This is a genomic window from Sphingomonas trueperi, assembly GCF_040545665.1.
GTDB lineage: Bacteria > Pseudomonadota > Alphaproteobacteria > Sphingomonadales > Sphingomonadaceae > Sphingomonas > Sphingomonas trueperi_B.
On sequence record NZ_JBEPMH010000006.1, the window covers coordinates 222760 to 336969 of the forward strand.

Below are 114210 nucleotides of genomic sequence, written 5' to 3' on the forward strand. Positions count from 1 at the left end.
CGTCGGGGAACATCGCCAGGCGCCGCATTGCCCGCTTGTAGCGGCGGAACATCCGCACGGCATAGATTCCGCTGAACAGGGCCATGCCGATGCAGGTGTTGATGTACCAATCCGAATTGGCCTGCGGCGCATAGGTGACGAGCACGTACATCGCCGCGCCGATCCCGGTCATGAACAGGAAATAGACGAAGAACTCGATGGTCTCTCGAAGATAGCCTCGAATAGCCGCGACGTTCATGGCCTGCTCCCGAAACACAGCGATGGCATGGCTGTTTGTTCCGGGAGTGACTCAACCCGAATTTGCTTAAAAAATGATGCAGATACGAAGCCATTACTTCCGGATTTCTACGTAACTCTAGGTACATATCCGGAGCCGAGCCTGTATCGAAGCAATGCCCACCCTCGCACCTGCGAAGGCGGGCATTGCGTTTCAGCGCGCCTTGGCCGCGCTCTGGTCGACCGGCACCACCGGCAGCAGCACCGAACTCGACTGCTTGCCGCCGTACAGGATCGTCACCGTAGCCTTCTGATAGTCACCCGGCTTGGCGAAGAAGATGTTCTCGACATATTTCTGCGGGTTGCGATCATAGACCGGGAACAGGGTCGACTGGACCTGCACCATGATGCGGTGACCGGGCAGGAAGGTGTGGTTCACCACCGGCAGCCGGAACTTGTACTCCTGCACCTTGCCCGCCGGGATCGCCGAGGGATGCTCGAACGAGTTGCGGTAGCGGCCGCGGAAGATGTCCATCGCGATCGGCAGCTGGAAGCCGCCCATTTCCTTGGTGGTGGCGATCTCGTCCGGATAGACGTCGATCACCTTGACCACGAAGTCGCCGTCGGTGCCGGTCGTCTTGGCGAAGATGTCCGCGAGCGGCGTGCCCGAGAGGCGCACCGGCTCCTTGAGCACCGGGGTCGCGTAGGTCAGCACGTCCTGACGGCCGTCGACGAAGCGCTGGTCGGTGACGAGATAGGTGCCCCAGCGACCGTCGCTGAAATTGATCGGGCGCGGCAGGTACGGCACCGGCTTGGCGGGATCGGAGACATAGCTGTCCTCCCCTGCCCCGGGCTTGTCGAAGCCCGCAGCCTCGGACGCGCCGAGATACAGCGGAGTGAGCTGCGCGCCGAGCGGCCACTTGTTGAGGAAGTCCCAGTGGTTCTCGCCGGTGTTGTAGATGCTGGCGACCGGCGGGGTATAGGCGGGCGAACCGTCCTTCAGATGCGCGTTGAAGAAGGGCAGCAGGATGTCACGGCGCGCCTGGAGCGCGGTATCGCCCTCGAAGTTCAGCTCGCCCAGCTTCGAGCCGTTATAGTTGAAGCCCGAGTGCCGCCACGGGCCCATCAGCAGGAAGTTGTTGGTCGCCTGCGGGGTCTTCTGCAGCTCCTCCCAGGCGTGGATCGCGCCGTACATGTCCTCGTGATCCCAGAGGCCCTGCTCCCACAGCGTCGGCACGTTGGAGGGATTGGCGGCGAGGATCTTGTCGAGCGCCTGGCCCTGCCAGAACGCGTCGTAGGATACGTGCTGGCTCAGCTTCTGCCAGAAGGGCAGCTGGTCATAGCCGTACTGCTTGGCCCAGTCGCCCGCCGAGCCGACCTTGCGGAAGGTTTCGTAATCGTCCCAGCCGCCATTGGGCGGGGTCGGCCCACCGGCCTTGTAGCCGGTGATACCCGAGATCCAGCCTATGTTCGGCAGGCGGAAGGCGCCGTGGTGGAACCAGTCGTCGCCCATCCAGCCGTCGATCATCGGGCTTTCGGGTGCCGCGACCTTGAGCGCCGGGTGCGGATGGAGCAGCGCCATCACCACCGTCCAGCCTTCGTAGGATGAGCCCAGCATGCCGACCTTGCCGTTCGATTCCGGCAGGTTCTTCACCAGCCAGTCGATCGTGTCCCAGGCATCAGTGGTGTCGTCGATCTTGGTCGGATTGAGCGGCCCCACCGGCGGACGGGTCACGACGAAATCGCCCTCGGAGCGATACTTGCCGCGAATGTCCTGAAACACGCGGATATAGCCGGCCTGGGTGAACACCTCGTCGCCCTGCGCCAGCACCGAGAGCATCTTGTTGCTGTCGGTGCGGCGGACGCGGTTGTACGCGTCATACGGCGTGCGGGTGAGCAGGATCGGCGCGTTCTTCGCGCCCTTCGGGATCACGATCGTCGTGAACAGCTTGGTACCGTCGCGCATCGGCACCATCACCTCGCGGCGGATATAGTCCTTCGCGCCTTCCGGCAGCACGAACTTCGCCGGGATGTCGTTGAAGGGTTGCGCCTGCTGCGCGCTCGCGGCCGGAATCAGCGCGCTCGTCGTGAGCACGGCCAGGAGGAAGGTACGAAGCTGCATAATATCTCCCCAGAGAACCGAGGCCCGAGGGGATAGTGTTACATTCGTAAGATGGGAAGCGGCCGCGCGCGAAAAGGCCCGCGCTCCTGTTCGGGAGCGCGGGCCGGTTGCGGTTCAAGTGCTTAGGCGTGGGCGGGAGTGCCGAGCAGTTCGGCCTCGAGGTCCTCGACCAGGTGCGGGCGGGTGGTGCCGATCGGGCCCACCCCGTCCGCCGCCGGCGCGGCGCGGCCGATGCGGAAGGCGGCGCTGGTGCGGCCCTCGCGACCGTCGGGCAGGCGATAGCGCGCCTCGGCGACGACGACCGGGGTGAAGGTGCGACCCAGCTCGCCCTTCGGCACCGCGAGGTGCGCATCGACGCGAGTGCCGTCACCGGCATCGATCGTCACCGGCGGCACATCGGCGGCCGGACCATGGCGGGTGAGCAGCTGCTCCATCTCGCTCGTCTCGGCATCGGCGAGCAGGAAGGTCGAGATGCGCACGTCGCGGGCAGCAGTGTCACCCGAGTTACCGACCGTCAGCTCGATATCCACCAGCGCCTCTTCCTCGCTGGTGCCGGCACGCACCGGGCGCAGGCCCAGCTCGAGCCACGGACGATTGGCGACCGGCGCGGGCGCGTCGACGACATGCTCGAGCACCGCCTCGTCCGCCTCGGCCAGCTTGGCCTCGACATGCGCTTCGGCGACCGGCTCCGCGATCGGCTGGCGATCGGCGGCGACGGGGGCCATCACCGGCGCAGCGGTGGCTGCGGCGAGACCGATGTCACTGCGCGGTGCAACCGGCTGCGGTGCTGGGCGGTACGCCACCGGCTCCGTGGTGGTCGCCGTCTCGCGGACCAGCAGGTCGTCGTCCGTGCGGCGGCGGCGGAGCAGGAAGATCGCGGCGGCCGCGGCGAGGATCACGGCGAGACCGCCGAGGATCCAGGGGACGAGCGACGTCGAGCGCGTCGTCTCGGTCGTGGTCTCCGTTGTTTGCACGACATCGGCGGCGGGCGCGGCAGGCTGCGCGGCCGGCTCGGCAGGCTGCGACTGCGTTACCGGCGCGGGCGCCGGGGTAGCGGCTTGCCGCGTAGGCGCCGGTCCGGGCTGCGCTGCGGCCGCTGCCTGACGCGGCTGGGCTGCAGCGCGTGCCTCGGCGCGCGGGGCGCTACGCTCGGCGAGGGCGGTTCGGGCCGGGGCGGCATCGGTGGTCGACGGCGCCTGGTTGGCGCTGCCGGCCATCTGCTGCTCGACCGGAGGCACCGACTGCACGACCGGCGCGGCCGGGGCCATGCGGACTTCGGGTGCCGGCGCAGCGGCCTGCGGCGCGGACGCCTCGACCGCCGGCGGCGGAGTCACCGTCTGCTGGGGCGCGGCCTCCTGGGCGAAGGCGGGTGTGGCAAGGAACGCGGCACTGATCAACAGTGCGGCGCGGGGGCGGAGCGGGGTCTGACACTGTTTCATGACGTGGGTTCAACGGACGGAACACGCGATTCGGCCCCGGCATCTGCGGTGAACCGTGAACGCGGCCGGACGAGACGAGCCATTCACCACCCATTCAGGCATGGTTCTTGCCCGGTCCGCGTGCTGAAACGTCTCAGCAACTTGTTGAAAAGAAAGGGGCTTGCCGCACAATAGCGGCAAGCCCCTGCCCTTTTACGATGACGGCGAAACGATCAGAATTTTCCGGTCAGCTGCACGCCGTAGAAGCGCGGTTCGCCCGGAATATAGGTAGGATCGTTGAACCCGCCGCCGGTGTTGCCGGCGTCGAGCAGATACTTCTCGTTGGTGGCGTTGCGGACATAGCCGGCGATCTCGTACCGGCCGTCGGCGAAGCTCAGGCCCGCCTTGACGTTCACCAGCGTCACCTTGTCCTGCGAGATCGCTTCCTTGTTCGGGATCTCGAAGAAGATCTTGCTGCGATAGGTCACGCTAGGCGTCGCGAAGACGCGGATGCCGTTGCCGACCGGCGCGTCGATCGTGAAGCCGGCCGCCCATTGCAGCCGCGGCTGCAGGCGGAAGCGGTTATTGGCATAAATGCCGTTCGACTTCTTATCGTCGATCCCGCCGTCGATGAAGCCTGCGTTGCCGAACACGGTCAGCCAACTGACGGGGTGCAGCTGCCCTTCCGCCTCGAAGCCGAGATTGCTGGCGCTGCCGGCGCTTTCGGTGATGCTCGATCCCACCGGGCGGCCCGAGGGGTCGTTGGCGTCAGTGACAGTGCGGCTGATCTGGAAGTTGTCGTACTTCTGATAATAGACGCCCAGCGAGCCCGAGAACATGCCCTTGGCGAGCTTCACGCCGCCCTCATAGTTCCAAACCGTCTCTTCCGGGATGACGGAGGTGGAAGTCGCCGCCTGGTTCACGGTCGGCGAGCGACGGCCCTTGGAGATCGTCGCATAGAGGTTGATCGCGTCGTTCAGGCGATACAGCACGTTGAAGCGCGGCAGGAAGGCCTGGAAGCTGTCCTCGCTCCACAAGGTGCCCTTGGTGGTGACCTGGCCGGGGATCAGCGGCGCCTTGGAGAGCACCGAGTTGGGCGCGACGGAGACATAGCCGGACTTGCGCTGCTCGATCAGCGCGCGGATGCCGGCGGTCAGCTCCAGCGCATGGATCGGCATCCAGGTCACTTCGCCGAACATCGAATATTGGTCGTTGATGCCCTTGTTGGTGAAGATCGAGCTGTAGGGGATCTGCGTCGCCGCGCCCTTGGTGAGGATCGAGGTCGCCTGTGCGGCCGTCACCACCCCGGCGGAAGAGATGCAGCCCAGCGTCGGGATCAGGTTGGCCGCGCACTGAAGATAGACGCCCTCCTCGGTCGAGAAGGGCACTTCCTGGCGGTTGTTCTCGTGGAACACATTAAGCCCGAAGCTGGTGCGGACATGGTCGCCGACATAGGCGAAGCGCGATTCATGGCTGATCTGCGAGCCATAGGCACCCTCGGCGAATTCCAGCCACGGCGCCGCCGAACCGTCGGCATCGAACACCTCGAACGAGTCGAACGAGCGATAGCCGTTGACCGTGGTGAAGCTCCAGCCGTCGCCCAGGTCGTAGCGCGCGGTGAGGTTCACGTCATAGACGTCGCGGGTCAGGCCCAGCTTGTCCGTGCCGAAGACCTGCTTCGCATAGGGCGAGCCCGAAAGATTCGCCGCGCCGAACGGGTTGCCCGGCCCCTGCGACGTGGCGAAGCGCTTTGAGATGAACGGCGTGCCGCTGTTGCGCTGACGATCATAGGTGCCGATCAGGTCGACCGTCAGCGCCGGGTTCGGCGTGTAGCGGACCGAAGCGCGCAGGCCGAGCTGGTTCTGCGCGTAGAGATCGTCCTGCGTCGACGACAGATTCTCGACATAGCCGTCGCGCTTCTTGAACTCGCCGGCGACGCGGGCGGCGATCACGTCGTTCCCGACATTGAGGTGCCCGCCCACCAGATAGGCGTTGTAATTGCCATAGCCGGCGGTCAGTTCGCCGGACACACCCGGCTTGGGCCGCGCGGAAAGGATGCTGACCGCGCCGATCGTCGAGGCAGTACCGAACAGCGTCGCCTGCGGGCCCTTCACCACTTCGATGCGGTCGACGTCGTAGATCGCCTGATAGGCGCCACGCGAGCGCGAGATGTCCACGCCGTTATAGTAGAGCGTGACGCGCGCCGCCTGCTGGGCCGAGCCGCTGTCCGACGTGATCCCGCGGATCACGATGCCGGGATTGTTGGCACTCTGCTCTTGGATGTTGAGGCCCGGAACATAGTTGGAGAGCTCGTCGAGATCGTCGACGCCGATCCGCTTCATCTGCTCCTGCGTCACCGCGGTGATGGTGATCGGCACGTCGCGCAGCTTCTGCTCGAACTTCTGCGAAGTGACGATGATGTCGCCGCCCAACGCATCATCCTGCGAAGTTTCCTGCGCGTGCGCCGCCGTTGCCGAGACGGTGGCGAGCAGCATGGCGATCAGACCCGTTTTCTTGTAGTTCATTCTTTGCCTCCCTTGGTCGAGAGGGCGGTTGGCAAGGGAATGTTAAGGCTTCACGGCGCAGCTGCGTCAAAATTGTTGCGGTTGCGTAAACTGCACATGGCCGATGGTGCACTCGGGAACCTTTTCTGCCGCATCGTCCGGCCCTTTGACATCCCCTCCCCCGCGCCTTATATCCCCGCTCTGGCCCTCCGATCGGGAAATGACGCGCCGTCGCGCAGCGTGTCGTACGAATGGATCGGAACGGCTTGTCAGACGCCTGTAGAGCTGCCGAATCCCGAGATAGGGGGTCGCGCGGCCTTTCGGCGTCGCTTTGCACGTCCTGGCTCCCGGACAGGGGCACCGAGTTTACGGCTGACGAGGCAACATACACCTATGGCTACCAAGGCAATCGAGGGCGGCACGCTGAAGCGCCGCATCCGCAAGGTGTTCGGCGACATCCACGAAGTGGTGCAGATGCCGAACCTGATCGAGGTTCAGCGCGAATCCTACGAACAGTTCCTGCGGTCGGACCCCTCGATCGGCTATGTCTCCGGCCTCGAGAAGACGCTCCGCAGCGTGTTCCCGATCCGCGACTTCGCCGGCACCGCCGAGCTCGACTTCGTGACCTACGAGCTCGAGGACCCGAAGTTTGACGTGGACGAGTGCCGCCAGCGCGGCATCACCTATGCGGCGCCGATGCGCGTTACCCTCCGCCTCATCGTGTTCGAGGTCGATCCCGATACGGAAGCCCGGTCGGTGCTCGATATCAAGGAGCAGGACGTGTACATGGGCGACATGCCGCTCATGACCGAGAACGGCACGTTCTTCATCAACGGCACCGAGCGCGTCATCGTCAGCCAGATGCACCGGTCGCCGGGCGTGCTGTTCGACCATGACCGCGGCAAGACCCATGCTTCGGGCAAGTATCTGTTCGCCGCGCGCGTGATCCCGTATCGCGGTTCGTGGCTGGACTTCGAGTTCGACGCCAAGGACATCGTCAACGTCCGCATCGACCGCAAGCGCAAGCTGCCGGTCACCAGCCTGCTGTACGCGCTGGGCCTGACGTCGGAAGAGATCCTCAACTATTTCTACAACCGCGTCACCTTCCTGCGCGGTCCGAACGGCTGGCAGATCCCCTTCCAGGTGGAGAACTGGCGCGGTTCGAAGCCGATGTTCGACATCGTCGACGCCAAGTCGGGCGAGGTCGTGTTCCCGGCCGGCCAGAAGATTTCCCCTCGCGCTGCCAACAAGGCGGCGAAGGACGGTCTCGAGACGCTGCTGATCCCGACCGAGGAAATCTTCGGCCGCTACAGCGCCTATGACCTGATCAACGAGGCGACCGGCGAGATCTACATCGAAGCCGGCGACGAAGTCTCGGCCGAGAACCTCGAAAAGCTCGACAAGGCCGGCATCGACCGGATCGAGCTGCTCGACATCGATCACATCGCCACCGGTCCGTGGATCCGCAACACGCTCAAGGTCGACAAGGCCGAAGAGCGCCAGCAGGCCCTATCCGACATCTACCGCGTCATGCGCCCCGGCGAACCGCCGACGCTCGAGACTGCGGAATCGCTGTTCGCCGGCCTGTTCTTCGATCCGGAGCGCTACGACCTCTCGGCCGTCGGCCGCGTGAAGCTCAACATGCGCCTGGGCCTCGACACGCCGGACACGGTGACCACGCTGCGCACCGAGGACATTCTCGAGGTCGTCAAGACGCTCGTGAACCTCAAGGACGGCAAGGGCGAAGTCGACGACATCGACAATCTCGGCAACCGCCGCGTGCGTTCGGTGGGCGAGCTGCTCGAGAACCAGTATCGCGTCGGCCTGCTCCGCATGGAGCGCGCCGTGAAGGAGCGCATGTCCTCGGTCGACGTGTCGACGGTGATGCCGAACGACCTGATCAACGCCAAGCCCGCGGTCGCCGCGGTGCGCGAGTTCTTCGGTTCGTCGCAGCTGTCGCAGTTCATGGACCAGACCAACCCGCTCTCCGAAGTGACGCACAAGCGTCGCGTCTCGGCGCTCGGGCCGGGCGGTCTGACGCGTGAGCGTGCGGGCTTCGAAGTCCGCGACGTTCACCCGACCCACTATGGCCGTATCTGCCCGATCGAAACGCCGGAAGGCCCGAACATCGGTCTGATCAACTCGCTGGCCACCTTCAGCCGCGTCAACAAGTACGGCTTCATCGAGACGCCGTACCGCAAGATCATCGACGGCAAGGTGACCAACGACGTCGTCTACCTGTCGGCGATGGAAGAGCAGAAGCACACGATCGCGCAGGCTTCGGCCGAACTCGACGCGAGCGGCGGCTTCGTCGACGATCTCGTCTCGGCCCGCCAGGCCGGCGAATTCCTGATGGCGCTGCGCGATCAGGTGACGCTGATGGACGTGTCGCCGAAGCAGCTCGTCTCGGTCGCCGCCTCGCTGATCCCCTTCCTCGAGAAGGACGACGCGAACCGCGCGCTGATGGGCTCGAACATGCAGCGTCAGGCCGTGCCGCTGGTGAAGGCGGAAGCGCCCTTCGTCGGCACCGGCATGGAGTCGACCGTGGCCCGGGATTCCGGCGCCGCGATCGCCGCCAAGCGTTCGGGCGTGGTCGACCAGGTCGACGCGACCCGTATCGTGGTCCGCGCAACGGGTGACGTCGATGCCAGCGAGAGCGGCGTCGACATCTACACGCTGATGAAGTTCCAGCGCTCGAACCAGTCGACCTGCATCAACCAGCGTCCGCTGGTGAAGGTGGGCGACATCGTGCAGGCCGGCGACGTGATCGCCGACGGCCCGTCGACCGAGTTCGGCGAGCTGGCGCTGGGCCGCAACGTGCTCGTCGCGTTCATGCCTTGGAACGGCTACAACTACGAGGACTCGATCCTGATCAACGAGCGCATCGTGAAGGACGACGTGTTCACGTCGATCCACATCGATGAGTTCGAAGTGATGGCGCGCGACACCAAGCTCGGGCCGGAAGACATCACCCGCGACATCCCAAATGTCGGCGAGGAAGCCCTGCGCAACCTCGACGAAGCGGGCATCGTGTATGTCGGCGCCGAAGTGGAGCCGGGCGACATCCTGGTCGGCAAGATCACGCCGAAGGGCGAAAGCCCGATGACGCCGGAAGAAAAGCTCCTCCGCGCCATCTTCGGCGAGAAGGCCAGCGACGTGCGCGACACCTCGCTGCGTCTGCCCCCGGGCGTGGCCGGCACGATCGTCGACGTCCGCGTGTTCAACCGTCACGGCATCGACAAGGACGAGCGTGCCCTGGCGATCGAGCGCGAGGAAATCGAGCGCCTGCGCAAGGACGCCGACGACGAACGCAACATCCTCAACCGCGCGACCTGGTCGCGTCTGCGCGAGATGCTGCTGGGTCAGGTCGCCACCGGCGCGCCGAAGGGCCTCAAGAAGGGCGTCACCATCGACGAGGACCTGCTCGACAGCGTCGACCGCCACGAGTGGTGGAAGTTCGCGGTGCAGGACGACACCATGCAGGGCAACCTGGAAGCGGTGAAGGGCCAGTATGACGAGGCCGTGAAGCGCATCAAGGACAAGTTCGAGGACCGCCGCGAGAAGCTGGAGCGGGGCGACGAGCTGCCGCCGGGCGTGCTGAAGATGGTCAAGGTGTTCGTCGCGGTGAAGCGCAAGCTGCAGCCGGGCGACAAGATGGCCGGCCGCCACGGCAACAAGGGCATCATCAGCCGCATCCTGCCGCAGGAAGACATGCCGTTCCTCGAGGACGGTACGCCGGTCGACTTCGTGCTCAACCCGCTGGGCGTGCCGTCGCGCATGAACGTCGGGCAGATCTTCGAGACCCATCTGGGCTGGGCCGCGCGCGGCCTGGGCCGGAAGATCGGCGATGCGCTCGATGCATGGCGTGCAGCCAACCCCAACCCGCAGGCCGGCGAGCCGCCGGAAGCGGTGCGGGAGCTGCTCGGCACCGTCTATGGCGACAACTACAAGGACGAGCTGAGCCGTCGCACGACCGAACAGCTGGTGGACCTGGCGCAGAACGTCCGCTCGGGCGTGCCGATGGCCACCCCGGTGTTCGACGGCGCGGTGGAAGCCGACGTCTCGGCGATGCTCCGCATGGCGGGCCTCGACGAATCCGGCCAGGTTACGCTGTTCGACGGCCGCACGGGCGACGCGTTCGACCGCAAGGTGACCGTCGGCTACAAGTATGTGCTCAAGCTGCACCACCTTGTGGACGACAAGATCCACGCGCGTTCGATCGGGCCGTACAGCCTCGTCACCCAGCAGCCGCTGGGCGGTAAGGCGCAGTTCGGCGGCCAGCGCTTCGGTGAAATGGAAGTGTGGGCACTCCAGGCATATGGCGCGGCGTACACGCTCCAGGAAATGCTGACGGTGAAGTCGGACGACGTGGTCGGCCGCACCAAGGTCTACGAAGCGATCGTCAAGGGCGACGACACCTTCGAGGCCGGCATCCCGGAGAGCTTCAACGTGCTCGTCAAGGAAATGCGCTCGCTGGGCCTGAACGTCGAGTTGAAGAATGCCGAACTCGGCTTCGACGACGACGGCGTGCAGATCGCCGCGGAGTAAGGGACCGGCGCCCCCCCTTCCCCCGGGAAGGAGGGGCCGCCAGCCGCCTGCCGACGAAAGACATCCCCTCCCCTAGCCCCTTCCGTACGCGGAAGGGCGATGGAGTGAAGAAATGAACGAACTTACCAACTTCGCGAACCCGCTCGCCAAGCCGGAAACCTTCGACCAGATCCAGATCGGGATCGCGTCGCCGGACCGTATCCGCAGCTGGTCGTTCGGCGAGATCAAGAAGCCCGAGACGATCAACTATCGCACGTTCAAGCCCGAGCGTGACGGCCTGTTCTGCGCGCGCATCTTCGGTCCGATCAAGGACTATGAGTGCCTGTGCGGCAAGTACAAGCGCATGAAGTACAAGGGCATCGTCTGCGAAAAGTGCGGCGTGGAAGTGACCGTCTCGAAGGTCCGCCGCGAGCGCATGGGCCATATCGAACTGGCCGCGCCGGTCGCCCATATCTGGTTCCTGAAGTCGCTGCCGAGCCGCATCGGCCTGCTGCTCGACATGCAGCTCAAGCAGCTCGAGCGCGTGCTGTACTTCGAGAGCTACATCGTCACCGAGCCGGGCCTCACCCCGCTCGAGAAGTTCCAGCTCCTCACTGAGGACGAGCTGCTCGACGCGCAGGATGAATATGGCGAGGACGCCTTCTCCGCCGGCATCGGCGCCGAAGCGGTCAAGATCATGCTCATGGATCTCGACCTCGAAGGCGAGCGCAAGGAGCTTCTGGAAGAGCTGGCGACGACCAAGTCGGAGCTGAAGCCCAAGAAGATCATCAAGCGCCTCAAGGTCGTCGAGAGCTTCATCGATTCCGGCAACCGCCCGGAATGGATGATCCTGGACGTCGTGCCGGTGATCCCGCCCGAGCTGCGCCCGCTGGTGCCGCTGGACGGCGGCCGCTTCGCGACCTCGGATCTCAACGATCTGTATCGCCGCGTGATCAACCGTAACAACCGCCTCAAGCGCCTGATGGAACTGCGCGCGCCGGACATCATCGTCCGCAACGAAAAGCGCATGCTGCAGGAAGCCGTCGACGCACTGTTCGACAACGGCCGCCGCGGCCGCACCATCACCGGTGCGAACAAGCGTCCGCTCAAGTCGCTGTCCGACATGCTCAAGGGCAAGCAGGGCCGCTTCCGTCAGAACCTGCTCGGCAAGCGCGTCGACTATTCGGGCCGTTCGGTCATCGTGACCGGTCCGGAGCTCAAGCTGCACCAGTGCGGCCTGCCGAAGAAGATGGCGCTCGAGCTGTTCAAGCCGTTCATCTACGCCCGTCTCGACGCCAAGGGTCTGTCCATGACCCTGAAGCAGGCGAAGAAGTGGGTCGAGAAGGAGCGCAAGGAAGTCTGGGACATCCTGGACGAAGTGATCCGCGAGCATCCGGTTCTCCTCAACCGCGCGCCGACGCTCCACCGTCTTGGCATCCAGGCGTTCGAGCCGGTGCTGATCGAAGGCAAGGCGATCCAGCTCCACCCGCTGGTCTGCTCGGCGTTCAACGCCGACTTCGACGGTGACCAGATGGCCGTCCACGTTCCGCTGAGCCTCGAGGCGCAGCTGGAAGCGCGCGTCCTGATGATGTCGACCAACAACATCCTGTCCCCCGCCAACGGCAAGCCGATCATCGTGCCGTCGCAGGACATGGTGCTGGGTCTCTATTACATCACCATGGAGAAGGAAGGCGAGCCGGGCGAAGGCATGCTGCTGGCCGACATGGCGGAGGTCCACCAGGCCCTCAACGCCGGCGCGGTGACGCTGCACAGCAAGATCACCAGCCGCGTCCCGCAGACGGACGAGGACGGCAAGTCGTACCTCAAGCGCTACCAGACCACCCCCGGCCGCATGCTGCTCGGCGAGTGCCTGCCGCACAGCCACAAGGTGCCGTTCGACGTCGTCAATCGCCTGCTCACCAAGAAGGACGTGGGCGACGTGATCGACGAAGTCTATCGTCACACCGGCCAGAAGGAGACCGTGCTGTTCGCGGATGCGATCATGTCGCTGGGCTTCCGCCACGCGTTCAAGGCCGGCATCTCGTTCGGCAAGGACGACATGATCATCCCGGAAGCCAAGGTCGGTCTGGTCGACGAGACCAAGGCCTTGGTGAAGGACTTCGAGCAGCAGTATCAGGACGGCCTGATCACGCAGCAGGAGAAGTACAACAAGGTGATCGACGCCTGGAGCCGTTGCGGTGACCAGGTGGCCGCGGCGATGATGGACGAGATCAAGGCGGTCAAGAAGGACCCCGTGACCGGCCGCCAGATGCCCGACAACGCCATCTACATCATGGCGCACTCCGGTGCCCGTGGTTCGGCGGCGCAGATCAAGCAGCTGGCCGGCATGCGCGGCCTGATGGCCAAGCCGTCGGGCGAGATCATCGAAACGCCGATCATCTCGAACTTCAAGGAAGGTCTGACCGTCCTTGAATACTTCAACTCGACCCACGGCGCCCGTAAGGGCCTCGCGGACACCGCGTTGAAGACGGCGAACTCGGGCTACCTCACCCGTCGTCTGGTCGACGTGTCGCAGGACTGCGTCGTTCTCGAGGACGATTGCGGCACCGAGCGCGCGCTGGAGATGAAGGCGATCGTGCAGGGCGGTTCGGTGATCGCGTCGCTCGGCGAGCGCATCCTGGGCCGCACCACGGCCGAGGACATCATCGATCCGAAGACCAACCAGGTCGTGATCCCGATCGGCACGCTGCTCGACGAAGCGATGATCGCGCAGATCGAGGCGCTCAGCACCCCGGCGGTGAAGATCCGCTCGCCGCTGGTCTGCGAAGCCAAGCTCGGCGTGTGCGCCAAGTGCTACGGGCGTGACCTTGCCCGCGGTACCCCGGTGAACATCGGCGAAGCGGTGGGCGTCATCGCGGCGCAGTCGATCGGCGAGCCGGGCACGCAGCTGACCATGCGTACCTTCCACATCGGCGGCGCGGCGCAGCTCAACGAGCAGTCGAACCTCGAAGCCCCCGTGGACGGCAAGGCCGAGTTCCGCGACCTGCGCCTGATCGAGGATCAGCGCGGCCGTCGCGTGGTGCTCAGCCGCTCGGGCGAGATCGCGATCATGGACATGGATGGCCGCGAGCTGGCCGTGCACAAGATCCCGTACGGCGCTTATGTGATGTTCGACGACGGCCATCTGGTCAGCGCCGGCGATCGCATGGCCGAGTGGGATCCGTTCACCATGCCGGTGATCACCGAAACCGGTGGTGTCGTGAAGTATCAGGACATCATCGAAGGCAAGACCATGACGGAGCAGGTCGACGAAGCGACGGGCATCGCCCAGCGCGTCGTCACCGAGTTCCGCGGTGCGGGCAAGAAGGAGGACCTGCGTCCTCGCATGACCCTCACCGGCGAGAATGCCGCCGAAGCCGCCCGCTACATGCTGGCGCCGGGCGCGGTGATCTCGGTCGAGGACGGTGCCACGGTGCAGGGCGGTGACGTGCTTGCCCGTGTGGCGCGCGAGTCCGCCAAGACCCGCGACATCACCGGCGGTCTGCCGCGCGTCGCCGAGCTGTTCGAAGCGCGCAAGCCGAAGGAAAATGCCATCATCGCGAAGGTCTCGGGCCGCGTGGTGTTCGGCAAGGACTACAAGGCCAAGCGCAAGATCGGCATCCAGCCCGAGGACGGCGGCGAGGTCGTTGAGTATCTGGTCCCGAAGTCGAAGGTGATCGACGTTCAGGAAGGCGACTACGTCAAGCGTGGCGACAACCTGATCGGCGGTTCGCCGGATCCGCACGACATTCTGGAAGTGCTCGGCATCGAGCCGCTGGCCGAATATCTGGTCAGCGAAATCCAGGAAGTCTATCGACTGCAGGGCGTGAAGATCAACGACAAGCACATCGAGGTGATCGTTCGCCAGATGCTGCAGAAGGTCGAGATCACCGACGGCGGCGACACCACGCTGCTGGCGGGCGAACAGGTCGATCGCGACGAGATGGACGAGCATAACGAGAAGCTCCAGCCGGGCCAGCAGCCCGCGATGGGCAAGCCGATCCTGCTCGGCATCACCAAGGCGTCGCTGCAGACCCGCAGCTTCATCTCGGCCGCGTCGTTCCAGGAGACCACCCGCGTGCTCACCGAAGCCGCGGTGCAGGGCAAGAAGGACACGCTGCAGGGCCTGAAGGAGAACGTGATCGTCGGCCGCCTGATCCCCGCCGGTACCGGTGCGGGCATGGGTCGCCTGCGGGTCGCCGCCACCTCGCGCGATGCGGCGCTGCGCGTCGCCCAGCGCAAGATGCAGGAAGCCTCGCTCATCGCTCCGGCGAGCGCGGCGGAAGAGCATGCAGCGGAACTCGCCCGCAGCACGCGGGATGCAGGCGGCACCGGGGATGATCCCCTGGCGTCGGTGACCCCGTCGGGCCACGGCACCGATGCGGATGCCGGCGAGTATCTGAACGAGGCGGAGTGATCCGCCCCGTTCGGGGGCTCTCAGCCTGACCGAGCGTGACACGAACAAAGCCGCCGTCCGGGATGCCGGGCGGCGGCTTTTTCGTGGCAGGAAGGCCGCGTGCGATCAGATCGCGATCGTCAACCGCAGCGTGCCGACCACCACCCCGCGCGCCTTCTCCACGCCGCCGCGATCGGCGATGAACTGAAGGTCCGGCTGGACGGTCAGCCATTTGGTCAGCCGGTCCGAATAGGTCAGCTCGAAGGTGGTTTCGGCACGCGAGGGCCGCGCGCCTTCATCGAGCAGCATCGCGCGGTAGCCGGGGGTGGTCACGCCGCGGCTCATCCCGAAAGAGGCCTGCGAATCCGGCCGCCCGGCGACGAGCCGCTCCACCAGGAAACCCGCCTGCCAGCCGCCCTGGAACGGCGTGGTCGAGCCGCCCGACACGCCCGCGCGCCCGAATGCGGTGAGCGAGCGCTTGCCCTCCCCGCCCACCAGCTGCAGCTCGGCGAGCACATAGCCGCCATGGTCGATATGCCGGACGGGTACGCCGTCGCCATCGACCTCGGTATAGTCGGCATGCCGCTGGCTGTAGCGCCAATAGCCGCCGGCCAGCTTCAGCCCCGGCCGCTCCACCCCCGCTTCGCCAATCAGCAGCACGCCGTCGCGAAAGCTGAAATCGACGCCCTGCGGGTCGCCCAGGCACCCGGCCGATCCGTTGAGGACCGCCGCACGGACATAAGCGAGATGATCGAAGCGATGCTCCACGCGCACCGTCAGCGCCGTGGAGGGATAGATCGAAGGTCCGTTCGGTCCTGAGGCGGCCAGCTCGGATCCCGCGCCGAACGACGGCGAGATCAGCAGCCCCGCCGACCCGTTGGCGTAGAATTCGCTGTTGAGATCGTAGACGCCGGCACGCACCGTCGTGTGCTGGCCGATGCGCTGTTCCACCCAGGCTTCGAACAGCCGGAGATGGTGGCTGGCGACTTCGATGCTGTCGACGCCCTGCAGCGTGCCCGCCGCATCGTTGGGCCGCCCGCCCATCGTGCTCATCACGTCGACATGGGCGGTCGCGCCCTGCCACCCCACCAGCCGTGCCAGATCGGCGTCGGCGATGAGGTCCGTGGCGTCCAGCGCGTAGGTCCGATCGCGATCGCCACCGCGCGCCACGCTGACGATATCAATCGTTTCGACCAAGTGCACATCAACTGCCATCTGGGCAAATACGAAGTTTGGTGATGTACAGATCAGCAGTGCGGCGAGCAGAAAACGCTTCATCGTCAAGCATCCCGTCACCCCTCGATCAGCGTTTTAGGATGAAGGACTCTGCTTTACGGAATCTTGTCTATAGTTTTTCTGGAGAGGATGCTTCTCATAGCAGACGCGTCACAAGCTTGGAGCGAAGTCGTGCAGTCGATCGCGTATTCAACACGTAAGCTAACGGTCGCTATCATCCTGCTTTTCCTGCTGTGCGGGGGTACCGGGATCGTATCGTCCTGGATGCTGAGCAGGGCGCTCGCCAAACAGGCGACCGCCTCGGCGCTGCTCCGCAACCATATGGAAGCGGACATGATGCACGATGCGGTGCGCAGCGACGTGCTGGCCACCCTCGCGTCGCGCGAGCCGGGCATCGGCATCAAGCTCGAGGATGCGCGCAAGGACCTCGACGACCATCTCGGCACGCTGCGCAAGCGCATCGCCGAGGACGTCGCGTTCAAGGGCGACGCCTCGATCGAAGCCGCTGCCGCCAAGGTCGGCGATCCGATGGTCGCCTATGCCAACGCCGCCCAGCAGATCGCCGATGCCGCCGCCGGCAACCCTGCCGCGGCCAAGCGCCAGCTACCCGGCTTCTTCCAGCAATTCGGGATCCTCGAAGAGTCGATGGCCGCCGCGTCAGACGCGATCGAGAAATATTCCGACGACACCGCCCGGGCCGGCGCGACGCTCGGCTGGATCACCACCGGTCTGCTGGCTGCGACGCTGCTCGCTGCGATCGGCGGCGCGCTCTATGCCGCGCGGCTCGCCAATAGCCGGCTGGTCGAGCCGCTGATCACCCTGTCCGAAACGGTCGCGCGACTGGTGACCGAACCCGGCACGCCGCTGCCCGAAACCGATCGCCAGGACGAGCTGGGCGCCCTCGCCCGTGCCATCGCGCGCTTCAACCAGCAGGTGGAAGCCGCCAATGCCGAGAAGCAGGCGACCACCGAACTGATCGTCGAGACGGTCGGCTCGGGCCTGCAGAAGCTGGCGGGCGGCGACCTCACCACCCATGTCAATGCCGATCTCAGCGGCCCCTTTGCGCGGCTCAAGCAGGACTTCAACCGCGCGGTGGACAGTCTGCGCGAGCTGATCGGCTCGGTGCATAGCGGCGCCGGATCGCTGCGCCGCGCTTCCACCGAGATCACCGCCGCCTCCGAGGACCTTGCGCGCGCACCGAAGCCAATGCCGCGAGCCTGGAGACGACCACGGCCGAGATCAGCCAGATCGACGAGCGCCTGCGCACCTCGGTCCGCGCCGCCAGCGAGACCGTGGGCCGCGCCGACCAGACGATCGAGCCGGTCAGCACCGGCCGTTCGCGCGTGAGCAATGCGGTGACCGCGATGAGCCGCGTCTCCGAAAGCGCCAAGGGTATCGACGCCGTGATCGAGGGCCTCGACAAGATCGCCTTCCAGACGCGCGTCCTCGCGATGAACGCCGCGGTCGAGGCCGGTCGTGCCGGCGAAGCGGGCCGCGGCTTCGCGGTCGTCGCCGACCTGGTCTCGGCACTGGCCATGCGCGCCGAAGAGGAGGCCGGGCGCGCCCGCGACCAGCTGACCGTCACCCAGGTCGAGATCGGCACAGCAGTTGCCGCAGTCGAGGATGTCGACGGCGCGTTCAGCTCGATCTCGGAAAACGCCCAGTCGGTGCACAAGCTGCTCGGCCAGGTCGCCGCGGACAACCGCGTCCAGTCGGAATCGATCTCGCGGCTGAGCGAGACCATCCGGGTAATGGACAATTCCAACCAGCAGAACGCCGCGATGGTCGAGGAAACCTCGGCCGCCGCGCGCAACCTGATGGCCGAGATCGGGCAGCTGGTGGAGCATGCCGCCCAGTTCCGCATCGAAGGCGGCACGGCTGCATCGTCACCGCGGAGCCTGGGCCGCGCGTCCTATGCGCTGCCGGTGGCGAGCGTCGCCGCGGTCAGCGAGGAAGCCTGGGTGTAGAGCGCTACGGCGGCTACCACCCCTCAAGCAGAGATTCCGCGCATGCGCCACGGCGGAGGCGCTAACGTGCCAGCCTAGCGTCGATTCGCGAGCGGCAGGCAGCGTCGGAGCACATATCGAGCTGGCGCGGCCAGGGCGTGCTGCAGATGCGATCGGGCGGCGCCGCTGATCGGATTGCGCGTAGCTCGAAGGTCCCGACCCTTGTAAAGCCGACCCAGGCCTCAACACCACGCCCCGCGGCATCAAGCTGCCCCGGTCGTTCGCCACCATGCCGATGGCAGCGCGGATCGGCTTCGGCCGCGCGCAGGCGCGACACCGTGCCGAGCTGCGCTGATCGGGTTTCGAAGAACATGCCCATCCGCCTTCGAACAAAAGGAAGACCCATGTTTGCGTTCCTCGCCTATCTCGCTGCCGCCGTTCCTGCCCCCGCGGCCGCGTTGCAGGCCCAGGTCCTTACCGTCGCCACGCCGGCTGAACTGGCCAATGCGATCGCCCAGGCGAAAAGTGGCAGCATCATCAAACTGGCGCCAGGTAACTATGGGCAGCTCACCCTCAACGATCGGGTGTTCACCGCAGCGGTGACGATCACGAGCGAAAACCCGAGCCGGCCGGCGCTGTTTACGCGGGTTAATCTCAACCGCTCGGTCAACGTCACCTTCTCCAAAGTGGAAATCTCGACGGTCCTTGGTGCGGACGACTTCATGGTGCGCGTAGTCGACGGGTCGAACATCACGTTCGATAACGTCTACATCCACGGCCTTATCGACGGCGCCGTCAAGAAAGACGGTAGTGCGATCAGCGTCGCGCGGAGCAACGGCTTCACGTTATCGACATCCCGGGTGTTCGAGATCGCGGTCGGCATCCGCGTACGGCAGAGCAAGAACGTCGTCATTCGCGACAACGATATCAGCATGATCGGTATCGATGCCGTGGAGATCCCCGGCACCAACGGCGTACAGATCGCTCGCAACAAGATTTCCAAGTTCCGCACCACCGATCCGTATCATCCCGACTCGGTGCAGTGCTGGACGACTGGAGAGACCAGCGGCTGCAAGAACGTCAAGATTGTCGACAATCAGTTCTTGGGCGACTTCAACACTACCAGCATCGCATATCCATATCCGCAGGGCGTCTTCTTCGGAGACGAGATCGGTGTCGGCGGATATGAGAACATTGAGGTCACCGGCAATCTGTTTGTCTGCCCCAATTGGCACGCGATCACCATCGGCCGCGCGCGGGGCACGATCATCCGGAACAACCGCATCTCAGCATGTGCCGGTGTGACGCCCTGGATCCGTGTGAACGACCCCACCATCGTGATTCAAGGCAACATCGCGCCGAGCTATTACATCAACAGCGACAAGCCCTCCCGACCGGCAGGGAATGACATTGGCAGTGCCGCTCCGAAGTGATGCCGTAAGCCGAGGGGCGGCCGCATTCCACCAGTATCCGTCGTCTGACACGAACAATGCCCGGCATCCGGGGCAGCGTTCTCCCGCCACACCATGCGCCGCGGTGCGCTCCAGAACATCGCCCGTTCGTATGCAACCCGCGGCTACGCCTACACCGCACGGCCGGCCTGCTGCCCGACGAGCTTGGCGAGCTGCACGGGACGATAGGGTTTGGGCAGGAAAAGGCTGTCGTCGGGAAGCTGGTCCGGCTCCAGCCATTGTTTGCCCGAAGTGACAATCACCTTCACGCGCGGGAAGCGGACCGCGACGATGTCCGCCAGCTCCAGCCCGTCGATCGGCCCGGGCATGTTGATGTCGGTAAACACCACCGCGACTTCATGCTTCTCAAGAAGCGCGAGCGCCTCCATCGCGTCGGGCGCCTCAAGCACCTGGAAGCCGCTTTCAGCCAGAGCATCTGCAGCGATCATGCGCACAAAGGTCTCGTCTTCGACGACGAGAACCGTGGCCTCCTTCGACAAAATCATAAATGCCTCCGGTTCTTCAACGTCTTAGCGCGTCACAAGTTGCCTTTTGTTATGCGCCCAACCCCGCCGGACCCATCGCCATGCGCCCGACCATCTAATCGCCTCGCGGTGCGCGGCGCGGCTGAAGTCGATATCAGACGTTCCCGACAAGGCGTGGCTAATGCGCGTCCAGAAAGCCGAATTTGTGGAACAAGCCCATGTCGATTTCATTTTCAGCTGCTAAGGGAGCGAAGATGGGATCCGAATTCTCCTCGACCATCCTTATCGTGGACGATGAGGAGTACATTCGAATACTGGCGTCTTCCGTGCTCAAGGCGGAAGGTTTCCAGGTTCTGGAAGCATCCGGGATTTCGGACGCGCTGGCATTGGCCGCGAAGCACGACATCGACGTCCTGCTGACGGATCTGCACATGCCCGGCGCGCTCAACGGCCTCCAACTGGCGGCCCAAATCCGCGCAACGGATCCACTGGTGCACGTGATCATCTCCTCGGGCGACGATCCGTCGGTCCTCAAGGACGACGAGATGGGCGCCGTCTTCCTGGCGAAGCCATACCGGCCCCATCAGCTCACGCGCGCGGTTCGCATGAACGCCATCGGCTGAGCATTTCTGCAGCCCGCCGGCGAGATCGGCCGCCCTATTCCCCGAACGCCACGATCCGGTCCCCCAGCCGCTCGGCCTCGGCGCGGTCGTGGGTGACGAGGAGGATCGGCAGACCGATGCCGTCGCGCAGCCGCTCCAGCAGCGCCAGGATCTCCTCGCGCCGCGCACGGTCGAGCGAGGCCAGCGGCTCGTCCAGCAGCAGGAAGGCCGGGTCGGTCAGCAGCGCGCGGCCGATCGCCACCCGCTTGGCCTCGCCGCCGGAGAGGGTGCGCGGCCAGCGATCGAGCAGAGGCGCGATGCCGAGCAGCGCGATCACGCCGTCCACGTCCACCGCCGCGCCTTTCCGCCAGCCATAGAGCAGGTTCGCCCGCGCGCGCAGGTGCGGGAACAGCCGCGGCTCCTGGAAAACATAGCCGGCACGCCGCGCCTCGGGCTTGAGGTCCACCCCCGCGGCCGCATCGAACAGCGTCCGTTCGCCCACGCGGATATGCCCGGCATCGGGGCGGAGCAGCCCGGCGACCATGTTGAGCACGCTAGACTTGCCCGCACCCGACGGGCCGAACAGCACCGTCACACCCGCGCCGGGCTCGATGCGGCAGGCGATCTCGGTCTCGCCCAGTGTGCGGCGCACATCGATGTCAAAGGACATGATTGCCCCTGCCCGTCCGCCGCGCGACCAGCTCGGAGCCCAGCAGCGCGATAAAGGCGATCGCGATCGACACCGCCGCCAGTCGCAGCACCTGCCCCTCGCCCCCCGGCACCTGCAGCGCCGAATAGATGGCGAGCGGCAGCGTCTCCGTCTCGCCGGGCACGTTGGAGACGAAGGAGATGGTCGCGCCGAACTCGCCCAGCGCGCGCGCGAAGCCGAGCACCAGCCCGGCCAGCACGCCCGGCAGCGCCAGCGGCAGCGTGACGGTAGCGAAGGTCCGCACCGGCCCCGCGCCCAGGCTGCGCGCCGCCTGCTCCAGCCGCTGGTCCACGGCTTCGAGCGACAACCGGATCGCGCGCACCATCAGCGGCAGCGCCATCACACCGGCCGCGATCGCCGCACCGCTCCAGCGGAACAGCACGGTCACGCCGAACCAGCGCTCGAGCAGCCCGCCGATCGGCCCCGCCGGCGCGAAGGCGAGCAGCAGCATCCAGCCGGTCACCACCGGCGGCACCACCAGCGGCAGATGGACCAGCGCGTCGAGGAGGAGCTTGCCGGGAAAGCGCCCCCGCGCCAGCAGCCAGGCCAGCGCGAAGGCCAAGGGCAGCACCGCCAGCACCGCCACGCCCCCTACCTTGAGCGAGAGGAGAACGATGCCCCATTCCTCGGCGCTCAGCACCGCGCCATCCTCATAGCGGGGTGAAGCCGTAGCGCGCGAAGATCGCCTTGCCGCGCGCGCTCACCAGGAAGCGGCGGAACGGCTCGGCATCGGGGCTGGCGGCGGTCTTCAGCCGGGCAACCGGATAGCGGATCGGCGGATGGCTCGCCGCCGGGAAGATACCGGCGATCCGCACCTTGGCGGAGGCGCGCGCATCGGTGGCGTAGACGATGCCGAACGGCGCCGCCCCGCGCTCGACCAGCGCCAGCGCGGCACGGACATTTTCCGCACGCACCACCCGGGGTGCGAGCCGATCCCAGGCACCGATCTTCTGCAGCGCCGCCTTGCCGTAAAGCCCGGCGGGCACCGCATCCGGGTCGGCCATCGCCAGCCGCGCCTGACCGAGTGCGGCGAGCAGCGAGCCGGCCCGGTCGAGCGGGACATTGCGCCGGTCCGCCGCCGCACCGGCGAGGACCAGGCGATTGCCGAGAAAGGCGACGCGCGTGCCCGGGGCGAGCTTGCCGCCCTTGTCCACCGCGTCCATCCAGGGCTCGTCGGCCGAGACGAACAGGTCCGCCGGCGCGCCCGACTGGATCTGCCGGGCCAGCGCCGAGGAAGCGGCGAAGGACAGCACCGGGCGCGCATGCCCCAGCCGCACCCAGGCATCGGCGGCCGCGTTCATCGATTCCTGCAGGCTGGCGGCGGCGAGCACCAGCGGCGCGCGCGGTGCAGCGTGCGCGGGAACGGCGAGCGTGACGGCGAGCGCGGCGAGCAGCCAGCGGCGAGTCGGGGTCGGCGAAACGGGCATGGACGCGAAACTTCCGAAGGAATGACGGAATCCGGGTTCGCGGGTAGCCCACGCGCTGTCAAGCGAGCCGGTCCCAGGGTGGGCGCATGCGCACAAGCTTGCCGTAGCGTCACGTCTCGGCACAGAAACGACCTGCGGATAGATTGCTCCATTTTAACATCGATCTTCGAAAATCGGAGTTGAAGTCGACCATTCTGCACGACTAAATCGAACCGTTCACGCAGGGGCGCGTGACAAAAGGGGGCTTGATGAAAGGCTTTACTAAGGCGGCCGCAATTGCGGCCGGCCTGCTCCTGTGTGCGGGTGCAGCGCAGGCACAAGAACGCTCGGCAACCAAGCAGGGCTTTGAACTTCCGGCCAACAGCGGCAAGAAGATCCTGGTATTCCGCCCGTCGATCAGCGTCGGAGCCCAGTCGACCGCCGGCATGTTCGAGCCGAACGGCGAATGGACCGAAAAGGCCAAGGCCAATCTCGAGGCGGCCCTCGCCAAGGTGCAGACGTCGCTGGGCAACACCGTCATCGTCGCGCCGGAAGCCTATGGCGCGGACGCGCAGACGCTGCAGGAGCATATGCAGCTCTTCGCCGCCGTCTCCGGCGCGGTGATCCAGTATCAGTTCTTCGTCGGCAACCGACTGCCCACCAAGAAGCGCGACAACAAGAATGCGGTGTTCGACTGGTCGCTGGGCAAGGGCGTGGCCGATCTGCCGGGCGCGAAGGATGCCGATTACGGCCTCTTCCTGTTCACCAAAGACGCCTATGGCTCGACCGGGCGCAAGATGTTGCAGGTGTTCGCGGCGTTCGGCGGCATTTCGGTGAAGTCGGGCGTGCACCAGGGCTATGCCGGGCTGGTCGACCTGCGCACCGGCGACCTTCTGTGGCTGAATGCCGATGCCGAAATGGGCGGCGACGTGCGCGAGCCGGACGGCTCGGAGAAGCGCGTCCACCAGCTGCTCGAGGATTTCCCCGGCAGCACCGCGCTCAAGGCGGGCACGGTCGCGCAGGCGGCCGCGCCGGCGACTGCCCAAGCCTCGGCAAAGCCATGAGCCCGCGCCGGATGCGTGCGCTCGGCGCCGGCATCGGGCTGCTCCTCGCCAGCCCGGCCGCGGCGCAGCAGGTAGCTTTGCTGCCGCCCTATCAGGGCGTGTACCAGCCCAAGGGCGTGGACGAGATCGGCTTGTGGCATGAATATGACGAGGATGAACGCGCACTCGCGGCATCGTCGCTGGTGGTTCGGGACCAACACCTGACGGACTATCTACACACGGTGCTATGCGACACGGTCGGTAAGGACCGCTGTGCCTCGGCGCGAATCTACGTGATCCGAGCGCCCGTCTTCAATGCCACCATGGCGGCGAACGGCACCATGCGAGTGTTCACGGGCCTTTTCCTACGCGTACGCAACGAAGCAGAACTGGCGACCGTGCTGGGTCACGAGTTCGGCCATTTTGAGCGACGCCACGGTCTCGACAAGTTCAAGGCGCGGCGTTCGAGTTCGGACGCGGTCGCGTGGATGGCGCTGCTAGCCGGCATGGCAGCGACATACGGGTCGATGTCGAGCTATCAGAACTTCCAGCTCTCGGTTTATGGCGGCCTCTACAGATATGGCCGCGACCAGGAGCGCGAGGCCGATCGACTGGGCATCGCCTATCTCAACCAGAGCCACCTTCGGCCCCAGGCCGCGTCGGCGATATGGCAGCATGTGATGGAGGAAGCCGAGGCATCGGCGAGCGCGAAGGGGCTGAAGAAGCCGAACTTCAAGACCATCGCCTTCGCCGATTCGCACCCGCCCGAAGCCGAACGGGCCGGCTATCTCGCCGCCCTCGCCGCGCCCGACGGCGCCGGGCGCGACGACGGGGCCGATCGCTATCGTGCCGCGCTGGCGCCGTTCCTCGGCCAGTTCCTCGACGACCAGATCAAGCTGAACGACTTCGGCGCCAGCGACTATCTGATCCAGAACCTGGCGACGACGGGCTGGACGGGGACGCTGTGGACGAAGCGCGGCGACCTTTACCGCACCCGCGGCAACCCGCGCGACCTGATCGCGGCGACCGAGTTCTACGCCAACGCGGTCAAGCTCGATCCGACGCTGGCCGAGGCGCATCGCGGGCTGGGCCTGTCGCTGATCAAGACCGGCCGCGCGAGCGAGGCGGTGGTGCCGCTGCAAACCTATCTCGGCCTGCGTCCCGATGCGACGGATGCGGGCATGATCAAGATGATGATTCCGGGGGAGTCCAAGTGATGAAGTTCAACACCCTGCGCGCGGCGCTCGCGCTCGCCGCCGTCGCCACCCTGTCCGTTCCCGCCGATGCGCACAAGCTGGCGGAGAAGGGGAAGCCGGTGGCGGTCGCCGGCTCGACGCTGTCGGTCACGCCGACGCGCGACTGGAACCGGCTGTCGGGCAAGCCCGGCAAGCATGCCGAGGCCTGGACGCTGGACGGCGAACAGCTCGACGAAGTCACCTTCTACGCCGCGATCGAACCCGGTGAGCCGCTGATCCGCGAGCGCAGCAAGAAGAAGGAGCCGCTGCCCAAGTTCCGCAAGGACATGCTGCTGGCCGAGCTGCCCGAGCTGCTCGAGCGCACCTACCGCAGCGGCAAGGACGCGCGCGACTTCCAGCTGAGCGGCGCGACCCCGGGCAAGTTCCTCGGCCGCGACGGCGTGAGCTTCGCCTATGTGGTGACAGACGCCGACGGGCTGACCCGCAAGGGCGAGGCGCGCGCGGCGATCGTCGACGGCAAGCTCTACATGGTCACCTTCGATGCGCCGCGGCTGCACTATTTCGACCTGCTGGCCGAGGATGCGCGCGCGCTGATGGCTTCGGCGACGCTGTAAGGGAGGGTTGCCTTCCTCCTTTCGAGGAAAGGGCGACAGCATAGGATCCAATCCGTCGTCATCCCCGCGAAAGCGGGGATCCATTGGCGCTGACGCCGCGGTTCCTTCCCCCGGCGCACAGGCAAATGGATTCCCGCCTTCGCGGGAATGACAATGGTTTGTGCGGTGGGGCTATACCGCCACCCGAACAAGACAGCCTCGCCCCGCCGGCGAGACAGTGAACGGACTATGCCCGGCGCGCGCGGACGGCCCCGATCAGCCCGCTCGCCGCGAGGTCGACCGGCCGGGCATCCTCCAACGCCGCCGCCGCCGGGCGCGCGGCAAGCGCCTGGCGCAGCGGCAGCCGGCCGGAGCGCACCGCGTTGCGACACAGCCGCCACCACAGCCGCGAAATCTCCCGGTCCACCCGCGCCAGCGTCGCGGCGTCGTGCCCCTGCTGCCCGAAACGCGCGCGGAGCACCGCGATCCCGTCGAACAGACGACGCAACACCGTCCGGTCACCGATCGGTGCCTTTGCCATCACGTAGCGCACCAGCAGCCCGGCAATGTCCGGCGCGCCCTGGCCCAGCAGCGCCCGGTGCCGCGCGCGGAGCAGCGCCTCGGCATGCGCGGTCATCGTGCCGTTGAACACCTGCGAGGCGCCGCCGGCATGCTGGCGGTACAGCGTCAGCACGGTGTCGATCTGGTCGATCCGGCCGAAGGCGCGCAGCCGATGGTAGAAGTCGAAATCCTCGACATAGCGGCATTCGGGCCGCTCGAAGATCTCCAGCCGGCGCGCGGCCTCCGCGCGGAACAGCACCGACGACCAGACCAACGGGTTCTGCACCAGCATCAGCCAGTCGATCAGCCCCGGCGTCAGCGGCCGCACCCACTGCCCCGCCCGCACCCGTCCGTCGACGAGGCAATCGGTGGCGGCGCTGACCAGCACGGTCTCGGGATGCGCGTCGAGCCAGGCGACCTGGCGGGCGAAACGCTCGGGCAGGCAGAGATCGTCCTGATCGAGCCCGGCGATGTAGCGCCCGCGCGCCGCGGCGAAGGCGCGGTTGCGCGCCACCACCGGGCCGCCATTGACCGCGCTCTCGATCACCCGGATGCGCGGATCGCCCCACCCCCGCAGCACCGCCACGGTATCGTCGCGCGAGCCATCGTCGACCGCGACCAGTTCCCAGTCGGCGAAGGTCTGCGCCTGCAGGCTCGCCAGCGTCTCGGGCAGCAGCGCGGCGCCGTTATAGGTCGCCATCACCACCGAGAGGGTGGGCGCGTCGCTCATGCCGCGGCGCGCGCCCGATCGGCGAGGATCTGGTCGACGATCATCCGGCCGATATCGTTCTGCCACAGCCACAGGCCATTGGCCTTGCCGCTGAAGCTCGCCTCGCCGCCCAGCGGTCCATCGGGGACATGCCCCGAGGCGAGCCCCAGGCCATAGACGCCGGCCACCACCCGTCCCTCGGCGTCGAGCACGCGGCAGCGCTGGTCGACCAGCCGCGGGCGGCCGGGATGGTCCGCCATCAGCGCGATGCGTGCGCCGTCGACATCGTAGAGCGGTAGCGCCCGCGGGCGATAGCCGAGCGCGCCAATCACCACGTCGGCCGCTTTGAGCTCGGCGCGCATCGCCGCGTCGTTGGCGTCGGTCAGCCGACACAGCGCCATCCGCGGATCGGGCGCGCGGCCGCCGACGCCGAGCATCCGCAGCAGCAGCTCGCGCGCCTCCAGCCGGAAGCCGGCGAGGCGATAAACGAAGCCGCTCAGCGGGCAGATGTCGTCCGGCCCGAAATCGGTGAAGCCGTCCGCATGCGCCTCCTCGGCCGAGCGATAAAAGGGTCGCAGCGGCCGGCGATGGTAGAGCCGCAGCGCGCCTGCCCCCAGCGGAAGCGCCGGGCTCGCCTTGAGCAGCAGCACCGCGGCGGCCATCGCGCTGGTCGATCCGCCGACGATGGCGATGCGCGGCGCGCGCACCTCCACCAGCCGCGCGCGCAGCCGGTCGAGCCCGCCGAGCCGCAGGAAGTCGTCGCCCAGCACCAGCCTGTCGCCCGCCAGGTCACCGATCGGTGCGCCCGCGATCACCTCGGCGGCGACGTGGGCACGGTCCTGATAGCCGCCGGTCGCTATCACCAGGTTCGCCGCGCGCATCACCCGCTCGTCGCCGGTGAGCAGGTTGCGCACCCGCGCCGCCCAGTCGCCCTGCGGCGTCCGGCGCGCCTCCACCACCTCCGAGCGCGTCGCGACCACGCCGCCATGCTGCGCGACCAGCGTGCCCAGCCGCGCGCCCGTCGCCTCCAGCAGCGGCGTGGAGCGCGCCAGCGGCACGCCCAGCCGCCCGGCATAAAGCGCGACCTCGCGGCCGGCATGGTGCTCGGTCAGCGCGGCGATGTCGCCATGCACATTGTCCTTCACCGCGGTGAGGAAGGTCTCGGCGGTGCTGTCCGAGGTGATCGCATAGCCGCCAATCTCGCCGCGCCCGAGCACCGCGTCGCGCTCGACGATCGCGAGGCCGGTTTCGGCCAGCGTCACCAGCTGGTCGCCCTTGGTCGCGGCGGTGAGCAGCGCGGTGCCCGCCGGGCCGCCGCCGACGATCAGCGCCGAATGCACCGTCCGCCCGCGCCGCTCGACGCGCAGCCCGTCCAGCCCTGCGGTGCGGCAGGCATCGATCAATGCGGTGCAGACGGTGTCGACATCGGCCTCGGTCATCCGGTCGGTGACGGGTAGCGAGAGGATGCGCCCGGCGATCTCGTCGGCGACCGGCAGTGCGCGGTCGATCACGCAGCTGCTGCGGAACCAGGGCTGCTCGCCTAGGTGCGGGCTGAAATAGTGGCCGGCACCGACCCCCTGCTCCGCAAGCGCCGCGATGATTGCCGCACGGTGCCCGGCAAAGGCGCGCGGCAGCAGCAACGACTGGAATTGCAGCGCCGGACGCGACCCGCGCAGCGCCTGGAACTGGAAGCCATGCGCATCGGCAAAGCCGCCGAGCCGCGCGCGATAGACCCGGTCGAGCGCGGCCCGATGCGCCGCGATCGCTTCCAGTTCTTCCAGCTTCTCGGCGGCAAGCACGCCCAGCACTTCGGGCAGCTTGGCGTTGAGACCCGGCCCTTCGGCCGAGCGGGCGCCGTCGAAACCGAAATTGGTCATCCGCCGCAGCGTCTCGATCAGCGCGGTATCGCCGCTATGGATCAGCCCGCCCTCGGCAGTGGCGAAGACCTTGGTGGCGTGCATGGAGTACACCACCGGGAACGCCGCATCGGTGCCGAACTGCCGCCCCTCCGCATCGGCCGCTCCCAGCGAGGCCGCCGCGTCCACCACCACGCCCACGCCCCGCGCGTGATACTCACGGTAGCGCGCCAGATCGAGGCTTGCGCCGAAGGTGGCATAGGGCACCACCACCGCGATCCGATCGCCATAGCGCTCGAACGCCGCCGCCTCGGCATCGGCACGCATCGTCCAGTCCTCGGGGTCGATGTCGCACACGACCGGCGTCAGCCCGGCCCATTGCACCGCCTGCGCCGTGGCGGCGAAGGTGAAGGCGGGCACCAGGGCCAGCGCATCGCTGCCTGCGCGGGGCCCGGCGGCATGGCGGATCGCCAGCATCAGCCCGATCGTCGCATTGTTGACCGCGAGACATCCGCCCTGCCCGCCGAACAGCCGCGCCGTCGCCGCCGCCTCGAACCCGCGCACCACCGGGCCGCCGTTCGAATAGCTGCCGCTCGCCTCGATGGCGCGGAGCGCGTCGGTCATCAGGCTCAACCGCGGCGGCTGCGGCGCGATCAGCGGCAGGCGCTGCATGGTACTCTCCCCAGATGCTGCTTCGCCGGAAGCGGCGGAGGGGCGGACCATGGCAGAGCCGGCTTAGAAAACCGTAAAATGTCCGGCGATGCCGGCATCGGGCCCCATGCCCGCACCTTATCCTCCAGCACGATGACGAGGCCGATCTGCCCCCCCTGTTCACAGCGCCCCGCAACGCGCCGAACAGTAACGACAATCCGCTGACAACATTATCGTGACAGCGCCGGACAATATGAAAGTAAATACCTCCGGTCGATTACGTAGAGTATAAATATTGCAAGCATAACTGCACCTTGCTGCAACCCAAGACCCCTGACGCACCACTATAAGAGCAGCAAGAGGGATCACGGTCGTAACGACAAAGGGTGCTACGGTGAAGATTTCAGCGCTGGTGTTGACGCTAATCGCAACAACCTCGGTTTCCACGCAAGCAATGGCCCAGACCAAGGCAGCGCCGGACCAAGCGGCCAAGCCGCAGCAATCCCAACCTGCCGCCGAAAAGGAGGTCTTCTCCACCGGCGTCGCCAAGGGCCGCGACCGGCTGGACAGCGCCACCTCCACCAGCTCGCTCAAGGGCACCGAGGCGCAGAAGCTGGGCCCGGTCGGGCTCGCCGACATCCTGCGCACCATGCCGGGCATCCGCGTCGAGAACGGCGTGAGCGAGGGCAACAACAACTATACCGTGCGCGGCCTGCCGATCGGCTCGGGCGGCTCGAAATATGTGCTGCTCGAAGAGGACGGCCTGCCCGTCGTCGAGTTCAACGACCTGTTCAACATCGCGGGCGACAGCTTCTTCCGCGCCGATTTCAACATCGCGCAGATCGAGACAATCCGCGGTGGCTCGGCCTCCACCTTCGCCTCGAACTCGCCGGGCGGCCTGATCAACCTGATCTCCAAGACCGGCGACGTCGAGGGCGGCTCCATCCAGGTCTCGACCGGACTCGATTACGATTCCAAGCGCGTCGACCTCGATTACGGCGCGCACCTCAGCAAGACGATCCGCTTCCATGTCGGCGGCTTCTACCGCGTCGGCGAAGGCCCCCGCGCGACGGGCATGACCTCGTTCAACGGCGGCCAGGTCAAGCTGAACGTCACCAAGGAATTCGCGAACGGCTATGTCCGGCTCTACGGCAGCCTGCTCCAGGATCGTGCGCCCAGCTATGCCACCTATCCGATCACGCTGACCGGCACCAACGACAAGCCCGTGATCGGCAACGTGCCCGGCTTCGATATCCTCAAGGATTCGATGTACTCGCCCAATATTCCGACGCTGCTGACGCTGGACGGCCAGAACCGCCCCGCAGCCTTCGCGATCAAGCGCGGGCAGAGCGTCGAATCGAAGTCGATCGGCTTCGAGGCGCAGTTCGATGTCGCCGGCTGGACCTTCACCGATCGCGCGCGCTTCTCGAAGAATTCGGGCGAGTTCCTGCGCGCCTTCCCCAGCACGGTCGCCCCGGTGGCGACGCTGGCGGCCTCGCTCGCCGGTACCGGCGCGACGGCGACCTATTTCAACGGCCCGAACGCCGGCAAGGCAGTGGCGGCGAATGCGAACGGCAACGGGCTGCTCGCCAACTATTTCGCCAACGTCTACAAGCTCAACACCGCCGACCATTTCGCCAACGACTTCCGCGCCACCCGCGTGTGGAAAGTGGGTGCGGGCGACCTGACGACCACCGCCGGCCTGTATGTCGCCAGCCAGAGCGTCGCGGTCGACGCGCTGCAGATCTCGATGGTGACCGATGTCGCCGGGGACGGCGCCAGTTCGCTGGTCAACCTCACCAATGCGGCTGGCGTCGCGCAGACCCAGGACGGCGTCTATGCCTATAGCCGCAATGGCCCCAAGCTGCGCCGCTCGTTCGACATGGAGTACAGCTTCCTCGCGCCCTATGGCTCGGTGAACTACCATGTCGGCAAGCTCGCGATCGGCGGCAGCCTGCGCTACGATACCGGCCATGCCCGCGGCTCCATGGTCGGCGCCGATCTCGGCGGCGGGCGCAACGGCACGGTCAGCTACGACATGAACGGCGACGGCAAGCTGAGCGCGGCCGAAACCCGCGTCTCGGCGCTGCCGCTCGGCAACCCGGCGCCGGTGAACTACGACTTCCGCTATCTGAGCTATTCGGTGGGCGTGAATTACCGCGCCGCCGAGCCGCTGGCCTTCTTCGCGCGCTATAGCCGCGGCGGCCGCGTCAATGCGGACAAGATCCTGTTCACCAGCGCGATCGACAACGCCACCGGCAAGCTCGTCGAAAGCCGCCAGGCCTATGACGCGGTGCGGCAGCTCGAAGGCGGCCTGAAGTTCCGCAAGAACGGCATCACCTTCAACGCCACCGCCTTCCTCGCCTATGCCGACGATCACAACCAGCTCAACGGCCTGGCGACGCAGACCTATCGCAAGTACCGCACCTATGGCGTGGAGCTGGAAGGCGGCATCCGCCGCGGCCCGTTCAGCATGACCACGGGCGCGACCTATACCAAGGCGAAGATCACCAAGGACTATTTCGACCCGACGCTGACCGGCAAGGAACCGCGCCACCAGCCGGCCTGGACGCTGCAGGCGACCCCGCAGGTCGACACGAAATATGCGACCGTCGGTGCCAGCGTGGTGACGATCACCAGCAGCTATTCGCAGGACATCAACCAGCTGAAGATGCCGGGCTTCACCACCGTCGGCGCGTTCGTGATCGCGCATCCGACCAAGATGATCGACATCGCCCTGACCGGCACCAACCTGTTCAACGCCAAGGGCTTCCTGGACATCAACCAGGCGAGCATGCCCACAACCGGCATCGGCTGGGCGCGATCGGTGCAGGGCCGCACGCTGGCAGCCTCGGCACGCTTCAACTTCTAGGCCTTCGCCCCCGAAGAACCGCCTCGCCCGGTCGCTCCCCAGCGGCCGGGCATTTTCTTGTGGCTCAGCGCGCGGCGACCGACTGGACGTGGAGCGCGGGGAACACGTCCTCGATCGGCTTGCTGTCGGGCAGGATGTACACATAGCCGCCCTTGCCCTTGTACATCGGGCCGAGCAGCTTGGCGTAGAAGCTCGTCGGCACGTTGATGCAGCCGAAGGTGATGCGGTTGTCGTCGGGCGTCGGCGAGGCGAGGCGCTCGCGGCGCTTCTCCTTGCGCGCCGCCGCCCCCGTCGGCACCGGGTGCAGCGCCACCGAGGTATAGTAATCCACCCACAGCACCCGCTCCTTGCCCACCGCGAGGCCGAACTTGGCGAGATAGCGCCCGGCGGGGGTGGTCTTCTCGGCCGGGCCGATCTCGGAGAGCTGCTTGGCGCCGATCCCCGGCGTCGCATCGTCGCCCGGCGCGATGCCGATCAGCACCGGCACTGCCGCCAGTTGCTTGCCGCTCGGATCGTAGAGGAACAGCGCGGCATGGGGCTTGTCGACGATCAGATAGGGCAGCCCGTGATTGTCCCCGGCCGAGGACGCCCAGTCGTGCACCCGCAGCGTGTCGGCCGAGGGCTGGAGCTTGGGCGCTTCCGGCTTGGCCGCCGCGGCCTTGGGCTTGGCGGGCGCGTGCTTGCCCTTTTTCGGCGCGGCCTTCTTGGGCGCGGCGACCTTGGGCTTGGCATCCTGGAGGGGAACGGCGGTGGCGGGGGGAACGAGCAGCGCCAGCCCGGCCAGCGCGAGGAAACCTTGGATCATCGATGTCTTCGCTCAATAAAAAGGGTGACCGCCCCGAAGCGCGGCCACCCGAAACCCGCGGCCCGAAGGCCGGTGCGGCAAGGTTCCGCTTAGTTGCGCGGACGCTTGCGCGGCTTGGCGTTCTGCTGCTGGACCTGCTGCGACAGCGCCTGCTGCTGCTGGTCGAGCGTGTCGACGCGGCCGTTGATCTGGTCGAGGCGCTGGCCGTTCTGCTGGGCCTGGCCGGCAGCGGCCTGGGCCTGCGACAGCGCCTGCTTGGCGGTGCCGTCGGTCTCCTGGAGACGCGTCTCGAGCGCATCGACGCGCTGGCTCACCGGCGCGATCTGCTCGCGGACATACTTCTTGGTGGCGCAACCGCTCAGACCCACCGCGCCGATCATCAGCATGGCAACCGGGGCAAACTTCATACCAGTACGCATAAACACACCTTTCACTCGTTAACTAAAACTAAGGCCCGGCCACCAAGCCGGAGCAACGGGCCCGCAACAATCCCGATTCGGTCCGGCTGTGCCGGATGTCCGTCGGACCGAGCCGAACGCAGGGCGAAACGTTCCCGCATCACCGCTTGCGCCTCGGCTTGGGGCGCTCGGCGAAGGGGTCGCGGGGAATCCCGTCATCGCTCGCCACCGCCTTGGCCGGTCCGTGCTGGACCGCGACGCAGCGCTGGAGCTCCGCCACCGCCGCGCCGCTGCCGTCGAGCGGCAGCCGCGCGACCGGCGTCGACCCGCGATCGATGTGCAGCGCCTTCGATCCGGCGAAGGACGTCGGGAACTTGGGATCGAACGCCGCGACGAAGCCCTGCTTGCCGTCCGCGACGATGCCGATCGCCTGGTGATTGGGGTAGCCGCCCTGGGTAAGGCGGAAGGTGAGCTTGAGCCGGTCCTGCGGGCGGATCGACCAATTCTCGTTGAGCACCGAGAAATGATTGCTGCCGTCGCGGTCCATGCCCAGCAGCAGCGTGGTGCCGCCGGGCTGGTCGAAGCTGCGGCTGATGAAGCAACCCGATCCGTCCTTGCTCGCGGCGACCGTCCAGTCGCCGAGCTGCTTGGCGGCATAGCCCTGCGCGCAGGCGGGCGACGCGGCGGCGGCGGCGAGGCCCAGCACTGCCGCTAGCCGCATCAACGCCGCATGGCGCGACCCGGTCGGGCGCGGCATGATGCGGAAGGGCGAGGCTGGTGCGATCACGTTTGGTTCCCTTAGGTTCGGCTCCATAACGTTCGACATGCAAAACGGTTCTACGCCGAGGCAACCGGAATCGTGCCAGGATCGGACAGCGGACGCATCCCAGACGCCGCGGATGCTGCACCGCAAGATAAACCCAGCCATCCCCTAGGTACGTATCGATATATGCTAGAAACGATCTAGTAGTGATACAGGTATCGGAGATGTAGTGTCGTTACGCTGCGCAATTTGTTGCGTGGCGCCTTGGCACATCAACTATCGATATCCGCGACGAATATCGCCATTTCGGCGTCAATGACAATGTCAGATACGCGACGACCAACCTATGGTTTGCGCGAGAAAGACACGTGTCTAAAGGAGAGCACCTGATGGAGACCGCAATCGTATCGCCATTTCAGTACTCGCTGATCTACAATGCCTTCTCGTTCACGTTCGCAACGATGGCGGCAGCGACAATCTACCTGTGGTTCGGGCGATCCCAGGTGTCCTCCGCCTACAAGAACGCAGTGACGATCTCCGGCCTGGTCACGGCCATCGCGGCCTATCACTATTTCCGCATCTTCGAGAGCTGGGAATCGGCCTATCATTATGTGAACGGCACGGTGACCGCGACCGGCATCGCGTTCAACGACGCCTATCGTTATGTCGACTGGCTGCTGACCGTGCCGCTGCTGCTGATCGAACTGGTGCTGGTGATGCGCCTGTCGCGCGAGGAGACGGTACAGAAGGGCTGGCGGCTGGGCCTCGCCGCGGCGCTGATGATCATCCTCGGCTATCCGGGCGAGATCGCCGCCGACATCCCCACCCGCGCGCTGTGGGGCACGCTCTCGGCCATCCCGTTCGTCTATATCGTGTGGGAGCTGTTCAGCGGCCTGGGCAAGTCGATCGAGCGCCAGCCGGAAGCGGTGCGCGGGCTGGTGAAGCAGGCGCGACTGCTCACCTTCGCGTCCTGGGGCTTCTACCCGATCGTCTATATGGCGCCCTATGCGCATATCGCGGGCCCGGACGCTACGACGGTGATCCAGATCGGCTACACCATCGCCGACCTGGTGGCGAAGGCGGGCGTCGGCCTGCTGATCTTCGCGATCGCCCAGCGCAAGTCGGAGGTGGAGGGCCACGGCACGCCGCACACGGCCTGACCGGTGATGCCCGCCGGCGCATCCGTTCTTCCCCCGGCCATCGACGGCACCGCCCGGCCCCGCGCGCTCGCGCAGGACCGGGCGGTGCCTCGGCTGTTCTGGCTCGCAGCGCTGCTGCTCGGCATCGCGCTGGCTGCGGGGCTCGACCTGGGCGGGACGCTGGCGACGCAGGCCGGCATGGTGCTGATGCTCGCCGGCGGCCTGCCGCATGGCGGCCACGACCTGCTCGTAGCGCGACGACGGTGGCGCATGCGGGGCAACGCACTGGCGCTGTTCGTCGCCTTCTATATCGCGGTCGCCGCGGCGATGGCGCTGGCCTGGTGGATCGCCCCGCTGCTGGCACTGCTCGCCTTCCTCGGCCTTGCCGCCTGGCATTTCTCCGAAGACTGGGACGCGCCGCGCGACCGGCTGCTGCGCAGCGCCGCGGGCCTCGCCCCGATCGCCGCGGCGGTGCTGGGCCAGCCGCGCGCGGTCTCCGCCCTCTTCGCCGCGATGACCGACCTGGCGACCGCCCGGCTTGCGCTGGCGCTGGTGACGCTGATCGCGCCGGTGGCACTCTTGGTGGCGGCGGTGGCGATCGCCATGGCGTGGCAAAGCGGCTCGCGTCGCTGGGCCGCCGCACAGGGCACCGCATTGGCGCTGCTCGCCGCCGCACCGCCGACGATCGCCTTCCCGCTCTATTTCGCGCTGCTCCACTCGCGGCGCCACATCGTCGCGATCCTCGACGAATTCGGCGCGAGCGCTGCCGATCATGGCAAGCCCGCACTGCTCGCCGCGCTGCTCGCCGCTGTCGCTTGTATCGGCTGGGCCATGCTCAGTCCGGGCTTCATCGATCTGGCGCACGGAGTCGACCCAGCGCTCGCCTTCCAGCTACTTTCGGTCGTCGCCGCGCCCCACCTGTTGTTCGAGGCGATCGGCAACCAGCGTTTGTGGCGTTTGCCAACCGCGCGCCGTAAAGCTGCTGGATGACCAGCCCCGCGCCCCTGCCCCGCTACGCGCCGGGATTGCCCAGCGTCCCCGGCGCCCATGCCACCATCCATGTCGGCGGCGCACTATATAGCCGCCCCGGGTGAGCCGGAAGGTGAGCTTGAGGCGGTCCTGCGGGCGGATCGACCACGTCTCGTTGAGCACGGAGAAATGGTTGCTGCCGTCGCGGTCCATGCCCAGCAGGCGCCTGGTGCCGCCCGGCTGGCCGAAGCTGCGGCTGATGAAGCAGCCCGATCCGTCCTGGCTGGCGGCAACCGTCCAGTCGCCGAGCTGCTTGGCGGCATAGCCCTGCGCGAGGGCCGGCGCGGCGAACAAAAAGGCGGAGAGAAATCCGGGGCGCGGTGGGCGGTTGCGGCCGCGCCAATGGGAGGGGCGGCGGCGCGCGCTGCGCCACCGCCCCGGTCGAGGTCAGAAGCCCATCATCGCGGTCAGGCGGAAGCCATTGTTGTCCGCGCGGCTTCCAATCGTTCCAACATATCCGGCCGAGACGCGAACGCCCTTGGCGGGTGCCCAGATCGCCGAGAGCTCCGCCGTCGCCGCATCGCGCGACAGCGGCGTGCCGCGAACGTCGAAGGCGCTGCCCCCGCCGAAGCGCAGCGTCGCTTCGGGCGACATGCCCTCGACACGGCGGACCCATGCGCCCTCGGCACGCACCGAGAACGCCCCGACGACCGGCGTTTCCACGCGCGTGCCGGCGCGGGTGAAGACAATGTCCATCGTCTTCGCCGCCCCCGTCAGCGCCGCGGCGCCACCGGTCTCTGCAAAGCTGTTGGCATGCTGGCGATAGGCCTCGACGCCCACGAACGGGGTGACGCTACCGGCTCCCAGCGCAACGGGATGCTGCGCCTCGACAAAGCCATGTGCGATCGTGCCGTTATACGAGGCGCGCAATGCATCGCGGAAGCCCGCCACGGCCACCTGGCGATCCACCCGGTTGCGCGTCCAGCCATAGCCGATACCGCCGGACAGGCCGATCGGCCCGAGCTGACCGCTGGCGATGCCAAACAGATGGACGGTGTCCGCGCGTGCCTCGCGCGACAGGCCGATCGTGTTCAGCCGGGTGCGGGTGTAACCGCCGCCCAAGCTGACGCGGACCGCGCCGAAGCCGCGTTCGATGCCGCCGATTCCGCCCAGCGTGTTGCGATGCGCCTGGGCCGCATCGTCGCTACCGTCATTGGTGCCGCTGCCGCTGATGAAGCTGCCCCAGATGCCCTGGCCGGCGATCGGGTCCTGCAGATGGCCGCGCAGCGACGCCTCGACGAGTTGCGCGTCCTGGACGCTCGCCGCCCGAAGCGAGGCATAGGCTTGGCCGGAAAGCATATCGAGGCCCGAGCGCGTCGCGCCGTCCTCGGCCAGGGTGGTGATCGCAGCATAGGCGAGGTTCGTCGGGCCGACGCTGGCGAGCCCCGTCGCGGTGCTCCGCTGGTTGCCGGTCGCAGCGACCTTCACCAGGCCGGTGCGGCTGCGGACCACGTCGCCGAACAGGCTGGTACCGGCATAGGCCAGCCGCACTTCCGTGTCGCCCGCCACCTGGTCGATCGTATCATACCCCCCGCTGATCCCGCCAGCGGCGGTGAGCAGCGTGTAGCGCGTGCCGATGCCGCCGCGCGTGCCGGCCAGTTGCAGCCGCGCACCCGGTGCGATCGCCGCCACGCCCCCCACCGCGATCCGATCCGACTGGCCGTCCACGGCAATGGTGGCGAGGTAGGTGCTTCCCGCCCCAGCGACGAAATTGCCGGCGACGGTGAGCGTGCCGACATTGGGTGCGGCCGCGCTTGGCGATACGGCCAGTGCGCCTACGCCACCGCTGCCGCCGGGCGAGACGACGCCGCCATTGCCCAGCGTAAGCGCCGCGATCTGGCCGGTGCCGGTGAAGCTGCCATTGCTGATCGCCAGCGCGAACGTGGCATTCCCGTCGAACAAAAGGCCGCCGCCTAAAATCTGCACGGTACCGATAAAGCCCGGCTGGGCAGCCAGCGTCACCGTTCCCTGCCCCGACTTGGCCAGCGTGCCGGCACCCCGCAGCGTCCCCTGGAAGCGGCCATCGACATCCTGCGCGATTTCCAGCGTGCCCGCATCGTCGATCGTGCCGAGCAGCGTGCTGGTGGTGCCGATCAGCCGAGCACCCACGGCAATCGTCGTGCCCTGGCTGAAATTGGCCGGGGTCGCCAGCGTCCAGTTGCCCGACTGCACCTGCAGCAGTTCGAAATTGACGGCCCCAGAAAAGGTGCCGCGGCCGGTGCCGCCGAGCTGCACCGTGTCGATGCCCGCACCGCCGTCGATCACGCCGCTGACGCCGGTAACGGCGCCGGTCTGCACGAACACGTCGTTGGCAGTGCCAAACAGCAGATCGCCGGCAATCGTGCCGCCATCGGCGACATAGCGGTTGCCGATCGTGCGCGACCAGCTGTCGCCGAGCAGCACATCGCCTTGGATCGAGCCACGATTGGTGATGGTGGCGCCGACGCCGATGATCGCCGCGGTCGCACCCTTGATGACGCCGGTCTTTTCGTTGACCAGCACATCGTTGCCGCTGCCGAGCACCACCGCCTCCGCGGTGCGGCTTTCCAAGCGGCCGCTATTTGTGACGTTCGCCGAGCCGCCGTACGAACCGGCATAGGCAACGCCATCCGTGACGATCGCGCCGCTGTTCGTCAGCGTCGTTGCCACGACGCCCGTAGCGCCGGACCCCGGAAGATCGGTGATCGTGCCGGCGTTGATCAGGGTCTTGGCGCCGCTCACCACCGTGCCGGCGCCGTTCAGCTGGATCGTGCCGCTGTTGGTGACGGTGCCGCCGCCGCAGATGGCCGATCCACTGGACGATCCATACCAAGTCGAGGCCGAGGACACGGTCCCCGTGATCGTCCCGAGGTTCTGGAAGCTGGCGCCCCCAGCGGCGACGACGCAGCCCGCATTGATGTTGCCATATGGATCATAGGCAAGTCCGGCCGCCGCCAGCGTGCCGTGATTGATCACCACCAGCGCTGCATTGGTCGCGACGTTGCTGCCGTAACTTCCGGCGTTGGCGAGCAGTTGCTCGACCGGGGCTGCGGTCAGGTCGAGCGTCGGGCCCTTGGCCGTCCGCACGTCCGCGCTCAGGTCCACGGTTCCCGTTCCCACTAGGCCCAGCGCCTGCTCCAGGCTGCCCGCGCCGATCGTGAGCTTGGCGCCGTTCTGCACTTCATATGCCAGTCGCTCGAAGCCGGCGACCCTCGCAGCAGTCGTCGCGGCGTCGCTGTCGACAAAGAAGCGCACCGTATCGTCGCCGTCGCCGCCCGTGATGCTGCCGGTCACGCCGCCCAGCGGACGCGAGGCGGACGCGTCCAGCCGGGCCACCAACACGTCGTTGCCCGAGCCGAACACGAGGTTGCCGTTGACGGTGCCGCCAGCATCGATGAACACGTTCGTCGATTGCGAATAGGATTGCGTGCCGAAGCGGATGTCGCCGTTGATCGTGCCGGCGTTGTGCACCGTCACCGCATAGCCGTTCCGCGCATCGATGCCGATGGCCCCCGTAATCGTGCCACCGGCGAGATTATCGACCAGGCTTTGATCGGCGATGATGCCGGCATTGGTTCCGGCGATCGTGCCGCTATTCGCCAGACGCACCGAATAGAGTGAGGCCCCCGCGGTCGTCCCGGTGATCGTTCCGCTGTTCACCGAACCCGTGCCGGTGGCGGAAGGGCGGAACAGGGTGGCACCCGTCCCGCTGCTCGCGCTGATCGTGCCGCTGTTGACCAGATCCGCATAGGAAATGTCCGCGCCCAAGGTGACGCCGCGGACCACGCCGGTGTTGGTGAAGGATCCGCCCGACGTGGTCGAAACGCGGACGCCGACGCCGACCGACTGAATCGTCGCGCTGTTCGTCAGCGAGCCGACCGAGGTGGCGATGGCGGCGAGATAGGGCGAGCCCCCGGTGACCGTGACGTTTGCACGGTTATCGATGTCGAGCCGATCGGAGTAGCTGGAATAGCTGGTCTGGATGGCCGGGCCGGTGGCGGTCGTGATCGCCGCCAGGTTCACGAACGTCCCCGTGCCCGAAACGGTGACGCCATTCAGCCCGGCAAAGTCCGAACCAAGCGCCACGTTCGCGCTGTTCGCCATGGTGAGCGAAAGCGTGCCGATATTGGCCGGGAGCGCCGCACGCGTAAGCGTTGCGTCCCCGTCGACCGCCAGCCCGAGAAGGTTGTTGCCGCCACCGAGCGTGATGGTGCCGGTCACGCTGTCGATCGTTCCGGCTGCGGCATTGTAGTGCGCCAACAGCGTGTCGTCGCCGGCGCCGAAGATCACGCTGCCCTGGATGGTGCCGCTGCGCGTATCGACGGAGTTGCTGAAGTTTCCGGTCGCGATCACCGAGCCGATGATGGTGCCCCGGTTGGTGAGGGTGATGCCGCCTGCCTGGATGGCAGTAGCGCCGCCGCTCGAAATGACGCCGCCGCTCATGTTTTCCAGATACAGCGTGCCGGTAGCCTGCAGCGCCGCGCCACTGCCGGCGTTCGCGATGATACCTTGATTCTGCCCGGACAGGGCGCCGACACGAACCGTTGCGTCGGCGCTGCTGGACCGCAGAGTACCGTCGTTGGAAAAGCCGGTATAGGTGCTGGTGGAGCTGGTCACCGCCCCCGCGGCACCGCCGTCGATGACGCCGCTGTTGGCGAGATAATCAACGCGTCCGGAGATCCCGCCGATGAAGCCGGTAGCGCGGTTGTACACCCGGGAGAGATAGTTCGTCCCCTCCGCAACCACGGCCGGTCCGGCCGTTGCGGTGATCGATCCGGCATTGTCGATCGAGCCATAGGCCGATCCATTGCCGTTCAGGGAAGCAAGGCGCACGCCCGTGCTGCCGGCGATCGAACCGGTGTCGTCGACCACCAGGTCCGCGCTCGCCGACGAATAATAATAGCCGTAATACGGGTACTGGGGCACTGCCGCGCCGGCGTAGGGATCATAGGTCGAGCTGTAGCGCAGTTGACCGGCGCGGATGAGGACGCCCGGATTGCTGCCCCCGTCGACACTGCCGCTGACGGTGACGCCGCTGGTATAGTTGGTAATAAGCACCGCGGCACTGGCACCCGAAAGTACCGAGGCGTCCTTCGCGACGGTGAGGCGCTGGGCGAAGACATCCGCGGCCACACCGCCGCTAACCGTGCCCGTGCAATTGGTGCTGGTCGTACCGTTCGCGACGCTGCTGACGCACTGCGCAGACGCCGCGCTGGCAAGGCTGATCGCCAGTGCCGCCGCGCTATATTCCAGGCACGACAGTGCAATGCGCCGACGCGACGGCGACAACACGGACTTCTTCGGCATATACTGCAACTTCCCCCGATCGACGCAGTGCGCGTCTTCGCAGGCTATGCAGAAATCTGCCGATCATGTCCATTCATCATGGGCGCAAGAAGTCTCGTGATGGCGCAACCCTAAAGCAGGAAGTTGCGACTTGCCGCAATGTGCTGCGCTCGGACCCGACGCCTCGCCCGACCCTTATTCCTCGCCCATCCGAAGTGCTGCGATGAAGGCTTCCTGCGGGATCTGCACGCTGCCGTACTCGCGCATCCGCTTCTTGCCTTCCTTCTGCTTGTCCAGCAGCTTGCGCTTGCGCGAGGCGTCGCCGCCATAGCATTTCGCGGTCACGTCCTTGCGCATCGCGGCGATCGTCTCGCGCGCGATCACCTTGCCGCCGATCGCCGCCTGGATCGGGATCTTGAACAGGTGGCGCGGGATCAGGTCCTTGAGGCGCTCGCACATGCCGCGGCCGCGGCTCTCGGCGGTCGAGCGGTGGACGATCATGCTCAGCGCGTCGACCGGCTCGTTGTTGACCAGGATGCCCATCTTGACGAGGTCGCCGGCGCGGTAGCCGATCTGCTCATAGTCGAAGCTGGCATAGCCGCGGCTGATCGACTTCAAGCGATCGTAGAAGTCGAACACCACTTCGTTGAGCGGCAGCTCGTAGGTCAGCTGGGCGCGGCCGCCGACATAGGTGAGGTTCTTCTGGATGCCGCGGCGATCCTGGCAGAGCTTGAGGATCGGCCCGAGATATTCGTCGGGCATGTAGATCACCGCCTGGATCCACGGCTCCTGGATCTCCTCGATCCGGTTGGGGTCGGGCATGTCCGCGGGGTTGTGGAGCTCGATTTCCTTGCCCTCGGCCTCGCCGGCGGACTTGGTGAGCTGCATCTTGTAGACCACGCTCGGCGCGGTGGTGATGAGGTCGAGGTCATACTCGCGCATCAGCCGCTCCTGGATGATCTCCAGGTGCAGCAGCCCGAGGAAGCCGCAGCGGAAGCCGAAGCCGAGCGCGGCCGAGGTCTCCATCTCGAAGCTGAACGAGGCGTCGTTGAGGCGCAGCTTGGAGATGCTCTCGCGCAGCTTCTCGAAGTCGGCGGCGTCGACGGGGAAGAGGCCGCAGAAGACGACCGGCTGGACTTCCTTGAAGCCCGGCAGCGCCTCGGCGGCGGGCTTCTTGGCGTCGGTCAGCGTGTCGCCGACGCGGGCCTGGGCGACTTCCTTGATCTGGGCGGTGATGAAGCCGATCTCGCCGGGGCCGAGATCGGGCAGCTGCTCGATCTTGGGGCGGAAGGCGCCGACGCGGTCGACCAGATGGGTCGTGCCGGTCTGCATGAACTTGACCTGCTGGCCCTTCTTGATCGAGCCGTCGATCACCCGGACGAGGATGACGACGCCGAGATACGGATCGTACCAGCTATCGACCAGCATCGCCTTGAGCGGGGCGGCGGGGTCGCCCTTGGGCGACGGGATCCGCTCGACGATCGCGTCGAGGATCTCGTCGATGCCGATGCCGCTCTTGGCGCTGGCGAGGACGGCGTTGGAGGCGTCGAGGCCGATCACGTCCTCGATCTCGGCGCGGACCTTCTCGGGTTCGGCCGAGGGCAGGTCGATCTTGTTGATCACCGGGATGATCTCGTGATCATGCTCGATCGACTGGTAGACGTTGGCGAGCGTCTGCGCCTCGACGCCCTGGGCGGCGTCGACCACCAGCAGCGCCCCCTCGCAGGCGGCGAGGCTGCGGCTCACCTCATAGGCGAAGTCGACATGGCCCGGCGTGTCCATCAGGTTGAGGACATGGCCCTTCCATTCCAGGCGCACGGTCTGCGCCTTGATGGTGATCCCCCGCTCCTTCTCGATGTCCATGTTATCAAGGACTTGCTCGGACATTTCGCGGTCCGCCAGCCCGCCGGTGCGCTGGATCAGCCGGTCGGCAAGCGTCGACTTGCCATGGTCGATGTGCGCGATAATCGAGAAATTGCGGATCTTGGTGATGTCGGTGGCCATGATTCCGCGGCCGATAGCAGGCTGCGAGCAAAAGCCAAAGTACCGGATTGCACGAGGTCGCAAGCGCGCTAGGCCGAAGCGGTCCATTCTGTTACGGACGCAACCGGGGGGCGGTCTTTTCCCACTGCGGACCGCCTGGTTGTACAGGGAGGTTTTAGTATAATGATGAAGCAGTTGCTCGGCGCCGCCGGGGCGATGGCATTGTGCGTGGGCGCGGTTCCCGCGCTCGCCCAGAGCAAGCCGACCAAGACCCAGCGCACGCAGGAACAGGCGGTGCAGGACGTGCCGCATTGCGCACGCAAGCTGGGCACGCTGTCGATCGTCGACGGCGACGATCCCCGCGGCTGGACGCAATATTCGCTGGCGCCGCCGCAGAAGCTGCTCAAGGTGCTGGTCCAGCGTTCGGGCTGCTTCAACCTGGTCGACCGCGGCTCGGGCCTGCAGGCGGCGCAGCTGGAGCGCAACATCGGCGGCGATCTCGGCCACCAGCGCGGCGCCAATGTCGGCCAGGGCCAGATCAAGGCGGCGGACTATGTGCTTGTCGCCGAGGTGCAGGCCTCGAACCGCAACGCGGCGGGCAGCGGCATTGCCGGTGCGGCCGGCGGCGTGCTCGGCGGGCCGATCGGCGGCCTGCTGGGCGGCATCAAGTCGCGCAAGATGGAGGCGAACACCGTCCTCTCGCTGACCAACGTGCGCACCACCGAGACGATCGCGACGCAGGAAGGCTATGCCTCGAAGAATAGCGTGAGCTGGGGTGCCGGCGGTGGCATCGGCTTCATCGGCGGCGGCCTGGGTGCGGTCGGCGGCGGCTATGACAACACCGATATCGGCCGGATCGTGACGCTGGCGTTCATCGATGCCTATTCGAAGATGGTCAACGAGCTCGGCCTCGTGCGCCCGGGCGACGAGGGCACCGCGCAGGCGGCGCCGACCAAGACCTTCACCGCCCAGGCGCCGGTGGCGATGCGCAGCCTGCCCGCGGCGACCGGCAAGGTGATCCGCACGCTGCCCGTCGGCGCGATCCTCTACCCCACCGGCAAGAAGGACGGCCTGTGGTGGGAGGTCGCCGACGAGAACGACAATGTCGGCTGGGTGCTGAACACCAAGCTCGCCCCGTCGAACTGATCGGGCACGTTCAAGAAAAAGGGCCGTCGCGGAGACCCCGCGGCGGCCCTTTTCTGTTGCCTGTCGCACCTCCCCGGCAAGGGGAGGTGCAACCGGTGCGGCTTACTTGAACTTGCCGCTCAGCGAGACACCGAACACGCGCGGCTCGTTGAGCACGGCGGCGCGATAATTCTCGATCACGCCCTTCAGGTTCTTCTCGCCGGTAAGGTTCCGGATGAAGCCCGCAACTTCCCAGGCATCGTTCTCGGCGGTGTAGCCGATCTTCAGGCCGCCTTCGAAGTTGCCGTTCGCGGTGAACTCCTTGGTCTCGTACAGCACGAAGTTGGTGTAGCCCTGCAGGTTCCAGTCGGTCGCCAGGAACAGCTTGCCGCCAATGTCCATCGGAATGTCATAGCGGGCATTCAGGCTGACATTATATTCCGGCGCGTTGGGCAACGGATTGCCGTCGATCTTCGCCAGGAACAGCGAGCCCTGCTTGCGCAGCGGATCGAGCACGGTGCACGTCACCGCGCCGCCGAACGCGCAGACCTGCGCCTCGAGGTTCTTGTCCTCGATCTCGCTGTGCAGCAGGCTCAGGCCCGCCTGGATCGAGAGGTTGCGCACCGGACGCCAATCGGCATCCGCTTCCATGCCATAGGCCTTGGCCTTGTGGGCATTGAGCAGCACGCCGTTGCCGTTCAGGTCGTTGCCGTTCAGCTGGATGTCGTCGACCGTGTAATAGAAGCCCGACAGGTTGAAGCGCAGCGTGCGGCCCAGCTGGGTCTTCACACCCGCTTCCCACGACAGGATCTTTTCCGAATTCGCGGTGGTGAAATCCGAGTTGAACACCGCCGAGCGACCCTGGATCGTCGGCCCACGGAACCCCTTGGCGACGCGGGCATAGACGCTGACGTCCGGATTGATCTCGTAGCGCGCGCTCAGGTCCCAGCTCGGCTGGGTATCGGACAGGCGCACGTGACGGCGGCCGGTATAGGTGACGCCGCCCGCGATCGTGTCTGCCGTCTTGAGCAGATCGGTGGTCTTGGTGTCCTCGGTCACGCGGCCGCCGGCGGTAATCGTCAGCTTCGGCGCGATCTCGTAGCTCGCCTGACCGAACACCGCCCAGCTGGTGTTCATGTTGTGCAGCCGCACCCAGTTGTTCGGGTTGTTGGCGGTGCCGCTCAGGAAATAGGCGCGCTGGTAGAAATCGGTGATGTCGCGCGCGTCGAAATACATCGCGCCGACCTGCCACTTGAGCGGCCCCTCGCCGTTGCTGGCGACGCGGAATTCCTCGGTCCACTGGTCGAGGCCCTTCACGCGGCCCATCGATTCGCCGAAGCCGGCATTGCCGAAATCGGCCGCTGCGCCACCATCCGTATCGCCGCGGCTGTAGCCGGACAGCGTCTCATAGCCGGTGATCGAGGTCAGCGTGACCGGGCCCAGATCCCAGTTGATGTGCACCGAGCCGCCGGCAGTCTTGTAGTTCTGCGGATTGTCGGCGCCTTCGTCCCAGCGCGCGCGGGTGAACTGCACGCCGTTAATCTGGTTGGAGCCCAGGTTCAGCGCGCCGCGGCGGAACACGGTGGCGGTGCCGTCATACCAGCGGGCATGGCCCGAGGCGAGGATCGACAGGCTCTCGTTCGGCGTCGCGAGCAGCTGCAGGCGCACGTCGCGCTCGTTGAAGCCGCCGGCGGCATCCTTGCGGCCGACGCGCGTCCCGTCGGCGCTCGGGCCGGTGTAGCTGTTGTCGATATAATCGTCGCGGTGCTGGTAGAGCCCCGAGATGCGGAAGGCGAGCTTGTCCTGGATGATCGGCCCGCCGACGCCCGCGTCGACATTGACGCTGTTATAGCTGCCGTAGCTCGCGGTGCCGCGGCCCTCGAACTGCTGCGAGGGGCGGATCGAATCGAACTTGATGATGCCGGCGGTGGTGTTGCGGCCGAACAGCGAACCCTGGGGGCCGCGCAGCACTTCGATCTGGTTGACGTCGAACACCGGGTTCGACTTCATCACGACATGCTCGAGGACGATATCGTCCTGGATGATCGAGACCGGCTGCGACGCGCCGAGGTAGAAATCGACGTTGCCGAGGCCGCGGATGTAGAAGCGCGGGAAGATGCGGCCGGTCGAGGATTCGACGTACAGGCCCGGCACCTTGCCCGAAAGTGCGAGCAGCGTGTCGTCGCCGCCGGCGGTATAGTCGCGCGCCTGCGCGGCGGGCAGCACCGCGACCGAGAGCGGCACGTCCTGCTGGTTTTCCGGGCGACGCTCGGCGGTGACGACGATTTCGCTCAGGCCGTCATTCGCCTGCGTATCCTGGGCGAAGGCGATGTCGGACGTGAACAGCGCGCCAAGGGCGGCGCCGATCAGCAGGCTGCGCTTGTCGCGCGCGAGATTCAGCATTGGTTTTCCCCGAATGGATATCTTGATCTTCTGTGTGGACGGCGCGCGGGAACGCAGTCCGGCATTTCGCCGGCTGTCCTAACGACTTGATCTGTAGTTCCCCGTTGCCGTCGGGGGCGGCGCTAGGCTTGGATTGTGAACTTCCTGTGACGGAATTCCGGCGGTTGCCGGTTCCTCAGATCTGTTGCCCAAAAGCCTCGATCGCGGCGAGCGCGGCGGCGGTGCGCGCCTCCCCTTCCCCCCGAACCAGCGCCCAGGGGACGCCGCGACGCTCCAGTTCAGCGCGCGAGAGATCGAAGAAGCGCTGGCGCAACTCCCGCGTGCCGAACAGCCGCGTGCCGTCCGCCACCCAGGGCAGGTCGATGTCGAACAGCAGATAGACGTCCGCTGTCCCCTGCCACGCGTCGAACCACGGGTCGCGCGTGCCGAACAGCATGTCCGCCCACACCGCCGTCATCAGCGGATCGGTATCGAGGATCAGCGGCGGCGGGGCCGTCTCCAGCATCATCCGGGTGCCGGCGTCGTGCGTCTTGGCGATCTCGACCAGGTCGCGCATCGTGAAGTCGGTGCCGCGCGTCTCGGCATATTCCCGGCCATATTCGTCGAGCACGGTGCCGCCCAGCGCCTCGGCCAGCCGTGCGGCGACGGTGGTCTTGCCCGTGCTTTCGGGGCCGTGGAGGCAGATGGTACGGGGAATCATGCGCGGGCCCTGGTCCAGTCGATCGCTCCCCACACCGAAAGCGCGAGGAAAAGGCAATAGAGGCCCGCGGTCAGATGCAGCCCCTTCACCAGGAACAGGGGGATGGCGAGCAGGTCCACCGCGATCCACAACGGCCAGCATTCCCAGGCACGGCGCGACTGGAGAATCTGCGCTACGATGCTCAGCACCGCGATCGTGCCGTCCCACCAGGGAAAGGCCGCATCGGTCAGCCGGTGCATCAGTGCGCCCCAGCCGATCGCGGCGAGCGCGGCACCTATGCCCCAGGCCAGCCGCGCGCGGTTCGACAGCCGCACCACCGGCACCTCCCCCGCCTCTGCCTTGGCCCGGCGCCAGTTCCACCAGCCATAGCCGTTGACGACGAAATAGAAGCCCTGGAGCAGCGCGTCGCTGTACAGCCGCGCCTGCAGGAAGATCCAGGCGTAGAGCGTCACCATCGCCAGCGCGAAGGGATAGTTCCACAGGCTCCGCCGCACGACCAGCGCGACATTGGCGAGCCCCAGCAGGGTGGCGACGGCTTCGATCGGCGACATTGGCGGCGAGGCTTATCGGTCCGCTGACGGGCGGTCGAGGGGCGCAATCGGTGCAATGCGGAAAAAAAGCACGTCGCTGCCTTTTTGCTGCAACGAAGCGCTTGACGGCTTGGCCAACCCACCCTTATAGGCGCGCCTCCAAGCTCAAGCCGGTCTGCTCCCGAAAGCATTGTAGACCGGACTCCGTCGGGGAGTAGCTCAGCCTGGTAGAGCACTGTCTTCGGGAGGCAGGGGCCGGAGGTTCGAATCCTCTCTCCCCGACCATTACTTGCATTTGGGATACAGCGGGTGACCTTCGGGTCGCCCGCTAGCCCTTTTCTCCCCTTTAGCTGAACGCGGAGCCGCGCGCCTCAGCCGCTCTCCAGCGGCATCAGGATCAGCGTGATCCGGTCATGGCCGACCGCGATGTCCAGCGTCTCGCCCTCGGTCACTTCGATCGGCGCGGGGAAGCTGTGCAGCACCTGCAGCCAGCCGCCGTCGTGATAGCCGTCCGGATGGTTGTCGAAGCTCACGCCGTCCCACAGATCGATGTGCATCCACTGGACGATGCCGATGGCGCGCCCGCTCGCCGTGACGGGGATGCGCAGGCGCGCGAGCGTGGCGTCGTGCTTCTTTTCGGTCAGGTCCAGCCGGACCAGCTCGAGATCGTCGGACAGGCGCTGCCAGCCGGTCATCGTGCCATGGATCGGCAGGCGCTGCGGCGCGAAGGCGGTGAAGGCGGAGAGATCGAAGCCCGACACGTCGCCGACGAACGCATACTCGGCGAGGTTGTCGCTGGCGACGAGGCAGCCCACCGCCGTCGCCGCCCGCGGGATGACGATCGCGTCGGGTGCAAGCAGGCGGCGATGGGCATCCTCGAAGGTATCGAGCACCTTTTCGGTCAGCAGGTCGCTGGACAGGATTTCGGATACCAGGATGTCCGCGGGCCCATCCAGCTCGGCGCCGATCGCGAGTTCGGTAGAGGGCTTGGCGTGGACGGTGATGCGGTCGGCATAGCCGTTCTGCGCGACGATGGTCTGCGCCATCTCGGCGATCAGCGGCTCCATCTCGCAGGCGACGACCTTCCGCGCCCCTGCCCGCGCGGCCATCAGCGACAACAGCCCGCTGCCTGCGCCGATATCGAGCAACCGCGCGTCCGGACCGGCGACGGCGAGCGCCGCCTTGATCGCCGCCTCGAACGCATCGTTGCGCGGCACGTCGTTCATCATCGGGATATGCCAGAAGGGCACCGCGCCCGAACCCAGCCGCCGGACCTGGTGCTGCAGGTGCAGATTGTCGGGCTGGAGCGCGAGCGCGCGGCGGAAGAGCCGCAGCGCCTCCAGATTGCGGCCCACATCCGCCAGCACCACGGCGAGGTTGCCCAGCGCGGTGGGATTGTCCGGATCGAGCGCACAGGCGCGCTCCAGCGGCGCGATCGCTTCGTCGCTGCGGCCGAGCCAGTGGAGCGTCAGGCCCTTTTCGTGCAGCGCGACGGCGTGATCGGGCTCGATCGCGAGCAGTTCGTCCCAGGCGACCAGCGCATCCTCGGGGCGCGAGAGCCGTCCGAGCAGGCCGGCCAGCAACGGCAGGATCTCGACCGAGCGATAGCCATGCGCGAGCGCCGCGCGATACCGCCGCTCGGCCGCCGCCAGATCCCCCTGCTCGTGCAGCGCCATCGCCTCGGCGAGCGCGGTACGGGCCTCGGTCAGGCGATCGGGGGACTCGAGGTCGGTCACAGGAACATCCTTAAGATCTGGTTTCGATGCGGGTCGCTCGGGATAGGTGTTCAGGGGGCCGGGCGATAGTCCTCCTATTTAAGCCCCTCCCCTTCAGGCGCATCAGGTCGGCGCTGCCCCCGGCAGCGCCTGAACAGCGCGGGGCGCTGTTCACCTGATGCGGGGTTGGGGTGGGGCTGTGTCTCACCGAGACCAACCGGCGTTCTGGAATCCCTCCACCCCCAACCCCTCCTCCAAGGAGGAGGGGCTAGAAAAAGAAACGCCGCCGACCCAGGGGGTCGACGGCGCTGCTGCAGGTTCGAGCGAACCAATCCGTCAGAACTGGACGCGGCCCCCCAGCGAGAAGACGAACGCCCGTGCATTGCGGAGCTGCCCCTGCGTCACGATCGTCGAGCCCGCCGCGATCGTCGCCTTGTCGATCGGCGCGTTGGCGAAGTCGACATAGTTCGCCGCCGCGTCGAGCACGATGTTCTGCGTCACCGCATAGGAGCCGCCCGCACCGAAGTTCCAGCGGTTGGCGTCGGGCACGCGCGCATCGCGCTGGCCGTTCTGGGTCGGCGTGGTCGCCCGCTGTGCACCGGCGCGCAGCGTCAGCGCGGGCGAAACCATATAGTCGACGCCAGCCGCATAGCTCCAGCTTTCGCGATAGTTTTCGGGGATTGCCTGGTTGAGCGGCGCGCCGAGGCGGATCGCGTCGAACTTGTCCCAGTTATAGTGCACCACCTGGCCGTTGAGCGTCAGCTTGTCGGTAGCGCGCCAGCGCAGGCCGGCGATCTGCTGCGCGGGCGTGTAGAAGTCCGCCTGCACGTTCGACAGCGCCATGTTGCCGGTCTGGAGCGGCACGACCAGCCCGCTCACCGTCAGCTCGCCCTTCAACTTGTGGCGGATGGCGGACTTGTAGCTGAAGCCCGCGGTCACCCGGTCGCTGTGCATCTGGAAGCCCGCGCTCCAGCCCACATCCCAGCCGTCGCCCTTCAGTTCCTGCCGCCCGTCGGGCAGACTGGCGGCCACGTTCGGCAGGGCGTTGCTCAGGCTGGCATCGGTATATTCGACATTCGCCGCCGCGCCGACACGCAGCCAGTCGGTCACCGACACGGCGATCGAGGGCTGGATGTCGACGGTGCGCAGCCGGGTCTTGTCGGCGCTGTAGCGCGCCCAGCTGCTCGCCGAATAATCGGTGGTGAAGCTGTAGGGCGAGGTGACCGCCAGCCCGAGCGCGACACGGTGGCCGAGCGGCACCGCGATCGCGCCCGAGGGCAGCACGCCGTTGTTGATCGGGTTGCGGCTGGTGCTCTCGCCGCCGACGCCGGTGAAGGGCTGGCCGCCGGGGCGCCGGATCAGCGTGCCGGTATCGACCACCTCGCCGCGCGGCAGGATCGCCGCGGCGTTGAGGTTGACCTCGATCCGCTCGGCATCGGCGATCGCGGCGGGGTTCCACCAGAGCGAGGCCGCGCCGGTATCGGCGACCTCGCCCGAAAAGGCTCGGCCGGCGCCGCGCGCGGACTGTTCCTGCAGATAGAAGGCCTGGGCATGGGCGGCACCGGCAAAGCCGGCGGTTGCCGCCAGCGTGGTGCCGGCGGTGAGGAGGAGATGCAGCTTCTTCATGGTTTTTCTCACGCTACTGGGGTTCGTAGACGGCGCAGTGGCGCAGCGTCAGCGAACCCGGGTCCAGGTCTGGGTACGGCAGAAGGGCTTGAACACGCAGCCGCGCAGCTTGAGCTGGTCGGCCCCCGCCAGCGTGATGTCGGCGCTATAGGTCTTGCCGTCCTCGGCGTTGTAGATCTTGCCACCGCTCCAGTTCGCGCCGTCGGCGGTGAAGCCGCCCAGGATTTGCAGGCCCTTGAGCTGGCGGTTGCGCAGCTGCGCGTTCGAATTCTTGGTATCGCGCAGATCGGGGTTGGTGCGCAGCGCATCCGAGGTAAGGATCCGCCCACAGATCGAAGGACCGCAGCGCTGGATCTCGACGATTGCGTTACGTGTCTGGGTCTTCCAGCGGCCCTCGACACCCTCTCCGGCTTGCGGTGCTGCTACCAGCATCGCGACAAGCAAACTTATCCACATACTTGTTTTTCCATTATCGCATGTTCCCGCCACGGTTTACCCGCAACGAGGACAGACCCGGCGCATGTTTACGTTCCAGCCTCTCCTGGGCCGGAACCATACCCGATCCTCAAAGTTCCGCAATAACGGCTATGTTTCCGAAAATTTCAGGCGGTCCGGCGGCGGTAGTTGGCGATCCGCCGCGCCGTCTCGATCGGTGCGGCGAAGGAGGTGCCGGTACCGGTCACCGCGCGGCCGTCCGCCAGCGTGGTCGGCACGTCGACGCCGCGCTGCCAGACATAGAGATAGCCCTGCGCCTGCGGTTCCGGCCGGTTGGTGCCGGTCCAGGGCTGCCCGTCGGCATCGAGCGCACCGACCAGCACCGCATTGGGGAAGCCCTGGCGCGCCATGGCGAGGTTGCCCGGGTGCGACAGGCCGTTATTCCCCGCCGCCAGCACCACCACGATCCCCGCCGTTGCGGCATCGTGCACGGCGGCGGTGATCGCGGGATCGTCCGCCAGCGCGAGCGAGATGTTGATCGCGTCGACCTTGAGGTCGATCGCCTTGCGGATCGCCGCGACGATCGGCGCGGCGCTCGGCTGGCAGGGCGGATTGGCACCGGGACGGCATCCGGCGGGATCGTCGATCCGCAGCGACACGATCGCCACTTCGCCTGCCGCCGCACGGCTGAGGATGGTGGCGACCATCGTTCCATGGTCGTAGCGCGGGCGGAAGGCGGGGCGGTCGGCGCCCGCCATGTCATATTCGGCGATCAGCTTGCCGTGGAGCTCAGGCGTTTCCGCCACGCCGCTGTCGATGATCGCGACCCGCGGCGCCGCTGCCGGCGTGTTTCCCGCAACCGCTGCGAACAATGCCATCCCCAGCAGGCCCATGCCCAGCTCCGCCCATCTTGCCCAACCTGGGGACACGCTAGGCGGCAAGCGTTAACAAGGACTTCATCATGCCCTAGGGCTTGCACGTAGGTCGGTCGCGTGGCACCCGCGGACATCGGGGAGCAGCACCATGTCCAAGGCCACCCGCGCCACGCGGATGCTCGAAACGGCGAAGATCGCCTTCACCGTGCACAGCTATGCCTATGACCCGGACGCCGACGCGATCGGCCTGCAGGCGGCCGAGGCGCTGGGCGAGCCGCCCGCGCGCGTGCTCAAGACGCTGATGGCCAAGGTCGACGGCAAGCCGGTGCTCGCCATCCTGCCCTCGGACCGCCAGGTGGCGATGAAGAAACTCGCGGCCGCCCTGGGCGGCAAATCCGCCGAGATGATGAAGCCCGCGGACGCCGAGCGGCTCTCCGGCTACAAGGTCGGCGGCATCAGCCCGTTCGGGCAGATGAAGGCGCTACCGGCGGTGATCGAGGAAACCGCTGTCAGGGAACCCTATGTCTTTATAAATGGCGGGCAACGCGGCTTGCAGGTGCGGCTCACGCCGGAGGATGCCGCGACTCTACTCCGAGCAACGGTAACCGGGATCATCGCCTGAGCGTTACAGGGGCTGCGCGTGATGCGCGGTGTCCTGCAGCAATGCGACGACATGCTCGAGCAGCGCCGGCCGCCCCTTGGGCCCCTGCACCACCGTCGCATGGACATAGGCGTGGACCTTCGCTCGCAACCGCGCCTCGGCACGCAGCCGCATCCAGTCGCTCGCCGGACCGCCCCGCCCCAGCCCGCCGGCGATCGGCAAGCCTGTCGCAGCGCCGCGCACGAGGCCGGTGAGCGCGGCGCCGCCCGCAGCGGCCCAGTCGCCCAGTTCCTCCATCATATCGCGCATCAGATTGGCGTCGACCGGCAGCGGCTGCCATTGAAGATGGTGAAAGGCGATCGGCGCCAGCGCGCGATCGGCCTCCTCGATCACCCGCCGGGCGAGCGGATCGGCGACCTGGCGCACGACAGGGGCGATGCGGGTGGCGACGAAGCGGGTCTGCTCGATCAGCCCGTCGCGCCAATCGGCTTCGGAGAGATCGGCATCGAAGTTCTCGACCAGATCGGCCGCCGCCTGCCGCAGCACCGCGCGCGCCATCGCAACGTGCAGGTCGCGCCAGCGGCGGATCTCGCCGCGACCGAACCATCGCATCAGCACCATGGGGAACGCGCTCGCATCATCAGGGCGATCAGACCAGAAAAGCCGCGCAACCTCAACGGCCGGTGCCGAAGGCGGGCACGCCCGGCGGTACCGCGGCGTTGCGCCAGCGCTCGACCGGCACCGTTTCCAGCTTGCCGTCCTTGGTCCGGCGCCGCTGGATCAGCGTCGCCTCCTGCTGCGCGGTGCCTCCGATCGTCGCACGCGTGCGCACCCAGAAGCTGCTCGACTTGAACGAGGTGCCCCAAGGCAGAGTCGCATGCTGGTCGTCGAGGTCCTTGAGCGTCAGGAAGCCCTGGCGCTTGCGCACCTGCAGCAACCGGCTGGCGACCAGCGGATCCTTGAACAGCATCGCCATCAGTTCGGGCTCGGCGGCGTTGAGGTTGATCGTGGTGATGCCAGGCAGCGCGGTCACCACCTTCTCCAGCCGGTCCGCCACCTTGGGATCGAGCCCGGCGAGCCGCAGCGGGCGCAGATCGGTCACCGGCCCCTGAAGGCGGACATATTGGATCGCCGCCACCACCTGTTCGGGCGGCATCTCGATCTCGTTGGCGATGTCCTGGATCAGCACCACCGCCCCCGCCTCGCCGCTGCGCACCGAATTGATGTTGAAGCGCCCCTCGGCATCGCCGATCGCGAGATCGAAGGTGCCGCCTTCGATCGGCGCGGCGGTGGCGGCCAGCTTGGCCCAGGGTTCGCGGGCATGGTCGACATCGCCCGCCGTCTCGCCGTCGCGGCGCAGCGCGACCAGCGCGGAGAGCTCGCCGCCCCGCACGATCGCCTGCGCCCGCGCCGCCTCGCGCATCCGCAGGCCGCGGTCGAGCGCCAGTTCCTCGCGATCGATCATGAGCAGCACCAGGCCGCTGGCGATCGCGACGAACATCAGCACGTTGACCAGGATCATCCCGCGCTCGTCGTCGCGGATCGGGCGGCGGCTCATTGCGGCGGGGACTCCTGGGCGCGGAGCGGCAGGGTCACCACCCGGTGGAGCGCGACCGGCGTGCCGCCCGGGCCTGCCGCCTGGACGTCGAGCGCGATGGCGCGGGGCCAGCGGGCCTTGGCCTCCTTGCTGTCGTCGACCGGCCAGCGATCGATCCAGGCCCCGTCCCAGAAGCGCCACCGCGCGGTGACCACGCCCGGCAGCAACAGTTGTGGCGCGGGGGCGGCGCGGACCAGCGCTCCGCCCGCCACCGCATAGCGCACCGTGGTCGCGGTGCCGCCGGTGCCGGGGGCGCTGCGCACGAAGGACAGCTGGTCGCCCCGCCCCTCGATCGGCCCGCTCGCCACCTGGTCGAGGTCGCTGGTCAGCACGAACATCGTCCGCTGGAGCGCCGCCAGCCGGTCCAGCCGCGCCTCGGTGCGGCCGTTGACGCGCAGGATGCCGTCGACCAGCGCCAGCCCGGCCACCGCGATCAGCGCGAACAGCCCCAGCGAGATCATCAATTCGATCAGCGTGAAGCCGGACTCGCCGGCTTCGGGCCGCTTGGTCACGATCCCGAACTCATCGCGACGCTGGCATAGCCGTCGCGCGAGGCGACCACGATCGCGAAGTCGCGGGCCACCGATCCGTCGGTGCGGAAGCGCACCGGCCCGGTCACGCCGTGGAAGCCCTTGGCGTCGACCAGTCCGTTCATGTTCAGCGCATTGGCCTCGCGCAGCTTGTTGGCGACGCCCGCCGCGTCATAGGCAAGCGCGGTGATCGTGCCGGGATCCCCGCCATTCTTCGCCGCAAAGGCCTGGGCGAAGGAGGAGAAGGCGCCCGGGTCGGGGCATGCCAGCCAGGCGCCATCGAGCGCCTCCAGCGCGTCCGGCCGGTTGTCGAGTCCCTGCAGCGTGCCGAGCAACTGCACGCCGCTGCCCTTCAGCGCCCGCGCTCCGGCAAGGACGCCCTCCCCGCTGCCCGGTAGCAGCACCGCATCGGGGGCATCGCCGGCCTGGGGGAGCGGCTGGCCCGGCTTTACCTGGAGCACGCGCAAGGACAGGCCGATCTCGCTCTCCATCCGCCCGGCGGCGAGGCTGGCGGCGGCACACCAGGGCGAGCCGTCGTCGATCATCACCACCGATCGCACGCCGCGCGTCCGGGCGTAGCGGAGCACCGCGCTGGTCACCTGCGCGGCGGTGATGCCGAAGATCCACACGCCCGGCTGACGCAGCACCGAATCGTTGCTGAAGGATATCACGGGCACGCGGTTCGCCACCGTGCTGCCCACCGCGGGCACTTCGGCGGCGGTGAGCGGCCCGAGGATCAGCGCGGGATGGCGGCGCAGTGCCTCGCCGGCGGCGCGCGCGGCGCCCTCTGCGGTGCCGCCGGTATCGAATGCCAGCACATATTCGGCGTTTTCCGCGAGCAACGCGGCCTGCTGCATGCTACGGCCCAGCCCCGCTCGCGGTCCGTCGAGCGGAAGCAACAGGGCGATCGGACGCTTGTCCTTCTTCTCGCCCGCCCATGCGTTGGAGGATAGCGATGCCGCGGATAGGACGAGGCCCGAGGGCAACAGCCGCAGCAGGGACCGACGGTCCATTGCGAACTCCGGATTCAGCGAATGAGGCACGGCGGCGTCTTATCCTCTTCGTTGGCTTGGGCATAGGGGCCTATGCGCTGGCGATGCTGGCCACCGCACCGGCGAGCCTGCTCGTCCGAAACGTGCCGTGGCGCAGCGGCGTGGCGGGGACCATCTGGAACGGCGAAGTCGGCGTGGCCGGGGGCAGCAAGCTCGAATGGCAGCTCGCGCCGCTCCGCTCGCTGACCAGCCTGGGGCTGGCGGCGGACTGGAAGGCGAGCGGACCGGATACCGATCTCGGAGGCCGCGCGCTGGTGCATCTGGGCGGGCGGACGGTGCTCGACCATGTAAGCGGCGCGGCGGATGCCAGCCTGCTGCAGGCGATCCAGCCCGACCTGCCCTTCACCTGCCTGCTGGTGATGCAGGTGGAGATGGCACGGATCGCGGTGCGCGGGGGCAGCCAGATGCTCGACGGCAAGGTGACGACGGATCCCGGCAGCTGCCGTCCGAAGTCCGGCGGCGGTTCGACTGCAGTGCCGGCGCTACTGCTGACGGCCGAGCATGTCGGCCCGCGCACGACGATCCGCCTGACCCCCGCGACGCAGCGGCGGCAGGTCCTGCTCGACGCGGTGCTGGGCGAGGACGGGATGCTGGATATCGGCATGAGCAAGGACGGCGCCGCCGCGCTGCCCTTCTTCGGCCTGCCGGGTGGGGCAAGGATTCAGGGCAAGATGTGAGCTAAAAAGCCCTCTTCTTAAAAGCCCTCTCCCGCCTGCGGGAGAGGGTTGGGTGAGGGTGAGTCGTGCCCGTCGGGCAAGTCGGCCAGTTGAAGCCGGATCGCTTCCAGTACGCCGTCGATATTCTGGAGCACATCGTTGTTCCAGAACCGGATGACCCGGTACCCCTGCCCCTCTAGCCACGCGGTCCGAGCGCGATCCGCTTCCTCCCCATGCTGGCTGCCGTCCAGCTCGATCACCAGGCCTTTGGCGCGCAGAGGAAGTCCACCACGTAAGGCCCGAGCGTCGCCTGGAACCGGATCTTGTGGCCGTCGACCTGCCGGTTGCGAACCCGCGCCCACAGGGCGCGCTCGGCATCGGTAGCCTCTCGGCGGAGTGTCCGTGCGTGCGGGTTCGTAGGACGTATCGTCGGCATCTCGCGTCGCTTCCCCCTCTCACTCTCACCCAACCCTCTCCCGCAAGCGGGAGAGGGCTTTCCTCACACCCCTACCAGGTTGTTGAGGTTGATGATCGGCAGGAGGATCGCGAGCACCATCAGCAGCACCAGGCCGCCCATCACCAGCAGCACCAGCGGCTCGACCAGCGCGACCAGCGTCGAGACCAGCGCGTCCAGCTCGCGCTCCAGCTCGCCCGAGGCGCGGCCGAGCGCGGGCGCGAGCTTGCCCGAGCTTTCGCCCGAGGCGACGATGGCGACGAGCATCGAGGGGAAGATCTCCGCCTCCTGCATCGCCGCGCGCAGGCTGATCCCCTCGCGCACCCGCATCGCCACGCCCATCGCCTTTTCGCGGACGAAATGGTTGGGCGTCACCGCCGCGGCGGCATGCAGCGCCTCGACCAGCGGCACCGCGCTTCCCACCAAGGTCGCGAGGCTGCCGGCGAAGCGCGCGGCGTTCATCTGGCGGCTGAAGCGGCGGAACGGGCGGCGCTCGGCGAAGAAGCGGTGGACGCGCAGGCGATTGGCCGGCACCCGCATCCACCGCCCGAACCCGACGATGCCGAGCCCGATCGCGATCAGCAGATACAGCCCGAAGCCCTGCAGGAACGCACTGATCGCGATCAGCGCGCGAGTGAGCAGCGGCAGGTCGGCGCCGCGCGAGACGAACACCTTCACGATGTCCGGCACGACATAGACCATCAGCAGCACCATCATGCCGAACGACACCAGCGCGAGCAGCGCCGGATAGAGCAGCGCAAGTTGCAGCTTCTGGCCGTTGGCCTGGCGGTTCTCGACGAACTCGGCGAGGTGGTTGAGCACGTCGGTCAGCCGCCCCGAGGCCTCGCCCGCCGCGACCGAGGCGCGGTAGAATTCGGGAAAGGCCTTGGGATGCTGCGCCAGCGCGGCGGCGAAGCTGCGCCCGTCGAGGATCGCGCCGCGCACGTCGAGCAGCAGCGAGCTTACAGCCGGCTGTTCGGACTGGCTGGCGACGAGGCGGAGTGCCTCTTCGATCGCGATGTCCGAGCCGACCAATGTCGAGATCTGCCGGGTGACGGTGGCGAGCGCGCGGGCTCTCACCCCGCTGCGGCCGAAGCGCGGCAAGGTTATCGAACCGATCGAACGGCCGCGCTCGGCCGCGGGCTCCACCGAGAGCGGCAGCAGCGCCTGCTCGCGGAGCAGCGCGCGGGCGGCGGCGGGGCTGGAGGCCTCGATCACGCCGCGCTTGGCGGCACCGGTGCGGTCCGCCGCGCGATAGGCGAAAGCGGGCACTAAAATCCTCCCCGGAACGGGGAGGGGGACCGCGCGGCGCAGCCGCGGGGTGGAGGGGGACCTCCACGAGCGAGTCCTGTGAGGATGCCCCCCTCCACCATGCTTCGCATGGTCCCCCTCCCCGTGCCGGGGAGGATCTGGGACACGCTCACGCCTCGTCCCTCACGACGCGGGCGACTTCCTCCACCGTGGTCACCCCGGCCTGGAGCTTGGCCACGCCATCGTCGAGCAGGCTGGGATTGTCGCCCCGCGCATGACGCTCGATCTCCGCCTCGCTGGCGCCGTCATGGATCAACTTCTGGAACGCGTCGTCGATCGCGACGACCTCGTACAGCCCTGCCCGCCCGCGATAGCCTTCGTCATGGCACTGGTCGCAGCCGACCGCGCGCCATACCGGCGCCCCCAACGGCAGCGCGCCGCCGAGCAGCAGCGAATCCGCCGCGCTCGCCACGTCTTCGCGTCGGCAAGCAGGGCACAGCCGCCGCACCAGCCGCTGCGCGCACAGCCCGACGACCATCGGCGCGAGCAGGTACCGCTCGACCCCCATGTCGATCAGCCGGGTCACCGACCCCACCGCGCTGTTGGTGTGCAGCGTCGACAGCACGAAATGCCCCGTCATCGCCGAGCGCACCGCCACCTGCGCGGTTTCCTGATCGCGGATCTCGCCGACCATGATCACGTCCGGATCCTGGCGCAGGATCGCGCGCAGCCCGCGGGCGAAGGTCATGTCGGTGCGCGGGTTGACCTGGGTCTGCGCGACGCCCGGGAGCTCGTACTCGATCGGGTCCTCGACCGTCATCACGTTGCGCTTGCGGTCGTTGAGCCGGGTCAGCGCGGTGTAGAGCGTCGTCGTCTTGCCCGAGCCGGTCGGCCCGGTGACGAGCAGGATGCCGTGCGGCCGCTCGAGCAGTCGCCCGAACACCGCCTGGTCGCGCTCGCTCATGCCCAGGCCGGACAGGTCGAGCTTGAGCGAGCCCTTCTCCAGCAGGCGCAGCACCACTCGCTCGCCATGCTGGGTCGGGATGGTCGAGACGCGCGCGTCGACGTCGTGCCCGCCGATGCGGAGCGTCACGCGGCCGTCCTGCGGCACGCGGCGCTCGGCGATGTCGAGCTTGGCCATCACCTTGATGCGGCTGACCAGCAACGGCGCCAGCGCGCGCGGCGGCTCGATCATGTCGCGCAGCACGCCGTCGACACGGAAGCGGACGACGAGGCGCTTCTCCTGCGTCTCGACATGCACGTCCGACGCGCCTTCCTTCACCGCCTCCATCAACAGCGCGTTGATCAGGCGGATCACCGGCGCGTCATCGCGGGTGTCGAGCAGATCGTCGACGCTGGCGGCACTGTCGGCCAGCGCGGCGAGGTCCATGTCGCCCAGATCGATGTCCGCCGCAGCGCCCCCCGCCCCGCCATAGGCCTGGCCCAGCGCGGTGTCGAAGGCGGCACCTTCCAGCCGCACGAAGCGCGCGCCGGGGGCCAGCCGCTGGACTTCCAGCAGCCCGTCGAGCGGCGCGTCGGCGCGGTGGACGCACTCGATCCCCTCTGGCGTCTCGCGCAGCAGCACGCCGTGGCGGCGGGCGAAGCTGTACGGCAAGGTCGGCACGTCGAGGATCATTGGCTCAGCTCCACGGTGGCGGAGACATGGCCCGGAGCCCCAAGTCGCTGCAGGGTGACGCTGCGGATGCGCAAGTCACTGGTTGTGGTCACGTCGGCCAGCCAGTGGACCAGCGAGTCATAGCTCGCATCCGCCACGCTCGCGCGCACGCCGCCCGCGATGGGTGCAGTGGTGAGCGCCAGGCCGAAGGCCCCGGCGGACTGGGTGGCGATCACCTCCGGCGCACCGGTACGACGCTGGGGCTTGGCCGAACTCAGCGAACCGGCCGCGCGGATGCGGGCGTTGAGCGTCTCATAGGTGCGGATGTCGGCCAGTGCCGAGGCCCGCGCGCCCTGGATCGGCTTCACCACGCCGTAGACCAGCACGATCGCCGCGAGGAAGACGGCAAGACCGGCCAACATCGCCCGCTCACGCGGGCTGCGGGCCTGCCACCAGTTGCCGGTGCGGGACAGGCCGGCGTCGAGTGTCGGCAGCTGGGTGCGGAAGAAATCGCTCATGCCGCGCTCGCCGTAATATGAATGGAGCCGTCTGGCGAGGCCGTCGCCTGCCCCTGGATGCGGCCGGCGCGCAGCGCCTCGGCGATCCGCGCGGCGAGATCGGGCGCGCCGGGGTCGCACTCCATCGTCAGCACGCTGCCTTCGTAGCGCACTGCGCGCACCGCGATGCTGCCCGCGAGCGGGTCGAGCGCGGAGGACAGCCGCGCCAGCAGCGGCACGAAGCGATCGGGCGCGCGTGCCCCGCCGGTCGGCAGCAGGTCGGTCACCTTCGCCTTAAGATCGCCGGTCAGATCGGTGCCCGGCGCCGCCACCGAGACCAGCGCCCGCGTCTCCGCCGCACGTCGATCGGCGATAACGCGGAGCATCAGCGCGTCCCCGCCCGCGATCAGGACATGCGCCGCCGCACCGATGCCAAAGATCCAGCCCAGCCGTCGCCAGCCATGGGAGACACGCTCACGCCGTGCGGCAAACAGCCCCTGGCGCAGGTCGAGCTCGGCCACCGCGATCTCGGTGCGGGCGTCGTCATCACGCAGATCGGGGGTGGTGGCATGCGCCTCGACATCGCCGCCGAGCGGTTCGCCCAGATGGTGGATGCGCGGCCGCCCGGCCGCTTCCCAGGCCGAGCCGAGCAGCGCGGCCGGCAGCGCAAAGCCCGTCCCGTCCGCCGCCAGCACCAGTGTGCGCCCATCGCGCACCTCCACCGTCCAGCCCTCGACCGGGCGCGGCAGCAGCAGCACGTCGGGGACCATCGGCGCGGCACCCAGCCCGTTCGCCTCGGCCAGCGCGACCCACGCGGCCATCGTCTCGGCACGAACGACGCCGACCAGATAGCGATGGGGCGCCTCGGCCGGCGCGGTCCGCGCGCCGAGCGCAAGATGGAGCGATTCGATCGGCTCAGCGACCTGATCCTCGATCGCGAAGGGTAGCGCGGCCAGTCGCCGAGCGCGATTCGGCAACGGCAGGTCGATGGCGAGCAGCCGCACCCGCTCGGTCGGCACGAGGATGGTTGCGGGTCCCTCGGCGGAGACTATGATCAGGCGGTCGCCCGCCAGCGTCCACACACCCCCGGCGTGCGGCGGCGGCAGGTCCGGCGTTCGGGCGCCGTGTGTCACAGAAGCTTCATGGGTAGGACGCATGAGGCAGGGATGCGCATAAGTTTGAAACCATTTTGTGACATCGCATCGCAGCGCGCCCCGCGCAAGCTCCGCCAGATCGGCGAGCACGAAGCCGGGCTGACGCTGATCGAGATGCTCATCGTCCTCGTGATCATCGCCGTGGTCGCGGGCCTCATCACCGCCAATGTGATCAACCGCCCCGACGAGGCGCGGGTGACCACCACCAAGGGCAACATCTCCAGCATCGAAGGCGCGCTGAAGATGTACCGCCTCGACAATGGCGATTACCCCACCACCGAGCAGGGCCTGAAGGCGCTGGTGGAAAAGCCCACCATCCCGCCGGTGCCGGCGAACTGGGCGCAGGGCGGCTATCTCTCGGCGCCGCCGCTCGACGCGTGGGGCAAGCCGTACGAATACAGGTCCGAAGGCGGCGGCTTCACGATCCGCTCGTTCGGCAAGGACGGCAAGCCCGGCGGGGAAGGCGTCGACGCCGACATCGAAGGCAAGGGCTGATGTTCGCCGGGGGGGTAGACATCGACCTCTCCTATCCATCGTCATCCCGGCGGAAGCCGGGATCCATTGCCATGGCCGTCGTCGCTCCTGCCCCGGCGGAGGGGCGAATGGATCCCGGCTTTCGCCGGGATGACAGGCTTGCTGGCCAAACCGGCATGACGCTGATCGAGATGCTGATCGTGCTCGCGATCATCGGCGTCGCCGCCGGGGCGGTGACGCTGGGGATCGGCGCGGCCACCCGCAAGCCGAGCGTCGAATCGGAGGCCCGCCGCCTCGCCTCGCGGCTGCAGGCGGCCGCCGACGACGCGATGCTCGGCGATCGGCTGGTCGCGTTCACCGCGGAAAAGCACGGCTATGGCTTTGCGACGATCGGTGCGAACGGCCGGATGGCGGCGCGCACCGAGGGCGCGCTCGCCCCGCATACCCTGCCCGGCGGCATCACCCTGACGCTCGACACCCGCCCGCCGGTGGTGCTCGGCGTCGACGGATCGGGCAAGCCGATGGCGGCGTCGATCGACAATGGCACCCAGCGCTGGCTGGTCCGCTACGACGGGCTGACCGCAAGCGCCCTCCCGGCCCCGACGCCCGTGCCGACGAAACCCCGATGAACGACGACCGCGGCTTCTCGCTGATCGAAGCGCTGGTCGCGCTGGCGGTGCTCGCCATCGCCACGGTGGGGCTGATGCGCACGGTGCAGACCCATATCGATTCGACCCGCGGGGTCGAGCGTCGCGCCGCCGCGATGTGGGTGGCGGAGAACCGGCTCGCCGAGCTGGAAGCCGGCATCGCGGGCGCCAGCCAGGTGGAGATGCTGGGCGAACGCTGGCGCATCGCGGTCGACAAGCGCAGCACCCAGGATCCGGAAATCGTGCGCGTCCGCATCAACGTGTTTCCGCTCGCCGAGAAGACGCCGCTTGCATCGCTCGACGGCTTCGTGGACGGACGCAAGGGATGACCCGCCTCGCCCTCACCCCGCGCCAGACCCGCACCGCGCTCGACCTGCTGACCGGCGCGATGGTCGTTTCGGTCGCCGTCGCGCTCGCCGGGCTCACCTGGCGGATCGCGGGCCATGCCGGCACCGGCGCGATCACCGTGCCCTCGGGCCGCAGCGGCCCTGCTATCGCGCCGGACATGGCGCCCGCCATCGCGCTGGCGCCGTTCGGCAAGCCGATGGTCGTCGATGCGCCGCAGCCGACCTCGCTGCCGCTGGAGCTGAAGGGCATCGTCGCGGCGATCCCGGCCGAACTTTCGACCGCCTTCATCGCGGTGAGCGGCGCGCCCGCCACCGGCTTCCGCGTCGGCCAGCAAATCGAGGGTGCGACCATCGCCGCGATCCAGCGCGACCGCGTGCTGTTCGACAATGGCGGCCGCCGCGAATTCCTCGCCTTCCCCGATCCCAGCCTCTCGCCCGAGCAGCGCCAGGCCGCAGCAGCCGCGGCGCCCGCGGGCCAGGCGCCACCGCCGGGTGCCGGCCCCGGCATCCAGCCGCCGCCCGAACTGCCGGGCAACAGTGCCGCCGCGCTGCAGAAGCTCGGCGCCACCCAGACCGCCGACGGCTTCCGCATCGGCGCCAACGGGCCGCCGGGCATGCAGCCGGGCGACGTGATCACCTCGGTCAACGGCACCCAGATGACCGATACCCAGGCGGCCAATGCCGCCTTCGCCGCCGCGCAGGCCGCAGGCTCGGCCCAGATCCAGATATTGCGCGACGGGCGGCGGATCTCGCTCACCGTCCCGCTGCGCTAGATGAGAGAAAACCGCGTGAAGATTCGCCCCGCCCTCGCCTGCCTCGCGCTTGCGCCGATGCTCCTGGACCCGGTGCTGGTCGCCGCCCAGACCGCCGCCGCGCCGCAGGACGCCGCCGATGTGGTGATCAACATGCGCGGGGTGGAGATCGCCGACGTCGCCGACCAGATCTCGCGCATCACCGGCCGTACGCTTATCCTCGATCCGGCGGTGAAGGGCGTGGTGACCGTCACCTCGTCGAGCCCGCTGACGCCGAACGGCGTGTGGGACCTGTTCCAGTCGGTGCTGCGCGCCAACGGCTATGCCGCCGTCCGCTCGGGCCGCGCCTGGCGCGTGGTGCCCGCCGCCAATGCGGTGCGCGACGGCGGGCTGCCGGCGCGCGGCATTGGCGGGCAGGAGCTGATGACGCGGATGGTCCGCCTCTCCAACGTGCCGTCGGCCGATGCCGCGCGCATCGCCCGTCCGCTGGTGGCGAGCTTCGGCAGCGTCGAGCCGATCACCGCGCCCAACGCCGTCGTCATCACCGACTATGCCGACAATGTCCGCCGGATCGAATCGATCATCCGCCAGCTCGACGGCGGCGGCGGCGCGACGTTCGCGGCGATCGCGCTCAAGAACGGCAGCGCGCCGGCGGTCGCACAGGCGGTGCAGAACGTGCTGGGCGGCGACCAGGGCGGCGGCACCCGCGTCGCGGCCGACGAGCGCAGCAACACCGTGATCCTGCGCGGCACCCCCGCCTCGGTGGCGGAAGGCCGCCGCATCGTCGCCTCGCTCGACCTGCCGGGCGGCTCCACCCCGATCACCCGCATGTTCCGGCTCAACTACGCCGATGCCGAGACGGTGACCGACGTGCTGCGCGGCGTGCTGGGCCTGGGCGACAGCACCGACAATCCGGTGGCGAACAGCCTCTCCAACAGCACCAGCAATCCCTTCTCGCGCCTTGCCTCGCAGAGCAGCCTGTCCACCGGCGCGGCGGGCATGGCCGGTCTCGCCGGCGCCACCGGTGCGACGAACGGCACGAACGGCATCAGCGGCACCGGCGTGCAGGCCGCGACCGGCACCACGACGCCGACGATGCAGTCGACCACGCCGAAGACGCCCAAGGGCTTCTCCACCCCCGACCTTACGGTGCAGCCCGCCCCCGAGCTCAACGCCATCGTCATCCGCGGCGCGCCGAGCGCGATCGCCTCGATCGAGCCGCTGATCCGCGACCTCGACGTCCGCCGCCCGCAGGTGCTGATCGAAGCGGCCATCGCCGAAATCACCGGCGACGATGCCGAGGCGCTGGCGGTGCAGCTCGGCACCAGCGGCGCGGTGCTCGACAAGGTTACCGGCGCCGGCACCTCGTTCAACGCGGGAGGGGCGTCGCTCGGTGCGATCCTCACCGCGCTGGGCGTGCCTGCCGGATCGCTGCTCGGCACGGGCGCCAGCGGCCTGACCGCCAATTTCAAGATCGGCGACGATTTCTCCGTGCTGCTCCAGGCGCTGGGCACCTCCACCCGCGCGAACCTGCTGTCGACGCCGCAGATCACGGTGCTGGACAATGTCGCGGGCGAGTTCATCGCGGGCCAGAATGTCCCCTTCGTCACCGGCTCGATCCTCACCAACTCCAGCTCGGCGACGCCATACAACACGATCGAGCGCAAGGACGTCGGCATTACCCTGCGCGTGCTGCCGCGGATCAACGCCGGCGACACGATCCGCCTGCAGGTGAACCAGGAGGCCTCCGCGATCGCCAGCACCACGGTGTCGCAGGCGTCCGACATCATCACCAACAAGCGCGCGATCAACACCACGGTGCTCGCCGACAACGGTTCGACGATCGTGCTGGGCGGCCTCACCGCCGACGATTACCAGGACACCCGCCAGCAGGTGCCGATCCTGGGCAACATCCCGCTGATCGGCGAATTGTTCAAGAGCCGCAGGGAACAGCGCCAGAAGCGCACCTTGTTCATCTTCCTCAAGCCGACGATCCTGCGCGACGGTGCCGATGCGAGCGCGGCGACCAAGGACCGCTATGCGCGCCTTCGTGCCGACGAGCTGGATAATGCCAAGCGCAACAGCCTGCTGCTCGCGCCACCGCCGGCGCGGCTGAAGGTGGAGATCGACGGGATCTACTGAGCCGCCGGCTCGGGATCGGCGGCGGGCAGCGGCACCCGCGCTCGCTGCCCGCCCCGGCTGAACAGCGCCGCGTCGATCGACAGCGATTCCAGCCGCCAGCCGTCGACGCTGTCGCCGATCGCGAGGCTGCGGCTGCTCCCCTGCGCGGTGCGGACCAGCGCCACCGCATCGCTGCCCAGCCGGCCGACGATGCCGGTCAGCTGCGGCGCGTCGGCTGGCAGCGTTTCGCTCCCGGTGACGGGCGCGGCGAAGAGCGGCCGGTCGAAGATGTGGGTGAGCGGCGGTTCGGCGGTTGCGGTCAGCGGCGGCAGTGCGTGCGGCGTCCGCACAGTCGGCGTCGCGCCCGGCTGCAGCAGCGCGATCGGCAGCGCGAGGGCCACCAGCGCCGCGGCACCCATGGCCAGCAGCTGCGCGCGCGGGATCATCGCACCGCTCCGACCAATAGGCCGGAGAGGCGCACGCCGCCGCCTTCCGCCGACTCGATCCGCCAGCTGCGGAAGCGCAGCAGCGGCAGCTCGCGCTCGATCGCGTCGGCAAGCGCGAGCACCGCCTTTTCCGGGCCCGACACGCGCAGCTGCACCATCACGAGCGGCGCCGGTGCGGCCGTCGGCGCGATCGCTTCGACCAGCACCCCGCCGCCATGCGCCAGCCGTTCAATGCGCGCGCGGATCGCCGCTGGTGCGTCTGCAGCCGCGAAGGCAAGCTCGGGCTTGAGAACAGGCGCACCCGATGCCGGCGCCGCCATCGCAGCAACGGCCGAAGCCCGGGCCACCCGCGCCTTGGCGAGACGGCCGAGCGCGATCCCGGTCCAAGGTGCGAGCAGCGCGGCGAGCAGCAGCCCGATCAGCACCCCCCAGAGGATCGGCCGACGGCTCATGGCGCGACCTGTCGCAGCAGCACCAGCGTCCGCCCCTCGCCTTCCTGCTGCCGGACGTCGCGCAGGCCAGCCAGGGCAGGCACCCGCCGCAGCGCGCTGCGCAGCGCGTCGGGATCGCTGACCGATACTTCCAGCGCCAGCGCACCGTCGGCGCTGCGCTCGGCCCGGACCAACGCCGCATCGGCAGGCAGGGCGGCCGCCACGCCGTCGAGCAGCGCCGCCGGCCCGGGCCGCAGCATCGCGGCAGAAAGCACCCCATGCGCCGCCTCGCGTCGCTGCTCGGTGATGCGGCGCGGCGCCAGCGTCGCTTCCAACCGCGTCGTCTCGCGCTCCTCGGCATGGGCCAGCAGGGTGGCGCCCGCCAGCGTGGCGAGCGGGCCTGCCGTGATCAGCGCCGCCAGTACCGGGGTCACCCAGCGGCGACCGGTACCTTCCGGAGCATCGGGACCGGCCCTGCGCCGCAATCGACGCCGGTCGCGCGCCCAGCCGCCCAGACGCGCGGCAAGGCTTGGCGGCGGCGAAGGATCGCTATGTCCGGCGTCCATGGTCATCCGGCTGCGCTTAGCTTCGGATGCCACCTTGGCAAGTGTCACATGATCGCCGCCGACTTGCCACCAACGAGTAACGCAACATCCATCACCGTTTCACGCGAGCCCCCCATGGGCAGCTTGCAACCGGGATGTGGAGGCCCGGCAACAGAGGGGAATCCAATGACCGACCTGATCGAGTCGTCGTTCGGCTATAGCGATGGCGATGTGGACACCAATCGCAGCGACGCCGTAACGCTCAACGAACTCGCCGACCAGCGCTATTCGCGCCGCACGCTGCTGCGCGGCTCGAGCGCGATCGTCGCCGCGACGATGGGCGGGTCGCTGCTCGCGGCGTGCGACAACAACACCGCAATCGGCGACGGCGATACGCCCCCGGCGGTGAACGCGGGAGCTGCCACGACGACGAACTCCGGCCGCACCGTAACGCTGGCTGGGCTTGCGACGGACGACAAGGGCGTCGCCTCGAGGGCTTGGACGCAGACGGGTGGCCCGACCGTCACCCTCAACAACCCCACCACGCTCAACCCCACGTTCCTCGCACCGGTCGTCTCGGCAGATACCGTGCTGACCTTCCAGTTCAGCGCCACGGATTCGTCGGGCAAGACCAACAGCGCCACCACCACCGTCACGGTAAGCCCGTCTGCGCTTGGCTTCACCGCCGTTGCCAAGAACAAGCTCGACGTCGTTACCGTGCCTGCCGGCTATACCGTGGGCGTGATCAACCGCACTGGCGATCCGATCGCCGCAGGCGTGCCTGCCTATAAGAACGACGGCACCGACACCAATTTCGCCCAGCGCATCGGCGACCATGGTGACGCGCTCTGGTGGTACGGCCTGAGCGCCGACGGCACCGCCCGCGACGCGACCAGCTCGACGCGCGGCCTGCTCGTGCAGAACCACGAAAACATCAACCAGCAGTATTTGCACGTGAGCGGCGCCACCGCCCCCGGCGGCGTTCGCCCCGAGGCCGAGGCGCAGAAGGAAATCGACTGCCACGGCGTCTCGGTCACCGAACTGAGCGAGGGCACCGGCCGCGCGTGGAGCGTGAAGCAGGATTCGCCGTACAACCGCCGCATCACCCCGGCGACGCCGATGGCGTTCAGCGGCCCGGCCAAGGGGTCGAACCTGCTCAAGACCGTCTATTCGCCCACCGGCGTGGCGGGCCGCGGCACGATCAACAACTGCGCCAACGGCACCACGCCCTGGGGCACCGCGATCACCTGCGAAGAGAATTGGGCCGGCTATTTCCTGCGCAGCGGCGACACTGCCAACCGCTCGACCAAGGAGCAGACCGCGCTCAGCCGCTATGGCGTGACCAGCAACAGCGGCAACTATGGCTGGGCGACCGTCGTCGCCGGCGATGCGGCCAACACGCTGTTCCGCCGCTGGGACGCGCGCGCCGGCACCGGCACCGCCGCTGACGACTTCCGCAACGAGCCGAACCAGTTCGGCTGGGTGGTCGAGATCGATCCCTATGCGCCGACCTCGACGCCGCGCAAGCGCACCGCGCTCGGCCGTCTGGGCCATGAAGGCTGCTGGCCCGGCGCGTTCGTCGTCGGCAAGAAGCCGGCCTGGTACATGGGCGACGATTCGCGCCGCGAATATATCTACAAGTTCGTCTCGGCGACCGCCTGGGTCGCGGCCGATGCCAACGCCGCCGATCGTCTGGCGATGGGCGACAAGTATCTCGACGCCGGCACGCTCTACGTCGCCAAGTTCGCCGCCGACGGCACCGGCACCTGGCTGCCGCTGGTCTTCGGCCAGAACGGCATCGACGGCAGCAACGCCGCCTATGCCTTTGCCGACCAGGCCGACGTGCTGGTCAACGCCCGCCTCGCCGCGGATGCGGTCGGTGCGACGCCGATGGATCGTCCGGAATGGACCGCGGTCAACCCGGTCACCGGCGAAATCTATGTCACGCTCACCAACAACACCGCCGCCGGCCGGCCGCTGAACGGCACCGACGCGGCCAATCCGCGCCATTACAACGATCCGAAGGGCACGTCCCAATCGGCACAATATGGCAATCCCAACGGCCACGTCATCCGCATGAAGGAAGCCAGCACCGAGGCGACCAGCTTCACCTGGGACATCTATGCCTTCGGTGCCGGCGCGGATCTGGACAAGACCAACATCAACCTCTCGTCGCTCGACGACAGCAACGACTTCTCCAGCCCCGACGGCATGGTGTTCGCGCGCTCGAGCCATGCGGGCGGCCAGGGCAAGCCGCTGATGTGGCTGCAGACCGACGACGGCGCCTATACCGACGTGACCAACTGCATGATGCTCGCCGCGCAGCCGGGCACGGTGGGCGACGGCGGCGCGCGGACGATCACCAACACCGGCACGGGCGGCGCGACCGCCACCCAGGCGACCCGCATCGGCGCGGCGCCGGGGGCAAACCTGCGCCGCTTCCTGGTCGGCCCGGTCGAGTGCGAGATCACCGGCGTGGATTCGACGCCGGACGGCCGCACGCTGTTCGTCGGCATCCAGCACCCGGGCGAAGGCGCGACCAACCCGGCACAGCCGACCAGCCACTGGCCGGACAGCCAGGCCGGCGGCACCGTGGCGGCGACGGTGCGTCCGCGCTCGGCGGTAGTGGTGATCACCAAGAATGACGGCGGCGTCGTCGGCCTCTGAGGCCGGAGGCAGGCTAAAAAGAAAGGGGAGGCCCCACGGCCTCCCCTTTTTGCTTGTCAACGTCAGACGCTTGCCGCGTCACCGGTCGGTGCGGCTGACGATCTTGGCCGTGCCGTCAGGCGTGATGGTGACCATGTGGGCGACGCCACCGCTGCAATTGGCGCGCCACATCGGGTTGCCGTCTTGGTCGTCCAGGCGCTGCGAGCTTTCGACATGGTCGCACTTCAGCCCGGCGTCCATGATCGCGCGGATGAAGACGACGTTGCGCTGCGCATCGTTCATCGCGATCACCTCGGCCGCGACATTGTTGCCGACCGCACCGTTCTCGACCACCGCGTTCGCCTCGGCGGCATTGTCCGCCGCGGCGTTGCCGGTCGCCTCGCCGCCCTGATGGCATGCCGCCAGCGCGAGCGCTGCGAGGGTGGGGAGAAGGATATGTTTCCGCATCGTTCGATACTCCTGATCGCCCGGCGCGCGCATCCTGCCGCGCCGGGCTCGTTCCACCTGACCGCCAAAGTTTCCGCGATCGTGAAGGTTCCGTATTGAACGCGTCTGATCAGCGTTGATACGCCTTGGGCAGCGCGCCTTCCTCCGGCTTCCAGTAGCGGTCGCGCAGCCGGGTCTGGCGGGTGGTGAGCGACTGCTCGATCCCGTCGACATACAGCTTCACCGGCTGGCTGCCGATTTCCAGGGGATCGCCGTCCCACACCACCACGTCACCGGCGCGGCCGGCCTTGAGCGAGCCGTAGGCCTCGCCCATGCCCATCGCCTCGGCGGGCTTGGAGCTGATCGCCGCGAAGGCCGCGTCCCAGCTGAGCCCCGTGGCACCGGGCACGCGGGTAAGCGCCACCAGGTTGCCGGCGAACTGCTTCTCCAGCCGTGCCTGGCGCGCCTCGTCGTCGTTGATCGTGCCGACGCCGACCAGCACGCCCGCCGCCTGCATCCGGCCGATGTTCGACTGGGTGGCGGCCAACTGCTCGAAGCTCGCCGGCAGGTCGTTGAGCGCATTGGCGAGCACCGGCACCCCGGCGGCGGCGATCTCCCTTGCCACCGTCCAGCCCTCGGTCGCGCCGACCAGCACCAGCTTCAGCCCCGGCGTCTCGCGCTTGAGCTGGAGCAGCACCAGGATGTCCGACGCGCGTTCGACATGGACGAGCAGCGGCACCTTGCCCTGCACCACCGCCGCCAGCGCCTCGGCATCGGCGCGGGTGAGCAGTGCGTCCTTGCCGCGATCGGCGAAGCTTGCCGGATTGCGGGCATAGTCGCGCGCCTCCAGCATCGCGTTGCGGAGCATCGCGATCGCCGCGGGGCGGCTGCCTCCGGCGACGCGGCCGCCGCTCTCGCCATATTCCATGAACTGGAAGGCGCGCGGACGGGCGACGGCGTGGAGATCGCTGCGGGTATCGATCACCGCGCCCTGGCCGGCGAAGATCGATCCCTTGCTGACATCCGGCGCGACCACGGCGCGGGTGACGCCGTCGGCCCGGTTGATCGCGATCGGCGTCGCGCGCGGGTTGACCGCGGGCGTCACGTCCAGCGCGGCGTTGAACGGCGAGCTGCCCGCCGCGGCATCGTTGGTCACGCCGACGCCGTCGACCTCGACGATGCCCATCCGGGTGAAGCCCGCGAAGATGCCCGGCGTCACATAGCGCCCGGCGGCATCGACCACCGCCACGCCCGCCGGCACCGCAACACCGCGGCCCGCCGCGACGACCTTGCCGCCGCGCACCACCACCGTGCCGCCCTCGAGCGGGGCCGAACCGTCGCCGATCACCAGCTTGGCGTTGGTGATCGCCACATCCTGCGCCATCGCAGGGGCCGCGAGCGCCACACAGGCCGCCGCGGCGAGAAACAGGGTCTTGCTCACTTCACATCCCCCTCGCCCGGCTGGCCGAGCTCGAAATCGGAAACCGGACGGCGCTTGGGATCCTTGGCGTCGTAGAGCAGCGCTCCGTCGACCCACACCATTTCCGGCCGGGTGTAGACGCTGAACGGATTGCCGTTCCACAGCACCACGTCCGCCATCTTGCCCGCGCGCAGGCTGCCGGTCTGGTCGGAAATGCCCAGCGCGATCGCCGGGTTGATCGACAGCCACTTCCAGGCGGTCGCCTCGGACACGTCGAAGCCGCCACGGATCGCCGAGGCGCGCGCCTTGGCGACTTCCTGGTTGAGCCGCTGGATACCGTTGGCGTCGTCCGAATGGATCATCCCGCAGGCGCCTTCCTTCTCGAGGATGGCGAGGTTCTCGGGTACCGCGTCGTAGGATTCCATCTTGAAGCCGTACCAGTCGGCCCAGACGGCGGCGCAGGTGGCGTTCGCCTTCAGCAGATCGGCGATCTTATAAGCTTCCACCGCATGGTGAAATGCCGAGACGTGGTAGCCGAACTCCTTGGCCATATCCATGACATTGGCCATTTCATCGGCGCGGTAGCAGTGGTTCTGCACGCGGATCTCGCCTTCGAGCACGCCGCGCAGCGTGTCCATCGCGATATCCCTGCCCGGTGCCTCGCCGCCGTCCTTCTCGTACTTGTCCCAGCGGCGCTTGTACTCGGCCGCCTTGGCCCAGGTCTGGCGATCGACGGCGATATTGCCCATCCGAGTGGAGGGCTCGCGGCCGCGGCTGCCATAGACGCGCTTGGGATTCTCGCCGCACGCCATCTTCAGGCCATAGGGCGCGCCGGGGAACTTCATGCCCTGCATGGTGCGGGCGTACACGTTCTTGAGCACCACCGAGCGGCCGCCGAACAGGTTGGCCGAGCCCGGCAGGATCTGCAGCGTCGTCACGCCGCCATTGGCCAGCGCGCGGCTGAAGCCAGGATCCTGCGGCCAGACGCTGTGCTCGGCCCAGACATCGGCGGTGACCGGTCCGGTCGCCTCGTTGCCGTCGGACAGCGCATCGACGCCGGGCGAGGGATAGTCGCCGAGATGGCTGTGGATGTCGATCACGCCGGGGGTGACATATTTCCCCTGCCCGTCGATCACCGTCACGCCCGCCTCGGCGGTGAGGGTCTGGCCCACCGCCACGATCTTGCCGTCGCGGAACAGCACCGCGCCCTTGTCGATCCGGCCGCCCTCGCCATCGAGGATGGTGACGTTGGTCAGCAGCGTCGGCACGCCCGGATAGCGGCGATAGGTGGAGGGATAGGGGTCATGGCTATACCCCTTGCCGAGGCCCGGCCCCTTCTGCGCGGGCGTGGAGGAGGCGCTGGCGGGCTTGCCGCCGCTTCCCCCGCAGGCGGTTAGGGCGACGCAGGCGGCCGCCATGGCGAAGCTTCGGATCAAGCGTGACTCCCTGATGTTCTTGTGATGGTCCCCGCGCAATTGATTGCCGTGCCCACGGCTTTTGGCAAGCACCCGCGCGAAACAGATGCCGGAATCGACGGAATTCCGTGCATCTCCCTATGGCTTTTCGTGTAGAATTAACCGATGCTGAGCACATCGTGGCCTCGGCTTCGACCTGTGCAGGGGCAGGTGGTTTGCACGTTGGAAGAATAGACAGATACGCGGCGAACCAAATCGCGCCGTCCATGCACGTCACCACGGCCATTGTTCTGGCCGCTATCGCGTTGTTGTGCGGCCTCGCCACGCTCGCAGGCTGGGCGTTCGGCATCCCGATCCTGCCCCGTTTTCTACCCCATTCCTATCCGATGTGGCCGGTGGGTGCGATCGGCTATATCTTCGTGGCGCTGGGCGTATTGTTCGATCAGGCCCGACGGCCACGCCTGGCGCTTCCATTCTACCTGGCGGCGATGGCGGTGGGAATCGTCGGCACGCTCCAGCCCCTGTTGGAACCGTGGTTCGACATTGGCCGACTGGTCTTCGCCGATCGCGTCGCCGCGGTGCCGCTGCAGCATGCCGGGCGTCCAGGCGTCAACGCCATCGTCTTCCTGCTGATGTTGCCGATCGCGGCCTTCTCATCGCACAGCAAATGGCGGCTGCTGCGCGAGGTCGCCCCGCTGGTGGCAATCGCGCCGCTGGCACTGGCGCTTGCGTCCGCGACGGGGATGATGCTGTCGGACAACCCCTCGTCGGTGAACCTCAGCCTGCGGGCCTCGGTTCCCGGCACCATCATGGCACTGTCGCTGACCGCGGCGATCCTCCTCGGGCATTGGCGCGTGGATTCGCAACAATCGAGCCGCATCGAGCGCTCCGACCCCGTCGCGATCAAGACGGTGGTGGCCGGCGCGATCCTGCTGCCCGCCCTTCCCGCAACGATCGAGCTGCTGCTGGAACGCGGCGCGCAGGGAGAGCCGATCGTGGGGCATCTGATCCTCGGCCTGTTCAACATCCTCGCGATCGGCCTGATCGCCTATTGGGCGGTCAACCGGGTGGGGCGCGAGCAGGTCGCCCGCGCCGAGCTGAGCCTGGCACTCGACGGCGCCACCGTCGTGATGACCGATGCGCGCGGCCGGATCATCCACTGGTCGCTCGGCTGCCAGCAGCTCTATGGCTGGACCGAGGCCGAGACGCTGGGCGAGAACCTGTACATGCTGCTCCGCGCCCAATGCCCTACCTGGAACAGCAGTTACGCCCTGCCCGACGCCGACGGCGCGCAGGAACTGATCGAGCAGCGCAAGGACGGCAGCGAACTGCATGTCATAGAGAGGCTGCTGCGCTCCGCCACGCCCAGCCGCGGCGCGATCGTCGTGCACAGCATCCTCGACATTTCCGAACGCGTCTCCGCCCTCCGCGCGCTGCGCGCCAGCGAGGAAAGGCTCGCCCAGGCCACCGCCGCGCACGAACTCGGTATTTTCGATTGGGATGTCGGCAGCGACCACATCAACTGGTCGCCCGGCACCGAGCAGCGGCTGGGGCTTCCACTGGGGTCGCTTTCCAGCTTCGAATCCTGGAAGCAGCTGATCGAGCCGGAAGACCTGGAAAGCCTCCGCACGACCGTGATCGAAGCGATTGCCGAGCGCGCCGAACGCTTTTCCTTCCGCTACCGCCTCACCGGCTGCAAGGGCACCGAGCGGACGCTGGAGGGCTCGGCACGCTGCTTCTACAATTCCGCCGGCGACCTCATCCGCGTCGTCGGCGCGGCGCTCGACATCACCGAGCGCGACGAGCACGAAGCCGCCCTTCGCCGGCGCGAGGCCCAGCTGCGTACGGTGCTGGAGACGGTGCCGGACGCGATGATCGTCCTTTCGGGCGACGGATCGATTCTCCAGTTCAGCGCGGCCGCCGAGGAACTTTGGGGCTATCGCGCCTCGGAAGTCGTCGGGCGCGACTTCACGATGCTGATCCCTGCCGACGAGGTCGAGACCGACCAGGAAGTGCTGCACCGCTTCGTCCAGACCGGCGAAGGGCTGGTCGGCGAAGTGCTGGTCGGCACCGCGCAGACCGCCGATGGACGCCGCTTCCCCGCCGAGATGCGCGCCGGCGCCGCGCGCAGCGACGGTCACCTGCTGATCACCGTCTTCGTCCGCGACCTGACCGAGAGGGTCGCCACCGAGCAGCGCCTCAGCGAGCTCAACAACGAGATCGCGCACGTTTCCCGCCAGAGCGCGATGAGCGAGATGGCCGCCGATCTCGCGCACGAACTCAACCAGCCGCTGAGCGCCACCGCCAATTTCCTGGCCGCGGCGCGCATGCTGATCGAGCGCGGCGAAGGCGGGCCCCGCGTCACCGACCTGCTGCGCATGGGTTCGGAACAGACCCAGCGCGCGGGCGAGATCATCCGCCGCCTGCGCGCCTTCGTCGCCCGCGGCGAAGTGGAGATGCGGGTGGAATCGGTGGAGCGCACGGTGCGCGACGCGGTGGAACTGGTGCTGGTCGGCACCGGGCATTTCAACCTGCGGGTGAGCTTCCATCTCGATCCCGCCGCACGTTTCATCCTGGCCGACCGCATCCAGGTGCAGCAAGTCCTCGTTAACCTGTTGCGCAATGCCGTGCAGGCATTAAAACTCGTCGAGCCCGATGATCGACAGATCACGATCACGTCCGAGAAGCTGCCCGACCAGATGATAGCGATCACAGTTACGGACAGTGGACCCGGCCTCCCCGAACATGTCTTGGAAACTCTTTTTTCGCGGTTCAGCACGACAAAGGGAGGTGCAGGCGGAATGGGGATTGGACTTTCGATCAGCAAACGCATTATCGAAGGCCATGGGGGGATGCTGAGTGCGGAAAACGCGCCAGGGGGTGGCGCGTCGTTCCGCTTTACCTTGCCCGGTATCGAAGAAGGTGAAGAATAATGACCCGAACGATCTACATCGTCGACGACGACGATGCCGTCCGCGCTTCGCTGCACAGTCTGCTCTCGGTTCGTCCGGATCTGATCGTGCGCGGCTATCGCTCGGGCGATGCTTTTCTGGAGCAGGAGGCCGAGCTCGATCCGGGCGTGGTGCTGCTCGACTTCCACATGCCGGGCTCGAGCGGGCTCGACGTGCTGCTCAAGCTCGATCGCTCGCCGACCTTCGTGCCGATCGTTCTCACCGGTCAGGGAAATGTCGGCCTGGCGGTGCAGGCGATGAAGGCCGGCGCGCTCGACTTCATCGAGAAGCCCTATGAGGCCGAATTCCTGCTCAAGGTGATCGACCAGGCCTTCTCGAAGCTCGAGGAGGACGGCGAGGCCGCCGCGCGCACCGCGACCGCCGAAGCCAAGATCGCCAAGCTCTCGCCGCGCGAGACCGACGTGCTGAAGGGGCTGATCGAGGGCCGATCGAACAAGATCATCGCCTATGAGCTCGACATCAGCCCGCGCACGGTGGAGATCTATCGTGCCAATCTGATGGAGAAGCTGGAAGTCCGCAGCCTGTCCGAAGCGCTGCGCATTGCCTTTGCCGCGGGGCTGTTCCCCAAGGGCTGACGTAATCTCGCTCTAGTGCACTGCCCCGCCATCGCGCAGCAAGGCGGCGATGGCGGCGGCAGGTTCCTCGGCGGTGACATGGTGCAGGTGCGGCGCCATGACCGCCTGGTCACCACCCAGGATGATCAGCCGGTGCCACAGCGGGTCCGCCACAAGGGCCGCTAGGCCACCGGGATGGTCCTCGGTGGCAGCCGCATCCGCGACAAGTACCGGCGCAGTGCCGCCCAGCCGGGTGATCCGGCCCGCATCCACCTGCTCCATGCTCACCACATCGATGCCGGAAAGCGCCAGGCGCGCGGCGAGCATGCTGCGCAGGCTGGCTTCGCGGACCATCAGGATCACCAGCATGTTGAGCACCATCACCATACGCCTTTGTTACGCAGTTGTTTCCAACCATATTCCGGATTGTGGCGGATAGCCACAGGTATCGCTTTGGTCCGGTGGTACCGTGTTCAGAACTTGAACACCAGATCGGCATAGCCATAGCGGGCATCGCCGCTGTGCGGGGCGTTGGGGGCGCTGGTGAGGAAGCGGCCCTTGGAAAGGTACGCCGCACCGATTTCGGCGCGCAGACGATCCGGGATCAGCGAGCGACGCACGCGCACTTCCACCTCGGTGCCGGCATGGCGGCCCGACGCGCCGGTCTTGTCGCGCACGCTGGTGAAAGCGAAGGTATCGGTACGATCGGCAAGCCACAGGCCGCGCACCGCGCCCATCAAGTCGAGCCGCTTGGAGGGCTTGGCTTCGATGCGGATGCCGGGGGAGACGAGGTTGGCCAGACCAACCGGGCCGAACAGCGACGCAGGACCGTAATCGGCGCGACGGGCCCCGTAGAGCGAGTCGAAACGACCATAGGCGGGATTGGCGCCATCGCCGCTGGCATAGTCGAAGAAGGCGGAAATGCGCGGCGCCCATTTCTTGGCGATCGTATACCCGCCCTCGATATGGACGAAACCGGCACGGACCGGCAGGTCCTTGCGGTCCGTCACCGCATTGGTGACGCGCGCTTCGCCGCGCTGGAGCGCGGCCTCGCCTTCGATGTCGAACTTCCCCTTGGCGGGCGCGCGGCGGAGGCGGAGACCGAATGTCACCAGACGGCGATCGCGGGTCTGATAGCCCGGGCGGTCCTGCTCGGCGAGGCGGTAGACATAGCCGCCCACGCTCAGCTTGTGGCCGATATCGGCCAGGTTGCCGTCGGCGCCGTAGAATACGGTACCGGTGTTGACGTGATCGAGCTCGACCTTGTTGTCGTAGATGCCGTCCATCGTGCTGGGCAACGCGTCGATGGGATGGGTCCAAAACAGGACCAACTCGTCCTTGTTCTTCGTCCGATATTCGACGCGCCCGCCCAGATAGGAGGGGAAAGTGTTGCCGAAGTCCGCCCGCGCGATCAATCGCTGGGCGCCGAAGGTCATGGTGAAGCGACCGGCGAGTGCGGTCAGGCTGTCCTTCTTGCCCAGCACGTTGTGCAGCTTGTAGCTGACGAATGCCTGGAGCGGCTCTACCGTGTTGACGTCGCTGGCCTTGACCGAGCTGTTATGCCCTTCGCCATAGCCGCGGGCGTCCAGCAACTCGCCGGTGACATTCAAATCGCCCCAATCGAGCTTGGCGACCACCAGGGTGCGCAGCGACGCAAAGGCGATGCTGTTGTCGACCTTGGGACGAAACTGGCCGTCGATTCCTTCCATCCGCGCGCGGACGCTGCCTTCGATACTCAATTTGGGGCCGGCGGGGGCAGGCGCGGGCGCCGGCACGGCCGGCTTGGTCTGCGCGTGCACGGTGCCCGACACAAGAAGCAGCGCGAAGCCGATGCTCCGCAACGCATTTCCGCGATTCCGAATGCCGTCCACCTGCGTGCTCCTGCCGCCCCTCATTTGTTGCACTTATAGGAAGAAGCGGTTCGCTCCCTGCTGAGCGCGAGTGCGTACCCGGAGTTTTCCGGAAGTAGCGGGCCGTCCATCCGTAATCGCCGAAAGCCGGGGCGCCCGAAAACCCGCCTATAATAAGGTCCACGTCGCTTTCGCGGCGCGCCCTAACCGCTTCGACGCAAGAGCGAAGCCTGCGGATGGAACGCTACATGTTCGCATTTCTCGACGATTGGCCCCTCACCAAGAAGATGCTGGCGGCCTTCAGCTTTCTCGGCCTGCTGCTGGTCGGCCTCGCGATCAACGGCTGGGTCTCCAATCGCGACCTCACCGGCATCGCCCGCAAGCATGTCGAAGTCAGCGTCGCCGGCATGTCGAACATGACCGACGTGATCAGCGACATCAAAGAGATGCGGATCATCGTCTACAGCCACTACAATGCGCTGACCGACGAGGAGCGCGCCAAGCTGCAGAAGCGCCTGGATACCGCCTCCGAAAAATTGGATAAGGACCTCAAGGCGTTCGCCGCCGTCGCCGATCCCTCCATGGCCGCTGACATCGCGAAGATGACGACGATCAAGGGCCAGCTGGACGACATCAACCGCCGCATCTTCGCGGCCGACGTCGTCGACAAGGATGCCGGGGTCAAGCTGATCAAGGGCGAGGGCAAGGAGCGGTCGCACGACGCGCTAGACCAGGCGCAGAAGATCCTGGACGGGCTCCGCAAGGCCTCCGAGGAGGCCAATGCGCGCGGCAACGCCTCTGCCTTCACCGCGCTGATCCTGACGATCGGCCTGTCGCTGATCTCGCTCGCGGCGCTCGGCGTGGTGTGGCTGGTGATCAACCGCACCATCGCCCAGCCGATGGCGGCGCTCGCGCACGTCACCAAGACGCTTGCGGAGGGCGGCTCCGCCTCGGTGCCGAGCCTGGGCCGCGGCGACGAACTGGGCGAGATCGCCCGCGCCGTCGAGCAGTTCCGCCTCTCGGCGCAGGAGCGCGCGCAGATCGACGCACGCGCCGCGGCCGAGCAGCAGATGGTGACCAACACCGTTCGCGACAGCCTGGTGCGCGTCGCACAGGGCGACCTCACCGCCGACGTCTCGGCCGACTTCCCGGCAGCCTATGCCGAACTCAAGGCGAACCTGAACGAGGCGCTCGCCTCGCTGCGTGAGCTCATCGGATCGGTGACCGCATCGACCCAGCGCATCCGCACCGGCTCGAGCGAAATCGCCCAGGCGAGCGAAGACCTTGCCCGCCGCACCGAAGCGAATGCCGCAGCGCTCGAAGAGACCGCGGCCGCCGTCACCCAGATGGACCAGCGCCTGAAGGCGACGGCCACCGCCGCCAGCAGCACGGTGCAGCGCGCCGACCAGGCGATCAGCGTCGTCTCGTCGGGCCGGAGCACCGCCGACGAAGCCGTGCAGGCGATGACTCGCGTCTCGGAAAGCGCCAAGGGCATCGACAGCGTGATCGAGGGCCTCGACAAGATCGCCTTCCAGACGCGCGTTCTCGCGATGAACGCAGCGGTCGAAGCCGGCCGCGCGGGCGAAGCGGGCCGCGGCTTCGCGGTCGTCGCCGACCTCGTCTCCGCGCTCGCGATGCGCGCCGAGGAAGAAGCCGGCCGCGCCCGCGATCAGCTGACCGCGACGCAGGCCGACATCGGCACCGCCGTCGGCATGGTAGAGAAGGTGGACGGCGCGCTGTCCAACATCTCGAACGACGTGGGCGAGGTGCACCAGTTGCTGGGCCGCATCGCCAGCGACAACCAGGCGCAGTCCTCGGCGATCTCCGAGATTTCGGACACGATCGGCACGATGGACCAGTCGACCCAGCAGAACGCGGCGATGGTCGAGGAAACCTCGGCCGCGGCCCGCAACCTCACCTCAGAGGTGGCATCGCTGGCCGAGCAGGCCGAACGCTTCAATATCGGCAAGGCGGCAGTCGGCGCGCGTGCGCCCGCGAGCGGCAGCCCGTCGATCGCCGCCCGTGCCAAGGGCAAGGCCAAGTCCTCGGGAGGCAGCGGCTATGTCTCGCCGGTCAAGCCGATGGCGACGCCGGTGGCCACCGCATCGGCAGGGGCGGACGAGTGGACCTCGTTCTGATCGCCTGACGTCGGTCCGACACAAAGATGGGCGCCCCGGCCATGCCGCGGCGCCCATTTTTGCGTTCGGCGGGCTTTCCGCCAGCCCGGATCTGGGACCTCCCTGCCCTCACCACCTGTCCGGGAACCTGCGGCGCGTGGCAAATGTGCGAGGCGTGACGGCTCCTGCCGCCTTCGCAGGGCGCGTCGTGGCGCTTTGGCCAGCTACGCGCATCTCGCCCTGCACGCCCATTGCGCCAGGCCGGCTCGCATAGCGCCACGCTGAAATCCATGGCGGCTAGCCGCGATGGTCCCGTCCTTCGTCGTACGGGCGCATGGCGTTCGGCCTTCAGGGATGACGGTGGGCGCTTAACCTCCAACGGTCCTGCAGCCCTGTCCAGGCACGAAAAAGCCCCGGGGAATCACCCCGGGGCCGTTTCGGTTCACGCTGCGACGAGGGATCAGGCGGCGGCGGCGGTCGCCTGCGGCACCGGCGCGCGATCCTGGAGGCCCAGGCCTTCCATGATCGTGCGGTTCACCTGGATCAGTTCCATGATCGATTCGCGCCCGGCGACGACATCGCTGGTGAAGCGATCGACCCAGAGGCCCAGCGAGATGATCTTCGCACGCAGTTCCACCGGCAAGTTATTGCCACGGGCGCCGCAATCGGTGACGAAGGCGGTCCACATCTCGCGATTGCGGTACAGCGACGGCATCAACAGCGCGCCCTTCAGGCCGGCCTCATGTGCCGTATGCATTTCCCCGGTGATCTCGCGCATCAGCCGCAGTTCCGCAGCACGCGGCGTCTCGGCCCGGCTCCGGGCAGCCTGATAAGCATTGATCGTCATTGTCGCTCCTTTGCTCCTGCCGCCATTGTAGGAAGATTTTGCCGGGTTGGTCCGTCGTCTTCCTATAAGATTCCTGCGTCCCCTCGGTGCGGGCGCTTTCCAGGGACAGTGCCGTGACCGACTTCATCCTGCCGCATGCTTTGCCGTCCGCGTTCGACGGGCGGGCGAACGTCAAGCTGTTATCGCTCGACTGCTTCGACACCCTGCTCTGGCGCGACAGCCATGCGCCGATCGACATTTTCGGGGCGCTGCCGGGGATGACGGTACTGCAGCGGCAATGGGCGGAATCGCGGGCGCGCACCGCCGCGCTGGTCCAGCATCGCCACAAGGAAGTGACGATCGAGCAGATCTATCGCGAGATGTACCCGAATGCGCGCAAGGCGGAGATCACCGCCGCCGTCGCGCACGAGCTCGACGCCGAGGCACGGCATTGTTTCGCCTTCCAGCCGACCGTCGAGCTGATTCAAGAGGCCAAGCGCCGCGGCATCGGCGTGATCATCGTCTCCGACACCTATCTCGATCCGAAGCAGCTGCGCGAACTGATCGCGCGCGCTGCCGGCGCCGAGGTGGCGGGCATGATCGACCGCGTCTTCTGCTCGTCCACCTACCACAAATCCAAGTCCGAAGGCCTGTATGCGGACGTGCTCAAGGCACTGAAATGCGCGCCGGAAACGATCCTGCACATCGGCGACAACTTCAAGGCGGACGTCGACGGGGTGGCCAAGTTCGGCGTGCAGACGCTGCACCTCAAGCAGTTCGCGGAGACGACCGAGCAGCGGCTGCGCCTCGAGTCCTCGATCAGCGGCCTGCTGCATCCGCGCCTGCCGGAAACGATCGCCGCGCAGCAGCCGCACCGCGCCGCGCTCGCCCTGGGTGAACCGCGGATCGACGATGCGGCGGAAGCGCTGGGCTTCTCGGTGATGGGGCCGATCTTCCACGCCTATGAGCGCTGGCTCCAGCAGGAGGCGGCGGCGCTGCAGGCGGAACGCGGCGGCACCGTCCACTGGCTCTTCATGATGCGCGACGGCCTGCTGCCGATGCGGATCCACCAGGTCGCACAGCCGGACCAGCCAGGCCATGCCGTCGAGATCAGCCGCTTCACCGCGGTCGCCGCGTCGCTCACCGACGCGGAAGCGATCGAGCGCTATGTGCAGTTCGACATCGGCTCCACGCCGGAGAAGATCGCGCACCAGCTGCTGCTCCCGAAGCACGAGGCGACGCTTCTGCTGAACGGCCTGCCCAAGGACCGGTCGCGCCTCGTCACTTTCCTCGCCGAAACCCGCAAGCCGCAGCGGGTGAAGCAGATCATCAAGGCCGGCCGGGGCTTTGCCGACCGGCTGATCGCGCATGTTCGCGGCACGGTCGATCCGCAGCCGGGCGACACGCTGATGCTCGTCGATCTCGGCTATAACGGTTCGGTGCAGAATGCGGTGGATACGCTGCTGCGCGATCGCCTCGGCGTACACGTCGCCGGCCGCTACCTGCTGCTGCGCGAACAGTTCCTCACCGGCCTCGACAAGAAGGGCCTGATCGGCGAGGCCGATTATGACGGCCACACATTGGAGGCATTTGCCGCCAACGTCGCGGTGCTCGAGCAGATCTGCACCGCGGCGCAGGGCTCGACCGTCGATTTCGAAGCCGACGGCACCCCGATCCGCAAGGCCAACAGCATCAAGGGCCGCCAGAGCGCGACCCGCGAACGCATCCAGGAGGGCACGCTCCGCTTCGAGCGCGAGCAGGCCGCGGCCCGGCTGCGCGGCACCCCGCTCGACGAGATGCCATTGTGGCGCCACGCCGCGGCCGCGGTGCTCGGTCGCCTGATGTACATGCCGCTGAAGCACGAACTGGCGGTGCTCGCCGAGTTCGAGCACGACATCAACGAAGGCGTCGACGATACGGTGGCGCTGTTCGACCCGGAGATCGCACGGCGCGGGCTGCGACAGCGCGGGCTGTTCTACATGAAGGGCTCCGAGCGCATGTTCCTGCCGGCCGAGCTGAACGGCGAAGGCATGCCCGTCAAGCTTGCCCTGCTCACCCAGAAACGCTTCGGCATGCCATTCAAATATGCCGATTTCGTCGACAGCTCGGTCTCGCTGCCGCTGATCGTCGCCGACGGCGTCAACGCCTCGACCGGCAACGTCACCGCCACGCCGACGCATGACGGCTATTATCTGGCGGCGATTCCGATCGGCGACTGCCGCTTCTCGGTGGGCGTGCAATTCGGCCAGCTGTTCGACTGGGTGCAGGTGGAAAGCGCGGTGTTCATGCCGGTCGAGCGATTCCTTTCGGAACTCCAGCGACCGGGCCTCGACGAGATTCAGGCCAAGCCGTCTCTGGAGGGCATGCAGCAGGTCGCGCCGCATCTGTTCCACTGCGCCGACGAATTCTCGTTCATGATGGTGCCCCCCCCGCCCCGTGCGGACGACCGGCCGATGATGCTGGCGCTGGTGTTCCGGCCCATCGCACGCCGCGAAATCGCACCTGCGGAAACGGTTCGGCAACCATCGCCGGTGCATGCACCCGGCGTGCGGTGAACCCGCACCTAAGCATTATCCCCGAAGCGACCGGTACCCCCGGAAACCATCCTATAATTCTGGAAAGATCCAGGGAAAGATTTTGGGCTCATCATGCTGAACGCCGTTGGTTTCGTCATCATTCTCGTGTGCGTGTTCGGGAGCTTCATGATCTCGGGCGGCAAGTTCGAGATCATCATGCACGCGCTGCCGCACGAGCTGATGGCGATCGGCGGTGCCGCGATCGGCGCATTCATCGTCGGCAACTCGATGCCGACGGTGAAGAAGGCCGGCGCCGGCATCATGCGCGCCTTCAAGGGCGGTCGCTGGAAGGCGAGTGACTATACCGATCTTCTGACGCTGATGTTCACCCTGCTGACGCTGTTCAAGAAGAGCGGCGCGACGGGCATCGAACCGCACCTGGACAAGCCGGAGGAGAGCGATCTCTTCAAGCCCTATCCGCGGCTGCTGAAGGATCATCACCTGATCGAGTTTCTCTGCGACTATCTGCGGATGATGACCGTCAACTTCGAGGATCCGCACCAGCTGGAATCCGCGATGGAAGCGGACATCGAGAAGCATCACCACGAGGAAACCCATCCGCAGCACTCGCTGCAGCTGATGGCCGACGGCCTGCCCGCCATCGGCATCGTCGCGGCGGTGCTCGGCGTCATCAAGACCATGGGCTCGATCGACCAGCCGACCGAGATCCTGGGTGCGATGATCGGCGGCGCGCTCGTCGGTACCTTCCTCGGCGTGCTTCTGTCCTACTGCGTGGTCGCGCCGCTTGCCGGCAAGCTGCTCGAGACGATCGAAGCCGACTCCAAGCCCTTCACCATCGTGAAGACCGCCATCGTTGCCTATGCCCAGAACCAGCCGGTGCAGGTCGCGATCGAAATCGCCCGTCGCATGACGCCCTCCGCGTACGCGCCGACCTTCCAGCAACTCGAAACCGCTCTCGACGAGGCCAAAAATGGACTTTCCCCTGCCACCGCTTGAGGCCGGCGCGGACAACGCGCTAGCGCTCCCCGCGCACGGAACCACCGTGACGGCCGCGGATCTTCAAACCCGCCTCATCCAGGCGGTCGACGGCGATGGCCCGGTCGAGATCGATGCCTCGCAGGTCGAGAGCGTCGGCCAGGCGGTGCTGCAGCTGATCGTCGCTGCCAAGGCCGAAGCCGACAAGCTCGGCAAGGCCTTCACCATCCTCAACCCCAGCACTGCCTTCACCGATCGTGTGAACCGTTGCCAGCTCGCAGCGGCGGTCGGCATTGATACCGGAGAACTTCTGTGACCAAGCTGATCCTTACCGTCGATGACTCCGCGAGCATGCGCATGCTGCTCAAGACGTCGCTGACCGCGCAGGGCTTTCGCATCGAGAGCGCGAACGACGGGCAGCATGGCCTGGAGCGCATGCACGAGGTCAAGCCCGACCTGCTCATCACCGACATCAACATGCCGAAGATGGACGGGTTCGAGCTGATCGAGGCCGTGCGCCAGGTTCCCGAATTCAAGGGCGTGCCGATCCTGGTGCTCTCGACCGAATTCTCGGACGAGAAGAAGCAGCGCGCCCGCTCCGCCGGTGCCACCGGCTGGATCACCAAGCCCTTCGAGGCCACCAAGCTGGGAGCGGCGATCCGCCGCGTCTGCCCGTGAGCGACGAATTCGACGATATCCAGGCAATCTTCTTCGAAGAGTGCACTGAAGGCCTCACGACGGCTGAAGAAGGGCTGTCGGCGATGCAGTCGGGCGATCTGTCCGGCGAAACCATTGCCGGTGTGTTCCGCGCGATCCACTCGATCAAGGGTGGCGCCGGCGCCTTCGGCCATTCGGACCTGACCGCCTTCGCGCACAAGTTCGAGAACGTGCTCGACGAAGTGCGTGCCGGGAAGATCGTCCCCACGCCCGGCGTGATCCGGGTGATGCTGAGCTCGTTCGACGTGCTGTCGGACCATGTCGAGGCCGCCAAGGGCAATGCGTCCCGGCCGAACGACGGGGCCGCGCTGAGCGCGCTCGAACAGGTGCTCGCCAACAAGGGCGTGCCGGACGGCGACGCGCCGGCTGCGGCCGCGCCTGCCGCGGCAGCCCCCGCCCCCGCCGCCCCGGCGCCCGCGCCGGCGATGGAGGAAGAGGAAGACGAGTTCGGCTTCCGCCCGGTGGGCGTGTCGCTCAACGATCTGGACGGCCCGGATGACACCGGCGGCTGGACCGTGCGCTTCAAGCCGTCGCGCGCCGCGCTTGCCAATGCCGGCGAGCCGCTGCTGACGGTGCGCGAGCTGGAAGGCCTGGGCGCGCGTGTCGTGTCGGTCGACCTCAGCACGCTGCCGGCGCTGCGCGAGATCGATCCGGAAGACAGCTACGTCACCTGGGTGATGCACGCCCCGGCCGAGCTGCCGGAAAGCGACCTCTCCGACTGCTTCGATTTCGTCGCGCCGGATTCGGTGATCGAGATCAAGCGCGACAGCGAAGACGTGGTCCTGCCCGAGGGCGCAGGCGAGACCGAGATGGACGGCGACGAGATCCCGTTCGTGCCGGTTACCGCGACGGTCGACGACTTCATGGATCTGGGCCCTGCCCCGGCGGCTCCGGCCCCGGCGCCGGCGCCCGCTCCGGCACCTGCACCCGTGGCGGCGGCGCCTGAAGCCGCCCCTGCCCCTGCCGCGGCGGCGACCCCGCCGGCCGGCGGTGGCGGCACGCCCGGTGGCCCCGGCGGCGGCGGCGGCGGCGGTGCTGGTGGTGGCGGCGGTCCGGCCAAGCCGGTCAACGAAGCCGCGCAGACCATCCGCGTGGACCTCGTCAAGCTCGACCTGCTGCTCAACCTGGTCGGCGAGCTGGTGATCCGCAACTCGATCCTGGCCGACCGGCTGTCGCCGGCCGATCGCCAGCGCGTCGAACTGCCCGAACTGGCCCGCCTCACCCGGCAGATCCAAGACAACGTCATGTCGCTGCGCGCCCAGCCGATCCGGCAGGCCTTCAGCCGCGTGCCGCGCATGCTCCGCGATCTTTCGGTCGAGACCGGCAAGCAGATCAACCTCGAGACGATCGGTGAGACGACCGAAGTCGACAAGGGCGTGATCGAGAAGATCGGCGATCCGCTGACCCACATGATCCGCAACGCCGCGGACCATGGCCTGGAAAGCGCCGAGGAGCGGATCGCGGCGGGCAAGGATCCCGCCGGCACGATCAAGCTGTCGGCCGAGCAGAAGGGCGCCCGGATCTTCGTTCGCGTCGCGGACAACGGCCGCGGCATCAACCGCGAACGCGTCCGTGCCAAGGCCGTCGAAAAGGGCATCATCAGCGCCGATGCGGTGCTGACGAACGAGGAAATCGACCAGCTGATCTGCGCGCCCGGCTTCTCCACCGCGGAGAAGATCTCGAACATCTCGGGTCGCGGCGTCGGCATGGACGTGGTGCGCTCCAACGTGGAAGCCCTGGGCGGCCGCGTCGAGATCCACTCGGTGCCCGGCGAAGGCACGACCTTCACGATGATCCTGCCGCTCACGCTGGCCATTCTGGACGGCATGATCGTGCGGCTCGCCGGCCAGCGCTTCGTCCTGCCGCTGACGCACGTGCTGGAGACGATCCAGCCCGAGCCCGGCCAGGTGAAGCGTACGGCGCCCGACCACGAAGTGATCGACATGCGCGGCGAATATCTGCCGGTGAAGCGTGCGACCGAGATCTTCGGCCTGAACGACGACCGCGCCATCGAGGACTCGCTGGTGGTGATCGTCGAGAGCGAAAGCTCGGGCAAGGTCGGCCTCGTCGTCGACACCATCGATGACCGCCGCGAAGTGGTGATCAAGAGCCTGGATCAGAACCTGCATCCGATCCGCGGCCTGGGTGGCGCGACCATCCTCGGCGACGGCTCGATCGCCTTGATCCTCGACATCGAGGCGCTGGTTTCCTCGCCTACCCGTTTCACGCCCAAAGGACTGGCAGCATGAGCACCCCCGACACCGCCAATGATCGCAAGATCGTAACCTTCTCGCTGGCCAAGCAGATCTTCGGGATCGACATGAGCGCGCTCATCGAAATCCGCGAATGGGACGAGCCGACGCCGCTTCCCAACGTCCCCAGCTTCATCAAGGGCGTGACCAACCTGCGCGGCAACGTGATCCCGGTGGTCGGCCTGGCCGAGCGCCTGGGCTGGGAGCCGAGCCAGCTGCATGCGCGCTCGTGCATCCTGGTCGTCAACATCATGGGCAAGCAGGCGGGCTTCCTGGTCGACGAGGTCAACGACATCGTGGGCATCAACGTGGGCGAGATCCAGCCGGCACCGGCGGTCGAGACCGCGCTGGAGGAAAGCGTGATCGCAGGGCTGGTCCGCATCGCCACCCGCGCCAAGGACGGGACGCGTGACGAGAATGGCAGCATGGTCCTGCTGCTCGATCTCAACGCGCTGAGCCTGACCAAGCATCTGGATCTCGCAGCATGAGCCCCGCCGGGGGCGCCGCCGCGGCGTCCGCCGGCGCCGGTAACGCGATGGCACCAGGCCAGAACGCGGAGCTTACGCCGCGCGATTTCCAGGCCATCGCCGCGATCATGTACGACGATGCCCGCATTTCGCTGAGCGAGGCGAAGACCACCCTCGTGCAGTCGCGCCTCGCGCGCCGGCTGCGCAAGTTCGGCCTCAACCGCTTCTGCGACTATGTCGACCTGGTGCACAGCGACGCGGAGGAACGCCATGCGATGGTGGTGGCACTCACCACCAACCACACGCACTTCTTCCGCGAGCCGCACCATTTCGACCATTTCCGCGAGACCGTGATCCCCACGCTCCAGCGGAAACAGGGTCCGATCCGGATCTGGTCGGCGGGCTGCTCGTCGGGCGAGGAGGTCTACACGATCGCGATGTGCCTGCTGGGGCCCAGCCGCAGCACCGCCTCGTGGTTGCGTAATGCCGACGTCCGGCTGCTCGCTACCGATATCGCCCCGCACGTGGTCGAATCGGTGCAGCGCGGGGTCTATGCGGAGAATGTCGCGGCGGGTGTGCCGGAGCCGTATCGCTCGACCTGGATGAAGCCGACGCAAGGCGGCTTCGTGATGGCCGAGGAAGCGCGGCAGATGGTCACCGCGAAAGTATTGAACCTGTTCGAGCCCTGGCCCCTCAAGGCCGCCTATGATGTCATTTTTTGCCGTAACGTCATGATCTATTTCGGAGATCCCGCGAAGGAAGAGCTGGAGCATCGCTTTGTCGAGCAGCTCGCCCGCGGAAGCTTCCTGTATATCGGTCATTCGGAACGGCTGATCGGCCCGGCCGCGAGCAAGATGCGCTCGTGCGGGCACACCATTTACCAGAAGCCGGAGTAATGGGCATGAAACCAGTCCGCACGCTCATCGTCGACGACAGCGCATCGATGCGCGCGACGCTGAAGCGCATGCTCTCGGCCGACCCCGAGATCGAAGTGGTCGGCATGGCGCCGGAGCCGTTCGCGGCTCGCGACATGATCAAGGCGCTCAACCCCGACGTGCTGACGCTGGACGTCGAAATGCCGGGGATGGACGGCCTGTCGTTCCTCGAGCGCATCATGCGCCTCCGGCCGATGCCGGTGGTGATGTGCTCCACCCTCACCGCCCGCGGTGCGGAAGTGACGATCGAGGCGTTGCGCCTCGGCGCGGTCGATTATGTCACCAAGCCGAGCGGCTCGCCCGACGACATCGAGCGCGATGCCGGGCTGCTGTGCGAGAAGGTGAAGAGCGCGGCGCGCTCGGTCGCCCGCGCCGGGCCGCAGCGCCTGCCCGCGCAGCCGAGCGTCGCCTCGGCTGGCGGCGGCGGTGCCGCGGCGCAGCTGATCGCGATCGGCTCGTCGACGGGCGGCGTGGAAGCGCTGTTCTCGCTGCTGCCGGCGCTGCCGGAAGATTCGCCGCCGATCCTGATCGTGCAGCACATGCCGGCGACCTTCACGCGCAGCTTCGCGCAGCGCCTGAACGCCGAGTGCCGGGTCAACGTAGTGGAAGCTACGGATGGTGCCCAGGTGACCCCGGGAACCGTCTATATTGCTCCTGGAGGCGAACGACACATGGAACTCCAGGGCGGTGCCAATGGACGGATCAAGCTGAGCCCGGGCAATCCGGTGACCGGCCATCGTCCTTCGGTGGACGTGCTGTTCCGTTCGGTCTCCAAACTGGGTGCCGGTGCCGTCGGCGTCATCCTCACGGGGATGGGCAGCGACGGCGCACAGGGCCTGCTGGAAATGCGTCGGGCCGGTGCCCGCACGCTTGGCCAGACCAAGGAAACCTGCGTGGTTTGGGGCATGCCCCGCGCCGCCAAGGAAGCGGGTGCAGTGGAGAAGGAGGTCGGCCTGTCGGCGATGCCGGAGGCCATCCTGAAAGCTTGTCGAGAAACGGTTAAGGTTGGGAGCGCATAACAATGCCCGCTGCATCACAAATCAAGGTGATGGTCGTTGATGATCAGACCAGTATGCGGGCGATGATCCGTCGTGCGCTGCAGGACCTGGGGTTCAAGGACGTTCGCGACAAGGCCAGTGCGCCGGAAGCGCTTTCGTCGATCAAGAGCGACCGCGTCCACCTGGTCATTTCCGACTACAACATGCCCGAGATGGACGGGCTGCAGTTCCTGGAGGCGGTTCGCGCCGACCCGGTGATCGGCAAGACCGTGTTCATCATGCTCACCGGCTCGTCCGACCGCGAGGTCGTCCAGAAGGCGGCGGCGCTGGGTGTGAACAACTATGTCGTCAAGCCTTTCGCGCCGGCGGCGCTGAAGGAAAAGATCGAACGCGTCTTCGGCGAGCTGACCTGATATGCGCAGAGTTTCCATCGTACAGGGCGAGAACGCGGTGATCGCGGAGCCCCATGTCATGATTTCGACCCTGCTCGGGAGCTGCGTTGCCGCATGCCTCTACGACCCGGTCGCCAAGGTCGGAGGGATGAACCACTTCCTGCTCGGCGAGCCGGGCGCGGACCACAAGGTCTCGAATTCGGACATGGCACGCTACGGCGTGCATGCGATGGAACTGCTGATCAACAGCATGATGGCCAAGGGCGCGCTGCGCCCGCGGCTGCAGGCCCACCTGTACGGTGGCGCCAACATCATCTCCGGCCTGGGAGGCATCGGCGCGTCGAACGCGGCCTTTGCCCGCCGGTTCATGGAGACCGAAGGTATCGCGATCGCGCATTGCGATCTCGGCGGCACGCTCGCCCGCAAGGTCGAGTTCCTGCCGCACGAGGGCAAGAGCCGCTGCACCAAGGTGGCGGAGCGTGTCCAGGAACGTCCGGTCGCCCCCCTGCCCATTGCCGCCCCCGACGGAGAATTGGAGCTTTTCTGATGTCGTGCCTGCCCATGTCGGAACCGTCAAACCCGCAAGCCCTGCCCGGCTACGACCCATTCGCGGGCGTGCTGCACAGCGTGATGGCCGGCGAGATCCGCGAAATCAGCAAGAAGCTGGAAGGCCTGGCCGAAGTGCTCGTCTGCGACGAGCATTTCGCCGCCAATTATCTCGAGCAGCTCCAGGCGTTCGACTATCTGATCCAGCACGCCGACGAGTGCGTGAACCTGCTGGAGCGGATCGCGGGCGGCGAGGATTCGCTCTCGGCGATCAGCCATGTCCGTCTCGGCGCGGTCCAGGATCGCCTGCGCAACGCGCTGAAGGGTCAGTAACATGGCCCGCGGGGGGGACGTTCGGCCGATCATCGTCAAGAAGGTCAAGAAGGTCGCGGGCGGCCATCACGGCGGCGCGTGGAAAGTGGCCTATGCCGACTTCGTGACGGCGATGATGGCGTTCTTCATGCTGCTGTGGCTGCTCGCCAATCCGGACAAGGACCGGCTGAAGGGCCTCGCCAAATATTTCTCGCCGACCGTCGCCGACAGCGGCCCCTCCACGCCGGTGGTCAACTCCGCCCCCGGCGCGGGCGGCCCGACCCGCCGTTCCGAGGCCGATCCCAGCGCCGCCAAGGGCCAGCCGACCTTCGAGGTGACCACCGCCGGCTCCGCGCGCGGCGGCACCGCCGACGTGCCCGCGACGATGCGCGTCATGGCCTCCGAACTGATGGTGGCGCTGGAAGCGACGCCGCAGTCGCAAGGCAAGAAGAATGTCGACGTCCAGCAGGACCGGGAGGGCCTGCGCATCACGCTGATGGACACCGACCAGCAGCCGATGTTCAAGTCGAACACGGCCGAGCTCAATCCCTATGCGCGGATGCTGCTCACCAAGCTGGCGAAGAAGATCGCCACGGTCGGCGCGCAGATCGCGATCGAGGGCCATACCGATGGCGCCGGCGGCCAGAGCGACGCCAACTGGGCACTTTCCGGCGAACGCGCCCTCGCCGCCCGCTCGGCGCTCGTCGCCGGCGGCGTGACGGCAGATCGCTTCGCCGAGGTGGTGGCGATGGGCGCCACCCAGCCGGTCTATCCGGACCAGCCGAACCGCGCCGAGAACCGCCGGATCAGCATCGTGCTCAAGGGCCAGACCTCGGCGCTGCCGAGCGACTCCAGCTTCAAGTTCTGAAGGGCCGCCCGTGAAGAAACTGCTGTTCCTCATCGTCGCGCTGCTTGCCGGCCTCGCTGCCGGCGGCGGCACCGCCTATGCGATGGTGAAGATGCTCGGCATCGGCGCCGCCAAGCAGGAAGCCAAGGCCGAAGAGAAGGAAGAGCCCGGCAAGTTCGTGCCCACCGGCAAGGTGCTGGTGCCGCTCGTATTCCCGGACGGGCATCTGGCCGGCTATGCCTCGATGGAAGTGCAGCTGGAAGTTGACGAGGCGAAGGCCGAGTTCGTCACCCAGCGCATGCCGCTGCTGCTGCACGCCATCAACATGCGCACCTATCGCACCCCCATGGCGGCGGGCCCCGACGGCATGTTGCCGAACCTGGAAGGTTTCCGGAAGCTCGTCGATACCTCGGCGACCGAAGCCTTCGGCCCGAAGGTCGTGCGCAAGATCGCGGTGACCAACGCCAACCCTGCCTGATCGTCATATGCGACATTCGTACGACTACCGATCCGAAGCTGAACGTCCGTTCATCCTATAATATGCGTAGGGGCCGCGATGTTGCGGCCCAGCGGGGAGAAGGACGCCGTGGGCGCAGCCGAACATCAGTTTGACCACAACAGCAGCGATCCCGGCCCCTGGGCCGATCGTGCCCCGCGCACGGTGACGACGCTGATGGTGGGCAAGCTGATCTGCGCTGGCGCCGGCGAACAGCTTTGCCGCGTCCGCAACATCTCCGCCACCGGCATGATGCTGGAAAGCCCCTTCCCCTTGCGCGAAGCCGACCGCATCGTCGTGGAACTCCGCGGCGGCCCGGTGCTGGAAGGCGAGATCAAATGGGTCAGCGCGGGGCGCGCCGGCGTGCAGTTCCACCAGGCGATCGATGTGGAAGAGGTGCTGGCCAGCGCCAAGGGCAGCTCGCCCGCCGCACGCCTGCGCCGCGCCGTTCCCCGCGCACCGCGCTTCGCGATCGCCAGCAATGCCCGGCTCGTCTGCAACGGCGTGTCGCACAGCGTGGCGATGGAGAATATCTCGCAGAGCGGCGCCCGGGTACGCCTGTCGAACCAGCCCGATCTCGATCGGGTGATGACGCTGGTGGTTCCCGGCCTGAACCCGCGCAGCTGCACCGTGCGCTGGGCCGAAGACGACTCCGCCGGCGTCGCCTTCATCGAGATGATCCCCTATGCCGAGCTCTCGGCCTGGCTGAACGAGGTACAGCCGCCGCGCTGAGCGGCGACCGCGCCCCCTGCCCTCACGCCAGGGCGATCGAGGCCCGCCGGCGCCGCAGCGCTGCCCCGATACCGGCGACGCCGACGATCAGCAGCACCCAGGTCTCGCCCTCCGGCACCGCGCTGATCCCCAGCTGCTGCACCAGCGTATCGGCGATGGCGCGGTGGACCTGGGTGGTCGGGTGGATCGCGTCGAAATAGAGCGAGTTGCTGCAATTGGCCGTCTGTGCCGGCCCGCCGCCGAGGATCTGGCACGGCGTCGTCGTGTTCAGCGTGCTCGGCAGGCCGAAGGACGACGGCGAAGCAAGCAGGTCATGCTCCACCGCGAACAGGTCGAAGAAATCGGCCGTGACGTCGGGCAAGCTGTCGAGCCCCTGCGCCGTGCTCCGCAATGCCATGCTGATCTGCTGCGAGCGCGCGGTCAGTTCGTCCAGACGTCCGGGCACCCCGCCCACCGCGGCGACCGACGCCGGCAGCAGGCCGATGTCCGGCGAACCGACGATCGCGAAATGGCGCGCGCCGAGGCCGTAGAGGGCGGAGACCGCATCGGTGAAGTCGGTCAGCGCCGAGGCGAAGTTGACCGGACCGCCGGTCAGGATCGTATCGCGGACGTCGTTGCCGCCAAAGGTGAGCAGCACCAGCGCATTGCTGTCGATCGGCGTGCCGACCTGGTTCCAGTACAGGCCGACCTGGGTCAGGAAGCTGGGGCTGATCTCGCCGGGCACCTTCTCGGCAGTGGCGCCGCCGAAGGCGATGTTGCGGCCGCCCGCATAGAGCGCCGTCGCGGGATGGCCGGTGATCGCCAGGCTGAGATAGTCGGCGAAGTTGAATCCGTTGGAAAAGCGCCCGCCGACATAGCCGTCCTCGGGGCTCGCCACCGCCCCGCTCGTCGCGAGATAGGCATTGCCGGAATCGACCAGACTGTCGCCGAAGACATAGAGTCCCGAATAAGTCGGCCCCGCATGCGCCGCCACGGGCGCCAGACACAGGGAGACAAACGCAAAAATTCGCGTGAAAGCCTTCATGACGTATCCCCTCTTGTTAACCACCCCTTACCCCGCAAGCGCGGTTTATCCAAGGTGTTCATTTGGAGAACAGGCAGGATTTCAGTCAGATAAAGAGACTATACTGCACCGCAACAAATAAAGTTGACGAGCAGGAAGGATGCTCGCGGCTGCGAAACTCAGACCTCAATGTCGAGCTTTGCAAGTTCGACGCGCACCCGCACGTCGATGTCGCGCATCAGCGCCGCCAGTTCGGGCTCGGCCGGCGTCGGCACCGTCTCGGACCACTGCACGATCTCGCGCAGCCGCGCGACGTTCGGCGTCCCCGCGACCAGCTCCTTGTGCAGCCGATCAAGCGCGTCGATGCCGCGCTCGACGTCGCGCGCCTGCTTGCGGCGGCGCTCTGCGATCGGATTGTTGGCGGCGATCGCCACCAGCATCTGCACGCTGGTGGCCGGCACCGTGCCCGGCACCGGCTGCGGATGCGGCGCCGCGGCGACCTGTTCTTCCAAGCGGCTCGCCAGGCTGGGCACAGACTTGGGCAACGCCGCCAGCAGGTTGCGCGCCATCATCGGTGAGAGGCTGTCGATACGCACGAAATCAGGTCCTCGCGAGCCGTCTTGGCTCTCCTCTTCCTATAAGACGAGTAGCGTTAATTTTCCACTTGGCCCGAGAGGTTTATGTATCGTCTCTCCGCATCGTTCCTGGCGCTCGCGCTGGCCTGTTTCGGCGCGCCCCAGGCGATGGCCCAGACCCGGATCAAGGACATTGTCGACGTCGAGAATGTCCGCGAAAACCAGCTGGTTGGCTATGGCCTCGTGGTCGGCCTCGCCGGCACCGGCGATCGTATCCGCAACGCCCCCTTCACCGAGGAATCGATGCAGTCGATGCTCGAGCGGATGGGCGTTAACATTCGCGGCACGCAGATGCGCACGCAGAATGTCGCCGCCGTCTCGATCACCGCGACGATGCCGCCCTTCTCGCGCTCCGGCTCGCGGATCGACGTCCAGGTCTCGGCGCTCGGCGACGCGACCAGCCTGCAGGGCGGCACATTGATCGCCTCGTCGCTGCGCGCCCTCGACGGCGAGATCTATGCCGTGGCCCAGGGCCCGGTGGCGGTTTCCGGCTTCAAGGCGCAGGGTGCCGCCGCCAATGTCAGCCGCGGCGTGACCACGTCGGCGCGGATCGCCGGCGGGGCGATCGTCGAACGCGAGGTGCCCTATCAGCTCCGCTCGGCCAACAGTCTGAAGCTGGCACTCAAGAACCCCGATTTCTCGACCGCCGACCGCATCGCCCGCGCGATCAACGGCCGCTATCCCGGCGCCGCGCAGATGCTCGACCCGGCGACGGTGGAGCTGCGCCCGACCGGCCAGTTCGCCGGATCGGTGATCGATCTCGTCACCCAGGTCGGCGACCTCGAAGTGAAGGTCGACCAGCCGGCCAAGGTAGTGATCAACGAAGCCTCGGGCACGGTGGTGATGAACAGCGACGTGCGGATCACGCCGGTGGCGATCGCGCAGGGCGGCCTGACCATCTCGGTCACCGAGGCCCCGCAGGTCTCGCAGCCCGGCCCCTTCTCGCAGGGGCAGACCACCGTGGTGCCGCGCACCCAGGTGCAGGTGAACGACGGCAACGGCGCCAGCCTCGCCGTGATCAACGGCTCGTCGCTCAAGGCGCTGGTGAGCGGGCTCAATACGCTCGGCGTCTCGCCGCGCGACCTGATCACCATCCTCCAGGCGATCAAGACGGCCGGCGCGCTCCAGGCCGAAATCGAGGTGCAGTGATGAACGACACGACACCGCTGCCCCAGGCGGCGCTTGCCGGGGCGACCACCCCGGCCAAGCCGATGCCCAAAGTGGACGCGAAGAACGCCAAGACCGCGGAGGACTTCGAAAGCGTGTTCCTCGGCCAGATGACCCAGCTCATGATGCAAAGTGTTCAACAAGACGAACAGTTTAGCGGTGGCAACGGCGAAGAGATCTTCCGCGGCATGCTTGCCGAGAAGCTCGGCGTCGCCATGGCGCGCCGCGGCGGAATCGGCCTCGCGCCTGCCGTCCTCGACCAGATCCTCAAGCTTCAGCAAGGACAGAAATGATCACGCAGCTCGTCGATGCGATGCTTTCCCTCACCGCTCTGATGGAAGAGGAAAGCGAACGTTTGGCCCGTACGCCCTATATCCGGGAGCTCGGCGAAATCGCCGATGCCAAGTTGCGGCTCGCCGGCCGGATCGAAGCGGAAGTCGCCCGACTGAAGCGCGAGAACCCGGAAGACTGGCTGGAGACTCTGGAGCCGGAAGCTCGCGAGAAATTGTCTGAAGCAAGCCGCGCACTACGCGACGCTTCGGTCGTCAACTCGCGGATACTTTCTCGCCAGATCGAATTGTCTTCGGAAATGATGGCGGCCATTGCCTCGGAGGCGCAACGCCTTACCGGCAGTCGTAGCACGACCTACAGCGCTTGCGGCGGGCTGTACGGCATGGATGCACCTGCACCTATCTCCGTAAATGCACGTTTGTGAAGGTATTTTTGAGTCGCGTGGTTCGTCCTTCCCTTCGCTGCAACGCGGAATATTTCTGACGCGTTGCAGCCGGGAAAAACACCGAAACGCCTCAGCATAAAGACGTAAGTGATGGAAAATACACGGTTTATAAATCGTGTACTTTCCCTTAACTATAATCTGGCAAAATCTGCGCGTTCGTCTATAAATAAAAGGACAGCGCGTACGGGAAGAAGAGTGTTTTCTGCCTGAACACATCGGGCAGCTCCCTGCGGCTGTGTAAGCGTTAGGGAGGTGTGGATGAACAAGCTCAAGACTCTGATGATCGCGGCTGCGACGGCGGCTAGCGCACTCACCATGGCCGGCACCGCGCAGGCGACGACGGTCGTTTGCGTCGATTCCGCTGCAGCGGTTTGCAGCTTCGACGGCTTCGGCGGCGGCTGGAACAACGTCAAGGTCGCCAAGAAGACGACCGCGACCCAGTCCTTCGCGCTCTCGCTGAACGCACCGGGTGTTCTGCACGTCAGCATCTCGTCCTTTTATCTGGACCTGGTGAGCCTGTCGTTCGGCGGCGTGACGCTGACCGGCCTCACCAAGGGCGACGTCTATTCGTTCGCGGTGACTCCGTCGAACACGCCGCAGCTGCTGACGGTCGTGATGAAGAACACCAAGACCAAGGACTATGGCTACAGCTCGCAGATCGACTTCGCACCGGTTCCCGAGCCGGCCGCGTGGGGCCTGATGATCGCGGGCTTCGGCATGGCGGGTGGCGCGATCCGTCGCCGCCGCACCGAGCGCGTCGCGATCGCCTGATCGCACGCTTCGCCGTGAAAACGGAAAGGGCCGCGAGCAACCGCTCGCGGCCCTTTTTCTTGCCCGTCAGGCGGGGCGTTCGGCGTCAGCCGCCGCCCTTGCCCAGCGCGGTCTTCAGCAGCACCATCTGCTTGCGATAGATGTTGGTCATCGCGCTGAAGTCGGCCTGCACCTTGCCCATCTTGAGCAGCTGGTCTTCCAGCGTGACGTTGTTGCCGTCCGGCTTGGTCTCGGTCACGTCCTTGTCGAACACGATGCCGCTGCCCATCGGCTGCACCGCCCCCAGATTCTTCATCGTGCCGGTCAGCTCGACGCGGGGCTTGGCGATGCTGATCCCGCCTGCGCCCTGCAGCAGGTCGCCGAAATTGGGCTCGGACACGTCGCGCGACTTGTAGCCGGGCGTTTCGCTGTTCGCGAGGTTCTGCGCGATCACCTGCTGGCGCTGCGACAGATTCTGCATCCGCATCTGGATGGCGGAAAAGATGGTCGGCATCTCGGACATGGTTCAGAATCCCAAAAGGCTGGTGGCGGTGCTCGGGCCAGACTGCAACCGCGAGAGCGCCGCCTGATAGTTCTTCAGCTGAGCCTGCTCGATCGCGGTCGAACCGCCCTTCTTGCCGCCACTCGACTTGGTACCGTCGACGAACTGCGCCTTGCTGTCATCCCAATATAGAGACCGGTAGGCAGTCTGGGTCATCGAGATCGCATCTTTGATCTTGCCGAGCGCGGCCTTGGCATTGTCCACCGAGCCGAGGCTCAACGCTTCCGAGAGTTCGAGCCCGTAGGCGCCGCCCGGCTTGACCTTTGGCGCGGTGCCCAGCGTCGCAGCCGCGTTGGCGATGCGCTGCGGCTCGATCCCCAGCTTCGAGAGCGCGTCCGCGTCCGCGCTGCCGGCGAGCAGTTCCATCTCGTGGCCCTGCTTCATCGTGATCCGCAGATACTGTACGCCGTCCACCGTCGTGGCGGTCACCGTCCCCTTGGACGCGCCGATCATGCCCTGCATGCGGTCCGCGATGGTCTTCAGCGTGTCGCCCTTCTCGATCGTCACGCGACGGACGGCGAGATTATCGGCCTTGATCGAGAAAAAGTCTCCCTCGCGCAGCGTCGTCTGGGTCGTGACCTTGTCCGACACCGTGGGGTTGAGCACGCCGCGGGCGAAACCCAATGCCGAAAGCGCCGTGCTGCCGCCGACATCCGCCGATACCCGCACCGGCTCGGTCCGCGTCAGCGACTGGCCGAACTGGGTCGTGGTGCCGACGGATCCGGTGGTGGCGTCGATCTGGGTCACGAAACCGTCGACCGGGCCCCGCCGCGTGGCGCCGAGGTCGCCGGTGGTGCGGCCACCCGCATAGATCTTTCCGCCCATGAAGGCGACGCTGTCGATCTGGTCGTCCTCGCCCGTACCGACATAGGTAGTGGTCGCGCTGGAGAGCGACGAATCGATCCGCGTGACGAAGCCGTCGCGACCGCCGCTAATAGCGTTCGTCTGGGTGCCGGCGATCGCAGTGGCGGTGGCGCCGCCCACTGCGATGCTGCCATCCGCGCCTACGGCCAGCGCGCGCGCGTCGGCGGTACCGAGGCTGATGCTGCCCAGCGTGGTCGACAGCGAATCCGACTGCAGCTTCATCACGCTCGCCGCGCCGTTGCTGGACACGAGCGCGAGAAGATTGCCGTCCTTGTCCGTCGCCAGGCTGGTGATCGTATCGCTGCCACCACTATTGATCTTGCGACGTTCGGCGATTTTGCCGTTGGCGTCGATCCGCACCACCATCGCATCGCCGCCATCCTCGTTGGCGGCGCGACCAGCAACAAAGACCGATCCGTCGGCGCCGACGGTAACGGCGCGGGCAGTGTCGGTTCCGCTGGAGACGACGAGCGTGGAAAACTGTTCGTCGCCATTGGCTGCGTATTTCGCCACCGCCATGTCGCCATCGGCGGTAACGCCGTTGAAGCTGCCGGTGACCGTGCCGGCAACGACCACGCTGCCATCCTGACCGAGCGATACCGAGGCACCCGTCGCGGTACCGGAAGCACCGAGGTTGCGCTGCCAGACGACCTTGCCGGAACTGTCCATCTTGGTGAGGAACAGGTTGTCGTCGCCGGTGGACAGGTTGGCGCCCAGATCGCCCTTCGTCGTGCCAACGACATAGGTGAAGCCCTGCGCGTCGGTAACGCTCGCGGCCGCCGTGGTGCTCGCATAGACCTCGCTGATCTTGGTCGTCTCGAGCTTGAGCTTGCCGTCGGCGTCTTCGACCGCCTTGGTGACGTTCGTGGTCTTGCCCGCCGCCACGTTCTGTTCAGTGCCCTGACGATCCAGCGCCTCGATCGTCCCCAGGTTCACCTTGACGTTGTCGCCGGTCGGATCGTTGAGGCGGAACACCTGGGTGGCGGTGGGCGAGTCCAGCGGCGTTTGGCCGGTGGTGACGACCAGCGAATCCTTGGCGCCAACCTGATCGAGGCTGACCTGCTCGATGCCGTCCGGGGTTGCGAGGTTGAGCCGCCACATCCCGTCCTCAAGCTCGGGCTCGAAGCGGGCGTTCCACTTGCTGACCGGCTCGCCCTTGCTGTCGGTCACCACGGTGCCGTCGCTGTTCACCATCTTGACCGAGCTGATCTGCGCATTGAGCGCCTCGGCGACCGAGTTGATCGTCGGCGGCTGGGGCCCGGTCGACAGATCGACGGTGAAGCTCTGCGACTGGGTGCCGCGCTTGATGTTGACGACGAACTTTTCGTTGCCGGTAAGGCCTGGCAACGGATCCGACGCCTTCTTCACCAAGGGCTTGCCGTTGGTCTCATACAGGGTCGTCGCAGCCAGTTCGCTGGTCTTGACGGTCGTGCTGGCCTTGCCGAAAGCGAGGTTGACCTTATCGGATGGCGACGAGACCAGGTAGTTTTGCAGGTCGGCCAGCCCCTTGGCGAAAGCTTTCTGATATTGCGCGCGCTGCGCATCCGATGTGGTCTTGTCGGCGGCAGCCTCGGCGAGCACGCGCAGCTTGTCCAGCGCCTTGAACGCGGTGAAGGTGGTCTTCACGTCGTCGGGCAGGAGATTGCCGCTGCTATCGCCGGTCGCCGGCTGGACCAGCGAGCGAGAGGCGAGGATCGAGGTGAGCTGGGACGAGGTGGCGTTGCCATCCTTGTCCTTCCAGGGCGGGGCGGTGACGGCGGTGGTAAACTGCGCCTTGGCGATCTTCACCGCCTTGCTCTCAAAGGTCTGGGCAGAGCTGGCGGCGGCGGCGGCGAACGCGTCCTGCCCGGTGAGCAAACTCAGCCCGATAAGATTTGCGGATAAATTAACCATGATCCGATCCGTCCCTTCCCCATTTGAATCTATAATAGAGGAGAGCGCGTCCTTGCGGGTGCGCGCGGACCATTTTCTGCAGGGATGAGCATGGCTTCTGTCGCCACGGTGGGTGAACCGCCCGAACTGAAGAAATTCTCGGGGCCGCAACGCGCGGCTGCGCTGATGCTCGCGCTCGGCAAGGAACATGGCGCGCCGATCTGGGACCAGCTGTCCACCGACGAGATCAAGGAACTTTCCTCGACGATCGCCAGCCTGGGGCGCATCCCCAGCGCCGTCGTCGAATATCTGCTCGTCCAGTTCACCGGCGAAGTGGCGAGCATGGCCTCGCTCCACGGCAGCTACGAGACGACCGAACGCCTGCTCGGCGGCATCCTGCCGGACGAGAAGGTCAAGGAGATCATGGAGGATATCCGTGGTCCCTCGGGCCGGACGATGTGGGACAAGCTGTCCAACGTCTCCGAAACCGTGCTGGCCGGCGCGCTCAAGCAGGAATATCCGCAGACCGTCGCCGTCATCCTCTCCAAGCTGCGCCCGGACCATGCCGCACGCGTGCTGGCCGAGCTGCCGCGCGAGTTCGCGGTCGACGTGATCATGCGCATGCTGCGGATGGATACGGTGCAGAAGGAAGTCATCAACCAGGTCGAGCAGACGCTCAAGACCGAGTTCATGACCAACCTCTCGCGCTCGCAGAAGCGCGATCCGCACGAGAGCATGGCCGAGCTGTTCAACTCGCTCGACCGCTCGACCGAGGAAGCGATGCTCACCGCGCTCGACGCCAAGGCGCCGGAAAGCGCCGAGCGCATCCGCGCGCTGATGTTCACCTTCGAGGATCTCGCCAACCTGCTGCCGCCGGCGATCGCCTCGATCGTCCGCAATGCCGACAAGCGCGAGATGGCGCTGGCGCTGAAGGGTGCCCCGGAACAGCTGAAGACGATGTTCTTCAATGCGATGACCGAACGCGCCGCGAAGCTGATGCGCGAGGACATGGCGGGCATGGGCCCGGTACGTGCCCGCGATTGCGAAGAAGCGCAGTCGAGCCTCGTTCGCCTGGCCAAGGACCTTGCCGATCGCGGCGAGATCCTGCTGGTCGATCCCAAGTCCGACGACGCGATGATTATCTGAGGAGCATGGCAGCATGAGCATCCATGTCGAACGTTTCGCCTTCGACCGCGTCTTCTCGGCGCCGATCCCGGACAAGAAACTGGTCAACGAGGACGCGCTGATCGAGCTGGCCGCGCTGCGTGCCGAACTCGCGCTGCTCAAGGCCGATCAGCAGGCGGTGATCGATCAGGCGCGGGCCGAAGGCTTCGAGGCAGGCCTCGCCCAGGCGCGGGCCGAACGCGAAGTGGCGCTGCTCAGCGCGGTCGACGCGCTGCACGCCGGCATCGAGGTGATCGACGCGCAGTTCACCGAAATCACCGAGCGCGTGACCAGCGAGGCGACCGAAGTCGCCCTCGCCGCCGCCGACCATATCGCCGCGCGCGCGATCGAACGCGCCCCCGGCGATGCGATCGACGCGGCGATCGGCCGCGTGCTCGGCCAGGTGGCGCGCGGCACCGAACTGCAGGTGCGCGTCCACCCCGATCTGGTCGACGACATCGAAGCCAAGATCGCCGATCGCCAGTCCAAGGACCGCCGCAAGCTGAGCCTCATCGTCGCGCCCGACGCGACGCTGGCGATGGGCGATGCGCTGATCAACTGGGACGAAGGCGGGCTCGCGCTCAACGCGCAAGCGCGCCGCGAGGCGATCACCGCCGAGCTGGAAAGCCTGCTGCTCCACTGAGCGCGCGCCAACGGAACGGCAAATCCGACCGGCGGTTGAGCCCCTTTGAATCATCGAAGGGAAACAACCATGCCGCAGCCCGTCCGCTTTTCGCCCTCCGTCGAACAGCCGCAGCCCGACGAGGCGGAAACGATCGCCGGGCTGAAGGAACAGTTCCAGAAGATCCTCGACACCACGTCCGAGGACTATCAGCACGCCGTTCGGTCGGTGCATGCCAAGGGGCACGGCCTCGCGCGCGGCACCTTCACGATCGCGGACAATCTGCCGCCGGAACTCGCCCAGGGCCTGTTCGCGACCCCGGGCAGCCATGAGGCGATCCTGCGCTTCTCCACCAATGCCGGGGACATCCTCGACGATTCGATCCGCCTGCCCCGCGGCGTAGCGCTGAAGGTGCTGGGCGTGGAGGGTGAACGCCTTTCCGGCAGCGAGGGCGACACGACGCAGGACTTCGTGATGGTCAACGCCCCCGCCTTCGCCGCGCCGGACGCCAAGAAGTTCCTCGGCAATCTCAAGCTACTCGCCGGCACCACCGACAAGGCCGAGGGCGCGAAGAAGCTGCTCTCCGCCGTGCTGCGCAGCTTTGAGGCGGCCCTCGAGGCGGTCGGCGGCAAGTCTGCGTTGCTCAGCACCCTCGGCGGCGCACGGCCGGTGCATCCGCTAGGCGCCACCTATTACAGCCAGACCCCCTACCGCTACGGCGACCATATCGCCAAGTTCCAGCTGGTGCCGGTGTCGGGCATCCAGGACTTTGCCGACGAGACGATCAACGCCACCGGCCGCCCGGATGCGATCCGCGAAGCGGTGAACGAACTGCTGGCCGAACAGGGCGGCACCTGGGAGCTGCGCGTGCAGCTGTGCACCGATCTCGAGACAATGCCGGTCGAGGATGCCTCGGTCGCTTGGGATGAGGACGAGAGCCCCTATCGCACCGTCGCGACGCTGCAGGTCGCGCCGCAGCCCGGCTGGGTCTATGGCGAAAGCGACCTGATCGAGGATCGGCTGTCCTTCGCGCCCTGGCACGGCCTCGCCGCCCACCAGCCGCTCGGCGGCGTCAACCGCGCGCGCAAGGAGCCTTACAAATTCTCCGCGGAGTATCGCGGCCGGTTCAATGGCTGTCCGATGCACGAACCGCGCGCGCTCGACGAGCTGAACGTCAAGGCCTGATCGGGATGGGCCGCCCCGGCGGCGGCCCCTCCCCCGGCGCGATCAGCTCTGGTGCGGATCGCGCGGGCGTTCCGGCCGGGCGGGACGCTGCGGCTCCGGGCGCGGCCGTGCCTGCCCCGCCCGCGCCGCGGCCTGGCCGCGCTGCTGCTGCGCCAGCTGCACCCGGGCTTGCGCCTGCCGCTGCTCCGCCTGAGCACGCCCGGCCTGTTGCTGCCGGGCCTGCTGTTGCGCCTGCTGACGCTGGGCCGCCTGCTGCTGGGCGCGCTGTTGCGCCTGCTGACGCTGCACCAGCTGGGCCTGACGCTGGTGCTGCGCTGCGGCCGCCCGTGCCAACTGCTGCGCGTGTTGCTGGTCGCGGCGCTGCGCCGCAGCTTGCTGCATCCGCTGCTGCGCAGCAGCCTGCTGCTGCCTGCGCTGCTGGGCGGCTTGTTCCAGGCGCTGCTGCGCCGCCGCCTGTTGCTGCCTCCGCTGCTCGACCGCCTGTTGCGCGCGCTGCTGAACGCTGCGCTGCTGCGCTTGCCGCTGGGCAACCTGCTGCTGCGCTTGGCGCTGCCGGGCCTGCTGCTCGGCGAGCTGGCGCTGCTGTGCCTGGAGGTTCGCGCGCTGCTGCGCCTGCTGCTGGAAGGCGAGCCGCTGCTCGGCCTGTGCCTGGGCCTGGCGCTGCGCCGCGGCCTGCTGAGCCTGGCGCTGCGCTGCCTGCTGCTGGGCGAGCTGCTGCGCGCGGATCTGCTGGTCGCGGCGCCGCGCCTCCGCCTGGCGATCGCCGCCGAACCAGTTGGGCATCCACCCGCGCTGCGGCGGCGGCGCCGGGGGCACATAGGCGACCGGCTGCGGCGCCGGGGTACGGAAGCCCTGGCTCTGCCACGCGGCAAAGCGCTGCGCGGCGTACGCACGGCGTTGACGCTCCTGCTGCCAGACCGCCTGTTCCTGCGCGGCATGTGCCTGGCGATAGGCCTGCCACCCGGCCTGCCGGGCCTGCGCCTCGGCCCATTGGGCATTGGCAGCCGCGATCTCCGCACGCCGCGCCGCCCAATTGGCCGCGATCACGCCGCGATGCTCGCGCTGGGCGGAGAGCTCATAGAGATATTCCGCGCGATCATAATAGCGCGAGGCGATGTCGGCGCGGCCATAATAGGCGTTGGCCGGCAGCAGGTCGCCTCCCGCGTCGTAAACCGCCACGAGATCGTCGCCCGAATAGGCATAGCTATAGTCGGGATCGCGGACGAGATAGGGCCGGTCTGCCCCGGCCTGATAGTAATAATAGCGATAGCCGCCATCGACCGGCTCGGCATAGCGGCGGTCGCCGACGCTGGTCTGCCACACCCAGGGCGAGACCCGGCCGTCGTCATACGCATAATCGGGCGGCGCGTCGCCGATCGCATCGGCAACGCCCTGGGCACGATCGAGATAGGCATAGGCGTCGCTGCGCCGCGCGACCTGCGCCACGCGCACCCGCCGCGTCGCAGGCAGGGCCTCGGCCGCCGGCGCCGTAGCGAGCGAGGTCGCGGCGCCGGCCTGCAGCGGCACCGCCGCCGGCAGCGCTGGCAGCGCGCCTGCCATGTTGCCCATTGCCGCGTTGCTATCCGCCTGCTGCACCGGGCTAGCCGGATTGCAGCCGGCCAGCGCCAGCGCGATCAGGCTCGCCGAAAGCATGGCGGGGCGTTTCCAGAGATCGGACATGACAGCTCCTCACTTCCCGCCCCCTTGGCGCAGCTTCTGCCCGTTCCAGGCTGAACCTGCGCTGGAGCGGCCGTTCATCGGCCGTCAAACGCCCAGCCGTCGTTTGGGATGCGGGCGCGTGCTGGGCGATCAGCCCGAAGTGAGACGCCGCATCTGCTCGCCCACCGTGCGCACCGCGAGCCCGCTGGCGAGCACCATGTCGAGCAGCGCCTCGTGCTGCGCTGCGGTTACCGCGCCGTCGCTCTCCGGACCTGCGCCGACCTGGTGGAACACCAGGATCGCCCAGCGCCGCTCGTGCCGCGCCAGCTGGAGATAGTTGAACACGTCGAGCGGCTGCGCGTCATAGCCCACCGCCAGCGCCTGCAGACGATAGGGGTGCCGCCGCACCCAGTCCGCCGGGTTGGGCGGCCCCTCGCTGTTGCGCGCGCTGATCATGCCCAACCGCTTGAGCAATGCCTCGTAGCGCGCCCGTTCTGCGTTCGCGCTGCCGGGGCCGAGATCGGTGACGTCGCACGGATAGGCGAAGTCGTGCGGTCGCGCCGGCCCCGCCACCTTGTCCAGCCACGCCTCCAGCGGCAGGAACTCCTTGTCGGCAAAGGCCTGCGGGCTGAGCGGACCGATGTTGCACGGGTGGTGCATGGTATGCGCACCGAGCTCGTGGCCGCGCGCCGGCATCTTCTCCCAATCACCCACCCGGTCGACGATATTGTCCCAGGTGACATAGAAGGTGCCGCGCAGCCCCCGCCGCTCCAGCGCCGGCGCCGCCACGTCGAGATGCGAGGGCAGCCCGTCGTCATAGGTCAGGCTGAGCGCCCCGCCTTCGCCCGCCGCGGCCCGCGCGCACGGCGCGCCGAGCACCAGCGTCGCCAGCCCTGCCGCGAAATGCCGCCTGTTCACCTGCATGTCGCCTCCATCCTTCGGCCTGCCCTTGGCCGCAGCCGCCAGCATGCGCAACCATGCTTCCGTAGGTTCTCCTAGGTCGAACCACAGCTAGGCAAAAAATTCCCACCCGGCAGAAACTGCCGTTCCACCCGCTTCCTATAAGACCATTAACAAGGGGCACTCCGCGCCCCGTAGCTACTGCATGGGGCGGCTTTGGAAGCGATCAAGAATCTGGTGGCGCAACTCGGCACCAAGCGGCTCGCGATGATGGGGGGCGTGGCATTCGCCCTGCTCGCAGCGCTGACGTTCGTGGCGATGAGCAGCTCCAAGTCCAACATGGGCTATCTCTACACCGATCTCGATCCCGCCGCGGCCTCGACGATCACCGAGAAGCTGAAGGCGCAGAACGTTCCCTACACGCTCTCCGCCGACGGCACCGCGATCATGGCGCCCGAGGACAAGCTGGCAGAACTGCGCATGAGCATGGCCAGCGAGAAGCTGGGCGGCAAGATCGGCTATGAGGTGCTCGACAGCGAGCAGCCCTTCGGCGTTTCCGCCAGCCGCGCCAAGATGAACGAGACGCGCGCCATCGAAGGCGAGCTGTCCAAGTCGATCCAGACGATCCAGAGCGTCACCGCCGCGCGCGTCCATATCGTGATGCCCGAGCGCGCGATGTTCGCCAACGAGAGCCGCAAGGCGACCGCCGCCGTCACCATCAAGACCAAGGGCCATATCGGCTCGGAACAGGTCGCGGCGATCCGCTACCTCGTCTCCTCCTCGGTGCCGGAGCTGTCGCCCGACGCCGTCTCGGTCGTCGACCAGACCGGCGCGCTGCTTGCCCGCGCGGGCGATCCGGACACTGCCGCCGCCGGCGATGCCGATGAGCGCCAGCAGGCCGTCGAAGGCAAGCTGCGCGACGAGATCGAGGCGCTGCTCCAGCCGATCGTCGGCGAGGGCAAGGTCCGCGCCGAAGTCTCCGCCCAGATCGACCGCGACCAGACGCGCGAGGAATCGAACGTCTACGATCCGGACAAGCAGGTCGTCGCCCGCCAGGTGAGCGTCGAGACCGGCGACCAGAACAAGGAAAGCGATGCGGGGCCGCAGACCGCCTCGGTCGCCAACCAGATGCCCGATGCCAAGGCCAATCCGGGCGCCCCGGGCAGCTCGCGCCAGTCGGCCAGCAACCAGACCTCGGAAGACACCACCTATTCGAACAGCTCGACCAAGACGGTCACGCTGCGCTCGCCGGGCAAGGTCACCCGCCTCACCGTCGCGGTGATGGTCGATGGCGGTCCCAAGGGTCTGCCCGCCGATCAGGTCCAGCGCCTGCAGCGCCTGGTGGAAAATGCCGTCGGCATCGATACCCAGCGCGGCGACAGCGTCGTCGTCGAGAGCATGCCCTTCTCGGCGGTGCCGGTGGACGAAGGCAAGGAGAGCCTCTTCTCCAAGCTGCCGATGGACCGGATCTGGACCTTCCTGCAGCTTGCCCTGATCGCCGGTGTCGGCCTGCTCGCCCTGCGCATGCTCAAGCCCAAGCCCGAGCCGCTGCCAATCGAGCCGGAGATGAACATCCTCGAGGCGCAGCAGCAATCCGAGGAAATGCGGGCGCTGACCGCCCTCGCTGCGGACGGCGACCCCGACGCGCTCGAGAAGCTCGAGCAGATGCAGGTCAGCGAGACCGCGCTGCTCGATCAGGAAATCGCCCTCGCCCAGGTGGATGGGCGGATCAAGCTCTCCGCCCTCAAGCGGATCGGATCGGCCATCGCGGCCAGCCCGCCCGAGGCCGCCTCGGTGATCCGCCAGTGGATGAACGCATAGGATTTTAGCAGATGACGATCGATCCCCACGACATCATCCCGTCGGACGGCAGCGAGCCCCAGCCCGCCCCCGCCCCCGATTTCCAGGATTTCGAACTGCCGGGCAGCACGCCCGAGGCCCATGGCGGCAGCGCCGGCCTCGAAGCCGTGCACGACGTGCCGGTCAAGGTGCAGGCGGTGCTCGGCCGCGCGCGGATGCCGATCGGCGATCTGCTCGCGCTCAGCTCGGGCACGGTGCTCGAACTCGACCGCCGCGTCGGCGAACCAGTGGACATCTTCGTCAATGACCGGCTGATCGCCCGCGGCGAAGTCGTCCTGATCGACAATGCGCTGGGCGTGACGCTCACCGAAATCGTGCGGCCCGATCGCTGATGGCAAACCCGATCCGCATGCTCCTGATCGGCGCGCCCGGCAGCGAGTTCCGTCTCGCCGCCGAACTCGCCCGCAGCGCCGGCGCCGAAGTGGCGATGGCCGACACGCCCCAGGATGGGCTGGTCGAGCTGCGCCAGGGCGGTGCTGATCTGGTGATGATCGACGTCGAGGCGGACATCACCGCCTTCATGGCGAGCATCCGCGCCGAGCGCTTCACCATCGCCGTGCTGGCCTGCGGCATCGACGCGCCCGCCGAGCGCGCGGTGGCGGCGATCCGCGCCGGTGCGCGCGATTACGTCCCCCTCCCCCCGCAGCGCGAGCTGATCGCGGCCGCCATCGCCTCGGTGGTCGAGCGCAAGGCGCCGGCCTGGATCGGCGGCCACCCCGCGCTCGCCCGCGCGCTGTCGCTCGCCGCGGGCGTGGCGCCGAGCGCCGCCCCGGTGCTGATCACCGGCGAAAAGGGCAGCGGCAAGGAAATGATGGCGCGTGCGGTGCACGACGCCTCGGGCCGCCCGCAGCCGATGCTGGTCGCCGAATGCTCGGGCGTCGCGCCCGACGTGCTCGAGTCCGAATTGTTCGGCCATGAGGCCGGTGCGTTTCCCGGCGCGGTTGCCCGTCGCATCGGCCGGCTCGAAAAGGCCGGTCACGGCACGGTGCTGCTCCGCGAGGTCGGCATGCTGTCGCCCGCATTGCAGGCCAAGCTGCACGACGTGCTGCAGAAGCAGCAGTTTCGCCGCCTGGCGGGGCACGAGACCATTCCCTTCCACGGCCGGCTGATCGCCACGTCGAGCCTCAACCTCGACGCGCTGGTGGAGAGCGGCACGTTCCGGGCTGATCTGCTGGTGCGGCTGGGGCTGGTGCGCGTCGAGGTGCCGCCGCTGCGCGCCCGCGGCGAGGACATCATCGCCCTCGCCCGCTATTTCGCCAAGCGCCACGCCGAAGTCGACGGCCTGCCCCCGCGCGCCTTCACCGACGAGGCACTGGCGCTGCTCCAGCGCTATGTCTGGCCGGGCAACATCCGCGAGCTGGACGAGACGGTGCACCGCGCCATCCTGCTCGGCCGCGGCGCCGCGATCGTGCCGGGCGACCTGGTGCGCGCCGACGGCACGCCGCTCGCCGAGCTCAACACAGAGACCAATCCCCTGGATATCAACAGCCTGGTCGGCCGCACGGTCGAAGAGGTGGAGCGTGAGCTGATCCTGCAAACGCTCGAGCGCTGCCACGGCAACCGCACCTCGGCCTCGAACATCCTCGGCATCTCGGTTCGCACGATGCGCAACAAGCTGCGCAGCTTCATCGACGCCGGCATCGCCGTCTCGCCCGCGCCCTGACCTCCAGTTTCCGGTAGCAGCCCATGCCTCCCGCCGTCATGAAATTCCTCGATCGCATCGGCGCCAACCGCGACATGGCGCTTGCCGGCGGCGTGATCGCGATCATCGCGATGCTGATCCTGCCGATGCCGGGCTGGATGCTCGACATGGGCCTCGCCCTGTCGATCACCGTCTCGGTGATGATCCTGATGACGGCGCTGTTCATCGAGAAGCCGCTGGAGCTTAGCGCCTTCCCGACGATCCTGCTGATCGCAACGATGCTGCGGCTGGGCCTCAACCTTGCCTCGACGCGCCTGATCCTCGGCCATGGCCATGAGGGCCCGGACGCCGCCGGCGGCGTGATCGGGGCGTTCGGCGAATTCCTGATGGGCGGCGAGACCATCATCGGCCTCACCATCTTCATGATCCTGGTGGTGATCAACTTCGTCGTGATCACCAAGGGCGCCGGCCGTATCGCCGAAGTCGCCGCGCGCTTCAGCCTCGATTCGATGCCCGGCAAGCAGATGGCGATCGACGCCGATCTCTCCGCCGGCATGATCAACGAGGAACAGGCCAAGGCCCGCCGCGCCGAGGTGGAGGCCGAAAGCGGCTTCTACGGCGCGATGGACGGTGCCTCCAAGTTCGTGAAGGGCGATGCCGTCGCCGGCCTGCTGATCACCGCGATCAACATCGTCGTGGGTCTCGGCATCGGCGTGATCGAGCACGGCGTGCCGATCGGCGAGGCGTTCCGCACCTATACCGTGCTCACCGCGGGCGACGGCCTGGTCAGCCAGATCCCGGCGCTGATCGTGTCGACCGCGGCGGGCCTGCTCGTCTCCAAGGGCGGCGTCGCCGGCAAGACCGGCGCGGCGCTGGGCGACCAGCTCGGCCGCTACCCCAAGGCGTTCGGCATGGTGTCGTTCCTGATGGGTGCGCTGGCGCTGATGCCGGGCCTGCCCTTCATCCCCTTCGCCGCCTTCTCGGCGCTGTCGGGCTGGGCCGCCTGGGAGATGTCGCGCCGCTCCACCGCCAAGGCCGCGCGCGAGCGCATCCACGCAGCGCAGGAAGTCGCGCAGTCGCAGGCCGTCGAACAGCCGATCTCCGAGACGCTGGCGATCGACGCGGTGCGCATCGAGATCGGCTATGCGCTGCTGCCGATGATCAACGACGATACCCGCGAACCGCGGCTCGACGACCAAGTGCGCGCGCTGCGCCGCCAAATGGCGACCGAATATGGCTTCGTGCTGCCGTCGGTGCGGATCATCGACAATATGGGCCTCAAGCCCAACGAGTACGTCATCTCGATCAAAGAGACCGAGGCGGCGCGCGGCGACATCCGGCTGGAAAAGCTGCTGCTGATCAATCCCGGCGGCGGCTCGGTCGGCCTGCCGGGCGAAGTCACCAAGGAACCGGTGTTCGGCCTGCCTGCCCTCTGGATCGATCGCGAGCTGCGCGACGAAGCCGGCTTCCGCGGCCTCACCGTGGTCGATTGCGGCACGATCATCGCCACGCACCTGACCGAGCTGGTGAAGGAAAACATCGCCGATCTGCTCTCCTACACCGAGACGCAGAAACTGCTGACCGAAGTCCACAAGGAATCGGAAAAGCTGGTGGCGGACATCATACCGTCCAAGGTCTCGGTGTCGAGCGTCCAGCGCATCCTGCAGAACCTGCTCGCCGAGCAGATCTCGATCCGCGACATCCCGACGATCCTCGAAGGCATCGCGGAATCGGCGCCGCTCACGAGCAACCTCACCACGATCACCGAGCATGTCCGCAGCCGCCTGGCGCGCCAGATCAGTGCCTCGCAGGCGCGCGGCGACGCGATCCCGGTGGTGACGCTCTCGGCCGATTGGGACCAGGCCTTTGCCGACAGCATCCTCGGCGCGGGCGACGACCGCCAGCTGGCGATGGCCCCGTCGGCGCTCCAGCAGTTCATCGGCGCGGTGCGCGAGACCTATGACCGGCTGGCGCAGGACGGCGAGATTCCCTGCCTGCTCACCAGCCCCTCGATCCGCCCGTTCGTCCGCTCGATCATCGAACGCGTCCGCCCGGCGACGGTGGTGCTGTCGCAGAACGAGATCCACGCCCGGGCGCGCATCCGTGCGCTCGGCGTAATTGGCTGACCCGCAACGATCGCCCCGGCGATCGTCCTATAATGGTTTGGAACGGCCTCTTTCCGGCCGTGCAAGAGGCGACTGCATGAACGTCACGAACATCGGCTCCCCCTTCGCCGCCCCCGTCAGCCAGGAGGGCGCCGCGAATGCCGCCGCCGGCACCGGCTTCGCCGGATTGCTGGGCGGTCTGGGTGGGCCGACCGGGTGGGGCGCGCAGGGTCTCGTCTTCGCCGGCGGGGGCGCCACCGGGCTGCTCGGCGCGCAGACCGGCGCACCGCTACTGCCGGTTACCCCCGATGCGAACGCGCTGCCGGGCGACAAGCCGCAGGTGGGCATGACCCAGCTGCTCGCCACCGCCGCGCCGGGCGCCGTCACCCCGCCGGTCGCGACCGGCGGCAACCCGCTCGCCGATGCCATCGCCAAGGCGCTCGCCGACGCGCGCGGCAACGCCGAGGACGCCGCCGCGACGCCCGGCGAAGCCGCGAAGCCCGACACCGCTGCGCCCAAGCCGAAGCCGACCGCCGTCGACGCCAAGCCGGAGACGGCCGATCCGCTCGCG

General features: G+C 67.4%; 99 protein-coding genes and 1 tRNA gene (2 of these 100 cut by a window edge). 51 read left to right on the top strand and 49 right to left on the bottom strand.

Annotated features, from left to right (window positions below; genetic code table 11):
* The 4 genes from ABIC65_RS18665 to ABIC65_RS18680 all read right to left on the bottom strand — a co-directional run.
* Positions 1 to 238 carry the start of a hypothetical protein gene (locus ABIC65_RS18665; protein WP_121078422.1) on the bottom strand. 320 nt of this gene lie to the left of the window's left edge, so only the first 238 of its 558 coding nucleotides appear in the window; it begins with the start codon at positions 236 to 238; its stop codon lies off the left edge, out of view.
* A gap of 192 nt (positions 239 to 430) precedes the next feature.
* A complete protein-coding gene (locus ABIC65_RS18670; RefSeq protein WP_354310699.1) occupies positions 431 to 2338 on the bottom strand; it encodes a CocE/NonD family hydrolase in 1908 nt (635 codons plus the stop codon).
* A 122-nt stretch (positions 2339 to 2460) separates the two neighbouring features.
* Positions 2461 to 3777: a hypothetical protein gene (locus ABIC65_RS18675; protein ID WP_354310701.1), complete on the bottom strand. Its 1317-nt coding sequence runs from the start codon at positions 3775 to 3777 to the stop codon at positions 2461 to 2463.
* A 212-nt stretch (positions 3778 to 3989) separates the two neighbouring features.
* Complete coding sequence (locus ABIC65_RS18680; protein ID WP_354310703.1) at positions 3990 to 6281, bottom strand: TonB-dependent receptor; 2292 nt, start codon at positions 6279 to 6281, stop codon at positions 3990 to 3992.
* A 372-nt stretch (positions 6282 to 6653) separates the two neighbouring features.
* On the opposite strand from ABIC65_RS18680, the gene rpoB reads away from it, so the two are divergent.
* Both rpoB and rpoC read left to right on the top strand, forming a co-directional pair.
* Positions 6654 to 10808 (top strand): DNA-directed RNA polymerase subunit beta, encoded by a 4155-nt coding sequence (rpoB, locus tag ABIC65_RS18685; protein ID WP_354310704.1) that lies wholly within the window; start codon positions 6654 to 6656, stop codon positions 10806 to 10808.
* Between the two features lie 112 nt (positions 10809 to 10920).
* Positions 10921 to 15204, top strand: coding sequence for a DNA-directed RNA polymerase subunit beta' (rpoC, locus tag ABIC65_RS18690; RefSeq protein WP_354310705.1), 4284 nt, complete (start codon positions 10921 to 10923; stop codon positions 15202 to 15204).
* Between the two features lie 105 nt (positions 15205 to 15309).
* Here the strand turns inward: rpoC and ABIC65_RS18695 are convergent, their stop codons facing one another.
* On the bottom strand, positions 15310 to 16461 hold the full coding sequence (locus ABIC65_RS18695; protein ID WP_354310706.1) for a carbohydrate porin: 1152 nt from the start codon (positions 16459 to 16461) through the stop codon (positions 15310 to 15312).
* Between the two features lie 222 nt (positions 16462 to 16683).
* Between ABIC65_RS18695 and ABIC65_RS18700 the strand changes: the two genes are divergently transcribed.
* The 3 genes from ABIC65_RS18700 (at position 16684) to ABIC65_RS18710 (ending at position 19798) form a co-directional block, all read left to right on the top strand.
* A complete protein-coding gene (locus ABIC65_RS18700; RefSeq protein ID WP_354310708.1) occupies positions 16684 to 17766 on the top strand; it encodes a methyl-accepting chemotaxis protein in 1083 nt (360 codons plus the stop codon).
* Complete coding sequence (locus ABIC65_RS18705) at positions 17712 to 18386, top strand: methyl-accepting chemotaxis protein (protein ID WP_354310709.1); 675 nt, start codon at positions 17712 to 17714, stop codon at positions 18384 to 18386. Before ABIC65_RS18700 ends, ABIC65_RS18705 begins: the two co-directional genes overlap by 55 nt.
* Positions 18387 to 18769: 383 nt before the next feature.
* The gene (locus tag ABIC65_RS18710) at positions 18770 to 19798 is read left to right on the top strand and encodes a right-handed parallel beta-helix repeat-containing protein (protein ID WP_354310711.1); all 1029 of its coding nucleotides are present in this window, start codon (positions 18770 to 18772) and stop codon (positions 19796 to 19798) included.
* Positions 19799 to 19947: 149 nt separating this feature from the next.
* Here ABIC65_RS18710 and ABIC65_RS18715 read toward each other — a convergent pair whose 3' ends face one another.
* Entirely contained in the window at positions 19948 to 20316 is a 369-nt protein-coding gene (locus ABIC65_RS18715; protein ID WP_354310712.1) for a response regulator, read from the bottom strand.
* Between the two features lie 239 nt (positions 20317 to 20555).
* Here ABIC65_RS18715 and ABIC65_RS18720 point away from each other — a divergent pair, with 239 nt between their 5' ends.
* Entirely contained in the window at positions 20556 to 20924 is a 369-nt protein-coding gene (locus tag ABIC65_RS18720; RefSeq protein WP_354310713.1) for a response regulator, read from the top strand.
* Between the two features lie 34 nt (positions 20925 to 20958).
* Here the strand turns inward: ABIC65_RS18720 and ABIC65_RS18725 are convergent, their stop codons facing one another.
* From ABIC65_RS18725 to modA, 3 genes are read right to left on the bottom strand one after another with little or no spacing between them, the layout of a single operon-like run.
* A complete protein-coding gene (locus ABIC65_RS18725) occupies positions 20959 to 21573 on the bottom strand; it encodes an ATP-binding cassette domain-containing protein (protein ID WP_354310715.1) in 615 nt (204 codons plus the stop codon).
* Positions 21563 to 22252, bottom strand: a complete 690-nt coding sequence (gene modB / locus ABIC65_RS18730; RefSeq protein WP_354310717.1) for a molybdate ABC transporter permease subunit — start codon at positions 22250 to 22252, stop codon at positions 21563 to 21565. The genes ABIC65_RS18725 and modB overlap by 11 nt, the downstream gene beginning before the upstream one ends.
* Before the next feature lie 10 nt (positions 22253 to 22262).
* Positions 22263 to 23039 (bottom strand): molybdate ABC transporter substrate-binding protein, encoded by a 777-nt coding sequence (gene modA, locus ABIC65_RS18735; RefSeq protein ID WP_354310719.1) that lies wholly within the window; start codon positions 23037 to 23039, stop codon positions 22263 to 22265.
* Between the two features lie 248 nt (positions 23040 to 23287).
* On the opposite strand from modA, the gene ABIC65_RS18740 reads away from it, so the two are divergent.
* From ABIC65_RS18740 to ABIC65_RS18750, 3 genes are read left to right on the top strand one after another with little or no spacing between them, the layout of a single operon-like run.
* Positions 23288 to 24082, top strand: a complete 795-nt coding sequence (locus ABIC65_RS18740) for a hypothetical protein (protein WP_354310721.1) — start codon at positions 23288 to 23290, stop codon at positions 24080 to 24082.
* Positions 24079 to 25278 carry a M48 family metalloprotease gene (locus ABIC65_RS18745; RefSeq protein WP_354310722.1) on the top strand — a complete coding sequence of 400 codons (1200 nt, stop codon included), beginning with the start codon at positions 24079 to 24081 and terminating at the stop codon, positions 25276 to 25278. Before ABIC65_RS18740 ends, ABIC65_RS18745 begins: the two co-directional genes overlap by 4 nt.
* Positions 25278 to 25871, top strand: coding sequence for a hypothetical protein (locus ABIC65_RS18750; RefSeq protein WP_354310724.1), 594 nt, complete (start codon positions 25278 to 25280; stop codon positions 25869 to 25871). The genes ABIC65_RS18745 and ABIC65_RS18750 overlap by 1 nt, the downstream gene beginning before the upstream one ends.
* A 226-nt stretch (positions 25872 to 26097) precedes the next feature.
* Here the strand turns inward: ABIC65_RS18750 and ABIC65_RS18755 are convergent, their stop codons facing one another.
* A complete protein-coding gene (locus ABIC65_RS18755; protein WP_354310726.1) occupies positions 26098 to 27141 on the bottom strand; it encodes a glycosyltransferase in 1044 nt (347 codons plus the stop codon).
* On the bottom strand, positions 27138 to 29648 hold the full coding sequence (locus ABIC65_RS18760; RefSeq protein ID WP_354310727.1) for a DegT/DnrJ/EryC1/StrS family aminotransferase: 2511 nt from the start codon (positions 29646 to 29648) through the stop codon (positions 27138 to 27140). The genes ABIC65_RS18755 and ABIC65_RS18760 overlap by 4 nt, the downstream gene beginning before the upstream one ends.
* Positions 29649 to 30081: 433 nt before the next feature.
* On the opposite strand from ABIC65_RS18760, the gene ABIC65_RS18765 reads away from it, so the two are divergent.
* The gene (locus tag ABIC65_RS18765; RefSeq protein ID WP_354310729.1) at positions 30082 to 32499 is read left to right on the top strand and encodes a TonB-dependent receptor; all 2418 of its coding nucleotides are present in this window, start codon (positions 30082 to 30084) and stop codon (positions 32497 to 32499) included.
* Between the two features lie 64 nt (positions 32500 to 32563).
* Here ABIC65_RS18765 and ABIC65_RS18770 read toward each other — a convergent pair whose 3' ends face one another.
* The 3 genes from ABIC65_RS18770 to ABIC65_RS18780 form a co-directional block, all read right to left on the bottom strand.
* A complete protein-coding gene (locus ABIC65_RS18770; RefSeq protein WP_354310730.1) occupies positions 32564 to 33304 on the bottom strand; it encodes a hypothetical protein in 741 nt (246 codons plus the stop codon).
* A gap of 89 nt (positions 33305 to 33393) precedes the next feature.
* A complete protein-coding gene (locus tag ABIC65_RS18775; RefSeq protein ID WP_354278174.1) occupies positions 33394 to 33711 on the bottom strand; it encodes a hypothetical protein in 318 nt (105 codons plus the stop codon).
* A gap of 151 nt (positions 33712 to 33862) precedes the next feature.
* Positions 33863 to 34489: a hypothetical protein gene (locus tag ABIC65_RS18780; protein WP_354310732.1), complete on the bottom strand. Its 627-nt coding sequence runs from the start codon at positions 34487 to 34489 to the stop codon at positions 33863 to 33865.
* Positions 34490 to 34854: 365 nt separating this feature from the next.
* Here ABIC65_RS18780 and ABIC65_RS18785 point away from each other — a divergent pair, with 365 nt between their 5' ends.
* A complete protein-coding gene (locus ABIC65_RS18785; protein WP_354310734.1) occupies positions 34855 to 35625 on the top strand; it encodes a bacteriorhodopsin-like in 771 nt (256 codons plus the stop codon).
* A 6-nt stretch (positions 35626 to 35631) separates the two neighbouring features.
* A complete protein-coding gene (locus ABIC65_RS18790) occupies positions 35632 to 36594 on the top strand; it encodes a beta-carotene 15,15'-dioxygenase, Brp/Blh family (RefSeq protein ID WP_354310883.1) in 963 nt (320 codons plus the stop codon).
* Here ABIC65_RS18790 and ABIC65_RS18795 read toward each other — a convergent pair.
* The 3 genes from ABIC65_RS18795 to lepA all read right to left on the bottom strand — a co-directional run bounded on the left by ABIC65_RS18795 (position 36496) and on the right by lepA (position 43902).
* A complete protein-coding gene (locus tag ABIC65_RS18795) occupies positions 36496 to 36927 on the bottom strand; it encodes a hypothetical protein (protein WP_354310736.1) in 432 nt (143 codons plus the stop codon). The two genes, ABIC65_RS18790 and ABIC65_RS18795, sit on opposite strands and share 99 nt — an antisense overlap.
* Before the next feature lie 93 nt (positions 36928 to 37020).
* Positions 37021 to 41919 (bottom strand): autotransporter domain-containing protein, encoded by a 4899-nt coding sequence (locus ABIC65_RS18800; protein ID WP_354310738.1) that lies wholly within the window; start codon positions 41917 to 41919, stop codon positions 37021 to 37023.
* 174 nt (positions 41920 to 42093) lie between these two features.
* Complete coding sequence (lepA, locus tag ABIC65_RS18805) at positions 42094 to 43902, bottom strand: translation elongation factor 4 (protein WP_121078469.1); 1809 nt, start codon at positions 43900 to 43902, stop codon at positions 42094 to 42096.
* Between the two features lie 162 nt (positions 43903 to 44064).
* On the opposite strand from lepA, the gene ABIC65_RS18810 reads away from it, so the two are divergent.
* Entirely contained in the window at positions 44065 to 45027 is a 963-nt protein-coding gene (locus ABIC65_RS18810; protein WP_354310740.1) for a CsgG/HfaB family protein, read from the top strand.
* A gap of 102 nt (positions 45028 to 45129) precedes the next feature.
* Here the strand turns inward: ABIC65_RS18810 and ABIC65_RS18815 are convergent, their stop codons facing one another.
* The 3 genes from ABIC65_RS18815 to pnuC form a co-directional block, all read right to left on the bottom strand.
* Positions 45130 to 47409, bottom strand: coding sequence for a TonB-dependent receptor (locus ABIC65_RS18815; protein WP_354310741.1), 2280 nt, complete (start codon positions 47407 to 47409; stop codon positions 45130 to 45132).
* A 175-nt stretch (positions 47410 to 47584) separates the two neighbouring features.
* Entirely contained in the window at positions 47585 to 48109 is a 525-nt protein-coding gene (locus tag ABIC65_RS18820; protein WP_354310743.1) for an ATP-binding protein, read from the bottom strand.
* The gene (pnuC, locus tag ABIC65_RS18825) at positions 48106 to 48660 is read right to left on the bottom strand and encodes a nicotinamide riboside transporter PnuC (protein WP_354310744.1); all 555 of its coding nucleotides are present in this window, start codon (positions 48658 to 48660) and stop codon (positions 48106 to 48108) included. The genes ABIC65_RS18820 and pnuC overlap by 4 nt, the downstream gene beginning before the upstream one ends.
* Before the next feature lie 187 nt (positions 48661 to 48847).
* Here pnuC and ABIC65_RS18830 point away from each other — a divergent pair.
* Positions 48848 to 48924, top strand: a tRNA-Pro gene (locus ABIC65_RS18830).
* An 86-nt stretch (positions 48925 to 49010) separates the two neighbouring features.
* Here the strand turns inward: ABIC65_RS18830 and ABIC65_RS18835 are convergent.
* The 4 genes from ABIC65_RS18835 to ABIC65_RS18850 form a co-directional block, all read right to left on the bottom strand.
* Positions 49011 to 50375, bottom strand: a complete 1365-nt coding sequence (locus tag ABIC65_RS18835) for a tetratricopeptide repeat protein (protein ID WP_354310746.1) — start codon at positions 50373 to 50375, stop codon at positions 49011 to 49013.
* A 315-nt stretch (positions 50376 to 50690) separates the two neighbouring features.
* The gene (locus tag ABIC65_RS18840; RefSeq protein WP_354310748.1) at positions 50691 to 51980 is read right to left on the bottom strand and encodes an OmpP1/FadL family transporter; all 1290 of its coding nucleotides are present in this window, start codon (positions 51978 to 51980) and stop codon (positions 50691 to 50693) included.
* A 48-nt stretch (positions 51981 to 52028) separates the two neighbouring features.
* Entirely contained in the window at positions 52029 to 52436 is a 408-nt protein-coding gene (locus ABIC65_RS18845) for a DUF2147 domain-containing protein (protein ID WP_354310749.1), read from the bottom strand.
* 146 nt (positions 52437 to 52582) lie between these two features.
* The gene (locus ABIC65_RS18850; RefSeq protein ID WP_354310751.1) at positions 52583 to 53308 is read right to left on the bottom strand and encodes a S8 family peptidase; all 726 of its coding nucleotides are present in this window, start codon (positions 53306 to 53308) and stop codon (positions 52583 to 52585) included.
* 130 nt (positions 53309 to 53438) lie between these two features.
* On the opposite strand from ABIC65_RS18850, the gene ybaK reads away from it, so the two are divergent.
* On the top strand, positions 53439 to 53912 hold the full coding sequence (gene ybaK / locus ABIC65_RS18855; RefSeq protein ID WP_354310752.1) for a Cys-tRNA(Pro) deacylase: 474 nt from the start codon (positions 53439 to 53441) through the stop codon (positions 53910 to 53912).
* Between the two features lie 3 nt (positions 53913 to 53915).
* Here ybaK and ABIC65_RS18860 read toward each other — a convergent pair whose 3' ends face one another.
* From ABIC65_RS18860 to ABIC65_RS18875, 4 genes are read right to left on the bottom strand one after another with little or no spacing between them, the layout of a single operon-like run.
* Positions 53916 to 54512, bottom strand: a complete 597-nt coding sequence (locus ABIC65_RS18860) for a hypothetical protein (protein WP_354310754.1) — start codon at positions 54510 to 54512, stop codon at positions 53916 to 53918.
* Positions 54513 to 54564: 52 nt separating this feature from the next.
* Positions 54565 to 55449: a general secretion pathway protein GspK gene (locus tag ABIC65_RS18865; RefSeq protein ID WP_354310756.1), complete on the bottom strand. Its 885-nt coding sequence runs from the start codon at positions 55447 to 55449 to the stop codon at positions 54565 to 54567.
* Entirely contained in the window at positions 55446 to 56000 is a 555-nt protein-coding gene (locus tag ABIC65_RS18870; RefSeq protein WP_354310758.1) for a type II secretion system protein GspJ, read from the bottom strand. Before ABIC65_RS18870 ends, ABIC65_RS18865 begins: the two co-directional genes overlap by 4 nt.
* On the bottom strand, positions 55997 to 57031 hold the full coding sequence (locus ABIC65_RS18875) for an ABC transporter substrate-binding protein (RefSeq protein WP_354310759.1): 1035 nt from the start codon (positions 57029 to 57031) through the stop codon (positions 55997 to 55999). Before ABIC65_RS18875 ends, ABIC65_RS18870 begins: the two co-directional genes overlap by 4 nt.
* A gap of 56 nt (positions 57032 to 57087) precedes the next feature.
* Between ABIC65_RS18875 and ABIC65_RS18880 the strand changes: the two genes are divergently transcribed.
* Positions 57088 to 57747, top strand: a complete 660-nt coding sequence (locus ABIC65_RS18880; protein ID WP_354310761.1) for a hypothetical protein — start codon at positions 57088 to 57090, stop codon at positions 57745 to 57747.
* Positions 57748 to 57764: 17 nt separating this feature from the next.
* On the opposite strand, the gene ABIC65_RS18885 is transcribed toward ABIC65_RS18880, so the two are convergent.
* The 6 genes from ABIC65_RS18885 to gspL form a co-directional block, all read right to left on the bottom strand.
* Entirely contained in the window at positions 57765 to 57986 is a 222-nt protein-coding gene (locus ABIC65_RS18885) for an endonuclease domain-containing protein (RefSeq protein ID WP_354310763.1), read from the bottom strand.
* Positions 57983 to 58162 carry a DUF559 domain-containing protein gene (locus ABIC65_RS18890; protein ID WP_354310764.1) on the bottom strand — a complete coding sequence of 60 codons (180 nt, stop codon included), beginning with the start codon at positions 58160 to 58162 and terminating at the stop codon, positions 57983 to 57985. The genes ABIC65_RS18885 and ABIC65_RS18890 overlap by 4 nt, the downstream gene beginning before the upstream one ends.
* Positions 58163 to 58225: 63 nt before the next feature.
* The gene (locus ABIC65_RS18895; RefSeq protein WP_354310765.1) at positions 58226 to 59452 is read right to left on the bottom strand and encodes a type II secretion system F family protein; all 1227 of its coding nucleotides are present in this window, start codon (positions 59450 to 59452) and stop codon (positions 58226 to 58228) included.
* Positions 59453 to 59600: 148 nt separating this feature from the next.
* The gene (locus ABIC65_RS18900; RefSeq protein WP_354310766.1) at positions 59601 to 61067 is read right to left on the bottom strand and encodes a GspE/PulE family protein; all 1467 of its coding nucleotides are present in this window, start codon (positions 61065 to 61067) and stop codon (positions 59601 to 59603) included.
* A complete protein-coding gene (locus ABIC65_RS18905) occupies positions 61064 to 61564 on the bottom strand; it encodes a type II secretion system protein M (RefSeq protein WP_354310768.1) in 501 nt (166 codons plus the stop codon). Before ABIC65_RS18905 ends, ABIC65_RS18900 begins: the two co-directional genes overlap by 4 nt.
* On the bottom strand, positions 61561 to 62676 hold the full coding sequence (gene gspL, locus ABIC65_RS18910; protein ID WP_354310770.1) for a type II secretion system protein GspL: 1116 nt from the start codon (positions 62674 to 62676) through the stop codon (positions 61561 to 61563). Before gspL ends, ABIC65_RS18905 begins: the two co-directional genes overlap by 4 nt.
* 45 nt (positions 62677 to 62721) lie before the next feature.
* Between gspL and gspG the strand changes: the two genes are divergently transcribed.
* The 5 genes from gspG to gspD all read left to right on the top strand — a co-directional run bounded on the left by gspG (position 62722) and on the right by gspD (position 67059).
* Entirely contained in the window at positions 62722 to 63192 is a 471-nt protein-coding gene (gene gspG / locus ABIC65_RS18915) for a type II secretion system major pseudopilin GspG (RefSeq protein ID WP_354310772.1), read from the top strand.
* A 71-nt stretch (positions 63193 to 63263) separates the two neighbouring features.
* Positions 63264 to 63800 carry a prepilin-type N-terminal cleavage/methylation domain-containing protein gene (locus tag ABIC65_RS18920; protein WP_354310774.1) on the top strand — a complete coding sequence of 179 codons (537 nt, stop codon included), beginning with the start codon at positions 63264 to 63266 and terminating at the stop codon, positions 63798 to 63800.
* Positions 63797 to 64147, top strand: coding sequence for a type II secretion system minor pseudopilin GspI (gene gspI / locus ABIC65_RS18925; RefSeq protein WP_354310775.1), 351 nt, complete (start codon positions 63797 to 63799; stop codon positions 64145 to 64147). Before ABIC65_RS18920 ends, gspI begins: the two co-directional genes overlap by 4 nt.
* Complete coding sequence (locus ABIC65_RS18930; RefSeq protein ID WP_354310777.1) at positions 64144 to 64938, top strand: type II secretion system protein N; 795 nt, start codon at positions 64144 to 64146, stop codon at positions 64936 to 64938. Before gspI ends, ABIC65_RS18930 begins: the two co-directional genes overlap by 4 nt.
* Before the next feature lie 15 nt (positions 64939 to 64953).
* Positions 64954 to 67059 carry a type II secretion system secretin GspD gene (gene gspD, locus ABIC65_RS18935; RefSeq protein WP_354310779.1) on the top strand — a complete coding sequence of 702 codons (2106 nt, stop codon included), beginning with the start codon at positions 64954 to 64956 and terminating at the stop codon, positions 67057 to 67059.
* On the opposite strand, the gene ABIC65_RS18940 is transcribed toward gspD, so the two are convergent.
* Genes ABIC65_RS18940 through ABIC65_RS18950 form a run of 3 tightly spaced genes read right to left on the bottom strand, consistent with a single transcriptional unit; the run spans position 67053 to position 68487 of the window.
* A complete protein-coding gene (locus tag ABIC65_RS18940) occupies positions 67053 to 67484 on the bottom strand; it encodes a hypothetical protein (protein ID WP_354310781.1) in 432 nt (143 codons plus the stop codon). The two genes, gspD and ABIC65_RS18940, sit on opposite strands and share 7 nt — an antisense overlap.
* The gene (locus tag ABIC65_RS18945; protein ID WP_354310783.1) at positions 67481 to 67936 is read right to left on the bottom strand and encodes a hypothetical protein; all 456 of its coding nucleotides are present in this window, start codon (positions 67934 to 67936) and stop codon (positions 67481 to 67483) included. Before ABIC65_RS18945 ends, ABIC65_RS18940 begins: the two co-directional genes overlap by 4 nt.
* Positions 67933 to 68487 carry a hypothetical protein gene (locus ABIC65_RS18950; RefSeq protein WP_354310785.1) on the bottom strand — a complete coding sequence of 185 codons (555 nt, stop codon included), beginning with the start codon at positions 68485 to 68487 and terminating at the stop codon, positions 67933 to 67935. The genes ABIC65_RS18945 and ABIC65_RS18950 overlap by 4 nt, the downstream gene beginning before the upstream one ends.
* 159 nt (positions 68488 to 68646) lie before the next feature.
* On the opposite strand from ABIC65_RS18950, the gene ABIC65_RS18955 reads away from it, so the two are divergent.
* The gene (locus tag ABIC65_RS18955; RefSeq protein WP_354310786.1) at positions 68647 to 71127 is read left to right on the top strand and encodes a PhoX family protein; all 2481 of its coding nucleotides are present in this window, start codon (positions 68647 to 68649) and stop codon (positions 71125 to 71127) included.
* 78 nt (positions 71128 to 71205) lie between these two features.
* Here ABIC65_RS18955 and ABIC65_RS18960 read toward each other — a convergent pair whose 3' ends face one another.
* The 3 genes from ABIC65_RS18960 to ABIC65_RS18970 form a co-directional block, all read right to left on the bottom strand.
* Positions 71206 to 71574, bottom strand: a complete 369-nt coding sequence (locus ABIC65_RS18960) for a hypothetical protein (RefSeq protein ID WP_354310788.1) — start codon at positions 71572 to 71574, stop codon at positions 71206 to 71208.
* Positions 71575 to 71683: 109 nt separating this feature from the next.
* The gene (locus ABIC65_RS18965) at positions 71684 to 72937 is read right to left on the bottom strand and encodes an amidohydrolase family protein (RefSeq protein ID WP_436286753.1); all 1254 of its coding nucleotides are present in this window, start codon (positions 72935 to 72937) and stop codon (positions 71684 to 71686) included.
* A 53-nt stretch (positions 72938 to 72990) separates the two neighbouring features.
* Positions 72991 to 74391 carry an amidohydrolase gene (locus ABIC65_RS18970; RefSeq protein WP_354310884.1) on the bottom strand — a complete coding sequence of 467 codons (1401 nt, stop codon included), beginning with the start codon at positions 74389 to 74391 and terminating at the stop codon, positions 72991 to 72993.
* Positions 74392 to 74654: 263 nt separating this feature from the next.
* Here ABIC65_RS18970 and ABIC65_RS18975 point away from each other — a divergent pair, with 263 nt between their 5' ends.
* Both ABIC65_RS18975 and ABIC65_RS18980 read left to right on the top strand, forming a co-directional pair.
* Positions 74655 to 77321 carry a PAS domain S-box protein gene (locus ABIC65_RS18975; RefSeq protein ID WP_354310792.1) on the top strand — a complete coding sequence of 889 codons (2667 nt, stop codon included), beginning with the start codon at positions 74655 to 74657 and terminating at the stop codon, positions 77319 to 77321.
* Positions 77321 to 77935: a response regulator transcription factor gene (locus ABIC65_RS18980; RefSeq protein WP_121078526.1), complete on the top strand. Its 615-nt coding sequence runs from the start codon at positions 77321 to 77323 to the stop codon at positions 77933 to 77935. Before ABIC65_RS18975 ends, ABIC65_RS18980 begins: the two co-directional genes overlap by 1 nt.
* Before the next feature lie 12 nt (positions 77936 to 77947).
* Here the strand turns inward: ABIC65_RS18980 and ABIC65_RS18985 are convergent, their stop codons facing one another.
* Entirely contained in the window at positions 77948 to 78295 is a 348-nt protein-coding gene (locus tag ABIC65_RS18985; protein ID WP_354310793.1) for a hypothetical protein, read from the bottom strand.
* A gap of 92 nt (positions 78296 to 78387) precedes the next feature.
* A complete protein-coding gene (locus ABIC65_RS18990; RefSeq protein ID WP_354310795.1) occupies positions 78388 to 79785 on the bottom strand; it encodes an alginate export family protein in 1398 nt (465 codons plus the stop codon).
* A 227-nt stretch (positions 79786 to 80012) separates the two neighbouring features.
* Between ABIC65_RS18990 and ABIC65_RS18995 the strand changes: the two genes are divergently transcribed.
* Positions 80013 to 81902 carry a methyl-accepting chemotaxis protein gene (locus tag ABIC65_RS18995; protein WP_354310797.1) on the top strand — a complete coding sequence of 630 codons (1890 nt, stop codon included), beginning with the start codon at positions 80013 to 80015 and terminating at the stop codon, positions 81900 to 81902.
* Between the two features lie 439 nt (positions 81903 to 82341).
* Here the strand turns inward: ABIC65_RS18995 and ABIC65_RS19000 are convergent, their stop codons facing one another.
* Positions 82342 to 82728 carry a flagellar biosynthesis regulator FlaF gene (locus tag ABIC65_RS19000; protein ID WP_354310799.1) on the bottom strand — a complete coding sequence of 129 codons (387 nt, stop codon included), beginning with the start codon at positions 82726 to 82728 and terminating at the stop codon, positions 82342 to 82344.
* A 113-nt stretch (positions 82729 to 82841) separates the two neighbouring features.
* Between ABIC65_RS19000 and ABIC65_RS19005 the strand changes: the two genes are divergently transcribed.
* The 14 genes from ABIC65_RS19005 to ABIC65_RS19070 all read left to right on the top strand — a co-directional run bounded on the left by ABIC65_RS19005 (position 82842) and on the right by ABIC65_RS19070 (position 94913).
* Positions 82842 to 85262 (top strand): HAD family hydrolase, encoded by a 2421-nt coding sequence (locus ABIC65_RS19005; protein WP_354310801.1) that lies wholly within the window; start codon positions 82842 to 82844, stop codon positions 85260 to 85262.
* 93 nt (positions 85263 to 85355) lie between these two features.
* Positions 85356 to 86240, top strand: coding sequence for a flagellar motor stator protein MotA (gene motA / locus ABIC65_RS19010; RefSeq protein ID WP_354310802.1), 885 nt, complete (start codon positions 85356 to 85358; stop codon positions 86238 to 86240).
* The gene (locus tag ABIC65_RS19015) at positions 86215 to 86535 is read left to right on the top strand and encodes an STAS domain-containing protein (RefSeq protein WP_093297746.1); all 321 of its coding nucleotides are present in this window, start codon (positions 86215 to 86217) and stop codon (positions 86533 to 86535) included. The genes motA and ABIC65_RS19015 overlap by 26 nt, the downstream gene beginning before the upstream one ends.
* A complete protein-coding gene (locus ABIC65_RS19020) occupies positions 86532 to 86897 on the top strand; it encodes a response regulator (protein WP_121078538.1) in 366 nt (121 codons plus the stop codon). The genes ABIC65_RS19015 and ABIC65_RS19020 overlap by 4 nt, the downstream gene beginning before the upstream one ends.
* Positions 86894 to 89185: a chemotaxis protein CheA gene (locus tag ABIC65_RS19025; protein WP_354310804.1), complete on the top strand. Its 2292-nt coding sequence runs from the start codon at positions 86894 to 86896 to the stop codon at positions 89183 to 89185. The genes ABIC65_RS19020 and ABIC65_RS19025 overlap by 4 nt, the downstream gene beginning before the upstream one ends.
* Entirely contained in the window at positions 89182 to 89676 is a 495-nt protein-coding gene (locus ABIC65_RS19030) for a chemotaxis protein CheW (RefSeq protein ID WP_093297749.1), read from the top strand. The genes ABIC65_RS19025 and ABIC65_RS19030 overlap by 4 nt, the downstream gene beginning before the upstream one ends.
* Complete coding sequence (locus tag ABIC65_RS19035; RefSeq protein ID WP_354310806.1) at positions 89673 to 90551, top strand: CheR family methyltransferase; 879 nt, start codon at positions 89673 to 89675, stop codon at positions 90549 to 90551. The genes ABIC65_RS19030 and ABIC65_RS19035 overlap by 4 nt, the downstream gene beginning before the upstream one ends.
* Positions 90552 to 90556: 5 nt before the next feature.
* Positions 90557 to 91609: a protein-glutamate methylesterase/protein-glutamine glutaminase gene (locus ABIC65_RS19040; RefSeq protein WP_354310808.1), complete on the top strand. Its 1053-nt coding sequence runs from the start codon at positions 90557 to 90559 to the stop codon at positions 91607 to 91609.
* Positions 91610 to 91611: 2 nt separating this feature from the next.
* On the top strand, positions 91612 to 92001 hold the full coding sequence (locus ABIC65_RS19045) for a response regulator (protein WP_175488075.1): 390 nt from the start codon (positions 91612 to 91614) through the stop codon (positions 91999 to 92001).
* 1 nt (position 92002) lies between these two features.
* Positions 92003 to 92527: a chemotaxis protein CheD gene (locus tag ABIC65_RS19050; protein ID WP_354310810.1), complete on the top strand. Its 525-nt coding sequence runs from the start codon at positions 92003 to 92005 to the stop codon at positions 92525 to 92527.
* 14 nt (positions 92528 to 92541) lie between these two features.
* Entirely contained in the window at positions 92542 to 92859 is a 318-nt protein-coding gene (locus ABIC65_RS19055; RefSeq protein WP_436286748.1) for a hypothetical protein, read from the top strand.
* A 1-nt stretch (position 92860) separates the two neighbouring features.
* Positions 92861 to 93706, top strand: a complete 846-nt coding sequence (locus ABIC65_RS19060) for a flagellar motor protein MotB (RefSeq protein ID WP_354310811.1) — start codon at positions 92861 to 92863, stop codon at positions 93704 to 93706.
* A gap of 10 nt (positions 93707 to 93716) precedes the next feature.
* A complete protein-coding gene (locus tag ABIC65_RS19065; protein WP_354310812.1) occupies positions 93717 to 94163 on the top strand; it encodes a hypothetical protein in 447 nt (148 codons plus the stop codon).
* Between the two features lie 78 nt (positions 94164 to 94241).
* Positions 94242 to 94913, top strand: coding sequence for a PilZ domain-containing protein (locus ABIC65_RS19070; protein WP_354310814.1), 672 nt, complete (start codon positions 94242 to 94244; stop codon positions 94911 to 94913).
* Between the two features lie 22 nt (positions 94914 to 94935).
* Here ABIC65_RS19070 and ABIC65_RS19075 read toward each other — a convergent pair whose 3' ends face one another.
* Together ABIC65_RS19075 and ABIC65_RS19080 are read right to left on the bottom strand one after the other, a co-directional pair.
* On the bottom strand, positions 94936 to 95886 hold the full coding sequence (locus ABIC65_RS19075; RefSeq protein WP_354310815.1) for an SGNH/GDSL hydrolase family protein: 951 nt from the start codon (positions 95884 to 95886) through the stop codon (positions 94936 to 94938).
* Between the two features lie 209 nt (positions 95887 to 96095).
* The gene (locus ABIC65_RS19080) at positions 96096 to 96512 is read right to left on the bottom strand and encodes a flagellar assembly protein FliX (protein WP_354310816.1); all 417 of its coding nucleotides are present in this window, start codon (positions 96510 to 96512) and stop codon (positions 96096 to 96098) included.
* Positions 96513 to 96596: 84 nt separating this feature from the next.
* Between ABIC65_RS19080 and ABIC65_RS19085 the strand changes: the two genes are divergently transcribed.
* The 4 genes from ABIC65_RS19085 to ABIC65_RS19100 all read left to right on the top strand — a co-directional run bounded on the left by ABIC65_RS19085 (position 96597) and on the right by ABIC65_RS19100 (position 99225).
* Complete coding sequence (locus ABIC65_RS19085) at positions 96597 to 97700, top strand: flagellar basal body P-ring protein FlgI (RefSeq protein ID WP_354310817.1); 1104 nt, start codon at positions 96597 to 96599, stop codon at positions 97698 to 97700.
* Entirely contained in the window at positions 97700 to 98011 is a 312-nt protein-coding gene (locus ABIC65_RS19090; RefSeq protein WP_354310819.1) for a rod-binding protein, read from the top strand. Before ABIC65_RS19085 ends, ABIC65_RS19090 begins: the two co-directional genes overlap by 1 nt.
* Positions 98008 to 98433 carry a flagellar protein FlgN gene (locus tag ABIC65_RS19095; RefSeq protein WP_354310820.1) on the top strand — a complete coding sequence of 142 codons (426 nt, stop codon included), beginning with the start codon at positions 98008 to 98010 and terminating at the stop codon, positions 98431 to 98433. The genes ABIC65_RS19090 and ABIC65_RS19095 overlap by 4 nt, the downstream gene beginning before the upstream one ends.
* A 279-nt stretch (positions 98434 to 98712) precedes the next feature.
* The gene (locus tag ABIC65_RS19100; RefSeq protein ID WP_354310822.1) at positions 98713 to 99225 is read left to right on the top strand and encodes a PEPxxWA-CTERM sorting domain-containing protein; all 513 of its coding nucleotides are present in this window, start codon (positions 98713 to 98715) and stop codon (positions 99223 to 99225) included.
* An 85-nt stretch (positions 99226 to 99310) separates the two neighbouring features.
* Here the strand turns inward: ABIC65_RS19100 and ABIC65_RS19105 are convergent, their stop codons facing one another.
* Both ABIC65_RS19105 and ABIC65_RS19110 read right to left on the bottom strand, forming a co-directional pair.
* The gene (locus tag ABIC65_RS19105) at positions 99311 to 99727 is read right to left on the bottom strand and encodes a flagellar basal body protein (protein WP_354310824.1); all 417 of its coding nucleotides are present in this window, start codon (positions 99725 to 99727) and stop codon (positions 99311 to 99313) included.
* A 3-nt stretch (positions 99728 to 99730) separates the two neighbouring features.
* Positions 99731 to 102523, bottom strand: a complete 2793-nt coding sequence (locus ABIC65_RS19110; RefSeq protein WP_354310826.1) for a hypothetical protein — start codon at positions 102521 to 102523, stop codon at positions 99731 to 99733.
* A 90-nt stretch (positions 102524 to 102613) separates the two neighbouring features.
* On the opposite strand from ABIC65_RS19110, the gene ABIC65_RS19115 reads away from it, so the two are divergent.
* The 3 genes from ABIC65_RS19115 (at position 102614) to ABIC65_RS19125 (ending at position 105473) form a co-directional block, all read left to right on the top strand.
* A complete protein-coding gene (locus tag ABIC65_RS19115; RefSeq protein WP_354310885.1) occupies positions 102614 to 103648 on the top strand; it encodes a flagellar motor switch protein FliG in 1035 nt (344 codons plus the stop codon).
* Positions 103649 to 103661: 13 nt separating this feature from the next.
* Positions 103662 to 104309 (top strand): FliH/SctL family protein, encoded by a 648-nt coding sequence (locus tag ABIC65_RS19120; RefSeq protein ID WP_354310828.1) that lies wholly within the window; start codon positions 103662 to 103664, stop codon positions 104307 to 104309.
* A 69-nt stretch (positions 104310 to 104378) separates the two neighbouring features.
* The gene (locus ABIC65_RS19125; RefSeq protein ID WP_354310829.1) at positions 104379 to 105473 is read left to right on the top strand and encodes a catalase family protein; all 1095 of its coding nucleotides are present in this window, start codon (positions 104379 to 104381) and stop codon (positions 105471 to 105473) included.
* Between the two features lie 42 nt (positions 105474 to 105515).
* Here ABIC65_RS19125 and ABIC65_RS19130 read toward each other — a convergent pair whose 3' ends face one another.
* Together ABIC65_RS19130 and ABIC65_RS19135 are read right to left on the bottom strand one after the other, a co-directional pair.
* Positions 105516 to 107153, bottom strand: coding sequence for a hypothetical protein (locus tag ABIC65_RS19130; protein ID WP_354310831.1), 1638 nt, complete (start codon positions 107151 to 107153; stop codon positions 105516 to 105518).
* 129 nt (positions 107154 to 107282) lie between these two features.
* Positions 107283 to 108056, bottom strand: a complete 774-nt coding sequence (locus ABIC65_RS19135; RefSeq protein WP_354310833.1) for a polysaccharide deacetylase family protein — start codon at positions 108054 to 108056, stop codon at positions 107283 to 107285.
* Positions 108057 to 108248: 192 nt separating this feature from the next.
* Here ABIC65_RS19135 and fliF point away from each other — a divergent pair, with 192 nt between their 5' ends.
* From fliF to ABIC65_RS19160, 5 genes are all read left to right on the top strand, one after another.
* The gene (gene fliF, locus ABIC65_RS19140; protein WP_354310835.1) at positions 108249 to 109853 is read left to right on the top strand and encodes a flagellar basal-body MS-ring/collar protein FliF; all 1605 of its coding nucleotides are present in this window, start codon (positions 108249 to 108251) and stop codon (positions 109851 to 109853) included.
* Positions 109854 to 109864: 11 nt separating this feature from the next.
* The gene (gene fliN, locus ABIC65_RS19145) at positions 109865 to 110224 is read left to right on the top strand and encodes a flagellar motor switch protein FliN (protein WP_294258402.1); all 360 of its coding nucleotides are present in this window, start codon (positions 109865 to 109867) and stop codon (positions 110222 to 110224) included.
* Positions 110224 to 111555 (top strand): sigma-54-dependent transcriptional regulator, encoded by a 1332-nt coding sequence (locus tag ABIC65_RS19150; RefSeq protein WP_354310836.1) that lies wholly within the window; start codon positions 110224 to 110226, stop codon positions 111553 to 111555. The genes fliN and ABIC65_RS19150 overlap by 1 nt, the downstream gene beginning before the upstream one ends.
* Positions 111556 to 111578: 23 nt before the next feature.
* Positions 111579 to 113660 (top strand): flagellar biosynthesis protein FlhA, encoded by a 2082-nt coding sequence (gene flhA, locus ABIC65_RS19155; RefSeq protein ID WP_354310837.1) that lies wholly within the window; start codon positions 111579 to 111581, stop codon positions 113658 to 113660.
* A 76-nt stretch (positions 113661 to 113736) separates the two neighbouring features.
* Positions 113737 to 114210, top strand: the 5' portion of a protein-coding gene (locus ABIC65_RS19160; protein WP_354310838.1) for a flagellar hook-length control protein FliK. Its footprint extends 987 nt past the window's final position; the window shows 474 of its 1461 coding nt (coding positions 1-474); its start codon is at positions 113737 to 113739; the stop codon falls past the right edge of the window.

Coding starts and splice junctions, on each gene's coding strand:
- ABIC65_RS19095 (WP_354310820.1), top strand. CDS start 98,008: ATGATCACGCAGCTCGTCGATGCGATGCTTTCCCTCACCGCTCTGATG.
- ABIC65_RS18930 (WP_354310777.1), top strand. CDS start 64,144: ATGACCCGCCTCGCCCTCACCCCGCGCCAGACCCGCACCGCGCTCGAC.
- ABIC65_RS18760 (WP_354310727.1), bottom strand. CDS start 29,648: ATGCAGCGCCTGCCGCTGATCGCGCCGCAGCCGCCGCGGTTGAGCCTG.
- ABIC65_RS18875 (WP_354310759.1), bottom strand. CDS start 57,031: ATGGACCGTCGGTCCCTGCTGCGGCTGTTGCCCTCGGGCCTCGTCCTA.
- ABIC65_RS19015 (WP_093297746.1), top strand. CDS start 86,215: ATGGACTTTCCCCTGCCACCGCTTGAGGCCGGCGCGGACAACGCGCTA.
- ABIC65_RS19100 (WP_354310822.1), top strand. CDS start 98,713: ATGAACAAGCTCAAGACTCTGATGATCGCGGCTGCGACGGCGGCTAGC.
- ABIC65_RS18750 (WP_354310724.1), top strand. CDS start 25,278: ATGAAGTTCAACACCCTGCGCGCGGCGCTCGCGCTCGCCGCCGTCGCC.
- ABIC65_RS18945 (WP_354310783.1), bottom strand. CDS start 67,936: ATGAGCCGTCGGCCGATCCTCTGGGGGGTGCTGATCGGGCTGCTGCTC.
- ABIC65_RS18940 (WP_354310781.1), bottom strand. CDS start 67,484: ATGATCCCGCGCGCGCAGCTGCTGGCCATGGGTGCCGCGGCGCTGGTG.
- ABIC65_RS19070 (WP_354310814.1), top strand. CDS start 94,242: ATGTTGCGGCCCAGCGGGGAGAAGGACGCCGTGGGCGCAGCCGAACAT.
- ABIC65_RS18670 (WP_354310699.1), bottom strand. CDS start 2,338: ATGCAGCTTCGTACCTTCCTCCTGGCCGTGCTCACGACGAGCGCGCTG.
- gspI (WP_354310775.1), top strand. CDS start 63,797: ATGAACGACGACCGCGGCTTCTCGCTGATCGAAGCGCTGGTCGCGCTG.
- ABIC65_RS18675 (WP_354310701.1), bottom strand. CDS start 3,777: ATGAAACAGTGTCAGACCCCGCTCCGCCCCCGCGCCGCACTGTTGATC.
- ABIC65_RS18740 (WP_354310721.1), top strand. CDS start 23,288: ATGAAAGGCTTTACTAAGGCGGCCGCAATTGCGGCCGGCCTGCTCCTG.
- ABIC65_RS18905 (WP_354310768.1), bottom strand. CDS start 61,564: ATGAGCGATTTCTTCCGCACCCAGCTGCCGACACTCGACGCCGGCCTG.
- ABIC65_RS19040 (WP_354310808.1), top strand. CDS start 90,557: ATGAAACCAGTCCGCACGCTCATCGTCGACGACAGCGCATCGATGCGC.
- ABIC65_RS18845 (WP_354310749.1), bottom strand. CDS start 52,436: ATGTGGATAAGTTTGCTTGTCGCGATGCTGGTAGCAGCACCGCAAGCC.
- ABIC65_RS18725 (WP_354310715.1), bottom strand. CDS start 21,573: ATGTCCTTTGACATCGATGTGCGCCGCACACTGGGCGAGACCGAGATC.
- ABIC65_RS19130 (WP_354310831.1), bottom strand. CDS start 107,153: ATGTCCGATCTCTGGAAACGCCCCGCCATGCTTTCGGCGAGCCTGATC.
- ABIC65_RS18900 (WP_354310766.1), bottom strand. CDS start 61,067: ATGATCCTCGACGTGCCGACCTTGCCGTACAGCTTCGCCCGCCGCCAC.
- ABIC65_RS18720 (WP_354310713.1), top strand. CDS start 20,556: ATGGGATCCGAATTCTCCTCGACCATCCTTATCGTGGACGATGAGGAG.
- ABIC65_RS18755 (WP_354310726.1), bottom strand. CDS start 27,141: ATGAGCGACGCGCCCACCCTCTCGGTGGTGATGGCGACCTATAACGGC.
- ABIC65_RS18840 (WP_354310748.1), bottom strand. CDS start 51,980: ATGAAGAAGCTGCATCTCCTCCTCACCGCCGGCACCACGCTGGCGGCA.
- ABIC65_RS19035 (WP_354310806.1), top strand. CDS start 89,673: ATGAGCCCCGCCGGGGGCGCCGCCGCGGCGTCCGCCGGCGCCGGTAAC.
- ABIC65_RS19115 (WP_354310885.1), top strand. CDS start 102,614: ATGGCTTCTGTCGCCACGGTGGGTGAACCGCCCGAACTGAAGAAATTC.
- modA (WP_354310719.1), bottom strand. CDS start 23,039: ATGCCCGTTTCGCCGACCCCGACTCGCCGCTGGCTGCTCGCCGCGCTC.
- rpoB (WP_354310704.1), top strand. CDS start 6,654: ATGGCTACCAAGGCAATCGAGGGCGGCACGCTGAAGCGCCGCATCCGC.
- ABIC65_RS18955 (WP_354310786.1), top strand. CDS start 68,647: ATGACCGACCTGATCGAGTCGTCGTTCGGCTATAGCGATGGCGATGTG.
- ABIC65_RS19135 (WP_354310833.1), bottom strand. CDS start 108,056: ATGCAGGTGAACAGGCGGCATTTCGCGGCAGGGCTGGCGACGCTGGTG.
- ABIC65_RS18785 (WP_354310734.1), top strand. CDS start 34,855: ATGGAGACCGCAATCGTATCGCCATTTCAGTACTCGCTGATCTACAAT.
- ABIC65_RS19125 (WP_354310829.1), top strand. CDS start 104,379: ATGCCGCAGCCCGTCCGCTTTTCGCCCTCCGTCGAACAGCCGCAGCCC.
- ABIC65_RS18810 (WP_354310740.1), top strand. CDS start 44,065: ATGATGAAGCAGTTGCTCGGCGCCGCCGGGGCGATGGCATTGTGCGTG.
- motA (WP_354310802.1), top strand. CDS start 85,356: ATGCTGAACGCCGTTGGTTTCGTCATCATTCTCGTGTGCGTGTTCGGG.
- ABIC65_RS18790 (WP_354310883.1), top strand. CDS start 35,632: ATGCCCGCCGGCGCATCCGTTCTTCCCCCGGCCATCGACGGCACCGCC.
- ABIC65_RS18985 (WP_354310793.1), bottom strand. CDS start 78,295: ATGGTGCTCAACATGCTGGTGATCCTGATGGTCCGCGAAGCCAGCCTG.
- ABIC65_RS18800 (WP_354310738.1), bottom strand. CDS start 41,919: ATGCCGAAGAAGTCCGTGTTGTCGCCGTCGCGTCGGCGCATTGCACTG.
- pnuC (WP_354310744.1), bottom strand. CDS start 48,660: ATGTCGCCGATCGAAGCCGTCGCCACCCTGCTGGGGCTCGCCAATGTC.
- ABIC65_RS19030 (WP_093297749.1), top strand. CDS start 89,182: ATGAGCACCCCCGACACCGCCAATGATCGCAAGATCGTAACCTTCTCG.
- ABIC65_RS19050 (WP_354310810.1), top strand. CDS start 92,003: ATGCGCAGAGTTTCCATCGTACAGGGCGAGAACGCGGTGATCGCGGAG.
- ABIC65_RS18770 (WP_354310730.1), bottom strand. CDS start 33,304: ATGATCCAAGGTTTCCTCGCGCTGGCCGGGCTGGCGCTGCTCGTTCCC.
- ABIC65_RS19105 (WP_354310824.1), bottom strand. CDS start 99,727: ATGTCCGAGATGCCGACCATCTTTTCCGCCATCCAGATGCGGATGCAG.
- flhA (WP_354310837.1), top strand. CDS start 111,579: ATGCCTCCCGCCGTCATGAAATTCCTCGATCGCATCGGCGCCAACCGC.
- ABIC65_RS18815 (WP_354310741.1), bottom strand. CDS start 47,409: ATGCTGAATCTCGCGCGCGACAAGCGCAGCCTGCTGATCGGCGCCGCC.
- rpoC (WP_354310705.1), top strand. CDS start 10,921: ATGAACGAACTTACCAACTTCGCGAACCCGCTCGCCAAGCCGGAAACC.
- ABIC65_RS18710 (WP_354310711.1), top strand. CDS start 18,770: ATGTTTGCGTTCCTCGCCTATCTCGCTGCCGCCGTTCCTGCCCCCGCG.
- ABIC65_RS19060 (WP_354310811.1), top strand. CDS start 92,861: ATGGCCCGCGGGGGGGACGTTCGGCCGATCATCGTCAAGAAGGTCAAG.
- ABIC65_RS18700 (WP_354310708.1), top strand. CDS start 16,684: ATGCTGAGCAGGGCGCTCGCCAAACAGGCGACCGCCTCGGCGCTGCTC.
- ABIC65_RS18680 (WP_354310703.1), bottom strand. CDS start 6,281: ATGAACTACAAGAAAACGGGTCTGATCGCCATGCTGCTCGCCACCGTC.
- ABIC65_RS19085 (WP_354310817.1), top strand. CDS start 96,597: ATGTATCGTCTCTCCGCATCGTTCCTGGCGCTCGCGCTGGCCTGTTTC.
- ABIC65_RS18775 (WP_354278174.1), bottom strand. CDS start 33,711: ATGAAGTTTGCCCCGGTTGCCATGCTGATGATCGGCGCGGTGGGTCTG.
- ybaK (WP_354310752.1), top strand. CDS start 53,439: ATGTCCAAGGCCACCCGCGCCACGCGGATGCTCGAAACGGCGAAGATC.
- ABIC65_RS19045 (WP_175488075.1), top strand. CDS start 91,612: ATGCCCGCTGCATCACAAATCAAGGTGATGGTCGTTGATGATCAGACC.
- ABIC65_RS18980 (WP_121078526.1), top strand. CDS start 77,321: ATGACCCGAACGATCTACATCGTCGACGACGACGATGCCGTCCGCGCT.
- ABIC65_RS19090 (WP_354310819.1), top strand. CDS start 97,700: ATGAACGACACGACACCGCTGCCCCAGGCGGCGCTTGCCGGGGCGACC.
- ABIC65_RS19120 (WP_354310828.1), top strand. CDS start 103,662: ATGAGCATCCATGTCGAACGTTTCGCCTTCGACCGCGTCTTCTCGGCG.
- ABIC65_RS18920 (WP_354310774.1), top strand. CDS start 63,264: ATGGCCGTCGTCGCTCCTGCCCCGGCGGAGGGGCGAATGGATCCCGGC.
- ABIC65_RS19000 (WP_354310799.1), bottom strand. CDS start 82,728: ATGACGATCAATGCTTATCAGGCTGCCCGGAGCCGGGCCGAGACGCCG.
- ABIC65_RS18850 (WP_354310751.1), bottom strand. CDS start 53,308: ATGGGCCTGCTGGGGATGGCATTGTTCGCAGCGGTTGCGGGAAACACG.
- ABIC65_RS19055 (WP_436286748.1), top strand. CDS start 92,542: ATGTCGGAACCGTCAAACCCGCAAGCCCTGCCCGGCTACGACCCATTC.
- ABIC65_RS18865 (WP_354310756.1), bottom strand. CDS start 55,449: ATGAGCCGCCGCCCGATCCGCGACGACGAGCGCGGGATGATCCTGGTC.
- ABIC65_RS18765 (WP_354310729.1), top strand. CDS start 30,082: ATGGCCCAGACCAAGGCAGCGCCGGACCAAGCGGCCAAGCCGCAGCAA.
- ABIC65_RS18970 (WP_354310884.1), bottom strand. CDS start 74,391: ATGGCGGCCGCCTGCGTCGCCCTAACCGCCTGCGGGGGAAGCGGCGGC.
- ABIC65_RS18995 (WP_354310797.1), top strand. CDS start 80,013: ATGTTCGCATTTCTCGACGATTGGCCCCTCACCAAGAAGATGCTGGCG.
- ABIC65_RS18890 (WP_354310764.1), bottom strand. CDS start 58,162: ATGCCGACGATACGTCCTACGAACCCGCACGCACGGACACTCCGCCGA.
- lepA (WP_121078469.1), bottom strand. CDS start 43,902: ATGGCCACCGACATCACCAAGATCCGCAATTTCTCGATTATCGCGCAC.
- ABIC65_RS18960 (WP_354310788.1), bottom strand. CDS start 71,574: ATGCGGAAACATATCCTTCTCCCCACCCTCGCAGCGCTCGCGCTGGCG.
- ABIC65_RS18975 (WP_354310792.1), top strand. CDS start 74,655: ATGCACGTCACCACGGCCATTGTTCTGGCCGCTATCGCGTTGTTGTGC.
- ABIC65_RS18950 (WP_354310785.1), bottom strand. CDS start 68,487: ATGACCATGGACGCCGGACATAGCGATCCTTCGCCGCCGCCAAGCCTT.
- ABIC65_RS18965 (WP_436286753.1), bottom strand. CDS start 72,937: ATGGCGCAGGATGTGGCGATCACCAACGCCAAGCTGGTGATCGGCGAC.
- ABIC65_RS18820 (WP_354310743.1), bottom strand. CDS start 48,109: ATGATTCCCCGTACCATCTGCCTCCACGGCCCCGAAAGCACGGGCAAG.
- ABIC65_RS19110 (WP_354310826.1), bottom strand. CDS start 102,523: ATGGTTAATTTATCCGCAAATCTTATCGGGCTGAGTTTGCTCACCGGG.
- ABIC65_RS18695 (WP_354310706.1), bottom strand. CDS start 16,461: ATGAAGCGTTTTCTGCTCGCCGCACTGCTGATCTGTACATCACCAAAC.
- ABIC65_RS18745 (WP_354310722.1), top strand. CDS start 24,079: ATGAGCCCGCGCCGGATGCGTGCGCTCGGCGCCGGCATCGGGCTGCTC.
- fliN (WP_294258402.1), top strand. CDS start 109,865: ATGACGATCGATCCCCACGACATCATCCCGTCGGACGGCAGCGAGCCC.
- ABIC65_RS19150 (WP_354310836.1), top strand. CDS start 110,224: ATGGCAAACCCGATCCGCATGCTCCTGATCGGCGCGCCCGGCAGCGAG.
- ABIC65_RS18860 (WP_354310754.1), bottom strand. CDS start 54,512: ATGGTGCTGATGCGATGGTTCGGTCGCGGCGAGATCCGCCGCTGGCGC.